Source organism: Streptomyces sp. NPDC087845 (assembly GCF_044742755.1).
Classification (GTDB): domain Bacteria; phylum Actinomycetota; class Actinomycetes; order Streptomycetales; family Streptomycetaceae; genus Streptomyces.
In genome coordinates this window covers 1-115,343 of sequence record NZ_JBIUVC010000008.1, presented here as the reverse complement: position 1 = coordinate 115,343, position 115,343 = coordinate 1, and the positions used below count along the sequence as shown (strand labels likewise).

At 70.9% G+C, this 115,343-nt stretch carries 77 protein-coding genes and 3 pseudogenes; 35 read left to right on the top strand and 45 right to left on the bottom strand.

Annotated elements, in window-relative coordinates; translation table 11 throughout:
• The first annotated feature begins 124 nt into the window (after positions 1-124).
• The gene (gene lysA / locus ACIOMQ_RS21520) at positions 125-1,444 is read left to right on the top strand and encodes a diaminopimelate decarboxylase (protein ID WP_401265035.1); all 1,320 of its coding nucleotides are present in this window, start codon (positions 125-127) and stop codon (positions 1,442-1,444) included.
• Between the two features lie 171 nt (positions 1,445-1,615).
• Positions 1,616-2,539: a LysR family transcriptional regulator gene (locus ACIOMQ_RS21515; protein ID WP_362202269.1), complete on the top strand. Its 924-nt coding sequence runs from the start codon at positions 1,616-1,618 to the stop codon at positions 2,537-2,539.
• Positions 2,540-2,681: 142 nt separating this feature from the next.
• Here ACIOMQ_RS21515 and ACIOMQ_RS21510 read toward each other — a convergent pair whose 3' ends face one another.
• Genes ACIOMQ_RS21510 through ACIOMQ_RS21490 form a run of 5 tightly spaced genes read right to left on the bottom strand, consistent with a single transcriptional unit; the run spans position 2,682 to position 7,786 of the window.
• Complete coding sequence (locus ACIOMQ_RS21510; RefSeq protein WP_402189868.1) at positions 2,682-3,527, bottom strand: serine hydrolase; 846 nt, start codon at positions 3,525-3,527, stop codon at positions 2,682-2,684.
• Positions 3,524-5,149, bottom strand: coding sequence for an amidohydrolase family protein (locus ACIOMQ_RS21505; protein ID WP_402189865.1), 1,626 nt, complete (start codon positions 5,147-5,149; stop codon positions 3,524-3,526). The genes ACIOMQ_RS21510 and ACIOMQ_RS21505 overlap by 4 nt, the downstream gene beginning before the upstream one ends.
• Positions 5,149-5,922 (bottom strand): amino acid ABC transporter ATP-binding protein, encoded by a 774-nt coding sequence (locus ACIOMQ_RS21500; protein WP_362206951.1) that lies wholly within the window; start codon positions 5,920-5,922, stop codon positions 5,149-5,151. The genes ACIOMQ_RS21505 and ACIOMQ_RS21500 overlap by 1 nt, the downstream gene beginning before the upstream one ends.
• Entirely contained in the window at positions 5,919-6,893 is a 975-nt protein-coding gene (locus tag ACIOMQ_RS21495; protein WP_401265023.1) for an amino acid ABC transporter permease, read from the bottom strand. Before ACIOMQ_RS21495 ends, ACIOMQ_RS21500 begins: the two co-directional genes overlap by 4 nt.
• Before the next feature lie 8 nt (positions 6,894-6,901).
• Complete coding sequence (locus tag ACIOMQ_RS21490) at positions 6,902-7,786, bottom strand: ABC transporter substrate-binding protein (protein ID WP_362206953.1); 885 nt, start codon at positions 7,784-7,786, stop codon at positions 6,902-6,904.
• 411 nt (positions 7,787-8,197) lie between these two features.
• Here ACIOMQ_RS21490 and ACIOMQ_RS21485 point away from each other — a divergent pair, with 411 nt between their 5' ends.
• A complete protein-coding gene (locus tag ACIOMQ_RS21485) occupies positions 8,198-11,575 on the top strand; it encodes an AfsR/SARP family transcriptional regulator (RefSeq protein WP_402189861.1) in 3,378 nt (1,125 codons plus the stop codon).
• Here the strand turns inward: ACIOMQ_RS21485 and ACIOMQ_RS21480 are convergent.
• Both ACIOMQ_RS21480 and ACIOMQ_RS21475 read right to left on the bottom strand, forming a co-directional pair.
• A complete protein-coding gene (locus tag ACIOMQ_RS21480) occupies positions 11,563-12,693 on the bottom strand; it encodes a serine hydrolase domain-containing protein (protein WP_401941035.1) in 1,131 nt (376 codons plus the stop codon). The two genes, ACIOMQ_RS21485 and ACIOMQ_RS21480, sit on opposite strands and share 13 nt — an antisense overlap.
• Before the next feature lie 531 nt (positions 12,694-13,224).
• Positions 13,225-14,208 carry a LuxR family transcriptional regulator gene (locus ACIOMQ_RS21475; RefSeq protein WP_401754593.1) on the bottom strand — a complete coding sequence of 328 codons (984 nt, stop codon included), beginning with the start codon at positions 14,206-14,208 and terminating at the stop codon, positions 13,225-13,227.
• Between the two features lie 217 nt (positions 14,209-14,425).
• Here ACIOMQ_RS21475 and ACIOMQ_RS21470 point away from each other — a divergent pair, with 217 nt between their 5' ends.
• Complete coding sequence (locus ACIOMQ_RS21470) at positions 14,426-15,838, top strand: aminopeptidase P family protein (protein WP_402189859.1); 1,413 nt, start codon at positions 14,426-14,428, stop codon at positions 15,836-15,838.
• Positions 15,839-16,066: 228 nt separating this feature from the next.
• Here ACIOMQ_RS21470 and ACIOMQ_RS21465 read toward each other — a convergent pair whose 3' ends face one another.
• Positions 16,067-16,618 (bottom strand): hypothetical protein, encoded by a 552-nt coding sequence (locus tag ACIOMQ_RS21465; protein WP_402189857.1) that lies wholly within the window; start codon positions 16,616-16,618, stop codon positions 16,067-16,069.
• Between the two features lie 106 nt (positions 16,619-16,724).
• Here ACIOMQ_RS21465 and ACIOMQ_RS21460 point away from each other — a divergent pair, with 106 nt between their 5' ends.
• A complete protein-coding gene (locus tag ACIOMQ_RS21460; protein ID WP_401754601.1) occupies positions 16,725-17,099 on the top strand; it encodes a hypothetical protein in 375 nt (124 codons plus the stop codon).
• Positions 17,038-17,376, top strand: a pseudogene (locus tag ACIOMQ_RS21455) (transposase); the annotation flags it as partial. The gene ACIOMQ_RS21460 and the pseudogene ACIOMQ_RS21455, both read left to right, overlap by 62 nt.
• Positions 17,377-17,498: 122 nt before the next feature.
• Here ACIOMQ_RS21455 and ACIOMQ_RS21450 read toward each other — a convergent pair.
• The 20 genes and pseudogenes from ACIOMQ_RS21450 to ACIOMQ_RS21355 form a co-directional block, all read right to left on the bottom strand.
• Positions 17,499-18,761, bottom strand: a complete 1,263-nt coding sequence (locus ACIOMQ_RS21450; protein WP_402189855.1) for a ricin-type beta-trefoil lectin domain protein — start codon at positions 18,759-18,761, stop codon at positions 17,499-17,501.
• Positions 18,762-19,593: 832 nt separating this feature from the next.
• A complete protein-coding gene (locus ACIOMQ_RS21445) occupies positions 19,594-20,571 on the bottom strand; it encodes an MBL fold metallo-hydrolase (protein ID WP_401265008.1) in 978 nt (325 codons plus the stop codon).
• Positions 20,568-21,023, bottom strand: a complete 456-nt coding sequence (locus tag ACIOMQ_RS21440; RefSeq protein WP_401265005.1) for a PaaI family thioesterase — start codon at positions 21,021-21,023, stop codon at positions 20,568-20,570. The genes ACIOMQ_RS21445 and ACIOMQ_RS21440 overlap by 4 nt, the downstream gene beginning before the upstream one ends.
• Positions 20,918-21,562, bottom strand: coding sequence for a methyltransferase domain-containing protein (locus ACIOMQ_RS21435; RefSeq protein WP_362206963.1), 645 nt, complete (start codon positions 21,560-21,562; stop codon positions 20,918-20,920). Before ACIOMQ_RS21435 ends, ACIOMQ_RS21440 begins: the two co-directional genes overlap by 106 nt.
• Before the next feature lie 313 nt (positions 21,563-21,875).
• Positions 21,876-23,789: a DUF4157 domain-containing protein gene (locus ACIOMQ_RS21430; protein ID WP_402189850.1), complete on the bottom strand. Its 1,914-nt coding sequence runs from the start codon at positions 23,787-23,789 to the stop codon at positions 21,876-21,878.
• 200 nt (positions 23,790-23,989) lie between these two features.
• Entirely contained in the window at positions 23,990-24,763 is a 774-nt protein-coding gene (locus tag ACIOMQ_RS21425; protein WP_362207028.1) for an NADase-type glycan-binding domain-containing protein, read from the bottom strand.
• A 327-nt stretch (positions 24,764-25,090) separates the two neighbouring features.
• Positions 25,091-25,150 (bottom strand): annotated as a pseudogene (locus tag ACIOMQ_RS21420) (zinc ribbon domain-containing protein); the annotation flags it as partial.
• Positions 25,151-25,154: 4 nt separating this feature from the next.
• Entirely contained in the window at positions 25,155-25,718 is a 564-nt protein-coding gene (locus ACIOMQ_RS21415) for a phage tail protein (protein WP_401264996.1), read from the bottom strand.
• A complete protein-coding gene (locus ACIOMQ_RS21410) occupies positions 25,715-27,676 on the bottom strand; it encodes a putative baseplate assembly protein (RefSeq protein WP_362206965.1) in 1,962 nt (653 codons plus the stop codon). The genes ACIOMQ_RS21415 and ACIOMQ_RS21410 overlap by 4 nt, the downstream gene beginning before the upstream one ends.
• Entirely contained in the window at positions 27,676-28,101 is a 426-nt protein-coding gene (locus tag ACIOMQ_RS21405) for a GPW/gp25 family protein (RefSeq protein WP_362206966.1), read from the bottom strand. The genes ACIOMQ_RS21410 and ACIOMQ_RS21405 overlap by 1 nt, the downstream gene beginning before the upstream one ends.
• Positions 28,098-28,415: a PAAR domain-containing protein gene (locus ACIOMQ_RS21400; protein ID WP_383068594.1), complete on the bottom strand. Its 318-nt coding sequence runs from the start codon at positions 28,413-28,415 to the stop codon at positions 28,098-28,100. The genes ACIOMQ_RS21405 and ACIOMQ_RS21400 overlap by 4 nt, the downstream gene beginning before the upstream one ends.
• Positions 28,416-28,473: 58 nt before the next feature.
• Positions 28,474-30,240 carry a VgrG-related protein gene (locus tag ACIOMQ_RS21395; RefSeq protein ID WP_362206968.1) on the bottom strand — a complete coding sequence of 589 codons (1,767 nt, stop codon included), beginning with the start codon at positions 30,238-30,240 and terminating at the stop codon, positions 28,474-28,476.
• Positions 30,237-30,959, bottom strand: coding sequence for a LysM peptidoglycan-binding domain-containing protein (locus tag ACIOMQ_RS21390; protein WP_362206969.1), 723 nt, complete (start codon positions 30,957-30,959; stop codon positions 30,237-30,239). Before ACIOMQ_RS21390 ends, ACIOMQ_RS21395 begins: the two co-directional genes overlap by 4 nt.
• Positions 30,960-31,019: 60 nt before the next feature.
• A complete protein-coding gene (locus ACIOMQ_RS21385) occupies positions 31,020-31,445 on the bottom strand; it encodes a phage tail protein (RefSeq protein WP_362206970.1) in 426 nt (141 codons plus the stop codon).
• A gap of 53 nt (positions 31,446-31,498) precedes the next feature.
• On the bottom strand, positions 31,499-31,906 hold the full coding sequence (locus tag ACIOMQ_RS21380) for a hypothetical protein (protein ID WP_402189848.1): 408 nt from the start codon (positions 31,904-31,906) through the stop codon (positions 31,499-31,501).
• Positions 31,907-34,559: 2,653 nt separating this feature from the next.
• Positions 34,560-34,718 (bottom strand): DUF6760 family protein, encoded by a 159-nt coding sequence (locus ACIOMQ_RS21375; RefSeq protein WP_003966147.1) that lies wholly within the window; start codon positions 34,716-34,718, stop codon positions 34,560-34,562.
• Positions 34,715-35,215 carry a hypothetical protein gene (locus ACIOMQ_RS21370; protein ID WP_402189845.1) on the bottom strand — a complete coding sequence of 167 codons (501 nt, stop codon included), beginning with the start codon at positions 35,213-35,215 and terminating at the stop codon, positions 34,715-34,717. Before ACIOMQ_RS21370 ends, ACIOMQ_RS21375 begins: the two co-directional genes overlap by 4 nt.
• Positions 35,212-35,652 (bottom strand): phage tail protein, encoded by a 441-nt coding sequence (locus ACIOMQ_RS21365; RefSeq protein WP_124720830.1) that lies wholly within the window; start codon positions 35,650-35,652, stop codon positions 35,212-35,214. The genes ACIOMQ_RS21370 and ACIOMQ_RS21365 overlap by 4 nt, the downstream gene beginning before the upstream one ends.
• A 39-nt stretch (positions 35,653-35,691) precedes the next feature.
• Complete coding sequence (locus tag ACIOMQ_RS21360) at positions 35,692-37,221, bottom strand: phage tail sheath family protein (protein WP_362206973.1); 1,530 nt, start codon at positions 37,219-37,221, stop codon at positions 35,692-35,694.
• A 702-nt stretch (positions 37,222-37,923) separates the two neighbouring features.
• Positions 37,924-39,210, bottom strand: coding sequence for a hydrolytic protein (locus tag ACIOMQ_RS21355; RefSeq protein WP_362207030.1), 1,287 nt, complete (start codon positions 39,208-39,210; stop codon positions 37,924-37,926).
• A 242-nt stretch (positions 39,211-39,452) separates the two neighbouring features.
• Here ACIOMQ_RS21355 and ACIOMQ_RS21350 point away from each other — a divergent pair, with 242 nt between their 5' ends.
• The 6 genes from ACIOMQ_RS21350 (at position 39,453) to ACIOMQ_RS21325 (ending at position 49,821) form a co-directional block, all read left to right on the top strand.
• Positions 39,453-40,163: a LuxR C-terminal-related transcriptional regulator gene (locus ACIOMQ_RS21350; RefSeq protein WP_362206974.1), complete on the top strand. Its 711-nt coding sequence runs from the start codon at positions 39,453-39,455 to the stop codon at positions 40,161-40,163.
• A gap of 202 nt (positions 40,164-40,365) precedes the next feature.
• Positions 40,366-43,518, top strand: coding sequence for a hypothetical protein (locus ACIOMQ_RS21345; RefSeq protein WP_362206975.1), 3,153 nt, complete (start codon positions 40,366-40,368; stop codon positions 43,516-43,518).
• A complete protein-coding gene (locus tag ACIOMQ_RS21340; protein WP_402189843.1) occupies positions 43,515-44,219 on the top strand; it encodes a DUF4255 domain-containing protein in 705 nt (234 codons plus the stop codon). The genes ACIOMQ_RS21345 and ACIOMQ_RS21340 overlap by 4 nt, the downstream gene beginning before the upstream one ends.
• Positions 44,216-46,351 carry an ATP-binding protein gene (locus tag ACIOMQ_RS21335; RefSeq protein WP_402189840.1) on the top strand — a complete coding sequence of 712 codons (2,136 nt, stop codon included), beginning with the start codon at positions 44,216-44,218 and terminating at the stop codon, positions 46,349-46,351. The genes ACIOMQ_RS21340 and ACIOMQ_RS21335 overlap by 4 nt, the downstream gene beginning before the upstream one ends.
• A 256-nt stretch (positions 46,352-46,607) precedes the next feature.
• Positions 46,608-48,089: a multicopper oxidase family protein gene (locus ACIOMQ_RS21330; protein WP_402189837.1), complete on the top strand. Its 1,482-nt coding sequence runs from the start codon at positions 46,608-46,610 to the stop codon at positions 48,087-48,089.
• Positions 48,090-48,504: 415 nt separating this feature from the next.
• Positions 48,505-49,821, top strand: a complete 1,317-nt coding sequence (locus ACIOMQ_RS21325) for a phosphatase PAP2 family protein (RefSeq protein ID WP_402190074.1) — start codon at positions 48,505-48,507, stop codon at positions 49,819-49,821.
• A gap of 129 nt (positions 49,822-49,950) precedes the next feature.
• On the opposite strand, the gene ACIOMQ_RS21320 is transcribed toward ACIOMQ_RS21325, so the two are convergent.
• From ACIOMQ_RS21320 to ACIOMQ_RS21310, 3 genes are all read right to left on the bottom strand, one after another.
• A complete protein-coding gene (locus ACIOMQ_RS21320) occupies positions 49,951-50,769 on the bottom strand; it encodes an isocitrate lyase/phosphoenolpyruvate mutase family protein (protein WP_402189835.1) in 819 nt (272 codons plus the stop codon).
• Between the two features lie 130 nt (positions 50,770-50,899).
• The gene (locus ACIOMQ_RS21315) at positions 50,900-51,502 is read right to left on the bottom strand and encodes a hypothetical protein (RefSeq protein ID WP_402189833.1); all 603 of its coding nucleotides are present in this window, start codon (positions 51,500-51,502) and stop codon (positions 50,900-50,902) included.
• A complete protein-coding gene (locus ACIOMQ_RS21310; RefSeq protein ID WP_402189830.1) occupies positions 51,406-52,677 on the bottom strand; it encodes a sulfatase-like hydrolase/transferase in 1,272 nt (423 codons plus the stop codon). The genes ACIOMQ_RS21315 and ACIOMQ_RS21310 overlap by 97 nt, the downstream gene beginning before the upstream one ends.
• A gap of 50 nt (positions 52,678-52,727) precedes the next feature.
• Here ACIOMQ_RS21310 and ACIOMQ_RS21305 point away from each other — a divergent pair, with 50 nt between their 5' ends.
• The 5 genes and pseudogenes from ACIOMQ_RS21305 to ACIOMQ_RS21285 all read left to right on the top strand — a co-directional run bounded on the left by ACIOMQ_RS21305 (position 52,728) and on the right by ACIOMQ_RS21285 (position 58,731).
• On the top strand, positions 52,728-53,528 hold the full coding sequence (locus ACIOMQ_RS21305; protein ID WP_401941063.1) for a formylglycine-generating enzyme family protein: 801 nt from the start codon (positions 52,728-52,730) through the stop codon (positions 53,526-53,528).
• Between the two features lie 79 nt (positions 53,529-53,607).
• A complete protein-coding gene (locus tag ACIOMQ_RS21300) occupies positions 53,608-54,174 on the top strand; it encodes a PadR family transcriptional regulator (RefSeq protein WP_402189827.1) in 567 nt (188 codons plus the stop codon).
• Between the two features lie 123 nt (positions 54,175-54,297).
• Complete coding sequence (locus ACIOMQ_RS21295) at positions 54,298-54,876, top strand: sulfatase-like hydrolase/transferase (protein WP_402189825.1); 579 nt, start codon at positions 54,298-54,300, stop codon at positions 54,874-54,876.
• Between the two features lie 9 nt (positions 54,877-54,885).
• The gene (locus ACIOMQ_RS21290; RefSeq protein WP_402189822.1) at positions 54,886-56,235 is read left to right on the top strand and encodes an MFS transporter; all 1,350 of its coding nucleotides are present in this window, start codon (positions 54,886-54,888) and stop codon (positions 56,233-56,235) included.
• 32 nt (positions 56,236-56,267) lie between these two features.
• Positions 56,268-58,731: pseudogene (locus ACIOMQ_RS21285) on the top strand (beta-glucosidase H).
• 149 nt (positions 58,732-58,880) lie between these two features.
• Here the strand turns inward: ACIOMQ_RS21285 and ACIOMQ_RS21280 are convergent.
• Entirely contained in the window at positions 58,881-60,035 is a 1,155-nt protein-coding gene (locus tag ACIOMQ_RS21280; RefSeq protein ID WP_362206984.1) for a PP2C family protein-serine/threonine phosphatase, read from the bottom strand.
• A gap of 489 nt (positions 60,036-60,524) precedes the next feature.
• Here ACIOMQ_RS21280 and ACIOMQ_RS21275 point away from each other — a divergent pair, with 489 nt between their 5' ends.
• The 12 genes from ACIOMQ_RS21275 to ACIOMQ_RS21220 all read left to right on the top strand — a co-directional run bounded on the left by ACIOMQ_RS21275 (position 60,525) and on the right by ACIOMQ_RS21220 (position 72,208).
• A complete protein-coding gene (locus ACIOMQ_RS21275; RefSeq protein ID WP_402189820.1) occupies positions 60,525-61,265 on the top strand; it encodes a DUF1684 domain-containing protein in 741 nt (246 codons plus the stop codon).
• 47 nt (positions 61,266-61,312) lie between these two features.
• Positions 61,313-62,830, top strand: a complete 1,518-nt coding sequence (locus ACIOMQ_RS21270) for an ABC transporter substrate-binding protein (protein ID WP_402189818.1) — start codon at positions 61,313-61,315, stop codon at positions 62,828-62,830.
• A complete protein-coding gene (locus tag ACIOMQ_RS21265) occupies positions 62,830-63,795 on the top strand; it encodes an ABC transporter permease (RefSeq protein ID WP_362206987.1) in 966 nt (321 codons plus the stop codon). The genes ACIOMQ_RS21270 and ACIOMQ_RS21265 overlap by 1 nt, the downstream gene beginning before the upstream one ends.
• Positions 63,792-64,628, top strand: a complete 837-nt coding sequence (locus ACIOMQ_RS21260; RefSeq protein WP_401941082.1) for an ABC transporter permease — start codon at positions 63,792-63,794, stop codon at positions 64,626-64,628. Before ACIOMQ_RS21265 ends, ACIOMQ_RS21260 begins: the two co-directional genes overlap by 4 nt.
• Positions 64,625-65,425, top strand: coding sequence for an ABC transporter ATP-binding protein (locus ACIOMQ_RS21255; protein WP_362206989.1), 801 nt, complete (start codon positions 64,625-64,627; stop codon positions 65,423-65,425). Before ACIOMQ_RS21260 ends, ACIOMQ_RS21255 begins: the two co-directional genes overlap by 4 nt.
• Positions 65,422-66,186 (top strand): ABC transporter ATP-binding protein, encoded by a 765-nt coding sequence (locus ACIOMQ_RS21250; RefSeq protein ID WP_362206990.1) that lies wholly within the window; start codon positions 65,422-65,424, stop codon positions 66,184-66,186. Before ACIOMQ_RS21255 ends, ACIOMQ_RS21250 begins: the two co-directional genes overlap by 4 nt.
• Before the next feature lie 804 nt (positions 66,187-66,990).
• Entirely contained in the window at positions 66,991-67,452 is a 462-nt protein-coding gene (locus ACIOMQ_RS21245; protein ID WP_401264955.1) for an archease, read from the top strand.
• A 22-nt stretch (positions 67,453-67,474) separates the two neighbouring features.
• A complete protein-coding gene (locus ACIOMQ_RS21240; RefSeq protein ID WP_362206992.1) occupies positions 67,475-68,458 on the top strand; it encodes a CapA family protein in 984 nt (327 codons plus the stop codon).
• 5 nt (positions 68,459-68,463) lie between these two features.
• Positions 68,464-69,891, top strand: a complete 1,428-nt coding sequence (locus ACIOMQ_RS21235) for an RtcB family protein (RefSeq protein WP_362206993.1) — start codon at positions 68,464-68,466, stop codon at positions 69,889-69,891.
• Between the two features lie 334 nt (positions 69,892-70,225).
• Positions 70,226-70,648 carry a hypothetical protein gene (locus tag ACIOMQ_RS21230; RefSeq protein ID WP_389793401.1) on the top strand — a complete coding sequence of 141 codons (423 nt, stop codon included), beginning with the start codon at positions 70,226-70,228 and terminating at the stop codon, positions 70,646-70,648.
• A gap of 11 nt (positions 70,649-70,659) precedes the next feature.
• A complete protein-coding gene (locus ACIOMQ_RS21225) occupies positions 70,660-71,274 on the top strand; it encodes a cell wall protein (protein WP_362206995.1) in 615 nt (204 codons plus the stop codon).
• Positions 71,275-71,305: 31 nt separating this feature from the next.
• Positions 71,306-72,208, top strand: coding sequence for a MauE/DoxX family redox-associated membrane protein (locus ACIOMQ_RS21220; protein WP_362206996.1), 903 nt, complete (start codon positions 71,306-71,308; stop codon positions 72,206-72,208).
• 183 nt (positions 72,209-72,391) lie between these two features.
• Here the strand turns inward: ACIOMQ_RS21220 and ACIOMQ_RS21215 are convergent, their stop codons facing one another.
• From ACIOMQ_RS21215 to ACIOMQ_RS21205, 3 genes are all read right to left on the bottom strand, one after another.
• Entirely contained in the window at positions 72,392-73,906 is a 1,515-nt protein-coding gene (locus tag ACIOMQ_RS21215; RefSeq protein WP_402189814.1) for a DUF4157 domain-containing protein, read from the bottom strand.
• A 470-nt stretch (positions 73,907-74,376) separates the two neighbouring features.
• Complete coding sequence (locus ACIOMQ_RS21210; RefSeq protein ID WP_401754657.1) at positions 74,377-75,015, bottom strand: SRPBCC family protein; 639 nt, start codon at positions 75,013-75,015, stop codon at positions 74,377-74,379.
• 72 nt (positions 75,016-75,087) lie between these two features.
• Positions 75,088-75,453, bottom strand: coding sequence for a hypothetical protein (locus ACIOMQ_RS21205; RefSeq protein WP_362206998.1), 366 nt, complete (start codon positions 75,451-75,453; stop codon positions 75,088-75,090).
• A gap of 182 nt (positions 75,454-75,635) precedes the next feature.
• Here ACIOMQ_RS21205 and ACIOMQ_RS21200 point away from each other — a divergent pair, with 182 nt between their 5' ends.
• Both ACIOMQ_RS21200 and ACIOMQ_RS21195 read left to right on the top strand, forming a co-directional pair.
• Positions 75,636-76,289 (top strand): TetR/AcrR family transcriptional regulator, encoded by a 654-nt coding sequence (locus ACIOMQ_RS21200; protein WP_401941098.1) that lies wholly within the window; start codon positions 75,636-75,638, stop codon positions 76,287-76,289.
• A 429-nt stretch (positions 76,290-76,718) separates the two neighbouring features.
• Complete coding sequence (locus ACIOMQ_RS21195; protein ID WP_401754661.1) at positions 76,719-78,533, top strand: ABC transporter ATP-binding protein; 1,815 nt, start codon at positions 76,719-76,721, stop codon at positions 78,531-78,533.
• A gap of 197 nt (positions 78,534-78,730) precedes the next feature.
• Here the strand turns inward: ACIOMQ_RS21195 and ACIOMQ_RS21190 are convergent, their stop codons facing one another.
• The 10 genes from ACIOMQ_RS21190 to ACIOMQ_RS21145 all read right to left on the bottom strand — a co-directional run bounded on the left by ACIOMQ_RS21190 (position 78,731) and on the right by ACIOMQ_RS21145 (position 105,275).
• Positions 78,731-80,302: a tryptophan halogenase family protein gene (locus ACIOMQ_RS21190; RefSeq protein ID WP_401754664.1), complete on the bottom strand. Its 1,572-nt coding sequence runs from the start codon at positions 80,300-80,302 to the stop codon at positions 78,731-78,733.
• 151 nt (positions 80,303-80,453) lie between these two features.
• Positions 80,454-94,637: an amino acid adenylation domain-containing protein gene (locus tag ACIOMQ_RS21185; RefSeq protein ID WP_402189810.1), complete on the bottom strand. Its 14,184-nt coding sequence runs from the start codon at positions 94,635-94,637 to the stop codon at positions 80,454-80,456.
• Positions 94,638-94,831: 194 nt separating this feature from the next.
• Positions 94,832-96,133 carry a glycosyltransferase gene (locus ACIOMQ_RS21180; protein ID WP_401987515.1) on the bottom strand — a complete coding sequence of 434 codons (1,302 nt, stop codon included), beginning with the start codon at positions 96,131-96,133 and terminating at the stop codon, positions 94,832-94,834.
• Positions 96,134-96,159: 26 nt separating this feature from the next.
• On the bottom strand, positions 96,160-97,203 hold the full coding sequence (locus ACIOMQ_RS21175; RefSeq protein ID WP_401264928.1) for an LLM class F420-dependent oxidoreductase: 1,044 nt from the start codon (positions 97,201-97,203) through the stop codon (positions 96,160-96,162).
• Positions 97,204-97,227: 24 nt separating this feature from the next.
• Positions 97,228-98,880, bottom strand: coding sequence for an AMP-binding protein (locus ACIOMQ_RS21170; protein WP_362207008.1), 1,653 nt, complete (start codon positions 98,878-98,880; stop codon positions 97,228-97,230).
• Positions 98,881-98,979: 99 nt separating this feature from the next.
• A complete protein-coding gene (locus ACIOMQ_RS21165; protein ID WP_401264924.1) occupies positions 98,980-101,079 on the bottom strand; it encodes a BTAD domain-containing putative transcriptional regulator in 2,100 nt (699 codons plus the stop codon).
• 220 nt (positions 101,080-101,299) lie between these two features.
• On the bottom strand, positions 101,300-102,331 hold the full coding sequence (locus ACIOMQ_RS21160) for an ornithine cyclodeaminase (RefSeq protein WP_402189808.1): 1,032 nt from the start codon (positions 102,329-102,331) through the stop codon (positions 101,300-101,302).
• Complete coding sequence (locus ACIOMQ_RS21155; protein WP_362207014.1) at positions 102,328-103,350, bottom strand: cysteine synthase family protein; 1,023 nt, start codon at positions 103,348-103,350, stop codon at positions 102,328-102,330. The genes ACIOMQ_RS21160 and ACIOMQ_RS21155 overlap by 4 nt, the downstream gene beginning before the upstream one ends.
• Positions 103,347-104,228, bottom strand: a complete 882-nt coding sequence (locus tag ACIOMQ_RS21150) for an oxygenase MpaB family protein (protein ID WP_362207015.1) — start codon at positions 104,226-104,228, stop codon at positions 103,347-103,349. Before ACIOMQ_RS21150 ends, ACIOMQ_RS21155 begins: the two co-directional genes overlap by 4 nt.
• Before the next feature lie 21 nt (positions 104,229-104,249).
• Positions 104,250-105,275 (bottom strand): hypothetical protein, encoded by a 1,026-nt coding sequence (locus ACIOMQ_RS21145; RefSeq protein WP_362207016.1) that lies wholly within the window; start codon positions 105,273-105,275, stop codon positions 104,250-104,252.
• A gap of 274 nt (positions 105,276-105,549) precedes the next feature.
• Between ACIOMQ_RS21145 and ACIOMQ_RS21140 the strand changes: the two genes are divergently transcribed.
• The 4 genes from ACIOMQ_RS21140 to ACIOMQ_RS21125 form a co-directional block, all read left to right on the top strand.
• Positions 105,550-106,254, top strand: a complete 705-nt coding sequence (locus tag ACIOMQ_RS21140; protein WP_401941107.1) for a thioesterase II family protein — start codon at positions 105,550-105,552, stop codon at positions 106,252-106,254.
• Positions 106,251-107,048: an enoyl-CoA hydratase/isomerase family protein gene (locus ACIOMQ_RS21135; RefSeq protein ID WP_402189806.1), complete on the top strand. Its 798-nt coding sequence runs from the start codon at positions 106,251-106,253 to the stop codon at positions 107,046-107,048. The genes ACIOMQ_RS21140 and ACIOMQ_RS21135 overlap by 4 nt, the downstream gene beginning before the upstream one ends.
• A gap of 139 nt (positions 107,049-107,187) precedes the next feature.
• Positions 107,188-108,135 carry a TauD/TfdA family dioxygenase gene (locus ACIOMQ_RS21130; protein ID WP_401754679.1) on the top strand — a complete coding sequence of 316 codons (948 nt, stop codon included), beginning with the start codon at positions 107,188-107,190 and terminating at the stop codon, positions 108,133-108,135.
• Between the two features lie 183 nt (positions 108,136-108,318).
• Positions 108,319-115,343: amino acid adenylation domain-containing protein (locus ACIOMQ_RS21125; RefSeq protein WP_402189803.1), on the top strand; the 7,025-nt coding region annotated here is incomplete at its 3' end.

The window sequence follows — 115,343 nt, the reverse complement described above, 5'->3', positions numbered from 1 at the left end:
AGGGGCGCAGGGGATTCACACATGAGCATCGAAAATCATGAGGCTCAGCCACGGAAGAATGCGCTTTTCCGATCCCTCGCGCAGGCCGCAGGATGGCCGGGAGCCGGCCTACTGGGGAGGAATCATGTCGTCAGCCATCGAAACGGGTCTGCTGCCCTTCACATCGGAGGTCCGTCCCGAAGGGCTCGCTGTCGGGGGGGTCCTGCTCGCCGACCTCGCTCAGCGCTTCGGAACGCCGCTCTTCGTCTACGACGAGGAACACCTGCGCCGACGCTGCCGCGAGGCGGTCGCCGCCTTCGGCCCGGACAATGTCGCCTACGCCTCCAAGGCGTTCCTGTGCACGGCCATGGCACGACTGGCCCATGAGGAGGGGCTGTTGCTCGATGTCGCCTCCGGCGGCGAGCTGCGGGTGGCGCTGCACGCCGGTGTCCCGGCCGGGCGGATCGTGCTGCACGGCAACAACAAGGACGAGTCGGAGCTGCGCACGGCGATGTCGGCCGGGCTGCGGCACGTGGTGGTCGACAGCTTCGACGAGATGGACCGCATCGAGTACCTGCACGCCAAGGAAGGACTGCCGCCGGCCCGCATTCAGTTGCGAGTGGCGCCGGGTGTTGCCGCAGGTGCGCACGAGGCGATCAGGACCGGGGGTGACGATTCGAAGTTCGGGTTCGGCCTCGCCCGCGGAACCGCCGCGGCCGCCGTGCGGCGGGCCGTCGGCTCCCCGGCGATGATCCTGGAAGGCGTTCACGCGCATGTGGGCTCCCAGGTGCTGGACACGGCGGAGCTCGCGGCGGGCGCCGCTGCCGTGGCGCGGTTCGCCGCGGAGACACGGGTACACCGGCTCACCGTCGGCGGCGGCCTCGGTGTCGCCTACGAGGCGGAACAGACCGTACCCTCGTTCGCCGACTGGGCGGACCGGGTGCGCACCGCGGTGCGCGATGCGGGCTGGGGGGGCGAGGTGACGGTGGAGCCCGGCAGATCCATAGCCGCCCGCGCGGGGCTGACCCTGTACCGGGTGGGCACGATCAAGCGGATCGAGGGCGTGCGGACCTATGTCAGCGTCGACGGCGGAATGAGCGACAACCTGCGCCCTGCCCTGTACGGCAGCCGCTACGAGGTGTTCCTGCCGCGCTGCCCGCGCGCACCGAGGCCGCTGCGGGCACGGCTGGTCGGCAAGCACTGCGAGAGCGGCGACGTGATCGTCGACGAAGCCGCGCTGCCCGCCGGAGTCGAGGTGGGTGATCTCCTGGCCACGCCCGTCACGGGCGCCTACGGGTATGCCATGGCGTCCAACTACAACAAGCTGCCGCGCCCGGCTGTCGTCTTCGTGTCCGACGGTCGTGCCCGCACCGCGGTGCGCCGGGAGACCGAGGAGGACCTGCTGCGCCTGGACGTGGACGAGGCCGCCCGGCCCGTGGCGCCGCAGTGCGCCGCGACGGCCTGAGGGCTGTCCGTAGTCCCTGGTGGTCGTGCGACGGCAGCTGCGGCGCTCGCCGCGTTGTCGGGACGCCCGAATGCATCCAGTATTCGGGCGTCCCTCCGCCTTGCGATGCATCGCATCCGACGCCGCACGCCGATCCACCGGGGATTACGGGACAGCCCTTAGTCTGACCCGATGCTGAACAGTGCCCGATTGCTCGTCCTGCTGCACATAGCCCGCACGGGCACCATCGTGGGCGCGGCCCAGGCTCTGCATCTGAGCCCGTCCGCGATCTCGCACCAACTCGCCCGGCTGGAGCAGGAGCTCGGGGTGGCATTGGTGGAACGTCAGCCGCAGAGCCTGCGGCTGACGGCAGCCGGTGCGCGACTGGCCGAGCACGCGCAGGCCGTCGCCGACCTGATGGCAGTCGCCCAGGACGACCTGCGGGCGCACTCCGGGGGAGAGGCCGGGGTCCTGCGGCTGGGCTTCTTCGCTTCCTCGGGCCTGGAGCTGCTGCCCCGGGCGCTGTCGGCCTTCGCGGCCGAGCGGCCCCAGGTCGAGCTGGAGCTGATCCTGGGGCAGCCGCACGAGCTGGTGCCCGATCTGGAGGCGGGACGGCTGGATGCGGTGGTCGTCTTCGAACATCCGCTGGACCCCTGGTGCCGCCAGGCGACCGTGGATGTGGAGATGTTCTTCGACGAGCCCCAGCTGGTGATCCTTCCGCTGCGGCACCCCCTCGGGCGGCGCACCGAGGTCCGGCTGTCCGCCCTGGAGGGGGAGAGCTGGATCGGTACACACGGCGGTCATACCGGCGAACCGGTTCTGGAACGCGCCTGTGCGGCCGAGGGGTTCCGGCCGCGGGTCCACTGCCGCAGCGATCACTACCAGGTCACGATCAACCTGGCGCGCGCCGGAATGGGCATCGCACTCGTCCCGGCCCTCGGGATCGGCGACACGGCAGGAGTGCACGTCTGCCGACTGGACCACCCCCAACTGCACCGGAGGATCGGGGTCGCCACCCGGCCGACCAACCGCAACCCTCTGCTGCGGATCTTCCTCGCGGAGCTGCGGTCGGCCGCCGAGGAGATCCGGTCGCTGTTGGAGATGCAGTGGTCCTGACCGGCGGGGCGTGCCGCTGCGCGGCTCCGGTGAGGGGCGTGCTGCTACGTGGTTCCGGTGGGCGGCCGGAGGCCGGCCCGTGTCCGGGCCGGCCTCCGGCCGCATTTGCCGTGCGGGCCCCCGCCTCTTGGGGGCCCGCCCTTCATACGGCGGCCCGACGGCGGGCACAGGCCGCGAGAATGCGGCCGACATCCCGGATGGCCTGCACCGCGGCCCGCTCGGTGCTGGGGCCCAGCGCCGGCTCCCAGTGCGCCACCACCGCGTACGCCAGCCGACGTGCCCCGACGATGACCCCGGCATCGGCGCGCACTCCGGTGTCGGTGCCCGTCTTGTTGGCCACCAGAAGCCCGTCGGGCAGCGGGTCCGGGAAACCGGGGGCGTAGGGGTCGTGGTCCACCAGCGCGGGGACCAGACCGTGGTCGGTGTTGGCGCGCATCCAGTGCAGCAGCCGTGCGGAGGCCGCCGGGGAGCTCATCGTGCCGCGTACCGTATGTGTCACCAGCCGTGCCAGGTCCTTCGCGGTGCCGGTGGCGAAGACGGGTGGCACATCCGGGCCCCGGATGTCGCGGACCTTGTCGTGGAGCGTGAGGCGGTCGAGCCCGAGCTGCTCCGCCAGCCGGGCCGTGGACTCGCGCCCCACCAGGCGGAGCAGCGCGTTGGTGGCGCTGTTGTCGCTGACCGAGGCGGTCAGCCAGGCCAGGTCCTCGACGGTCCAGCCGCGTCCGCTCATCCGGTGCAGCAGGCCGGTACCCCGCGCCACGTCCTCGTCGAGGATTTCGACGGTCCGGTCGGCGAGCAGTTCGCCGGTGTCCAGCCGGCGTGAGACCTCGGCGAGCAGCAGCAGCTTCGAGGCGGACGCGACCGGCAGCACCGTGTGTTCGTCGACCCCCACCGTCTCGCCGCCGTCGATGTCGACGGCGGCGACGGCCAGGGTGAGCGGCAGCGCGGCCGAGCGCCGCGCCGCCGCGGCCACCTGGGCCAGACTCATCGGATCCTCACGACTTCCCCCGCCCGCTGCACGGTCGGGCAGCCGCTCCGCACGGCCACCCGTCCCGCCACCACAACGGTATCGATGCCTTCGGGGGCCAGCAGCGGTTGGTCGAACGTGGCCCTGTCGCGTACCGATTCCGGGTCGAGGACGACCAGATCGGCCATGGCACCGTCGCGGACCACTCCGCGGCCGGTGAGCCCGAACCGCCGGGCCGGCAGACCGGTCATCTTGTGCACCGCGTTCTCCAGCGGCACCAGTCGCTGGTCACGGCCGTAGTGGCCGAGCACGCGGGCGAAACTCCCCGCCCAACGGGGGTGCGGTCGGCCGGGTTTGGGGACACCGTCCGAGCCGATCATCGACAGCGGACTGGCGATCACCCGACGGACGTCGTCCTCGCGCATGGAGTGGCTGATGATGGTCACCTCGCCCTGCTCGGCCAGCAGCAGGTCGCACGCGTAGTCGACCGGGTGGACACCGCGCTCGGCGGCGAGGTCGGCGATGCTGCGGCCCTCGGCCTGCGGGTGCGCCTGAGCGGCGGCCACCGTGATGAGGTCCCAGCCGCCGTTGCCCACGGTGTTCTCCCACCCCTTGACGCCCTGAGCGATGTCCGTCCGGATCCGGTCGCGCGTATCGGCCCGGCTCAGCCGTTCCAGCAGGGCTCCGACGCCCCCCTCGCTCGTCCACGGTGGCAGCATGGCGTGCAGGACGGTGCTTCCCGCGGTGTACGGATAGACGTCGCACAGGACGTCCACGCCTTCGGCGCGGGCCTGCTCCAGCCGGGGCAGGGTGCGCAGCGTGGCGCCCCAGGCGTGCCGGCCGGCGGTCTTGTGATGGGAGATCTGCAGAGGGGCGCCGGAGCGCACCGCGATCTCCAGTGCTTCCTCCAGGGCGGTTTCCACCTGTGACATCTCGTCGCGCAGATGAGTGACGTAGGGCTTGCCGTGACGGGCGGCGACCCTGGCCAGCGCGACGATCTCCTCGGTGTCGGCGTAGGTGCCGGGAGGGTAGATCAGCCCGGTGGACAGGCCGGCCGCGCCCTGGCGCAGCGCCCGGTCCAGCAGCGCGCACATGGTGTCCAGTTCGCCGGGCCCCGGCGGGCGGGCCTCGAAGCCCATCACCCCGGCGCGCAGCGTTCCGTGGCCGACGAGCGAGGCGATGTGGGTGCGGCGCAGCGAGAGGTCCTGTCCGGCGGCGAACGCGTCGAAGTCCACCGCGGGCCGTACCGGTCCGAGCCCGAACGTCACCCTGAGATGCTCGGCCAGTACCGGCAGCCGCTCCGGAAGCGAGGGGAACAGGCTCGTCCCGCAGTTGCCGGAGATCTCCGTGGTGACGCCCTGGAGCAGCGGTGCGAGGCGGAGTTCGTCGACCGGCTCCGCTGTGGCGGTGCCGTCGGCGCCATGGGGCGCCGCGAGGGCGTCGGAGTGCGTGTGCACATCGATGAAGCCGGGAGTGACGACCTGGCCGGTCACATCCAGGCTCTCGGCGGCCGAGGCCGGGGTACCGGCGGGGAGTACGGTGATCCGTCCGTCCACCACCGCGATGTCCGCCTCCCTGGCGGGTGCGCCGGTTCCGTCGACGAGCGTGCCGCCGCGCAGCAGCAGATCCAGCGGGCGGCCCATCACAGCACCGTCGCAAGGAAGGCCCGCGTGCGCTCGTGCCGCGGGTCGGTGAACAGGAGGTCCGGGCTCCCGGCTTCGACGACGGCGCCCTGATCCATGAACAGGACGCGGTCGGCGACCTCGCGGGCGAAGCCCATCTCGTGAGTGACGACGACCATCGTCATACCGCTGCCGGCCAGGTCGCGCATGACGCCCAGGACTTCGCCGACGAGTTCGGGATCGAGGGCGGAGGTGGGTTCGTCGAAGAGCATGAGCGCCGGCTCCATGGCCAGTGCGCGGGCGATCGCCACACGCTGCTGCTGCCCGCCGGACAGCTGCCCCGGGTAGTGGTCCGCCCGGTCCGCGAGACCGACGCTGTCCAGCAGCTCCCGGGCCTGCTTCTCGGCCTGCGCACGGGAGTTGCCCTTGACGGCGACGGGCCCCTCCATCACGTTCTGCACCGCTGTGCGGTGCGGGAACAGATGGAACCGCTGGAACACCATGCCGATCCGCTCGCGCTGGCGTCGGACGTCACGGGGGCGCCTCTCGCGCAGGACGCGGCCGGACGGGCCGTGCTGTTCGTAGCCGATCAGTTCACCGTCCATCCACACCCGTCCCGCGTCGATCTGCTCAAGGTGGTTGAAGCAGCGCAGCAGCGTCGACTTGCCGGACCCGGAAGGGCCTATGACACACAGCACCTCACCGCTGCGGACATCGAGATCGATGCCCTTCAGCACCTCGGTGTCACCGAATCGCTTGCGGACCCCACGGGCCCTGAGGATCACGTCGTTCATGCCGCTGCCCCCTTCCTGGTGCCACGACCGGGTACGAGATTCGCCAGGACTCTGCGCCGCAGCGGCGGGGCCGCGCCGGGGCTGTAGCGGCGTTCGACGGCGTGCTGGCCGATGCTGGCGATCGTCGTGAGGACCAGATACCAGAGGGAAGCCACCATCAGCAGCGCCACCACCTCGAAGTTGGCGAGATACAGGTGCTGGGAGACGGTCATCAGATCGGCGCCCGCGATGACCGAGACCAGCGAGGTCGTCTTGAGCATGGAGATGAACTGGTTGCCGAAGGGCGGGATGATCACCCGCATCGCCTGCGGGAGGATGATCCGGGACAGGATCTGACGGTTCGACATGCCGATGGACGCACCGGCCTCACGCTGCCCGGGGTCCACGCTCTGCATGCCCGCCCGCACGATCTCGGCCATGTAGGCACCCTCGTTGATGGAGAGGCCGAGCAGCGCAGCCACGAACCCGGTGATGACCTGGTTGGACTGCCAGCTGACGAGCTTCGGCCCGTCGAACGGGACACCGATGCTGATCACCGGGAACAACAGGGCCAGGTTGAACCAGAAGATGAGCTGGACAAGCAGCGGGGTGCCTCGGAAGAACCAGGTGTACGCACTGGCGGTGAGACGCAGAACCGGGCTGTCCGAGAGCTGCATCACCGCGACGACTACCCCGATGGCGATGCCGACGGCCATCGAGACGAGGGTGAGCTGAATGGTCACCGCGAGACCGTTGAGTATCACGCTGTCGAACTGGTACTTGGCGACGATGTCCCAGTGCAGGTTGGGATTGACGATGATCGTGTAGGCGAGCCAGACCGCGAACAGTGCGGCGGCGAAGACCGCCAGCCAGCGCCCCGGACGGGGGCGCCGGCTCACCTGGAGGGTGAGGTCCTCGTCCAGTGGTACCGCTTCGGTGGTGCCCGCCGGTGCCGGACCGAGGGCGGCGCCGGACGTTTTCTGATGGGTCATGTCGGTACTCACTGCCCGTCGTTGACGGTGGCCTCGGAAACGGCACTGCCGCCGACGCCCCAGGTGTCGAGAATCTTTCTGTAACCGCCGTCGTCGATCAGCTCCTGGAGGGCCTTTTGGACGGCGTCGCGCAGCCCGCCCTGGCTCTTCGCGACAGCGATGCCCCACGGTGCGGTGCCGTACTGCTTCGGCAGGACCTCGTACGCGCTGTTCTTCTTGGTGAACATCTTGGCGACGGGATAGTCGACGATGGTCGCGACCGCCCGCCCGCTGTCCAACTGGAGCAGCCCGGTCGGCGCGTCCTCGCTCTGCGAGATGCGCATCCTCTCCTGGCACTTGGCGTTCTGCTCCTCGCCGATGTGCAGGTTCGAACTGCCCTTGGCGAGGACGACGGACTTTCCGCACAGGTCCGCGAGGGATGTGATCCCCTGCGGATTGCCCTTCTTCGTCATGATGACGCCACCGGTGCGGAAGTAGTCGACGAAGTCGACCGCCCGGCGCCGCTCGGCGCTGTCCGTCATGGACGACATGACCAGGTCGAAGCGTCCCGATTCCAGACCGGGGATCAGCCCGTCGAAGGCGGCATTGCTGAGTTCGAGCTTCAGCTTGAGCCGCTGGGCGATGGCCTTGGCCAGCCCGGGGTCGACACCGGTGAGCCGTGTGGTCCCGGACTCGTACATCTCCATCGGCGGATAGCCGACCGCGGTGGCCACACGCAGCACACCCTTCTGCCGGTGCTGCGCGGGGACCAGCTCGGCCGCGGTCCGGCCGGCGGTGGCCTGCGAGGAACTGCCGGACGGGGCATCGCCCTGGCCGGAGCGCCCACAGGCGGTGGCCGCGAGGACCACCACGGCCAGGGCTGCCAGACAGCGCAGAGAACGGGGACGATTCATAGGATTTCTCCCTTACGGGGTGGCGGTGCGCCGATGCTGGCAGCCGCGCCCGGGTGAACGGAAGATGATGAAGCTATTCATGCCTGACCATCGAAATCTGTACGGGTGCGGGCCCCATGGGCGAGGACCCCGAATGGGAACGGGGGGATCCGATGCGACAGCCGCTCTGTGCGGGCCTCTTCCACCCTGACGACCATGGCGGCGACGGGACCCGGCCGGTGCGGCACGTGCTCGGCACCGTGTCGGCCCGGACGGGAACCGTTCGAGCGATGGTTTGGGTGGCCCCGAGGTGGGACTGCCGGTTGCAGCCGGCCGGGACGTGGTCGGTCTTGCAGAAGAGGATGTCGGCTGCCTGAGGCGCGTGCGCCACTGACTTGACAATCAAGCAGGTGGTGCTGCGATAGTCGGCGCGTGCGTATCGGCCTCCTCGGACCCCTGGTGCTGGACACCGGAACCGGCCCGATGCCGGTCGGTGGCCCGCGGCTGCGGGCGCTGCTGGCCAGGCTGGTGATGGACGCCGGGCGCGCTGTGCGGCCGGAGGTCCTGGCCGAGGCGCTGTGGGCTGAGGCTCCGCCCGCCGACCGGGCGAATGCTCTGCAGTCGCTGGTGTCCCGGTTGAGGCGCGTCTTGGGCGACCCCGTGCTGCTCACCTCCGGACCGGCCGGATACCGGCTGGCCATCGAAGCGGATGCGGTGGACGCCGTCCGGTTCGAGCGGCTGGCCCGCGCGGGTCGGCGCCTGCACGCCCAGGCCCGGCCCGCCGAGGCTGCCGCCACCTTGCGGGAGGCCCTGAGCCTGTGGCGCGGCCCCGCCCTGGCGGACGTGCGCGAGGCACCCTTCGCCGACGCCGAGGCCGAGCGGCTCGAACGGGCACGGTTGGCCGCCCTGGGGGACCGGATCGAGGCCGACCTCGCTCTGGGAACCGACCCCGACCTGGTCGCCGAGCTCGAATCGTTGACAGCAGACCATCCGCTGCACGAACGGCTGCATGCCCAGCTCATCCGGGCCATGGCCGCCGGCGGCCGGGGCGCCGAGGCGCTGGCCGCCTACCAGCGGCTGCGCGGCAGGCTGGCCGACACCTTCGGCAGCGACCCCGGACCGCAGCTGCAGGCAGCTCATCTCGCGGTGCTGCGCGGCGAGATCCCCCAGCCGAAGGCCGAGCCCCAGCCGAAGACCCACCCCCAGCCGAAACCCGACCACCAGCCGCAGCACCACCAGCGAGCCCGCCGGTCGTCGTCGAAGGGCAACCTGGACGCTCCGCTGACCAGCTTCGTGGGCCGCGAGGACGACGTCCGCCGGGTGGTCGAGCTGCTCGGTCGGGCCAGGCTGGTCACCCTGGTCGGCCCCGGAGGAGCCGGCAAGACCCGGCTGGCCAACACCAGCGGTCGGCAGCTCACTCCGTCGGGCGGGGTGTGGTTCGTCGCCCTGGCTCCGGTCGGCGCGGACGACGTGCCCCGCGCGGTGCTCGACGCCCTGCGGGCGCGCGAGGCCGGCGCGCTCAAGCGCACTCCGGCACCGGACCGCCCGCCCACGGCACCGGGCAGCACCCCTGGTTCCCCCGAGGAGATCCTGGACCGGCTGGTCGAGGCGCTGGGGTACGACGATCTGGTGCTGGTGCTGGACAACTGCGAGCACGTGGTCGAGGCCGCCGCGACGCTTGCCGAGACCCTGCTCGGCCGGTGCCCCCGGCTGCGGGTCCTGGCCACCAGCCGGGAGCCGCTGTGGATCGGCGGCGAGACCCTGCACCCGGTGCTCTCCCTGGCACTGCCGGAACCGGGCTCCACGGTCCGGCAGGCCCGCGCCTGCGCGGCGATCCAGCTGTTCTACGACCGGGCCGCCGCGGTCCGTCCCGGCTTCGCCGCGGAGGGCGGCTCGCCGGACGGCGGCACGCCGGCGGCAGTGGTCGAGATCTGCCGCCGCCTGGACGGCCTGCCCCTGGCGATCGAACTGGCCGCGGCACGGTTGCGCACCCTGCCGATCGAGGTGGTCGCGGCCCGACTGGACGACCGGTTCAGGCTGCTCACCGGGGGCAGCCGCACCGCACTGCCCCGGCACCGGACCCTGCGCGCCGTAGTGGCCTGGAGCTGGGACCTGCTGGACACCGACGAGCGAGCGCTCCTGGAACGGCTGTCGGTGGTGCCCGGTGGCTTCACCGAGGACGCGGCGCAGGCGGTCGGCGGGCTCGACGCCCGACTCTGCGACGTCCAGGAGCTGCTGACGGCGCTGGCCGACAAGTCCCTGCTGCACCCGATCGGCGCCGACGACACGGGCGAACCGCGCTACCGGATGCTGGAGACCATCCGGGAGTACGGCCTGGAGCAGCTCGCCCGGCGCGGGGAGATCGATGCCGTCCGCGGACGGCATGCCGGGTTCTTTCTCGAACTGGCCGAGGCCGCGGAACCCCGCCTGCGCACCCGCGAACAGCTGCGCTGGCTGGCCCGGCTGTCGGCCGAACGAGACAACCTGCTGGCCGCCATCCGCTGGGCGGTCGAGTCCGGGGACGCCGGCACGGCGGTCCGGTTCGGCGCCGCGCTGTGCTGGTTCTGGACCATGCGGGACAACCCGCCGGAGTCGCTGGATCTGCTCGGCCGGGTGCTCGGCGTACCCGGGCCGTCCGATCCGGTGGCCCACGCGACGGTGGTCGCGGCCCATGCGCTCGCCACCCAGGCCATCAGCCGGCCGGAGGAGACGGAAGCCGCCTTCGGCCGGATCGGGCAGGCGATGGAGGGCATCGCCCCCGGAGCCCATCCCCTGCTGGAACTGGCCCGGTTGGCCGCCGCGGTCGCCGTACCGACGCCGCAGGATCAGGGCGCCGCGACGGAGTCGGCCCCGGGTGCGACCGACGTGCCGGAAGAACCGGATGAGCCGGACGACGAGTCGGAGGACCCCTGGAGGCGGGCGTTCGGGCTGCTGGTCCGGGGCCTGCTGGCCATGCACACCGGGAACGTCACCCGAGCGAAGGACTGCCTCACCCGCGCGCGGACCGGCTTCGAGGAGCTCGGGGAACGGTGGGGCCTGGCGATCACCCTGAGCACCCTCGGGTCGATCCTGCGGCTGTCCGGCGAACTGGCCGGTGTGCTGGCGATGAACGAGCAGGCCACCCGGTACTTCCTGGAGCTCGGTATGCAGGAGTACACGATCGAGAACGAGGTGCAATCCGCTCTGATCCACGCTCAGGCGGGGGACGCGGACGGCGGGCGTCGGCAGTTGGAGGGCCTGCTCGACCAGGTGGCGCAGACCGAGTCGGCGGAGCCGTGGGCCCAGGTGCGCCTGGGCCTGGCCCAGCTGGAGTGGCGCGCCGGACGGCTGGGGCCGGCCCGCGAACACGCACGGGCCGGACTGGCTGAGACGCCACCCGGCCAGGCGATCCCGTCGCACCTCGCCGCCCTGCTGCTGGGAGTGCTCGCCCAGGTGGACGCGGCGGACGGTTTTCCGGACGACGCGGTACGCCGGCTCGACCATCCGGCGGTGCACCTGATGCTGACCTGGGACACTCCGGTCGCGCCCCGGATCGCGGTGGTGGTCGCCGGAATCGAGCTGTGCCGCGACCGGCCGGGTAGAGCGGGACAGCTGCTCGGGGCCGCCGCCACGCTGCGAGGCTCGGACGATCTCGGTGACGCCGACGTGCGGAGGATCGCCCAGCGGGCCACTGCCGACCTGGGAGTCGCCGGGTTCGCGGCAGCACACGCCGCGGGCGCGACGATGCCGCGGAGCGGGGCCAGAGACCTGGTGTCCGCGGTCATCGCCGCGCCCGAGCTCCGCCCGGGCTGCTCCGCTCAGCCGGTTTGAGACGCGGCCGGGGCGGTCGGAGCCGGTTTGCCGAACATGGCGCAGGTCACGGCCGTCCGGAGTGCCTGGTCGGCCTCGGCGATCTCCGGGTCGGCCTCGAACTCGAACAAGAACTCCGTCGGGACGAGGACGGTGGCGGTGCGACTGCCGGTCCTGTCGGTCATGTTGCTACTGGAATAGCCGGTTATTCCTCCGTCGTGGGCCCAGATGGTGCCGCAGGGTGTCGAGCCCGTCTCGATGCCCAGCCCGGAGCCCGGCCCGTTCTCCGGGTTCTTCGGGTCCATCGGGACGGTGGCGCGCATCTCTTCCAGCTGGGCCGCGGGCAGCAACGTGCCCGACATCAACGCGGTATAGAAGCGCGACCAGTCCTGCGCGGTGGACACCACCGCCCCGGCGGCACCGCCCCAACTCGGGTCGTTGCCGGAGACGTCCACGTGACCGTCGTGGCGCGCCCCGGCAACCTCCTTGAACTCGGCGGGCACGCCCGGTGGCATGTGGTCGGAGTCCGGTTCGTAGCCATGAGCATGCTGGCCACGCCAGCTGGAGCCCGTGGCGAAGTAGGTGTGCTTCAGATTCAGTGGCCGGGCGATCCGGTCACGGATCAGGTCGGCGAGGCTCGCCCCGGTGACCTGTTCGAGGACGGCGCCGACCGCGGCGTAGTCGGTGTTGCTGTACGACCACTTCGTGCCCGGGGCGAACAGCGGCTCGTGCTTCACGCCCAGGGCGAGCAGCTCCGTGGAGGTCCACTGCCGCCTGTCCTTGCCGAGGATCGACTGCAGGAGCGCGGTGTCCTCGGTGTAGTCGAAGAGGCCGCTCGTGTGGTTCAGCAGCATCCGCAGCGTGATCGCCTCGCCGTTCGGGACCTTGCCCGGCAACCATTTCTCCACCGGGTCGCTCAGGGCGAGCTTGTCCTCGGCCGCCAGCAGCAGAACGAGAGTGGCCATCATGGTCTTGGTGTTGGAACCCATCCGGAACTCGTCTCCCACGTCGAGCCGGTGATCCCGCTCGGCCCAGGGAGCCTGCTCGGCGATCTCGATGGGCTTGCCGCGGCCATCGTCCACCCGCACGATCACACCCGGCGCCCCGGCGTCCACCAGCTTCTGCGTCAACAGCGTCAACCGGGCCCGCTGCGCCTCGGCCCCACCCCGGGCCGTGGCGTGCGCGGACTGAACGGCCGGTACAGCCCGAGAGGGAGCCGGGGACGCGGCACATGCCGCCAGGCTCAGGGCCAGAGCCGATGTCGTCACAAGAGTCGGCGCCACCCGCAGTCGACGCGACCACGCAGCACGATCCGAAGAAAAAGTACGTTGGGACATTGATCCGTTCCTCTGGGCAATGGGTGACCTGGACGACCTCAGCCTCGGACCTGCGGCTGGCAGCGCACGCACAGCACGCTGTCAGGCGCACCGATGTGGTCACGGCCGCTTCAAGTGGTGCCGTGGTGCCTGGGTGCCGGCGCACACCTGCATGCGCTCAGGGAGGTACGACCGGCAGGGCGCGGCCACTGATCACCGACAGCGGGCCCCGATGCCGGAGCTACGGTGAAGTGGCACGCGGCCTTCTGCAGCGGATCAGGAAGGTGGCAGCCCTCCCCGCCGGCCGAGCACGTTCGAGCCGCTCGCGTCGGTTTCGCCCGGCCGCGTACCGGCTCACAACCACCCGCAGCGCTGTGCCTGGAGGGCCATCTGGAAGCGGTTCGCGGCGCCCAGCCGGGCCATCAGGATCTGCACGCGGCGGAACAGCGTGCGGCGGCTGATGCCCAACTCGCGGGCGATGACGTCGTCGCTCGCGCCGCCCGCGAGGAGCCACAGCAGGCGACGGTCCGCGGGTGGCAGACCACCCGGGCGGGCGGTGCGGCCGTGGAACGGCAGGGCGCTCAGCCAGGACTGCTCGAACAGTGCCACGAGCGCGGAGAGCAGGCCGCACGGCTGTACGACCAGCATGGTGTTGTGCACGTCGGCCTCTTTGATCGACAACGACACGAGTGCGTACGCCTCGTCGATGATCACGAGTTTGACCGGCACCGACGGCAGCACCCTGGCCTGTTCGCCGGCCTTGATGCACGGTTCGACGGCTTCCTTCAGGTGACCCGGATGCTCCAGCGACTCCCGCGAGTACACGACACGCTGCGTCACACCGCGGGCGAGCGTGGCCAGCGCGTCGTCCGTGGCCCCGGACAAGGGGAAATACGGAGGCGACTCGAACTGCCGGATCTGATCGCGGGCGCTCGCCCAGGCCTGACGAATCCTGGGGCCGATGGCGTCGCCGGTGACGACCTCGACGAGGTTGTCGTTGTACGCGGCGAGCCGCTGTCGCCGGAAGGACTCGAACGCGCCTCCGACCGTGATGCGCGACTCCTCGACCTCGGCCGCCCGGTGCCGGGCGAGGATCTCCAGGCCCGCGGTGGGCGGAACCGGGGCCACCACATCCCCGTCCGCCTCGACGGCACTGGCCAGGCCGGCGTCGACGAGTGCGGTGTACGCCGTGGCGAGTTCCGCACCGCCCAGACCGGTCGCGGTTTTGATCGCACTCAGCGGAGCGGGGGCCAGCTCCAGCAGCGCCCGATAGACCTGGCCCGCCGCGTGACCGATTCCCAGAAGCCGAAGGGCCTCGCCGAGTTTCGCGTTCGTCATACCGAGCATTATCGACGGCTCCTGTCGGGGCTGTGGCCGATCTGTGCCAGTGGCAGTCTTCGGCACCGAACGCGCGCGGGGCCGGATACCGTCCGGGAGTCGCCGACGACCGGCGGCAGCGAGGGCGCCCGGGCCGCACCGGGAGGGAGCCCGGCCTGTCCGCAGGGCCTCCCTGTCTCTCGCCGCCGAGAAACTCACCCAGAAGAAGGTGCATGACGTGGCCAAGGGCCGAAAGAACGGTCTCTACTCAGGGATCTCCGAGGAACTGTCCGCCCTGATGCGGGCGGGGTGGGCGGACACCGAGCGGCACGACCTGCGGCTCGACGAGCAGGCTCCGTACGCGGCCCGCCGCCGCGCCGCGCTCTCCGCGCGCTTCCCCGGCGAACGCCTGGTGATCCCGTCGGGGAATCTCAAGGCCCGTTCGAACGACGACACCTACCCGTTCCGCCCGTACTCGGGCTACGTGCACATGACCGGAGACCGGGCCCGGGACGGCGCGCTCGTCCTCGAACCCCGTGCGGACGGCGGCCACGACGCCTACTGCTACCAGTTGCCGCGGGACAGCAGGGACACCGACGAGTTCTGGACCGGTGCCACGGCGGAGCTGTGGATGGGCCGGCGCCGCGCCCTCGCCGAGTCGGAGACCGTGCTCGGCCTGCCCTGCCGCGACGTCCGCTCGGCGGCCCGTGACCTGGCCGGCGCCTCCGGTGCGCCGACCCGGATCGTCCGAGGTCTCGACCCGTCTCTGGAGGCCGCCGTCACCACCGAAGAGGAGCGCGACGCCGAACTGGAAGAGGCACTCGGCGATCTCCGCCTCGTCAAGGACGACTGGGAGATCACCGAGCTCCGCAAGGCCGTGGACTCCACCGTGCGCGGATTCACCGATGCGATCGGTGAGCTCTCCGGGGCGGTCGCGTCGTCCGAGCGGTGGATCGAGGGCACGTTCTTCCGCCGCGCACGCCTTGAGGGCAACTCCGTGGGCTACGGCTCGATCTGCGCCGCGGGCGAGCACGCCACGATCATGCACTGGACGGACAACGACGGTCCGGTGCGCCCGGGGGAGCTGCTCCTGCTCGACGCCGGCGTGGAGACGCACACCCTCTACACCGCCGACGTCACCCGCACGCTTCCGATCAGCGGGACCTTTACGCCCCTGCAGCGCAAGGTCTACGACGCGGTGTACGAGGCCCAGGAGGCAGGCATGGCCGCCGTCAAGCCGGGCGCCGCGTACCGCGACTTCCACGAGGCGTCCCAGCGCCATCTGGCGGCCCGGCTGGTCGAGTGGGGCTTCATCGAAGCCCCGGCCGACCGCGCGTACGAACTCGGCCTCCAGCGCCGCTTCACCATGGCGGGCACCGGTCACATGCTCGGTCTGGACGTCCATGACTGCGCGCAGGCCCGGCAGGAGGAGTACGTCGACGGTGTGCTGGAGCCGGGCATGGTGCTCACGGTCGAGCCCGGCCTGTACTTCCAGCCGGACGATCTCACCGTGCCCGAGGAGTGGCGCGGAATCGGCGTCCGGATCGAGGACGACCTGGTCGTCACCGACGACGGCCACGAGAACCTGTCCGCGGGCCTGCCGCGATCGGCGGACGACGTCGAGGCGTGGATGGCCCGGTTCGCAGGTTGAACGCGTCGAGGGCCGGACAACCGGTACTCGGAGTGGAGGGACCACTTCGAGCGCGGGGTGAGGTAGCGGACCGTCACCGCGCGGCCCGCGCCCGGTCCTGTGCGGTGCCGTTCTCCCCGAGCTCGGCCATGTTCAGTGGCGGCCGGTGGACGGGGAGCTGCTCACCAGGTCGGCCATCCAGTCGTGGTCGGGACAGAAGTGCCGCCGGCCGGTGAGGGTGTGCCAGGGCTAGTTGTGCTCGGTGTCGATGCTGAACGGTGAGTACCGTCGGTCGGGGGCCTCCTTGTCCGACCACTCGAAACTGGCGCCGACCTGCACGGGCCGTTCCTGGGTGTCGGAGAACACCACCGGGCGCTCCGCGACCGACGCGGCCAGTTCCGGGAGCCCGGATCCGGGTCCGACGCGGTCGGCGCGATGGCCGAACCCCTCCGCCGCGAGGCGCCCGGTGGTGGTGCCGGACGGGGCCAGGATCGCCTCGCACATGTTGTCCGCATCGAGCAGCGGCCGCCCGAGGGCCGCTCCCCGGGTGGCCGCGCCGCATCGCGTCGCCACCCGACCTGCCTCCGGGCCCGGCGTGACGGTCACCCCTTTGACCGTCACGCCGCACTCCTCGGCCAGGGGCCCGAACGCGGCCATCCGGTCCGCGACTGCGGTGTAGTCCCGCTCGACCAGTGTCACCGCCGGTGCGTTGCGTCCTGGTTCCGGCGGGGCCCGTCCGTCGCGCCAGTCGGTGACGCGACCACCCGGCTGGGCCGTCTCCCCCTCCGTGTCGTGCTGCACGCCGACCCGGCATGGTTCGACCGGTATCGACCCGCCCGGAGGACTACTGGCTGCCATCGGGCCAGGGCAAGCGGACCGAGCTGGCTGAACAACCGGCCAGGACGGAATGCGCCTGCTCACCGACGTCTACACGCCCGACGCACCCGTATGGCTGCACGAGCTGCCCGCCGTCCAGGTCCTGCGCCGGGCATGGGTGCAGCAGTACGTCGTCGACGCGGAAGACGGGGTGCCGCGGCGGGACCCAAAAGCCTGCCCGCCAGGCGCATTACGCCTGGTCAGTCCCTATGACGCCGAAGCCCGCGCGAGCGTGAAACGCGACTTCAAATGGGACGGCTTCAAAGCCCATCACCCTGACCGGCCCCATCCAGAGCGGCAGATCGGCCCAGACCGCCGGCCCCTACAACCAGTTCGCTTTCACCGTGGACTGGGACGCCAAGACGGTGATCTGCCCAAACGGCAAGACCTCTCGCCAGTGGCGTGATGCGTTCTCCATCCGAGACGCTCCGATCATCCGGATCGCCTTCTCGCCCACCGACTGCCGTCCCTGCCCCGCCCGTCCCCAGTGCATCAGCTCCAACCGAGCCATCAAGCGGGAGATCACCCTGCGGCCCCGCGCAGAACGCGAAGCGATCCAACAGGCCTGTGCCGCCCGGGGAACACCCGAGTGGCGGGCACGCTACGCGGCCCGCAACGGCATCGAGGGCACCATCTCCCACGCCGTCCACACAGCAGGTCTGCGGCAAAGCCGCTACCGAGGACTCGCCAAGACCCGGCTCCAACACCAGCTCACCTCAGCCGCGGTCAACCTTGCCCGTCTCGATGTCTGGACCGCGGACAGGCCCCGGGCCAGGTCTCCGGGGCCGGGTCGACGCACGGGGCTTCATTCGCCCCACTGCCAGTACTGTTCGGGTTGGGCCGGCGCGGCGCAGTCGGAGAGGGTCAGCCGGGGGCTGGGGTGGTCCCGATCGTTCCAATGGGCGGGGAACTCGCGGTCGTCCTGGTGCAGGCAGTGGTTGCCGCTGCCCTCGATCCGCACTGCCGTGCGCTTCCACGTCGGGCTCTTCCACGGCACACGGGTCCATTTCTGGTTCGGACTTCCGCCGCGGCAGGGTTCGAGCCGGACCCGCGGGCCGTCGGCCGTGAGACAGGAGTCCGGCTCGTTCCGGAGCCCGATCGTGCCGTCCCGCCTCATCCTCCACCGCTGCCCGGCGGATCCGTCACACGCGTGGATGCGGACTGTCCGGTTCCCCGGCGAACCGTCTGCCGCGTCGAGGCACTGGGCCGGATCCGGGCCGGTGAAGTACGTGGTCCGGCCGATGTCTCCGAGGATCTCACCGGGCCGTGGAGAGCGATGGACCTGTTCGTACTGACGATGGAGCCACAGTTTCCAGTCTTCTTGCAGCGAACCGCGGTAGGGAGGTACGTTCGCGCACCATCCGGTGGCGCGGCACCGGCGTTTGGCAATGTACCAACGTGCCACCCGCTCCTTCTCCGCCGCCTGCCCGGGCGTGAGGTTCGCCTTCATCGCCGACATCGTGTACGCGAGGTACGACATCACGGGAACTCCGAGGGCGTAGCCCACCTTCCTGAAGTACCGGGCCGCGATGCCGTGGTCGCTGTGGTCGACACCGCCGCCGAGGCCGAACGCGAACGATGCGTTGTCGTGGTCCATGGTCAGGACACGTTCCGCACGGCTGCTCCTGACCAGGGTGGAGAGGGTCGCGAGCAGCCGTTGCTCGCTGTAGCGCGGGGCGCCCAGGAATCCGTAGACGCTCTTCTTGGTTCCGTCGAAGAGCTTGAGCACGCTGTTCGCTTCCTGGCCGTGCGGAAGCCCGTCGTGGAGATCGAGGAAGGTCAGTCGGACGTCAGCGCTCCGGGCTCTGCCGTCGAGCAGGAACGACCGGACCCGGATGTCGCCGACCTGCACATCGGACTGGTCCCAGTCGTCGGCGGCTCCCGCCATGGCCGCATAGGCCGACCGTACCCCGTACTCCCTGCGGTCCACGTACTCCAGTGCCTTGATGCGGTTCGCGATGGCATCGTCTCCCGCGGTCAGATAGACGGTGTGGAGCGGGCATCTCTCCCGGATGGTCCGCATGATCTCCGGGTTCATGAAGAACAGGTCGTCGTCGGGGTGTGCCACGCCCACCAGGGTGCGACGGCAATGGGACGGGTCCTTCTGCGAGTTGGCCGCCGTGCCGGGGCGGGAAGGCGGGGTCGGTTCGGAGGAGCAGCCGGAGCCCGACAGGGCGCAGAGGACCACGGCCGCAGCCAGTGCGCGGAATGTGTGCCGCGGGCGACGGTGACTCCCGTGGTCCCTCGACATCTTCCCGCCCATCCGTGGCCTCGTCCCTTGCCGGGTGCTCCTCCAGCGGATGATCAACGCATGGGGCGAACGGAACCAACCGACGCGCCGGGGGCACACCCGGTCGGCGGTCGGACACGGTAGGCCGTATGCCTCTGAGGAGCTTCCGTCTTCAGGCCGGGCCGGCCGGCCCGGCCCTGCCGCCGTCCGGCCGTCGCTCCGTCCTGTCGGCGCCGCGGCACCGGTCCCGTACCACCAGGGGCACGCACCACAGGGATGCGGCTCCGGGTGTCGGGTGTCCGACGGCGTCTGCGCTGCCGGCGGCTGCCCGAGGCGGTCGTGCAGTGCCCGGTGGCCGGTGGCGGACACGTCGAGCGCGCGTGTCGTGCCGATCCGCGTGACTCAGCCGACCGTGAGGGCGTGGCTGCACACGGCGGCACCCACCGCGCCGGCCAGGTGGGGCCGACCGGAGACCGCTCGCCGTCCTGGTCCGGACCCGAGACGCACCAGGTGATCGGCGGGGCGTTCTGCGCGACGCCGCCCGGACTTCGCGGCCGAGGTGACGGCAGGAACGTTCCCGGGGCCGGAGCACACCTTCCGACGACTGGAGTCGGGGCGCAGCGGACGGCGAGCAGCTGCGCGACTGCTTGCCGCCCATGCTCGCCGCGAGTCACCGGGGCTCCGTCGCCGGCCACACACGCGGGTACGGCACGCGCAGTGACTCCGGTGCGACCGGGGTGTGTTCGGCGGCTGCGTGGAGGCGTCCGTCGCGCAGGACGACGGCGCCGCTGCGGAGCGTCGTGGTGGTCAGCTCGGCGGCGAGCGTCTCGGCTGTGCGGCCCAGGAGCCGTGCGGCGTCGGTCAGCCAGGCCCGCGCGTGCAGGTAGGACTCGACCTCGTCGGCCGGGATGCCGCCGCGGATCATCAGGGCGAACGAGAAGATCCGCCGGGCCCCGTACCAGACCGCTCCGTCCGGGTCGTCCACGAGACGCCGGGACCGGCGCAGGGCGCCGGCGAACGCCGCATCGGGATCCGTCAGTACGGGCCCGTGCGAGGGGAGCAGTACGCGCGGGGCGAGGTCGGCCATCCGCTTCAAGGAGGCGAGCGCCGTCGTGGCCGCGTCGAGACCGTCGAGGGCGAGGTTCACCCAACCGACGTCGTAGTCCGACAGCGCGTCCCCGACCACCAGCAGTCGCTCCTCCGGCTGCCACAGCGCCAGATGCCCGGGGGTATGCCCGGGCGTGCGGATGACCTCCCAGTCGGCTTCCCCGAGCCGGAGGATCTGTCCGTCGTCGAGCGATACGTCGACCGTGTAGGGGGCGACCGGCTGGTCGAGGTACTCGGCCGCGCAGCAGCCCGGGTCCCTGCGGGAGATCGCCTCCGCCTCCGGTGCTCCGGCCGCGATGCTGGCGCCCCTCGCCTGGAGGAGGGCGTTGCCGCCGACGTGATCGGAGTGCCAGTGGGTGTTCACGACCAGGCCGATGTCCCCGGCGTGGGCGCGGGCCCAGTCGGCCGTCTCCTCGGCATGGGCGACGAACCCGCTGTCGACCAGGACCGGTTGGCGTCCTGGCAGCAGCAGCGCATTGGCATCGGGGAACGGCCTCTGCCGCCAGGTCATCCAGGACGGCAACGACGGCTGCGGGCTCACGGAGCGGGCCTGTCCACGCGGATCAGCGTCTGCTGTCCGTTGGCGACGAGCTTCCGCCGTCCGTCCTGGACGCCGAACACCTCCAGTTTGCACACGGTCAGGGTGCGTCCGGACTTCAGGACGGTCCCGACCGCCTCGATGCGGTCACCCACGGCGGGCGCCAGCAGGTTGATCTTGTACTCGACGGTGAGTACCTCGGTGTTCTCGGGAAACAGCGTGAAGGCGGCATAGCCGCCGGCGGTGTCCGCGATGGCGCTGGTGGCGTCGGCGTGGAAGTAGCCGTGCTGCTGGGTGACTTCGGGGCGGCTCGGGAGCGCGATGTGCACGCATCCGGGTCCGATGTGGGTCATCCGTGCACCGAGATGGCCCATGAGCCCTTGACTGTCGAAGCCGGCCCGGATGCGTGCCTGCACCTCGGGGCTCGCCTGTTCCTGCTGCGTCGGGTCTTCCACGTGTTCTCCTTCGACGGACACCGCGGTCTGTGAACGGGGAAGGCGGGCCGGCAGCCGGACAGGCGTTCCGCCGACGGGAACCCACCGATGACGATCATCATGGCACCGCAGGCGTCGGAGCCATCGGCGGCGGGAAGGGCGCCGGTGTCGGCGCGACAGCGGACCGGTGAGCGTCCGGCGGCTCGGCGGAGCATCTGCTCGGACAGGTCGATGCTGATCACGGTGGGGAAGGTGCCGGCGAGCAGGGGGCTGAACAGGCCCGTTCCGGAGCCGAGTTCCCAGCAGGGGTCGTGCGGGATGGGGCCGCCGCGGGCCAGGGCATCGTGCAGCGGGTCGTCGCGGCCGGTGGCCTGCCCGGTGTCCCGGGAGGCGGCGTACCGGTCGAACAGGTCGGAGAAGAAGCGGGCTGCCTCAGGTGTCCGGAGGCGCCGGCCCGCGGTCAGGTCGCGGGCGAAGGCCCGGAAGGATTCCGCCGTGTCGTGCGACGGGATGGGCTTGCCGTCCGGACTGGGCGGGATGCGCGGCAACGTGTCGGTCACATCGGCCAGTTGAACACGGGTGGAGGGTGCGGGGGATCGGCCCCGGGGTGGAACAGAGCGTGCATCCCCGGGTGGAGATCTGCCGGGATCGGTGCTGCCCTTCAAACGGGCCGGGCCCCTGTCGTCAGCGTCTCCGACGGCACCTCCCCGGCCCGGCGACCCAGGCCGTGCCCTTCGGCAGGGGGCAACAGCCGTGCCGCGCCCGGAGGCCGGCGCCCCTCTTGCGGGACCGCGAAGAACCACGGGGCGGGCGCCCGGCGGAGCCACACCCGGCGCCCGTCCCGCTGCACAGGAAGAGGAAACAGGCCCGTGGTCAATTTGCGTACTCGACGTTCTGCGCGTCGACGTGTACGGAGGCCGGGACCATGGCCTGCGGGCGGACCACGTCCTTGAACAGGAAGAGCGCCAGGTCTTTCGCACTCTTGCTGCGCAGTGTCTTTCCCGCCTGCGGATCCACTTCACTGATCCGGGCCACGTCTGCCAGGAGCCGTTCGACAAGGCCGGGGATGATGTCCGGGCCGACCAGCAAGTTCTGGTGCAGCAACTCGGGGCGCTCCAGAACGGACTTCTGAGGCCCGGTGTAGCGCTGCCTGGATTTGGTTTCCTCGGCTATCTGCGTCCGAATCCTGTTCAACTCCCCGCGGCGTTCGACGGTCATGGGCCGCGGCGGTTCGGAAGCCGGCAGCTTCGGGTCACGCTTGAACTCACGCAATTTCGTGATGTTCTTGTTTTCCCTGAGGAACCGGTTCACGTTCTTGGTGCGGGACTGGACCTCGGGAGGGTCGGAGCGTTCCACCAGCAAGGTCGGGAACTCCCGTGCGGCGAAGTCGCTGAGCATCACCCAGCCATTGCTGAGCAGCCCCGACTCCTTCAGGCCGAGGGATATCCGGGCCTCGTTTCCGAAGCGAGAACCCCGGAAGCCGCTCTCGGGTGCTTCGATGTAGAAGAACACGAAGCCCGTGTTGGCCAGTGCGTGGACGTCGTACGTGTCCGTATTGTTCGCGCCACCACCGTGGTCCGTCTCCAGCTTCGCCCTCGACTGCAGTCCGCTGCTGAGCACGCCCTCAATCCGTTCCTTCGGGGCGTAGTGGCGGACCATGAAGCCATTCAGCGTCCGTTCCAACTCGTCCCGCATTCCCTTGTACCATTCGAGATCATTGGGGATGTTCGCGTTCTCTTCCCGCAGCCCCTGCAGGTTCCCGGCCGAGAGCTTCTCGAAGTAGGGTCTGCCGGTCTCGCCCACAGCGGCCGTGTTCATCGGGAAGTCCTCGTCCGTCCAGAGCAGTCCCTGCTGGGTCATCAGGTCGTAGGGGCCGTCCGGCGTGCTCATGGTTGCCTGAAGGGACGTCAGCTCGTCGGTGACGTGCTTCAGTTCGCTCTCCACGACGTCGCGGATGCTGCTCGGGCCGTTCGGGAGCAGGCTCTGAATCCTCCCCAGTTCCCTTGCCTGCTCATTGAGGTCCAAGTCCGTCAGCTTGTCGTACCGCTTCACGATCTCGGCCACGTCGGCCGGCAGGTCGTCCTCCGCGAGCTGGTCGTGCAGCGAGGTGGCGGTGCGGCGTTGCAGGACGGGACCGGTGCCGGAAGCCGTGCTCCGCTCCGCACAGCCGTGCGGAGCCGGTGAGTCCGGCACCGGTCCGGCCATCACGCGCGCCGCGTTCGCCTCCGCCGCCCGCTCGAAGCGGTCGCCCGGGTGCGAGAGGTACAGCCCCGCGCCGTTGTCCGTCCCCGCCACGGTTCCTCGACGCTGCTGGATCACGTGCGTGAGTTCGTGGGCGAGGGTGTGCTTGTCGGTGCCGCCGGCGCCGACCACGACGTGGCTGCCCGATGTGTACGCGCGGGCGCCGACTTCGGCGGCGGACGCCCTGGCGGCGCTGTCGTTGTGGATGCGGACGTCGGAGAAGTCGGCTTGGAGACGTGCCTCCATCTCGGTTCGGGTCGCCTCGTCCAGGGGCTTGCCGCCGGTGCGCAGGACGTCGTGGACGGCGGAGCGCTGCACCGCGGGCTGCTCAGCCTGCTGGTGCCCACCGCCCGCCCTGTTCTGATGCTGTTCTTGGGCCCAAGGATGCCCGGCCTGGCGGAGCATCTGGACAACGGCCGCATTCCCGGCCGTGCTCTGCAGCGAGAGGACGCCCTGGGGCGGCATCCGCTCGTCCGCCGTCGGTTTGCGGGCCGATGCGTGCCAGGTCGCCGCAGCGGTTGTCTTCGCGTGGTCGTGATCGTGCAAGGGGATCCTCTTCCCGCGTAGAAATGTTTCTCCTTCTGCATACGTGGCGCCTCGCCGCCTGATCCAGGTACCAAGAGGCAGAGAAGAGAGAGCAAACGGGCACAGTGCGGGGGCCGGCGCCCCGGCGTGGGGCGCCCTGACCCGGCCCGCGTGCAACGGCGTCGGCGAGACCCTGGCCCGCTCCCCGGCGGTGCTCGGCCTCAGGTGCGCTTGAAGAACTCGACCTCCCCGACCGCGATGGGCCGCCCCTCGCCCTGGTGCGACGCGGCCCGCAGCACGAGCCGGACGGAGACGACATCGCTGATGCCGGTCCGTACCGTCTGCGGGCCCGGCTTGTCGTTGAGCGTCAGTGCCTTCTCGTGGACCTTGCCGTCCGCCGTGGTGACGATCAGATCGGCCCGAGTGGGCCTCGCCCCCTGCCGGAACTCCTGGGGCTCCTTCGACACACCGGTGTGCACCATGACGCCGACCAGCCGGAACGGCCTGTCGAAGACACAGGTCAAGGACGAGCCGAGCGTGGGTGCCCCCCAGTACGTGTTGGTCACTCCGTCGATGGCCGCGGTCGCCGGATGGCCGGGAGCCTGGGAGCTCGCGGTGACCTTTGCCGGGCTGATCTCCGCCGTTCCGCCGAGCTTGTCCCGCACGTCCTCGAAGAGGTAGCGCCCGGCCGGCAGGAGCAGGAAGCCCGCGAACAGCAGCCCGACGACCGCCAGTACCAGCAGGGTCCGCCGCAGCGCCCGGCCCGATCCGCCCCGCACGCGGCGGCGGAACGGCCACACCGTGCGCCACCACGGCAGCGGCTTCGGCTGCTCCCGGGCGTGCAGCGGTGCGGCGCAGAGCCGGCAGAACCGGCGTTCCGGCAGGTTCGGGGTGCCGCACGCCGGGCACGGCGGCCCGTCGGGTTTCTCGTCCGCTGCCACGGGTCTGACGACGGGCCGCCGGGCGATCGGCTTGGCCGGCTGCACCGCCACCACGGGCACGTCCTCCTCCGCCGGTGGTTCCGGCAGGACCGGGGCGGGCTGCGCCGGCCGCGGGGGCGGTTCCGGGGCCGCCGCGGGCTCCGCGGGGGGCGGTCCGGCAGGCTCCGGTGTGCGGAACCGCGTGGGTTCCACCGGCGGTTCGGGGCGCGGGGAGGGCGGGGGCCCGGCCGCGGGATCTGCGGTCTCAGGGGCGCTACCGGTCTCGGGAGCGGCTGGAGCTCGGGTCGTGGGCCCGGCTGCCGGTTCTGCCGGGCCGACAGGTTCCGCGGCGGCCGGAGGGTTCCGCGGTGGCCGGGAGGACCAGCCCAGGTAGGAACCGCAGTTCCCGCAGAATTCGTCGTCCTCGCGGTTGGCGCTACCGCACGCCGGACACGAGCGCATCTGGTCAGCCTCCTGACTCGTCGGGCGGGCCCGGCAGGATCTCCACCCGGCACGTGAGGTGTACGGGGCACGAGGCCGCGACGACGTCGTGGACGCGGCTCGCGTCCACCGGCCCTCCGCGCACCGCCCAGACCCGGACCAGCAGTTCTCCGGTCGGAGCCGGAGGCAGCTCGGCGCCCGGCTCCGACGACCACGCGACGCCGCCGCCGTCCTGGACGTCGGCATGCACGCCGAAGCAGAGCCGGAGATGTTCGATCAGGCCGCGGCGGGTGCCGCGCCACCGGTGCAGGTCGACGGCGCGGGCGACGACGGCCCGCCGCAGCTCCTCGGGCCACGCCGGATCGATGTCGGCGCCCACCCAGGACGACAGCCAGGGCAGGAAGTCGGCCGGGGCCAGCGCCGGGTCGAAGTAGGCGGGGAGGTTGTCCAGGGTGGACAGGACGGGCGCCAGGACGGTGTCGAGGCCCGCCGTGAATCGCTGGGCCAGGTCGTCGTCCGCGTACAGCGCGGGCAGCAGCCCGCCGATCGGATAGCGGCTGGCGAGCCCGGGTACCGCAGCCCTCGTCATGAGCCGTCACCGGCCCCGCTCGCGGTGACCACGACCTGGTGCTGGTGCGAGAAGACCAAGGCGCTCGGGGCGACGTCCATCCGCTCCACGGCCGCCCCGCGCCGGCCGGTGATCGGGTCCGCGGGAAACAGCCGTACCTCGTCCACCAGGCCCACCCCCCGCACGCCCTGGAGTACGGCGAAGACCTCGCCGTACTGCACCGGCCTGCCGAACGGCCACCCCGTCCCCTCCGCTCCGCCCCGCAGGGGGTCGATGTGGCGGAACAGCGCCGCGAGCGCCTCCGTGCGGACCCGGTCCGCGTCAACACCGGCCGCCACCAGCCTGGCGACCACGGTGACGCCCTGGTACACGGGCGGTTCCACCACCAGCCGGGTACCGACCAGCCGCCGTTCGTCGAGCCGCGCCGCGACCGCCGAGAGCACGGAGTCCGGCGGGATCAGCTGCTCGAACCGCAGCTGACCGCCCTCGTCGGCGACCGCGTCGGGTACCACCAGGACCCGCACCGCACCGCCCTCGCCCGCAACGGCGGGCAGGCACCGGACCCTGCGCAGGGAAGGCGCGGCCTCGCGGGCGATGACCTCGTAGTCGTCGGCCGTGACCGCCCGCTCCTGCACCCGAAGGATGTTGGGCGCCCGGATCTTCGCGTTCTCCACCGTCTCGCCGTCGACCCCGCCGCGGGCCGCTTCGCGGTTGTCCACGCCCGCCACGTACGGCACCGAGCTGCGCAGCACGCAGATGGCGCCCCGGGCGACATTCCCGGCTGCCCCGCCGCCCGTCCGGTAGCGGGGGATCCGCAGCTGTGCGCCCTTCTCGGGCACCGCACCGTAGGCGCGCATCGTCCCGTCCGGCTCGCGTACCTCCGGCGGGAACGCGAACTCGCCGGAGACGGCGTCGATCCGCACGTGCCGGTCGTCCGGGGAGGAGGCGCCGAAGTGCTCCACGGCGGTCCACACCTGCCAGCCGTCCACGGAGGACACCTGGACGACCGGCGGCTCACCGTCCAGCAGCAGCGGCGCCCTGCTCACGGAGAACCGCTGCCCGGCGACGCCCTCGGAGACGCCGAGCGGAACGTCGAGGACGGTCTCCGCGTGTTCGACGCCCATCGTGCCGCCGACGGTGAACACCTCGGCCTCCCGGATCGTCGGCGACTCCGAGTAGAACGGCTGGCCCGGTTCCGGCGCGGTGACCCGGCAGCGCAGCCATCCCGCCCGGGTTCCCGCGGTCACCGACGTGGTGTGTCCGGCGGGGACGAACACGATCACCTCGCCGGGCCTGTTCAGCCCGCCGGTGCTGTCGGTGCCGGTCTGGCACGTGACCCAGCGGGCACCGTCCCACGCCTCCCACACCAGTGGCGGCTGCCGCGGGTCGACGCCCACGCCCTCCACCCGGCTGTCCAGGCGTACGGCGACGATGCACCGGGGCACGGCGGTGGGCAGCCCGAACAGCAGGGCGTCGCCGGGCTCCGGCCGGGGCTGGAAGCACGGGATGTCCTTGCCGGCGCCGAGCGGCGCGGTGCGGTCGGTCTGGTCGCCCGACACCGGCGCGGTGACCAGCCGGACCAGCGAACTCGGCACGATCGCCAGGTCGTCGGAGGTGGAGAACACCACTGCCTCCTCGGCCTCACCGCGCGAGGTGGCGACCTCCGTGCCTGCCGGGAGCCGCACGGTCTCCGGCTGCGGCGCGGACAGCCAGAAGTCGACCTCCGCCCGCGCCACCGACGGCGGGAACAACGTGACGCCGAGCAGGTCGAGGAAGGCCGAGTAGTTCTTGTCCGGCACCCGGTTCAGCCGGTAGAGCAGCTGGTCGACCATGTACGCGAACGTTTCGATGAGTGTGACGCCGGGGTCCGACACGTTGTGGTCGGTCCACTCGGGAGCGCGCTGCTGGACGTACCGCTTGGCCTCGTCGACGAGCTGCTGGAAGCGCCGGTCGTCCAGGTTGGGGGAGGGCAGGGCCATCAGCGCACCCCCGCTTCTTCGGATCCTTCGGAGGAAGGGATGGTGTAGAAGGGGAAGACGAGGTTGCGCAGGTCGTTCGTGGCCCGCACGGTGTAGTGGACGTCGATGTACAAGGTGCCCTCCTCGACGGCGTCGAAAGCGATCACCACGTCGGTCACCTCGATGCGCGGCTCCCACCGCTCCAGCGACGTGCGGACCTCGTGCGCGATGCGCCCGGCGGTGGCGCCGTCACCGGGTGCGAAGACGTAGTCGTGAATGCCGCAGCCGAACTCCGGGCGCATCGGCCGCTCGCCCGGTGCCGTGCCGAGCACCAGCCCGATCGCCTCCTCGATCTCCCGGTCCCGCTCGACCATGCCGATGCCGCCCGTGGCGCCGACCCGCAGCGGGAAGCCCCAGCCGCGTCCGATGAACCCGCCGCCGCTCACATCGGGCCCCCGATCAGTACGTTCGGCGCACCGCTGATGATGGGCGCGCCGCAGGTGGTGGTGTCCCGCATCCGGGCGGCGGGCAGCCCGCCGATCAGGACCTGACCGGTGACCGCGGCGGCCGGGTTGGGCATGATCACATTCCCGGGCCCGAGCGCGGCGTGCGGCGGGACGACGCACACGTGCAGGCTCCCGGCGACGGCCGCGGGCCGACCGCCGATCAGCACGGTGGCGACGGCCACCGCACCCGGGGGCGGGGTGCCGATGAGGCCGCCGTGGGCGGTGCTGTCGCCCGTGCGGGCTGCGGGGGGCATGCTGGCTGTTCTCCTTGCTGTCAGAGGGACTTCCGCCGCGGTCGGACCGCATGGGGCGTCAGTTGATGCGGATGAGCTTGGCCTTGAGAACGGCGAGCAGTCCGCCGTCCACGGTGACTCCCGTCCTGCCGTTGACGGTCACCGAGCGTCCCTTCACGTTCACCTCACCCGTACCGGCGTCGAGCGTGATACCGGACGCGGAGAGGGTCACGGAGCTCAGCGTCCGGGTGCCGCCGGGGGCGGACACCGTCAGCGCGATCTCGCCCCGCCGCTCGTCCAGTGTGACTTCGAGCCGCTTGTCGCCGGTGGCCAGCCGGACGCCGGACGGTCCGCGCGGGGCGTCCAGCAGTTCGAGCCGGTTCCCGGAACGGGAGACCAGTGAGCGGCGGTTGACCTTGCCGCTGGTCGGATCGACCAGCGGCACGTCGTGCGGCGAGGGCTTGTCGACCCCGTTGTAGAGGCCGCCCAGCACATAGGGGCTGTCCAGCAGCCCCTGCTCGAACCCGACCAGCACCTCGTCGTTGACCTCGGGACTGAACACCCCGCCACCGCCCTGGCCGCCCCACTGCACCGTACGGACCCAGTCGGTCACATAGGTGTCGTCGAGCCAGGGGAACTTCAGCCGGACCCAGCCGCGTTCGGCCCTGCCCTCGCGGATGTCGGTGACCACGCCGATCGCGAGACCCGGCATCCGCGGGCCGCGCGAGGGGGCGTTCGAGCCGCTGGTCAGTCCCGCCAGCGAGCGGTCGGGCGCCGCGCTCACCAGCACGGTGGTGCGGTAGCCGCCGTTCGGTTCGAGCACGTGGTGAGCGGCGGTCGCCGTGTAGCGCCCGGCGAACGCCGGTCCCACGTTGCCGAGGGCCACCGGCTCGCCCGCCCGCAGCTGGGGATTGCCCTCGGCGACCGCCTCGATCTCACCGAATCCGGAGCTCACCGAAGCGGCCACCGAACCGGCCACGGCCGTGGCCTCGGCCTGGGTGCGGTACGGGGTGTCGGTGACCGTCATCCGGGCGTTCGGGCCGAACGCCCCGGCTGCCAGCGACGGGCTCATCCCGGGGGACACCGTGTCGCTGCGAATGGACTGCTCGCGGGCCACCAGCCGTGTCTTGGTGTCGACGTTCCAGCCGCGCACCTCCACACTGTCCGCCCCGTCCGCACCGGTCAGCACGGCCCGCAGGGCCAGCAGATTGCGTCCGTACTCCAGGACCATCGGGTGCCGGGCGGCGGAGGTGGCGGGCGAGGGCGCCGACGCGGCGGGCTTCGGCTTCACGAACTGCAACAGGCCCTTGTCGTCCACCCGCACGTGCGCCCCGCTCTCGCCCGCGAGGTACTGGAGGAACTCCCAGTCCGAGACATTGGGCTGGGTCAGCTGCTTGTACATGATGGGCGCGGCCTCGATCCTTCCGCAGGCCAGCCCGGCGCCCGCGGCGACCTTGCGGACGATGTCGGCGGTCTTCATGTTGCGGAACGCCACCACCTTCCGTCCGCGCTGGAGCCGGTGGGCCTTGGAGAAGGCGCGGACCACCGTGAACGAACCGGTGGTGTCGCTGTCCAGCTCGACCGCCGTGACCTCACCGGTGAACAGCCGCTCGCGCACCCGCTCCTGCACGGTGACCACGGATATCTTCAGCGGGGTGCCGATGGTCAGCCCGGTGGCGGTGAGCAGCTTGTGATCGGGGTCCCGGTACGTCAGCACGGCGGTGTCCGGCAGGCCGACGTTCTCGTCCACCACGCAGCTCACCAGCTGGGCCGCCCAGGCCGGTGGCAGCTCACCAGGGGCCTCGACGATCGGATCCGCGGCGAAGGAGCGGCCGGGGGCGGTCATCGGCCGCCCTCCGGAGCGTGATCTTCCAGTCCGGGAACGACCAGCTCCCTGCCGGGGATCAACTGCATCGGGTCGTCCACGTCGTTGGCCTCCGCGATCGTGCGCCACGCGGTGGCGTCGCCGTACTCGCGCCAGGCGAGCAGCGGCAGGCTGTCTCCGGCGACGACCCGGTGCGTGCGACGTGCCTCGCGCGAGCCGGACGTGGGGTTCTGGCCGGCCGGATCCACGCTCGCCTCCTCGATCGACAGGGCGCAGGTGGCGCGCAGCGGCTTCCCGTCGACGTCGAAGAGGGTGTACGAGACGGAGAGGTTGGACAGCACGCCGTCGAACGAGGTCGTCTTCGACGTGCCCCAGTCGAAGCGGACCCAGGGGCTCGCCGGCGTCTTGCGGGCCAGGCTGCTCGGGGTGGGGACACACGCCAGCATCAGCTGCTCCACCGCCTTCTCCACCGAGTTGTCGTGGGTGGCGGTGGAGTCCAGGAAGACCTCCAGGGACAGCGCCCGGGGCCCGCTGCCCACGAATTCGGGCAGCGCGGACTGCCCGGCCATCCGGGACGGCGTCCGCCGCCACTCGGTGCTCTTGCTCAGCGACAGCTTCGCGGGGTTGAACTGCAAGGTGAGCCGGGCGAGGTTCCCGCCCGGTTTGGCGCCGACGGTCGCCGGCGGCTCCATGATGGTCAGCTGGGCGCGGGCACGGCTCGTACGGACAGCGGGTGACATGGCGCTCCTCCCTCCCGATCTTCTCTGTTACCTGTACCTGCTAAGGGATATGACGAATCATCAGGAGGGTTCCAGGCCCTCGTGCGCGATCTCCAGCGTCTCGATCGCCGCCTGGGAACTGGCGGGGTCGAAGGACGGTCCCTGCCAGCGGACCGGCACGATGCCGTGCACCTGCCAGCTGATGATGCGGCTGAGGTCCGGACGGAGCGCGACGATCTCGCCGTCCTTGGGCTCGACCCGCTGGATCGTCTCGTTCAGCCACCGTGCGATCTTGAGCGTGTCGGCGGTGACGGGGCGGGTCAGCGTGATGTTGGTCCAGGTGATTCGCCCCGGCAACTGCCACGTGAAGCCGTTGTTGCCGCCTTCTGCGTACTGCTCCAACTCCACCTCGGCGCCCAGGCCCGAGCAGGTGTGGAAGGCCCCCAGGTCGCTGCCGCCGATGGCGAGCTTGAAGAACACGCTCGTCGCGAAGATGTTGTCCGTCATGTGCTTCTCTTCTTCTCTGCCGTTTCCCAGGTGCTGTGCCGGGCGGGGCGTCGTCAGCGGCGACCGTCGTACAACCGTCCCGTACGCTCCCGCCCTCTGCGCATGTCCGCGCGGATCAGCCGGCTCACCGGATCGAGCAGACGGCGGGCCAGTTCCTCGATGTCCGCCCCGGTGACGCGGTTCGCGGCCGGAGCTTCCGAGTCGGCCGATCCGGTCCTTCCCGGCGGCTGGGCGGGCTTCACCGGGGCCGCCCGCACCGGAACACCGGCGATTCCGGCGTCGGCCGCCGCGCGCTGAAGCGCCTGAGCCGTGGTCCCGGAGCTGCCTGCTCCGGCGGCCGGAGCGGGCGCGCGTTGCGGAACCCGTACCGAAAGGCGCGGCGGTCCGGCGGGTGGTGGAGCTCCGTCTCCGGCCGCCGGTCCGGTGGTGGCGGGACCGGCGGATTCGGGCACCACCGGCATCGCCGTCCGCTGAACGGGTACGGGGGATGGTCCGGGCCGGTCCGGGGCGGGCGGATGCGGGCGTACGACCGGAACCGGCTGAGCGGCGGACGGCACGGAGGGGGACGCGTACGGGGCGGACGGCACGGGACGTGGTGCCGGGGACGGCGGTCCGGGCAGACGGTCGGAGGGTGACTCTGCGGGCCCCTGCTCCGACGGGCGGGTGCCGAGCCGGGACGACGGCCTTGTTGCGCTGCCGCGTGCCGAACGCTGCACGAGTCGCAGGAGGGAGCCGCCGGCCGCCGGTCCGCGCCCCCTCCGGTCGGCCCCGGCCCCCGGCACGCGACCGGGACCACCATCGGCCGCCCGGCCCGAGGGCGCCCCGCTCCGGACGGGTCCGGGCATCGGGTTTCCGGGCACGGAGCGTTGGACGGTGCCGCCGGGCCCCGGCCCGTCGGGCGCCGGTCCCGAGCCGGTCGCACGGGTCCGGTGCGGCGCCGCGGGTTCGGCGGGCCGGGGGTGCGTGTGAGGAAGTGTCTGCCGGGGTGCCGCGCCCGACGGGCTCCGCTGCTCCCCGGTCCGCGAACGTCCGTATTCCGGCGACGGCACATCGGACCCCGGCGACCGCACATCTGACCACGGCTGCTGTCCCTCACGACGCCAGGTGGCCGCCACGACCGGCCGGGCCGCGCCGACTGCCGGCGGCGCCGAAAATCCCTCACCGGAGCCCGTGCTCACCTTCAGGGCCCTGCCCGCGAGCAGGCTCCGCGACCGCTGGACGCCGGGCGACCGCTCCTCGGTACCGGCGGCAGGTCCGACTGCCTGTCCCGCCTCCCGCGCCGGGGCGATCCTCCGGACACGTACCGGCGCGGCGGGAGCAGAGAGGGAAGGGGCGGTGACGGGCGCGCTCGTACGCGTACCCATGGTGTCCACGGCGCGCTGGACAGATGCGGCTTCCGGTGCGGACGCGGCGGGTTGAGCGGGCACGGAAGACGAGCGCACCGGCATCTCGGAGGACGGATTCAACGGATTCAGGGGTGTCGACATCGGCGTGGGCCTGGCCGGTGCGGAGGGCGGCGGTGCGGCAGGCACCCCCGTCGGTGTCGTGCCCTGCCGCGGGCTCATGGTTCCCGGCTGTGCCCGATGGCGGTCACCGAGCAGGGGAGTGTCGTTCTGGAGCCTGGCTGTCGACGGAAGCGAGGGAAGGGGGGTGCCGATCCCGCTGCGGGTACGAGCCTGCGAGCCCGACCCCTCGGACTGCGGCGGCCGCGGGGGAACTGAGGGGCTCGAAGGCTTCGACGGCTCGTGCCCGCCGGGGTGTTGCGCCCGATCCGGCCCGGACGGCGACGACTGTCCCGGAGCCGGAGCCGGAGCCGGAGCCGGTGCCGGTGCCGACTGGACCGGCAGGGCGAGCCGGGGCGTCCGGGCCGGTTGCGGGGACCGAGCCTCCGCAGGCGGCTGCTGACGCACCGACGGCTTCGTCGCCTCCGGTGAATGCGCGGTCTCCGCAGGGGTCGCCGGGTCCGATGCCTGCCGTTGGAGAACGGGCATGTCCGGTTCCTGTTGCTCCGCCGGGCCGGACGGTACGACCTCGCCTCGCGCTGCCGGGCCGGAGGGTACGGCCCCGGCGGGCAGCTCCCGCAGGGGCTTGCCCAGGGCGGGGCGCACCGCCGCGGTGGTGGGACGGCCGGTGGTGCGGTCCGGTGGAGGTACGGCGCCGGCTGGGGCATCGGGAATCGCCCGGCCGGAGCTGCCCGGCCGGTCGGACGCGGTCTGCGGTACAGCGGTGGTGGTGGCAGGAGAGGCCGGTGCGGAGGCCGTGGACGGCGGGATCCCGGCGATGTGCCGCAGGGCCATCGCCGGACGCCGGGCAACGATCAGGGGCGGGGCGGTCCGCCGCAGGGGCACGGCGGCCGGCCGGGTCCTCCGTGGCCCGGCCGGTGGCGGTCCGGTGTTCGCGGGATGCTGCGGGGCCGGCGCGGCAGCCGGTGCCGCAACCGGTCCCGGAACCGCGGCCGACGCCGCGGCCTTCGCCGGTGCCGCCTGTGCCGTGGCTTCCGGAGCGGTGGCTTCCGGAGTGGTGGCTTCCGGAGTGGTGGCACCGCCCCCGCGGGCCTGCGGGCCCGCAGCCCGGCGCCCGGAAGAGCCGTGCGGCGTCGTACGGCTCGACCGGCGGCCGGTCGCGGAGACCGGTTGCCCGCCCGTGGCACCGTTGCCGGCCGCGTTGCCCGCCGCGGCAGGTGCCGGGCCCGTCGCGGGCTCCGCTTCCCCGTCCGCACCGGTCCGGGCGGCACGCAGGAGCAGTGGCCCACCGGGAGACGCGGAACGCGCGCCGCCCGGACGGGCGACGCCATGGATGAGCCCCACCGGTGCGGACGGCAGTACGGCATGGCCGAGTTCGCCGCCGTATGCGATGTTCTGCCACGAGGCGAGGCCGGACCTGAACCGCAGTCCGTCGCTCACGCCGATCGAGGACCGGGCGACGGTCACCGTCGGCGGCGCGACCTGTCGCCAGCCGCCGTCCCAGCCGCCGTCCCCCTGGCCGGCCGGGCTGTCGCTGCGGTCGGTCTCCGGTGCCGGACCGCTTCCGGTACCGGCTCCGGCCCCACCAGGGGAGGGCGTGCCGGGCTGCTGCCGGCCCCCTCGGCGGAACCAGTCCCCGAACCCCATACGATCACCCGCCTTCGTTGACGCGGGTGTTGATCCGCGCTATCTCCCGCACCCACTGCTGACGCTCGCCGTGGGTGAGATCGAGAATGTCCTCACGCTGCCAATGGAAGTGGTAGGCGACGTACGCGATCTCCTCCCGCAACCGGGGAAGCGCGTACGTCACGATTCCCCCAGGCGCCCACCCGAGAGGTCCACCTCGAACGATCCGTGGCACAGCGGGCACGTCACCGCGGCGTGTGTGTGGCCCTCGCTGTTGATCCGACGGTAGAAGTCCTGGAGGAACGCCACATCCGTGGCGTACATCCGCTCGACGACCCCGGCGTGCACATCGGTGATGGTGCCGAGCTGGGTGATCACCTGGCTCAGCAGCACCACGCTCAGGTACGCCGGGTTCTCCTTCACCCGCAGGTCGATCTGCGGGCGCAGCTCGTCCCGTGCCGTCGCGAGCCGCATCGAGCCGCGCCGGTGCACCTGGCCCCCGTCGTCGACGTAGCCGCGCGGGAGCTCGAAATCGAACTCCGTACGCAGCCGCTCCCGGTCCTGCTCCCGCTCCCGGGCCGGAGACGGCGCGGAAGCCTTCTCGGGTGCGGCGGGCGGGGCGGACGCGAGGCTGTCGAGGACTTCGTCGAGTCCGCCCGACGTAACGGTCCTGCGCCTCATTCGACCACGATCTCCTCGAAGGTGATGGTCACCGTCTCGGTGGCGGCGCTGGACTCGCCGGCCTTCAGCGAGGGGCCCTCCCACTTGCTGGCCCACCCCTGCATCAGCTGGATGCGCCGGACCGTCTCACCCTTCGAGTCCTTGATCTCGATGGTCAGGTTCTGGCGCGCGGTGTCGACAGCCCCGTTGTTGAGCGTCTCCTTGATCCATTTGGTGAACTCGCTGCTCTTGTCGAGTCCGCGGGTGATCGTCACCTCGCCCGCCTGACGTGCGCCGGGCTGCTTGCGGATGATCTGCTTTCCCTCGGCCGTCACTTGACGGACCTCGACGACTTCCTCCTCGACGGTCAGGCCGCTGATCTCTTGGATCGACTCGACGAGATAGCCGCCGAGCTGCACGCCGAAGACGTGGGTGGAAAGAGCGTCGCCCTCTGCCATGACTCTGTGTCACCTGTTCCGTTTGCGGACCCTGCTGGGTCACTCGTTGACGAGGCTGGTGCTGTCGGAGAACTGCGCGAGGCGGAAGATCACGAACTCCGCGGGCTTCACCGGAGCCACGCCGATCTCGCACACGACCTGACCGAGATCGATCGACTCCTGCGGATTGTTGTCGCGGTCGCACTTGACGTAGAACGCCTCCTCGGCCGTGCGGCCGAAGAGAGCGCCCCGGCGCCACTCCTCGGTGAGGAAGGCGGTGACGTTGCGCCGGATGCTCGACCACAGGCGGTCGTCGTTCGGCTCGAACACCACCCACTGGGTGCCCAGGAGGATCGACTCCTCCAGGTAGTTGAAGAGGCGGCGCACGTTGAGGTAGCGCCAGGCCGGGTCGGACGAGAGCGTGCGCGCGCCCCAGATCCGGATGCCGCGGCCGGGGAAGGCGCGCACGCAGTTGACGCCGATCGGGTTGAGCAGGTCCTGCTCGCCCTTGCTGAGACGGAGCTCCAGGTCCAGCGCACCGCGGATGACCTCGTTGGCGGGGGCCTTGTGCACACCGCGCTCCCCGTCGCTGCGCGCCCAGACGCCGGCGACGTGACCGCTCGGCGGCACCATGGAGTTGCGGCCGGTCGCCGGGTCGAAGACCTTGAGCCACGGGTAGTACACGGTCGCGTAGCGCGAGTCGAACGCGGCGTCGTCGTTGCGCCAGGTACGGACTCGTTGGGCGTTCATGCCCGGCGGTGTGTCCAGGACGGCGACCCGGTCGCCCATCTGCTCGCAGTGCGAAATCACCGCCAGCTGTACGGCTTTGACGCCCTCGGCATCGATGTCCCCGCGCTGGTGGGCACTCATCAGGTCCGGAACGGCGACCATGGTGATCTCGTCGATGGCTTCGAGGCCCGCGAACCCCGTGCGGGCCGCGGCGTCGCCGACATATTCGGCCGGGTCGATCCGCGCAACGCCGGTCCCCGGGGCCGCAGCAGCGGGCGAGAGGGGGAAGCTCTGATTCTCGGGGCGGCTCTGGGCCGCGCCAGGCTGCTCGGTGACATCGATGAGCTTGGACTGGCGGGCCTGGGTGACCAGATAGCCCTTGACGTTCTTGCGGGTGGAGACGTCGTGGGTCTCCACCACTTTGCCGGCCTGCCGCACCAGCAGCCGGAACCGGTCCTCCGGAGGGTTCTCGCCCTCGGCGTCGGCGATCTCCACGGAGAGGTCTCCGTTCGCGCCGGTCCGCGCGGAGACCAGGAACCCCCCGATGGCGACGGGCGGGGCCGCTTCGGGCGCAGATCCCTGCGCCGAGTCCTGCGCGGGGCCGCCGATGCGCACGATGTAGGCCGCGCCGCCGCCGTTGGTGAAGTAGCCGTAGACCGCGAGCGCCAGATAGGTGTCGGCGGTGAAGGTGCCGAAGGTCTGGACGTACTGGTCCCAGTTCGTCACCAGCGTCGGCTGGTGGAAGGGACCGGCCTCCGCGAAACCGACGAAGGCTGCGACCGCGGTGCCGACTCCCTCGATGGGCCGCGCTCCGGACTGCACCTCCTCCACGTATACACCGGGGGTGAGGTACGACGGCATGCTCGCTCCTTCGGGTGGTCATTCGCTCGCGGCTCAGTCTTGCCCGGCCGGCGTGGCGGGCAGTAGGCCTCAAAGTCCTGGACACGGGGCAAGCCCACTGCCTTCCCAGGCACCTTGACAGCAGGAAATGCTTCCCCGCGCGGACCGGTCGCGGTTGTTTGTTGCATTCTTCGGCTCGACGTATTCCCCGGCCCGGTCGTGTGAGGGCGCGGTGGACTCCGGGTTTACGGAAGGTGTCCGCCGGTCCGCGGACGGAGGATTCGCCGCAGACATGGATGCCCGGATTCCGTGAATGCGGGCGTGCGTGATCTCCTCGCCCCGGGGATGTCGGAAAAGCCCGTGAATGTCCGCGGCAGTCGGAGAACCGGTGCGGGAGCGATGAATATCGGCCAGAATTCGCCGCGTGTGGTTGACCGTCCGGCCGGGTTCCTGCGGCCGGAACAAGCCCTTGACCTCCTTGGCCGACCTCCTGGTGGTCCGCCTCGAAGGCGACGGGAGTGGCTCTGGACGGTTCGGTTCGTATCCGAGTGTCCGGATTTTCTTCACTTGCTGCCGGCCCCACGAGGATTCCGGAGGTCTGGTCCTTTGCTGTGCGCAAGGGAAGGGATCCGCCAACGACCGGCGAGCCGGGTTCCCCCCGGTCGGTATTTCTGCTGTTCTCATCCCTCGCGACGGGAAGCGGGAGGCCCGGCACTGTTGTTCCTACGGTGCGAGATCGCTCAGTATGCCGCTGACGTTGAGTACCTGATGGCACCCGGAAGCTTGAGTTCCGGTAGCCGGAGTGCCGGGTTTGGCGCAGGTCACGGAAGCGGTGACGGTGGCGTTCTCCGGAATCTGGATGGGGGTGACCCAGTGGTAGTCCTGGTTGCGAAAGGTCTCCAGAGCGATGGTGGTGATCTTCCGGTCTCCGAAGGAGATGGTCAGCACTCCTTCGTCGCCCTGGAAGTTCGCCACCACGGCGTCGGTGATGCCGAACACCTTCCCTTCCGGAACCCGGTACTTGCCCACCTTCTCGGCCCCGGACCCGGTCTGCACGTCGATCGTCGCCGAGCTCTGCTGGGTGCTTCCGGTGCCCCCGCCCGTTGTCGAGCCGGAGTCGCCGGGTGCGGCCGACTTGCCCGGACGGGCCCCCTGGCCCTTGTCCTGCCCCTGACCACCGTCCGGGTTGCCGGATCCGCCCCCGGCTGCCGCTTCCTGCTGCTCCTTGCGGGCCGTCTCCTTCTGTGCGGCCTCCGCCGCTTGCTTCGCGGTGCTGCGCACCGCGGGCCGGACCAGCGCGAACCATGCGAGCAGCAGCGCGATCAGCGCGGCCAGGACGATCAGCAACCACTTGGGCAGTACCGGCAGTTGCGTGAACTCGCCCTGCAGAACCTCGGGCCGGCCGGGCTGCTCGCCGCCCGCGTCCCGTTCGGCACTTTCGGCGGCCTCGACCTCGAACGGCCAGGTGACCGGCTTGCCGAACCAGATCGGCTTCCGGATCCGTACCCGCAGGCGTGCCTCGGCGGACTCGCCCGGTTCCAGGTGCCGTTGGTCCGGAGCGAAGGACAGGCGGAGTTCCTCCCCGGCCTGCTTCCCGGTGAGGCCGATGCCGACCGGGGTGTTCCCCCTGTTCTGCACCGAAGCCCCGAACCGGGCGCCCAGCCAACCGCGACGCCGGCGCGGGTGCAGCTCCGCCCGGAGCTCGTGAAACGGCTCCACGACCACCGTGGCCTCGGGGACCGCCACCGACTCGGGCCGCTCCGCGGGCAGAACGCGGACGCCCAGGGGTATCTCGCCGGCCCGGACCTCGTGCGACCGGGGCGGCGCGAGCCGCACGGTCACCACCTCGGAGGTGCCCGGGTAGAGGGAGACGCGTGCCGGCTCCACGGTGCTCCACGCGGCACAGTCGCCGACCACTTCGAGCGTGTAGGCCTCGACGATGTCGCCGTCGTTGCGCACGGTCAGGGACGTCGTCGCTTCAGCGCCGGGCGACACCGTCACCGTGGACATTTCGAGTTCGGCAGATGTGGTCACGATGCGACGTTAAGCCGCCCCTGCGGTTCCGCAGCAGAGACGCGAGGGCAACGAGCGGGCAGGGCTGGTGCCCCGACGGCACAACCGCACGGTCTCCCCGAGCCCCCTCCCCGGTCCCGGTCCCCATGCCGGAGGCCGGTGTGATCAAGAGTGGACAAGAGGCATACCGGACGGACGCACCTGAGGAAGACGAGCGCGGAACGATGACGACGACAGACATGAAGAACAAAGCAGTGGAACGCGGCCAGTACCGCCGGCCCGCTCCGTCGGAGCGGGCCACCGAGGGCAGTGCCAAGGAGGCTCCCGGGGGCAGGATCTCCGTAGCGGTCTACGCGGAGGACCTGATCCTGCAGACCGGCGTGGTCCACCAGTTGCGCCAGCGGCCCGAGATGGACCTGATAGCGGACTCCGAGGCCGACCTGGCCCAAGTCTCCTTAGTAGTCGTGGACATGGTGGACGAGCCCACCGTCCAGCTCCTGCACCGTCTGCAGCGCAACACCGCGACCCGCACCGGACTCGTCGTCGGCTTCTTCGAGTCGGGCGCGCTCCAGACCATGATCGAGTGCGGCGTGGCCGCCGTGCTGAGGCGCGGGGAGGCCGATCAGGACAGTCTCGTCCACATGGTGAAGGCAATGGCGAACGGTGAAGGCGTACTGCCGGGCGACCTGCTCGGAAAGCTCCTCGACCATGTCAGCAGTCTCCAACGCACGGTCCTCGATCCCCGGGGACTCTCGCTCTCCACCCTCACGACACGGGAGGCGGAGATGATCAGGCTGGTGTCGGAGGGCTTCGGCACCGCGGAGATCGCGCAGAAGACCTCGTACTCCGAACGCACCGTCAAGAACGTTCTGCACGAGGTGGCGACACGGCTCGAACTGCGCAACCGGGCCCACGCCGTCGGCTACGCCATGAGACACGGACTCATCTGAGTCCTGCGACGGGCTCCCGCGCGGACGGCCTGAGGACGTCGCCGCGCGGGAGTGCGGCTGCCTCCGGGAAGAGACCGGGGGAGGGGCCGCCGCAAAGGGCAGCGGCCCCTTCCCCCGCTCCGGGTACTCCGGGCCTGTCCTTGGCCCCGCGCAAGCGCGATGCTTGTGGTGGAGAGTCGTCAACCAGACTGTGAGGTGGGCCGTGACCGGCACTGCTGGCCCGGCGAGGCATACCCGGCTGGGCCGACTGGCGGGCACCGCGGTGCTGTTGACGCCGTTGCTGGTGGCGGGTTCCGTGTCCGCCCCGCAGGGCGCGCCGAGGGCCGCCGCGGCGGCGGACGAAGTCCCGGCGGATGCCGGGCGCATCGCTTACGCCGGTACCGAACACCGAAGCCTCGGCCGGGTCACCGACCCGGCCACCAGCGCCCCGCTGTTCGGAACCGGACCGGCCCACTACGACCAGGACCCCTCCGCGCGCGGTGAGGTGCTGGTCTTCACCAGCTTGCGCGACAGCCTGCGACCGCAGGTGTACGTGCGCGACGCCGACGGAGCGGTGCGCAGGCTCACCACCGACCGGGACGCCGCACACCCCGAACTCTCCCCGGACGGACGGACCGTGGTGTTCGACTCCGCGGAGCGGGGGCCGGGTGATGTGGTCCAGCGTGACCTGTGGACCGTCGGGATCGACGGCTCCGGCCTGCGGCGGCTGACAGACACCCCCAACAACGAGACCTCCCCGACGTTCTCCCCGGACGGCTCGCGGATCGCGTACTCCTGCGACTCCGGTCCCGGGGGGAGCGGGCTGATATACGAACGGGCCGTGGCCGGCGGCGGGGCCAGGGTGATCAGTGACGGCCCGCCCGGCGACGCCACCGAGCCGGAGTGGAACCCGGTGGACGACGACTCCCACCGCACTCTTGTCGCGTACACCCTTACCACGGACGAGACGACGGGCCCCCGGCTGCGGGTGACCGAGGGGGCCGGAACCGACCGTCCCCTGCTGGCCGGTGTCCAGGCAGGCTGGCGCACCCGCTCGGCCGCCTGGCTGCCGGACGGGAAGGACCTGGTCTTCCTCAGCCCCGACACCACCTGCGGGTGCAAGGACTACGACCACGTCTACCGGACGACCGCCTTCGACGGGACCGAGCCGAGCCTGGCGCTCGGCGAGGACCGTGCGGTCGAATCGCCCACCTGGCTCGGGTCCGCGGACTCCGGGACCGTCGTCGTGGCACGGCGGACCCCCCGCGAGGCCAACGACGTCACGCTCCAGGACGTCAGGCAGGACGGTTCGGACCCGCGGGACCTCGGGCTCTCCATCCTGAAGGAGGACCCGGCGGCCAATACGAACACCGACCCCGCCAAGGATCCCCTGTTCAACCCCCAGGACATCTACGACCCGTGGACGGAGCGGCAGAACTACACACCGGACGGCCGGCGCATCGTCGTGACCCGCTTCGAGGGTCAGGAGAAGGAGCGCGTCGAACGGATCTGGCTGGCCGACGCCGACGGTTCCCACGAGGCGCGGATGCCGCTCGCCGGACGCGGTCCCCGCGACTGGGACACCGACCCCACGTTCTCGCCGGACGGCACCAGGCTTGCGTTCACCCGGACCTCGCCCGGCGGGGTCGGCGAGGCCGCGGGGCCGAGCAGCATTCTCATCGCGGACGTCGCCACGGGAGCGATCGTGGGCCGAATAGTTCCGCCGGAAGGGCAGTTGGCGGGCGGTGACGCGCAGCCGACCTGGTCGTCCGACGGCACCACCCTCGCGTTCACCCGCAACCACGTGATCCGGGGCCTGGGCGGCATCAAGCACGTCTGGACCGTGCCGGTGGCGGCGCTCGACCAGCAGCGGGACCTCAGCGCCACCATCTGCCCCGGTGAATGCAAGAAGATCGACGACAGCCCCGCCTTCTCCCCCGACGGCAAGTCGATCGCCTTCAACCGGAAGGACGGCGGCGGCCAGGTCAACGAGCGCGCCGGAATCATCGTGACCTCGCCGACCGGCGGCGAGTGCCGGGTCGTGCTTCCGTCCGTCCAGCGGAACAACCCCGACGCATGCCATCAGGACATCCCCGACACCTCGCAAACCGGGCCCTTCCAGCCCCGTGACGTGGCCTGGTCGCCGGACGCGGGGCGCTTGGTGCTGAGTTCACGCAGAGCGCTCGCGCCGAACTCCCCCGAGCAGCTGTCCGTCCTCGACCTCTCCTCCGGCACGCTGACGCCGTTCGGCGACAGACTCACCGGGCGGCAGAAGGAGCCCGCCTTCCAGCAGTCGGTCGACCTGTCCCTGACCGCACCGCCCACCGGCCCCGCGGTGGAGACCGGCTCCTCCGTATCGGTGACGGTCACCGTCACCAACAAGGGTCCCGCACCCTCGCCCGGCACCACGCTCACGGTCGACGCCCCGCCCGGCGTGCGCCTGGAGGAGCTCACCACCCCGGCCGGGCCCTGTGCCGCCGGATCGCCCCAGTGCGACCTGGGCGTGCTCCGGCCGGGCGCCAGTGTGGAGGTCACCGCTCGGCTGACCGGGGTGACGCCGGGGGACCAGCAGATCGGCTGGTCGGTCACCGGAGCCGTGGTCGACCCGAACCCCACGGACAACGCCACCGGGACGACCGTCCCGGTCCAGGACGGACCGGGGACACCGACACCCACCCCGCCTCCTTCGCCCTCGCCGCCCCGGCCTCCGGCCCCCCTGCCGCCCGAACCCGAGGCGGGACCCGCGGTCACGGTGCGGGCCCAGCCCAGCCCCGGCTTCGTCGGCGGCCGGGTGGTGGTGACGTACACCGTGCGCAACGGCAGGAACGCGCTCGCCACCGGTCTGCGGCTCAGGCTCGGACTGCCCGCGCGGATCCCGGCGGGTCCGCTTCCGGCGGGCTGCGCAGCCGGCGTGTGCGCCCTGCCCGACCTGGTACCGGGAGCCTCCACGGTCGTCCGTGTCGTGCTCAAGCCGGACCGGGCGCTGAGGACGGCCATTACCGGAACGCTGACCACGACCGGTACCGACGCCGACACCGGCGACAACGTCTCCAGGATCCCGTTGCGCATCCTCCAGCCCCGTATCGTCGCGGTGCCGGCCGTCGGCAAACCGGGGTTCGTCACCTCCGTACGCGGCAAGGACTTCCCGCCCGGAGCACCGGTGACGCTCACCTGGAAGCCGGGGATCACGGCAACCGCGCTCCCCACCGTCCCGCGCAGGGACCGTACGTTCATCGCGCAGCTGCTGATCCTGGCGAAGGATCAGACGGGGCCGCGCACGATCACCGCCCGAGGACCGGGGTTCGGCCCCGTCACCACGCCCTTCCTGGTGGTCAGCGGCACCATCGTCCCGCCGGACGAGGTGGGGCGCAGGTGATCCACGAAGTCGACGAGGGGCTGCGGCTGCTGCTGATCGACGCCGGCCTCCAGGAGAGCGGCGTCGACCTGGTCTTCGACGCACCGACGAAGGACTGGTCCGCCCGGCGCAACGCCCCCACGGTCAGCGTCTTCCTCCACGGCATCCGTGAGGATGCGGCCCGCCGCCGTACCGGCACGGCGGAGGAGCACGACGATCACGGCGTGGTCGTCGGCCGGCGGACCCCGCCGCGCTGGTTCGAGCTGACCTATCTGGTGACCGCCTGGACCAATCGTCCGCAGGACGAACACCGCCTGCTCTCCGAGGTGTTGCGCTGCCTCGTACGGTCGGACGTCCTGCCCGCCCGCATGCTCACCGGCAGCCTCGCCGAGCTCGGGCTGACCGTGGAGATCGAGGCGGCGGGTCCGGGCACCGACCGGCCGTCCTCCCTGGACGTGTGGTCCGCGCTCGGTGGTGAGCTCAAGGCCGCGATCGACCTGCGTGTGTGGGCACCGCTGGCCGGTGAACGGACTTCCGCCGGACCGCCGGTCACCGAAGGGCTGGTGGTGAAGGCCGCGCCCGCGCAGGGCGGCGACGGGGCAGAGCCGGGACGCCGGCTGCGCTACGACGGGGCGTCCGACCCCGGCGAGCAGGGCTTCGCCGCCGAACGTGAACGGCAGTTGCCGCCCGGTCGGCGAAGGCGCGGGGGCGCGGCTCGATGACCACCACACAAGGCACCCGTGCCGTCCGCGAACTGCCCGGCACCCCGACGGCGGCGGTCGAGGATCTCTGGGAGCGGCTGATCCACGTCGAGCAGCGGGTCAGGCACGCCGTGGCGGCCCGGCGGGCCACCGACCCGGAACCGGACGATCCGTACCGGGGCCAGTACCTCACCCCCGAGGCGGCCGAGCGGATCGTGGCCTCCCGCGACGCGTTCGCGCCCGTACCGGCGTACGGCTCCGAGCCCTCGCCCAACTCCCCGCCCGGAAGCCGTATCGGGCAGCTCGCCGAGAACTTCGGCCTGGTACCCCTCGATGTCGACCTGCTGCTGGTCGCGATGGCACCGGACATCGACATCCGGTTCGAGCGGCTCTACGGCTATCTCAACGACGACCTCAACCGGCGAAGGCCGGCCATCGGTCTGGCACTCGAACTCTGCGGGCTGCCCGCGGCGAGCTCGGGCCGCTTCCGGTTCTCGCCGTCCGCTCCGCTGATCGCGGGCGGGCTGCTGGAGGTTCTGGAGGCCGACCGCCCCCTGCTCTCGCGGGTGTTGCGCGTGCCGGACCGGATCACCGCGTACCTGCTCGGTGACGACGAGACCGATGGGAGGCTCCGCGGCCTCGTCCGGGTGGCCGGTCCCGAGGAGGAGCCGGACCCGGGACCGGAGACCCTGCGGGTCGCGGCGGCATTGGGCACGGGCAGCGGCCTGGTGCATCTGCTCGACCGGGGAGGCGATCCGGGCAGACTGGCGGTCGAGGCGCTCCTTGCCGCAGGGCGCCGTCCGCTGGTGGTCGACATCGCGGCGTTCGCCGCCGCTCCCGAACCGGCGGAGCTCGTACGGACCCTGGCGGCCGAGGCCCGGCTGAGTCGCGGCGGTGTCGTCCTCGGACCGCTCGAAGCGCTCGCCCCCGAGCGGCCCGAAGGAGCCCGGCTGCTCGGTGGCCTGTGCGCGGCCGTCAGCGGCGCTCCCCTGATCGCGTACGGGAAGAAGAACTGGGACCCCCTGTGGACCAGGGACAGCCCGGTTCCGGTCCGGGTCCTGCCCCCCGGCCCCACGGGCGTGGCGCGGCAGTGGCGTCGCGCGCTCGCCGAGGCCGGCACGTCTGTCGGACTGCCCGCCGGGAGCGCGCCGGCCGACGAGGGCGTCATAGCGACCACCACCTCCTACCGGCTCGACTCCGAGCAGGTGCGCAAGGCCGCCGCCGTCGCCTCCCGGCTGGCTGTCCTGGAGGAGCGTCCGGTGGACGTGCAGGACCTGCGCACGGCGGTCCGGGCACAGAACGGCGCGGGGCTCGAACGGCTGGCCCGTCGCATCGAGCCCGCGGTCGGCTGGGACGACCTCGTGCTGCCTTCCGCGACCCGCCGCCAGCTGTCCGAACTCGCCCTGCGCGCCCGCCACCGCGGGCAGGTGCTCGGCGAGTGGCGGATGCGGCCGGGCGGTGGCCGGGGGCGAGGGGTCATCGCGTTGTTCGCCGGCGAGTCCGGCACCGGAAAGACCATGTCCGCCGAGGTGGTGGCGGCTGAGCTCGGCATGGAACTCTACGTCGTGGATCTGTCCATCGTGGTGGACAAGTACATCGGTGAGACCGAGAAGAATCTCGAAAGGATCTTCGTCGAGGCGTCCGACGTCAACGGCATCCTGCTGTTCGACGAGGCGGACGCCATTTTCGGGAAGCGCTCACAGGTCAAGGACGCGCACGACCGCCATGCCAACGTGGAGTCGGCCTATCTGCTGCAACGGATCGAGTCCTTCGACGGCATCGCGGTGCTCACCACCAATCTGCGGGCCAATCTGGACGAGGCATTCACCCGCCGCCTCGACGTGATCGCGGAGTTCCCCATGCCGGACGCCCAGCAGCGACTGGCCCTGTGGGACCGCTGCCTCGGGACAGCGATCCCGCGCGACGCGGAACTCGACCTGGACTTCTGCGCGCGACGCTTCGAGCTGGCGGGAGGCTCGATCCGCGCCTGCGCGGTGACCGCTGCCTACCAGGCGGCGGAATCGGGGAGACCGCTCGGTATGGAGCAGATCGTCTCGGCGGTACTCCAGGAGTACCGCAAACTCGGCCGGCTGGTCATGGAAAGCGAGTTCGGCCCTTGGCTGGACCGCGTGCAGGGACGCGGCGAAGGATAGGCCCTGAGGGAAACCGGACCGCACCTCTTCCGGCAGGCCGTGGGCCGGAGCCCATGGCTCGACCGCAGCGGCTCTCGGCGCCGCCGCCCGGATGGTCGGCGTACGGCCGTTCGAGCGGATACCGAAGCCTTCTCCGCGTGGCCGTGCGGCTCCTGGCACCGGCATCTCTACGATCCGGCTGACGAGCCGTTGGAGTTCGTCGTGATTTTGCGGCGGGCGTGACCTTGCCCGGCCGCAGGCTTCCCCGGGGAGAAAAGTGGTCCGGTCGAGCAACCGTGTTTCGCCGCCCTTGCTGCTGGTCGGCCTGGTCCTCGGCGCCGTCTGGCTGGCCGGCTGCGCGGGCCGGGCGCCGGTGGAGCGTTCCGACGCCACGCACCAGTCCGCCGCGGAGGCCGGTGCCACCTCCGCAGGCCGGGGCCTACGACTGCAGGACCCCCCGGAGCTGGTCAGCCGCAACGGGGTTCTCAAGGCATCCATCGTCGTGGAACGGCGCAAGGTCCCGGTCGGCGACCGCCAGTTGTACGCGACGACCTACAACGGTGCGTACATGCCGCCCACCTTGCGCGTACGGCCTGGCGACCGCATCGATCTCACCCTGACCAATCGCATCGACGAGGACACCAACGTGCATACGCACGGCCTCCACGTATCGCCGCGCGCCCCGGCCGACGACATTTTCATCGCCATCAAGTACGGCCACGCGTACCACTACTCGTACCGGCTGCCGCGCAGCCAGCCCACCGGCACCTACTGGTACCACTCACACGCCGACATGATGTCCGCTGCCCAGGTCGCGGGCGGCGAGTCCGGCGTCATCGTCGTCGAGGGGCTGCGGAACCACCTGCCGCCGTCGTTGCGCGGCATCACCGAGCACACGGTCGCGCTCAAGGACTTCCAGGTGCAGGGCGATTCGATCAAGACCCACCCCCTGAGCATCGGCGCGCCCACCAACCGCACGGTCAATGGCCAGACGAACCCGGTCATCCACATCCGGCCGGGCGAGACCCAGCTGTGGCGGTTGGCCAACATCGGCGCCAACATCTTCTACAAGCTCCACCTCCCGGGCACCCGCTTCCACGTGATTGCCCAGGACGGCATTCCCGTCCGGAGGGTCTATGCCCAGGACACGCTGATCATTGCCGCCGGCGCCCGCTTCGACGTCCTCGTCCAGGGCGGCAGCCCCGGCACCGCCCGGCTGGAGACCCTCCCGTACAACAGCGGCTCCGCAGGGAACCAGTTCCCCCAAGCGGCCCTGGCGACGGTCGTCACGGGTGGCCCGCGCACGACCCGGGCCATGGTCCCGACCGAATTCGCCCCGCACGAGGATCTGAGCCGGGCAACGATCGCGGCCCGCAAGTCCGTGGTCTACACGGAGAACAAGGCGGGCACGGAGTTCTTCATCAACGGCCGGGCGTACGACTCCCACCGGGTCGACTTCACCTCCACGCTCGGGACCGTGGAGGAGTGGCGCATCCGCAACGACACGGACGAGGACCACAGCTTCCACGTCCACACCAACGACTTCCAGCTGATGAGCACCAATGGGAAGGCCCACGACCCCACCCACGGCTGGTACGACACAGTGAACGTGCCTGCCCGCGGCGAAATCGTCATCCGGATCCACTTCACCGACTTCACCGGCAGAACCGTCCTGCACTGCCATCTCCTCAACCACGAGGACATGGGCATGATGGCCGTGCTCGACATCGTCCGCGCAGGCCGGGAGCCGGGCAAGTGACCACCGATCACAGGTAGAGGTGCCGCCCCTTTCACCGGATCCGCCGTGTGCCTGCCGGGGCTTGACGCATTCGTCCGGGGCGCGGCGTGCCACGAACTGGCCGGTTCGAGAGCCACGGGGCAACCCGTGACGCCCTCGATGCCCGCCCGGCGTCGAGAGTTTCATGGCCATTCCCGGGACGCCGGGCCATCGAGCGCGGGATCGACCGGCTTTCGCGCCACCCGGGACCATCGGGACCCGCCCGCGCCGCTCCGATAACATGATCGAACTCACGACGAGTGCCCTGATCGCCCGTTCTTCACCAGAAAACCATGCCATCCGGCATGAAAACTGACCTACCCGACTCGCATCTAACAAATCGGCTAAATAATTGATATCCATAATATCGCGGGTGTTCTCGCGAATAAACTGCAGAATTTCCTTCGCCTCGTGGCGTCAACCGCGGGCGATACTGTGGGCCGTAGTGGGTGCGGTGGCCCTCGGATTCCTCATCGCGCTGGAGATCGCCGCGCGTCACTACGGCTTGCCGGGGCCGATCACCAACCAGGCGCGAGAGGTGATATTCGCCCCCAAATCAGGGCCGCTGCTGTACGCCAGTATGGCGTTGATGATGGTGGTGCTCACCTGGCGGCAACGGCTCATCGCGGCCGGGGCCGCGATCGGTATCGATGTCGCCTTCTTCCTGGTGCGGTGGGCGCTCGACGCCAAGGTGACCGAAGGCCACTCCTTCGGCAACGGCGCGTTGTGGGTGATTCTGGCCTATGCGGTCATCGCGGTCACGCGCCGCACCGGCAGTGAACGTGTCCTGCTGCTGAAGGGCGTCGGGCTGGGCCTGCTGCTGGTGGCCGGCCGTAAGACCGGCGATGCCTGGCTGCTCATCACGTCGAAGACCCGTCCGGCGGTGCTCGACCAGTACGTGGCAACTGCCGATCACGCGCTGGGCAACCCGTCATGGCTGGTGGGCCGTGTTGTCCAGGCCACCGGCCCGATCGGCGACCGTGTACTCGACTACGTCTACGTCCAGCTCGCGGTGGCCGCGGTCGTCGTCGCGCTGTACCAGCTGCGCAACGTGGCGGTCGAGCGTCGCTTCCCGGGCCATCACCTGGTGCGCACCTTTCTGGTCATCGGCCTCCTCGGGCCGGGCATCTACATGATCTTCCCGGTGGTCGGACCGATCTTCGCCTACGGCGCCGACGGCGGGCACTGGGCGGTGGCCAACCTGTGGCCGGACACGCCGCCGCCGATCAACGCCCCGCACCACATGCCATTCGACGAGATCACCCCACGCAACTGCATGCCCAGTCTGCACACAGCGTGGGCCACCACGATCTTCCTTCATTCCCGCAGGGGCCCACGGATTCTGCGATTCGCAGGCGCGTTCTGGCTGATTGCCACGCTCGGCGCGACGCTGGGATTCGGCTACCACTACGGCGCGGATCTCGTGGCCGGCGTGGTGTTCGCGGTCACGATCGAGGCAGCGCTGCGCTCGCTCGACCGAGGCTGGGACCGGTCAGGAATCCAACTGGTCGCCTACGGTGCAACGATCTTCACTGCGCTCCTGGTGTCCTATCGCTATCTGTCGATGGAGATGGCCGGACATCCCTGGGTGTTCGGACCACTTCTCATTCTGGCGATGGCCTCAGTGGTATACGGCTACGTGCGGACCATCAAGCTGTGGGATCCGAAGGCCGCACCGGTGCGGCAACCGGAACCGCAACCCGAACTCGTCTGAGTCATGTTGTACGAGGGCCATGTCCCGGAGCGCCGCATCGGCAGGACGGTTGTGTCCGAGCGCTCCGGGTGGTCGTGCGCCGAGAGGTCTGTTGCTTCTCCTGGTGTGCGAGGCCGGCCGGTGGGCGCGTCAGTGGGGCTCGGAAAGCAGTCCGTCGAGTTCGGGGAAGGCGATGCCTTCGGCGAGGGAGGCATAGCCGCCGGTGCCGAAGAGTTCCTGCGCGGCGCGACGGGCGGCAGCGTAGGCGGCTTGCGCCACGCCCGAGCCGAGGCTGACGCGAGCCACCCCGAGGGCGCCGAGCTCGGCAACGGCCGGGGCGCCGGGGCCGGCCATGACGTTCAGCGGTACGGAGATGTCCCCGGCCAGCGCCGCGATGGTGGTGGTGTCGGTGACGCCGGGGACGAAGATGCCGTCCGCGCCCGCATCGACGTACCTGTGCGCCCGGTCCAGGGTTTCCTTCAGCCGGGTGTCCGGGTCGCCCAGCCCGAACAGGAAGGTGTCGATACGGGCGTTGAGGAACAGGTCCGCGCCTGCCCGGTCGGCCGCCCGCCGGGCCGCGGCCAGCCGCGTCGCGAGCTCTGCCGGAGGCCGGGTGCCGTCCTCGATGTTGACGCCGACGGCGCCCGCCGCGAGCACCCCGGCGACGGTCTCGGCAACACCGGCGGCGTCCGTTCCGTACCCGCCCTCGATGTCAGCGGTCACCGGGACGGCGACGGCGGCGACGATACGGGCGATCAGCTTCAGCGCCCGGTCGCGGGTGAGGACGTCGCCGTCCGGACACCCCAGGGACCAGGCGACGCCGGCACTGGTGGTGGCGATCGCGGGGGCGCCCGCGGCCTCGATGACACGGGCGCTCGCAACATCCCAGGCGTTGGCGAGCGCGAGGGGCGCCGGCGGGGTGTGCAGGGAGCGGAAGAGGCGGGCGTTGTCCGGCTGTGCAAGAGTCATGGACGCAGTCAAACATCGACTGCCACCCACCGTCTGGCAGGAATCCGACAGGGGCGTCGGCATCGGATCGGGCGGGCAGAACCACCCCAGGTGGCCCTCCGCAGACTCCTTCCTCGCAGGTCCGGCAGGGTTACGCGTCCACGGCGGCGAGTTCGGCGGCGATGGCCTGGAGCAGGTCGCGGGGGATGAGGCCCACTGCGAACGCGGCGATCTGGAGCAGCGACAACTCCGCGGCCATGTGCGCGAACGGGCCGTCCAGGAGCGCCGCGAAGTGCGTACGCAGGATGCGCTCGCCCTCGGTGTGTGCGAGCAGGTCGCGCAGCGGGACGTGGACGCTGAGAGGGCCGGTGGGGAAGTCCTCCGGACGGGGCGGGGGAGCGGTGGACGCCTCGGCCCGGGGGCTCTGCGTCCGGGCGAGCAGATGCGCCTCGGTGACCGGGTCGGACTCGGGCAGGCCCAGACGGACGTACTGCTCCCGCGGGGCGTCCGACGCCCTCAGCAGGTCGGTGAGCAGCGTCGCCATGCGCAGCTCCAACTCGTCGTCGATGAGGGGGTGTTGCTGCTCCGGGTCGGTTTCCAGGTCGTAGAGCAGGGTTCCGAAGGCGTACGGGTTGGACATGGCGTGGCCCGGCACTCTCACCAGCGGCACCTCCTTGGTGAAGGGGAACGGCGGCACCAGCTCGGCGTTCTTGAGCTCGGCGGGAGTGAAGCGGCCGCGCATGTGGGTGGGCATGAGGGTGTGCTCGTACAAGGGACGGTTGGTCTGCTCCGCGCCGGCGCGCATGTATACGTAGCGGCCGTCGGTGACGCTGACGTGGCCGCCGAAGGCACCGAACAGGCCCGCCTCGCGTACCGGGGTGTCATCGGCGACGGTCTGGCGCAGGGAGCGGCCCTGCATGTCGGGGGCGGGGGCGAGGCCGAAGTGGTCCAGGAGCGTCGGCGCCAGGTCGATGGTCTGCACGAGGGACGCGCGGCGCTCACCCCGGACCCGGCTGCGCGGATCCCAGAGGAACAGGGGGGGGTGTGGATGGTCTCGTCGTACCAGGGCTGGACGTTCTTCCCCCACCAGCCGTGCTCGCCGAGCAGCAGCCCGTGGTCGGTACAGACGATCAGCAGCGTGTCGTCCCACAGGGCCAGTGTGTCCATGGTGTCCAGCACCCGGCCGAGCGAGGCGTCGCACATGGACAGCAGGGCCGCGTACCCGCGTCGGGCATGGTCGATCTGTTCGCCGCTCAAGCTGACCTTTTTGTAGTCGGGCCAGTCGAAGTGCGGGCCGTCGTAGGCGTGTGCGTAGTGCTGCTTGTGGCGGGCGTAGCTGAAGAAGGGCTCGTGCGGATCGAATGTCTCGATCTGCAGGAACCAGTCGTCCTCGGCGTGGTTGGTGTGCAGGAACTCCAGGCCCGCGTCGAAGGTACGGGTCTGCGGGTGGTCGGCCTCGTCCGTGAGGTACTGGCGGTTGATCCAGTCCTGCCGCCATGGCTCGCCGCGGCGCACGCGGATGGCCTCGGGGACATCGGGGTCGGCGACGTGGCCCTTCCAGGTGTCGCCCTCTTGGCCGCGGAAGAACTCGAAGGTGCGGTAGCGGTTGTGGTAGGTGGCGCCGCCGTCCTCCCAGTAGTGCTGGTGGTCCGTCACCAGGTGTGTGTGGACGCCGTTTTCGCGGAGGATCTGGGGCATCGAGTCGTCGAAGGGTTCGAGCGGGCCCCAGCTGCGGTGCAGGAAGTTGTGGCGGCCGGTGTGCAGCTCACGACGGGCCGGCATGCACGGCATGGAGCCCGCATAGCAGGTGTCGAACATGGCCGTGCGCTCGGCGAGGCGCGTGAAGTTCGGCGCGTGGATGCCTTCCGCCCCGTACGGCGGAAGGAAGCGCCGGTTGAGCGTGTCGAACATGACCATGATCGCCTTCATACGGCTCTTCCCTGTCACATCTCTGGGGGCCTATGTTCATACGAACATAGGTGGGGACCGTCGAGGGCTTCGCCGGGGACGGCGAGGGGCCGGTGCGGGCGGTGCGGCTCGACCCGTTCCGCATCGACGCGTGCGCGGTGACCAACGAGCAGTACGCGGCTTTCGTCGTCGCCACGGGGTACTGCACCGACGCCGAGCGCATCGGCTGGTCGTACGTGTTCGCCGCCTTCCTGCCGGCGGCCCTGCGGCGCGGGGCGCCCCGGCCGGAGCGCACCCCCTGGTGGTGCGGAGTGCGGGGCGCCGCCTGGGACCGGCCCGAAGGGCCCGGCAGTGCGCTGGAGGGGCGCGGTGACCACCCTGTCGTCCATGTGTCCTGGAACGACGCCGCCGCGTACGCCGCGTGGGCGGGCAAGCGGCTGCCGACCGAGGCCGAGTGGGAGTACGCGGCCCGCGGGGGACTTGAGCAGCGGCGCTGCCCCTGGGGCGACGAGCTCGACCCCGACGGCAGCCACCGCTGCAATATCTGGCGCGGCACCTTCCCCGCGAAGAACACCGCCGCCGACGGGTATCGCGGCACGGCCCCCGTCGACGCCTTCGAGCCCAACGGCTTCGGCCTGTACAACACCTCCGGCAACGTCTGGGAGTGGTGCGCCGACTGGTGGACCACCGATCACGGATCCGCCCGGCCGCTGGTCGGCCCCCGGGGTCCGCGGCGGGGTGCGGACAAGGTGATCCGCGGTGGATCGCACATGTGCCACGTCTCGTACTGCAATCGCTACCGCGTCGCGGCCCGGACCGCCAACAGTCCGGACAGCTCCAGCGGCCACGCCGGATTTCGCTGCGCGATCTGACCGCTGCGCGGCCCTGACAGCGTCTGAACCCCGGGTGAAGCTGAGCCGAGCTAGATACCCAAGAACATATGAGGACCGGATGCAGCTCGACTACGTAATCCTCGGTGCGCTGGCCCTGCGGCGCCTGTCCGGCTACGACCTGCGCCGCTGGATGGACGGGCCGGGCCGGTACATCGGCTACGGCGTCAAGCTGCCGCAGATCTACCGCAGGCTCGGCACCCTGGTGGAGCGCGGCTGGGTGGACTTCGACATCGACCCGCGTGAAGGGCGGCCCGACGCCAAGGTCTACCGGCTCACCGAAGAGGGCCGGGAGGCGCTCCTCGCGTGGGCGCGTTCCCCGTACGAGCCGTCGCCGCGCCCGATGGACCCCGAGTTCAAACTGCGCTTCCTCTTCGCCGGGCAGCTCGACCCCGAGATCGCCCTGGACGTCGTACGCACGGAGCTGGCCTACCGGCTCAAGCACGACGCGCTCAGTGCCGTTCTGCCCGCGCCCACCCCGTACGAGCCGCAGATCGACGGTCTCGACGCGAACTGGGCCCGCGAGGTGCACACCATGGCCCACGAGCACGGCTACGCGTTCGCCGCCTCCTACATCGCCTGGCTCCAGCTGACCGAGGCCCGCCTGGAAGCCCGGCTCGGCCGCTGATCCCCGCCGCCCTCCTGGAAAGCCTCCCCTCCTCCACTCCTCCATACCGCTTCCGCAGCGCGTGGCGAGCCGCACCGCCATGTTGCGGTCGCCCCTTGCCCGATCCCCTTCCGGGAGCCGCACATGCGCATCATCTACGTCGACGTGGACACCCTCCGCGCCGACCACACCACCCCGTACGGATACCACCGTCCCACCACCCCCAACCTGCAGAAGCTCGCCGACAAGTCCGTCGTCTTCGACCGCTACTACTGCTCCGACTCGCCGTGCCTGCCGTCCCGTACCGCTCTGACGAGCGGTCGGTTCGGCATCACCAACGGTGTGATCGGGCACTTCGGTCCGGCCGCCCGGATGCGGTCTCGTCTCGCCGAATGGTGGCACGAGTACGCGGGCCGGCCCGGCGCCCTGCCCGACCCCATGCAGGCCACCCTGCAGACCGGGCCGACGTATTACAACGACCCCGTCCGCTACGCCGCACATCTGCGCGCCACCGGCCGCGCGCATCTCGCGGACGACCTGGAGCAGCGCCTCGCGACCCTGAACATCCCCGTGTCCTGGCGCGCCCCCGACCGGCCGCGCACCGCTGAGCTCCTCGAACGCTGGATCCATCTGCTGCAGACCCGTGACCAGCGCACCCTCTCCGGGCAGGACGGCCCACCCGCATCGCCCCCGCATGTCCCAGCACCGGCAAGGGAGCCGTGATGCCGACCGATGCCGTACCGTCCGCATCGGCGCAGTCCGCCGCGCCGCCGACGAAGGCACCACCGCCCAAAGCCCCGGGCCATGGCGGCAACTATCCCTGCTCGGCGGGTTGTTGAGCGTCGACAACAGCGAGTCCAGTGTGCTGTCAGTTCTCTTTCCGGCGCTGCGTGCCGCTCTCGGTCTTCCCTCGCCGCGCTCGGCCGGCTGGTCGCCGTGAGCAAGCTGGTCACCGTGGTCGCCGGGCCCGTATGGGTCGCCCTGGCCCGCAGATGGCCGCGCAAGAACGTCCTCGCCGTCTGTTGCGGTTTCTGGGGCGTGTGGACCGCGGCCATGGGTCTCGCCCAGAACTTCGTTCAACTCCTCGTCCTGGCCACCGTCGCCGCGGCCGGGATCGCGGGCGGCGGCCCGCTCGCCAACGGCCTGGTGGCCGACCTCTTCGACGATGCCGGCCGCGGCCGAGCGGTCGGCGTGCTCTACGGCATCGCCGCGCTCGGCCTGGGCATGGCGGGACCGGTGCTCGGCCTTCTCGCGGACGTGCAGAACGGCTGGCGGTACGGTTTCTTCGCCTCCGGCGCCGTCCAGGTGGTCTTCGGCGTGCTGATCCTCGCCTTCCTGCACGACCCCGGCGTCGGCGCCACGTACTACGGAATGGTCTCCCGCCTGGACGACCAACTCGGCAGGGTCTCCCGGGCAGTCGAGCAGGCCGGTGCCGCGGCCCGCACCGTCACCCTCTTCTTCGCCGACCACGGTGAATACCTCGGCGACCACGGGGTGATCGAGAAGTGGCCGTCCGCGATGCACGACTGCATCACCCGCGACCCGCTGATCATCAGCGCTCCCGGGCTCGGCGAGGGCGGCCGGGAATGCGACGCGATGGTGGAGATGGTCGACGTCCTGCCCACCGTGCTCGATCTCGCGGGCGTGCCCGCGCCCCATCGCCACTTCGGCCGCAGCCTTCTGCCGTTGCTGCGCGATCCGGCGGCGCCCCACCGCGAACTCGCTTTCACCGAGGGCGGGTTCACTGTGGAGGAGGAGCCGCAGATGGAGCACGCCGCATTCCCGTACGACCTGAAGTCGGCGCTCCAGCACGAAGATCCGACCTTGGCGGGCAGGGCCGTCGCCGTCCGGGACCGGGAGTGGACGTACGTGTGGCGGCTGTATGAGCAGCCCGAGCCGTACCACCGCGCCGAGGGCCCGCACGAGTGCACCAACCTCGCGGGCCGTCCCGAATACGCCGAGGTGGAGCGGCGCCTGCACGACGCCGTGCTGCGCCGGCTGGTGGAGACCTCCGGCGTCGTCCCGGCCGACCCCGATCCGCGCCGGCCCGACGTGGACCTGCCCGCCCCGGCGCATTCCTGAGTGAGCCCCGCACCCGAGCAAGGGAACCAACGATGCATCACCCCGACCGCGCCGTCGTCGTCGAGGCCGCCCTGGCCCGCCTCGACCTGGACACCAAGACGCGCCTGCTCGCAGGCCAGGACCTGTGGTCCCTGCCCGCCGTCCCGGAGATCGGCCTGGAGTCCGTGACGCTGTCGGACGGGCCCGTCGGTGTCCGGGGGCCTGAGTTCAATCCGGACGATCCGGCCCTCGCCCTGCCCAGCCCCACCGCCCTCGCCGCCACCTGGAGCCCGGACCTGGCCCGCACGGCGGGCCGTGCCCTCGCCCAGGAGGCCCACCGCAAGGGCGTCCACGTCCTGCTCGCCCCCACCGTCAACCTGCACCGGAGCCCACTGGGCGGTCGCCACTTCGAGTGCTACTCGGAGGACCCGCTGCTGACGGCCCGCATCGGTGCGGGTTACGTCACGGGGCTCCAGGAGAGCGGGGTTGCCGCCACGGTCAAGCACTTCGTCGCCAACGACGCCGAGACCGAGCGCTTCACCGTGGACAACCAGGCCGGCGCGCGCGCCCTGCGCGAGCTGTATCTCGCCCCGTTCGAGGAAATCATCGCCACCGCCCGGCCCTGGGCGCTGATGTCCGCGTACCACTCCGTCAACGGGTCCACCATGACGGAGCATCGGGCACTCCAGGCCGGTGTGTTGTGCGAGGAGTGGGGCTTCGACGGCGTCGTCGTCTCGGACTGGCTGGCCGCCCGCGACACCGTACGGGCCATCGGGGGCGGCCTCGACATCGCCATGCCGGGTCCGTCCACCGTGTTCGGACCGGCGCTCGCCGCCGCCGTGCGCGACGGACACGTACCGGAGTCCGCGGTGGACACCGCCGTACGGCGCGTCCTGCTGCTCGCCGCGCGCCTCGGCCTGCTGGAGGGCGCCCTGCCGGTGGTGGCGGAAGACGACCGCCCCGTGCCCGTGGACGGGGAGGCCGTGGCCCGCGAGATCGCCACCCGGTCCATCGTGATGCTGGAGAACCGCGACCGGACCCTGCCCCTGAGCGCGTCCGGCACGCGCCGGATCGCGCTCATCGGCCGCGCCGCCCGCGACGCCCGCATCCTCGGCGGCGGCTCCGCCACGGTCTTCCCCGCACACGTCGTCTCCCCGCTGGACGGGCTGCGTGCCGCGCTCCCCGCCGGCATACGGCTCGACCACGCCCTGGGAGCCGACCCGGACAACGAACTGTCCGTCGCGGCACAAGGGTTCACGCTCCGAGCTGTACTGCGGGACGAGCGCGGCACCGTTCTCGCCGATGCCCCTCTCCCCATCGGCCACCTGCGCTGGACGGCCGACGCGCTGCCCGGCGGTGTCGACTTCGAGGCCCTGCACTCGGTCGAGATCACCGGTACCTTCACACCGCACGACAGCGGCACGCACCACTTCGGCACCCGCGGCATCGGCGACTTCCGGCTCACCGTGGACGGCAGCGTCGTGTACGAAGGCGTGGACGACCCGGACACCGCGGACCCGATGGACGCGGTGCTCGTCGGCCGCTGCCTGCCGCGTGGTTCCGCGGACCTGGAAGCGGGCCGCCCGGTCACGGTCAGCCTCCTCGACCACACCCCCAAGGGCGCCATCGGCCCGCTGCGCGGCGTCGCTTTCGGCCTCGCCCACCGGGCGCCGGAACGCGACGGCGATCGACTGATCGAGGAGGCAGCCGCCGCGGCGGCCCGCCGCCGACGTCGCGGTCGTCGTGGTCGCCACCACCGAGCGCGTCGAGAGCGAGGGCTTCGACCGCGCCGGCCTGCGGTTGCCGGGGCGCCAGGACGAACTCGTCGCCCGCGTCGCCACCGCCAACCCGCGTACCGTCGTGGTCGTCAACTCCGGTGCCCCGGTGGAAATGCCGTGGCGTGAGGACGTTGCCGCGGTGCTGCTGAGCTGGTTCCCGGGGCAGGAGGGCGGCGCGGCCCTGGCCGATGTGGTCCTCGGCCATGCGGAGCCGGGTGGCCGCCTGCCCACCACCTGGCCCGCCCGCCTCGCCGACGCCCCCGTCACCCGGGTCACCCCTGCCGGCGGGGTCCTGCGCTACGACGAGGGCGTGTCCATCGGCTACCGCGCCTGGCAGCGTCACGACGTCGCCCCCGCCTACCCCTTCGGCCACGGACTCGGCTACACCGACTGGTCGTACGAACACATCGAGGTCACGGACACGGACACGGTCCGCATCCGGCTGCGCAACACCGGCGACCGTCCGGGCCGGGAAGTGGTCCAGCTCTACGCGGCCGCCGCCGGGCCCGACGCCGTGGAGCGGCCGGAGCGGTGGCTCGCGGGATTCGCCACCGTCACCGCGGGGCCGGGCGAGACCGTGACGACCGAGATCCGGCTTCCCGAGCCGGTCTTCAGGATCTGGGACGAGGGCGCGGACGGCTGGACTGCGGTCCCGGGCACGTACCGGGTCCTGGCCGGCCGCAGTGCCACCGACATCCGGCTCTCGGCCGCCGTCGACGTACGCGCCGAAGACGCATGAGACTCCGGCGACTTCCATGAACGGCAGGCCACCGTCACGCAGTCCGCCCCTGGGAGCGGCCGGTGGCGGCGCGGGCGCCGGCCGGGCCTGGAGCCGGCCTGCCCCGCCCGTATGCCGGCCGCTCCCAGGGGCCGACTACGGGACAACCCTCAGTCGGGCAGGTGGTAGACGGCGAGAGCCGCGGTGTCGTCGTGGAGGCGGTTGTTGCTGTAGGCGAGGAGGTCGCGGTGGAGGCGGTCGAGGAGTTCCCGGGGCGGGAGGAGACCCCAGGAGAGGACACGCTGGGGGAGGGGGTAGAAGGCCCCCGCGGGGTCGCGTGCTTCGGTGACGCCGTCGGTGTAGAGCAGCAACTGGTCGCCCGGGCGGAAGGGGTACTCGTCGATCCGGTAGTTCTCGGTGAGGAGCATGCCGAGGTTGAGCGGCGGTGCGGGGTCGGCCGTCTCCAGCTCGGTGACGCCGTCGGAGCGGATGAGCAGGGGCGGGGGGTGGCCGCAGTTGACGATGCGGACCACGTGGCGGCGGGGGATCTCCGCGAAGACGGCCGTGACGAAGCGTTCGCCCGTGTCGCTTCCGGCAAGGCGGGCGGACCTGCGGTTCATGCTGGTCTCCACCCGGCGGACAACGTCGGCGAGGTCGGGTTCGTCGTGGGCGGCCTCACGAAAGGCACCGAGCAGGGTGGCGGCCGTCTCCACGGCGAGGAGGCCCTTTCCGCGGACGTCGCCGATGACGAGCCGGAGTCCGTACGTGGTGGGGACGGCCTCGTACAGGTCGCCACCGATGCGTGCTTCCGCGGCGGCGGACAGGTACAGGGTTTCCACCTGGATGGGGCCGATGCGGCGAGGGACCGGGCTGAGCAGGACATGCTGCGCGATCTCGGCCACGAAACGCACGGTGGCGAGGGTGCGCTCCCGGCGCACGCGGTGGGCAGCCAGGATCGTTCCGAGAACGCCGACCAGGGCGGTGCACAGGTAGGCGGCCACGTAGTGGCGCTCCCACACGTAGCTCACCGTGCGGCCCGCGCAGCACGGGGTGCCGGCCAGGACCCCTTCGAAGACGATCGCGAACACGGTGATGGCAGCGACGGCAGCGGGGCCGTGGGCGAAGGCCGCGATCACCGGGAGGGCGATGAGCAGGAAGCTTACGGGCCACTGCACGGGCGTGACGGGTTCGAGCACCAGGATGCCCGCGATGTAGAAGGCGGGCAGCCAGCGCATCCACGCGGGCGCGGCGGGCACCTGCGGGCCCCCGTTGCCAGGCTGCGCCGTCCAGTCGCCCGCCGCCCCGGCCCGGCCCGGCCACCTCACTGCTCCCTCCGGCGCGGAGCGGGCGCGGACGCCGCCCCGCCGGAGCACGGAGCCACCGCGTGGCCCGTACGCGGACGGCGCCCCCGGCAGGTCCACTCACACAACCTGTACACGCGGAACTCCTGACGCAAGACGTGGTCAAAACGACCATCTTGCTGCGCCGCACGGCTTCGGGCCGGTCATTGCTCCAGCCCATGGCATGTCAGGACCGGTACGGCAGGCGGGCAACGGCGGCGTCCCGTCGGAGCGGATCCGGTCCGGGGATTCGCCCTCATGCCCAGCCTGTGCGCCGACCACCACGTGCGCCGGTGTGAGCACCGGGCGGTCCGTTGCTCACGCCGGGACCCCGGTGGCTGCGGCTCCGGCTCGGTCGCACTATTCAGCCCAATTTGACATTAGCTCGCCTTATGGAAGATAAAGAAGGTCCTTTGGGCTAAAGATCACGCAACGTAACGTTCGAGGCGTGGCGGCCCACGCATGTCTACGTGAATGAGTAATGCCGTGTCCCACGCCGCCGTAGTACCCGACCAGCCGACCGATCCCGCCGGGGACTGGGAGGCATGGCGCGCCGAGCGGCGGCGCTCCGTCACCTCTGCCACCGGGAATCTCGCCCTCGTCGAGACCCGCTGGGCTCCCGCGGGTGAGCGCCCCGACCTCGATGCGGCCCGAGCCGGACAGCCGGATTCTGTGATCGTCACCACAGTCGAGCGCACCGATTCCGTCACCGGCGAGCCCGAGTACGGTCTTCGATTCTGGGACGCCCGGTCCCCCGCGATCCAGAACTTCGATCGCACCGACGTCTTCCCGTACGACTCGGCCTGGGTGCTGGAGGCCTCGTACACCACGGTGCCGGGCGCCAGGCGGGTCGGATTCGAGCACATCCGGGACAACGGCGGCACCCGGGACCTCGTCGTGCCGGGAGACATCCAGCTCACCCTGGACGGCCGGGACTACACGCTGAGCGCCTTCGACGACGACGGCACCCTGCTGCTCGTCTTCGGCGACCCCACCAACGGCGACATCACCTACGGCGCGGGGCGCTTCCTCTTCGTCACCCGCACCGGCGAGGGCCGCGTCCTGCTCGACTTCAACCGTGCCTTCGTGCCCCCCTGCGGCTTCTCCGACCAGTACAACTGTCCGATGCCGCCGCGGCAGAACCGTTTCCACCTGCCCGTAGAGGCCGGAGAGAAGCGGCCCGTCTTCCGCGACGGCTACGCCGCACAGCACTGATCGCCCCCGCACCCCTTCGCCTCGCAGCACGAAAGCGCGTACTCCTCATGAGCATCAAGAAGACTTCCCTGTACGGCGGAGCCACCGCCGCCGCCCTCGCCCTGACCCTGACGGCTTGCGGCGGGGGCTCCCACGCGGGCGGTGCTGTCGGAGGGGCGCACGACAAGAACGCCACGGTCAACATCGGATCGCTCTACGAGCCGCAGAATCTCGACAACACCGCGGGCGGTGGTCAGGGCGTCACCGAGGCGCTCAACGGCAATGTGTACGAAGGGCTGTTCAAGCTCACCGACGACGGCAAGGTCGAGAAGCTGCTCGCCCAGGACTACAAGGTCAGCGGCGACGGACTCACGTACACCTTCACCCTGCGCGACGGCGTGAAGTTCCACAGCGGCAAGAAGCTCACCAGCCAGGACGTCAAGTACAGCCTGGAGAAGGTGATCGCGAAGGACTCGCAGTCCGCGCGCAAGAGCAATCTCGAGGTCGTCAAGTCCGTCGAGACCCCTGACGCGCGCACGGTGCAGGTCCAGCTGTCGAAGAAGTCGATCTCCTTCGTCTACAACCTCTCCTACGTCTGGATCATCAACTCCCAGGCGCAGGGCCTCAAGACGACCGAGGACGGCACCGGCCCGTACAAGCTGAACAAGTGGACCCGCGGCTCCGCTCTCAGCCTCGACCGGTTCGCCGGCTACTGGGGCGACGCGGCCGCCAACAAGCAGGTCGTCTTCCATTACTACAAGGACGCCACCGCGCTGAACAACGCGCTGCTGACCAACGCGGTCGACGTCGTCACGAGCGAGCAGTCGCCCGATGCTCTCGACCAGTTCAAGAGCAACCAGAACTACAAGGTCAACGACGGCAACTCGACGACCAAGCTGCTGCTCGCCTTCAACGACAAGGCCAAGCCCTTCACGGACGTCAAGGTCCGCCAGGCCGTGTCCGCCGCCATCGACGACAAGAAGCTGCTGGAGTCCGTCTGGGGCGGCTACGGCAAGCCGATCGGCTCCATGGTGCCGCCCACCGACCCGTGGTACGAGGACCTGACCAAGGTCAACGGTTACGACACCGCGCGCGCCAAGAAGCTCCTTGCCGAGGCCGGATACGAGAACGGTTTCAGCTTCACCCTCGACACCCCGAACTACGACCCGCACCCGACCGCCGCGACGTTCATCAAGTCGCAGCTCGCCAAGGTCGGCATCACCGTCAAGATCAACACGATCACGCCGGACGAGTGGTACACGAAGGTCTACAAGAACCACGACTTCACGGCCACCCTCCAGGAACACGTCAACGACCGCGACCTGGTCTGGTACGGCAACCCCGACTTCTACTGGGGCTACGACAACAAGCAGGTCACCCAGTGGGTCGAGGAGGCCGAGCAGGCGTCCAGCACCGCTGAGCAGACCGAACTCCTGAAGAAGGTCAACCGCAAGACCGCCGAGGACGCGGCCAGCGACTGGCTGTACCTGTACCCGCAGATCGTCGTGGCCAACAGCAAGCTGTCCGGCTACCCGGTCAACGGCCTCAACTCCCAGTTCTTCGCCTACGACATCAAGAAGGGCTGATGGCCCGGTATCTTCTGCGCCGTCTGGCCTTCCTGCTGGTTTCGCTGGCGCTCGCGAGCGTGGTCCTGTTCGTGCTGCTGCGCATGCTGCCGGGCGACCCCGCCAACGCGCTCACCTCCGTGGGCGCCAGCCCCGAGCAGATCGCGGCCGCGCGGCACTCCATAGGCTCCGACAAGCCGCTGCCCGAGCAGTTCTTCCACTGGATCGGGCAGTTGGCCAGCGGTGACCTCGGTACGTCGTTCGTCAGCTCGCTGCCGGTCGGCCCGGAGATCGGCTCCCGGCTGAACGTCACCGTTCCGCTCACGCTGGCCGCCTTCGTCCTCGCGGTGCTCATCGCCGTTCCGGTCGGCTTCGTGGCCGCACACCGACGCCGGACCTGGTACGGCGCACTGCTCAACGGAGTGTCCCAACTGGGCATCGCCGTCCCCGTGTTCTGGCTCGGAATGATCCTCATCGCCGTCTTCGCCCTGAACGCCGGCTGGCTTCCCGCGGGCGGCTTCCCGCAGGACGGCTGGTCACAGCCGGCCGAGGCGGTCCGCTCACTCGCCCTGCCCGTGATCACCATCGCGCTCGTGATGAGCGCCTCGCTGATCCGCTACGTCAGGTCGGCCGCACTCGACGTGCTGGGCAGCGACTATCTGCGCACCGCCCGGGCCATGGGCTCGTCGTTCGGACAGGCCATGTGGCGGCACGGGCTGCGCAACGCCTCGGTCCCGGTGATCTCGATCCTCGGCATCGAGCTGGCGTCCACGCTGCTGGGCGCGGTGGTCGTGGAGTCCGTGTATGCGCTCCCGGGCCTCGGCTCCCTGCTCGCGACCGGCATCGCGCAGCACGACTATCCAGTGATCCAGGGTGTGCTGTTCGTCTCCACGCTCGCGGTGCTCGTCATCGGCTTCGCGGCCGACTTCGCACAGCGGATCATCGATCCGCGGCTGCGCGGCAGGCTCTCGGGAGGCGTCCGATGAAGCAGATGAAGCAGTCGACGAAGCGCTCGTACACATTGACCGTCGGATGCGTCCTGGCCGGCCTGATCGCCGTGCTTGCGGTGGTCTCGCTTTTCTGGCTCCCGTACGCCGCCGACGACACGTCCGGCGGACGGCTCACGGGCCCCGGTGCGGGCCATCTGCTCGGCACCGACAAGCTCGGCCGCGATCTGTTCACCCAGCTGATGACCGGCTCCCGTATCGCCTTCGAAGCGGGCCTGGGATCGGTCCTCATCGCCGCCGCCCTCGGCGGCACGCTGGGAGTGCTGGCCGCGTTCGCGCAGGGCTGGCTCGACGACACGCTCTCGGCGTTCCTCGACATCCTGATCGCCTTCCCGACGCTGCTGCTGGCGATGCTCATCGTCGCCGCCCGCTCGGCCACACTGGGCTCCGCCGTGCTGGCGATCGGCCTCGCGCAGAGCGCGGTCGTGGCACGGCTGGTACGGGTCCTGGTCAAGCGGGTCCTGGCGCAGGACTACATCACGGCCGCGCGCACATCGGGCACGTCGTGGCCGCGGATCGTGGCCGGGCACGTGCTGCCCAACATCTGGCCCACGCTCCTGGTCAACCTGGCCCTCCAGTTCGGGCTCGCGGTACTGGCCGAGGCCGGCCTGTCCTACCTGGGTCTGGGAGCGCCGCCGCCCAACGCCTCGTGGGGCCGCATGCTCCAGGAGGCGCAGGCCACCTTCACCACGGCCCCGGCGGGCGCGCTGGCCCCGGGCATCCTTCTCGTCCTGCTCGTCATCGGCGTGAACCTCATCGCCGACGGACTGCGCGACACCCTCGACCCCGCGGCCCGGCGGAGGCGCGCATGAACATCCTCGACGTACGTGACCTCACGATCCGTACGGCTGACGGGCACATCCTCGTCGACGGCCTCTCGCTGACCATGGCCCCCGGCGAACGCCTCGGCCTCATCGGAGAGTCGGGCTCCGGGAAATCGCTGACCACCCTCGCCGTGCTCGGCCTGCTCCCCGACGGCATGACGGCCACCGGCAGCGCCGAGCTCGCCGGCACCCAGATCGTGGGCGCCAGTGAGAAACAGCTCGCGGGTCTACGCGGCCGGGACGCCGCCATCGTCTTCCAGGAGCCACTCACCGCACTCGACCCCCTGATGCGCGTCGGCCGGCAGATCGCCGAACCGCTGAGCAGAAGGCGAGGGCTGAAGGGCGCCGAACTGAGGCGGTCGGTCGGAGAAGCGCTGGAGCAGGTGCGGCTGCCCGAACCCGAGCGCATCGCCCGCGCCTTCCCGCACGAGATCTCCGGCGGACAGCGCCAACGCATCGCACTCGCCATGGCACTGGCCTGCGACCCGAAGCTGCTCATCGCGGACGAGCCGACCACCGCCCTCGACGTCACCGTGCAGTCCGACATGCTCGACCTGCTCGACACCCTCGTACGGGAACGGGACATGGCCGTCCTCTTCGTCAGCCACGACCTCGCGGTCGTCTCGAAGGTCGCCGATCGCGTCCTGGTCATGAAGGACGGCCGCGCCGTCGAGGAGGGCGACGTTCGCGAGATCGTGCGGACCCCGCGTGAGGAGTACACCAAGGCGCTGGTGGCAAGCGCGCGGCAGCTGGAATCAGCTCTGGACCTGAGGAGCGCGCGATGACGCCCGTACTGGAGCTGAACGGGGCCTCCTTCAGCTACCGAGGACACGCCGCGCCCGTCGTCGAGGACATCTCCCTCGCCGTCGAGACGGGGCAGAGCCTCGCCCTTGTCGGCGAATCGGGTGCGGGCAAGACCACCCTGCTGCGACTGCTGCTGGGACTCGCCCGGCCGACCTCCGGCACCGTCCGGTTCGACGGCGAGGAGCTGAAACCGCGCGACAGCAAGCAGACGCGGCGTTTCCGGCGCAGCGTGCAGTGCGTCTTCCAGGACCCGTACTCGTCGCTGGACCCGCGTCAGCGCGTCGGCAGCATCGTGTCCGAACCCCTGCGTTCCCTGGGTATCGACAGCCGGGTCACCGCCGTACCCAAGGTGGCCGACGCCCTGCAGCGGGTCGGACTCCCGGCCGACGCGGCGGAGCGCTATCCACACGAATTCTCCGGCGGCCAGCGCCAGCGCATCGCGATTGCCCGCGCGACCGTGTGCGACCCGCGAGTGCTGCTCGCCGACGAGCCCGTCAGCGCTCTCGACGTCACGACTCGCGTCAAAGTCGTGGAACTGCTCAACGAGTTGAAGCAGGAGCAGGGCCTGACCCTCGTCATGGTCTCCCACGACCTGTCGGTGGTCGCCTCGCTGTGCGAACGCACTGCCGTCCTCGAGAACGGCCGCATTGTCGAACAGGGCGAAACCGCACAGGTGCTGGGCTCTCCCGCGCACCCGTACACGCGTCGCCTGGTCGAAAGCGTGCCCCGGCTGCCTGCTTGACCGGTGGGTGCGTGCCTGCCGGTGCCGGTGCCGGTGCCGGTGCCGGTGCCGGTGCCGGTGACGGGGGCGAGGCCGAAGCGGAGGCCGTCGTCGGCGCTGCGGGGAGTCTTGGTGCCTCCCGAGGCGAGAGCGGGTCCAGACCCGCCGCGGCGGCGGCGTGGGCCGGCTTCGCGCTCCGCAGGCTTCCCTCGGTCCCGTTCCGGCGTGGAGCACGGACGAGCCGAGAGGTCGAGCAGAGGGCGCGCCTGCGCAGGGACGTCCTCGTGGCCGGCGGCCAACCGGAGAAGCTCGCCCGGCCGGGCGGGAGCCGTGCTTCCCGAGACCGTACGCCGAGGCGCATCACACCGTGATCACGAGCCGGGCCGGCCAGGGCGCCGGCGTGCGGTGGCCCCACCGTGCGCGCCTGCGCCCGGATGGCATCGTTGTCGAGCCGGCAGACGGCACCTGGGACGACCCCCGAGACCGCGTCGCCGTCACGGAGCAGAGCGACGGCCAGGGATACGCCGACGATCGCATCGCCGACCGTCCTCGCTGCCCCGACCCCGGCGGCGTGCTCCGCCTCCCCACGGGTCCTTCCTTCCGTCCGGTTTCCGAGCCGTGCATCGCGGCCGGTCTCTCCGAGCCGCGTCGCCATTGCGGCGCGGAGTGCGCCTGCGCGTGGCAGGGGCAGCGCCGGCGGGTGGCCGCGCCTCGTGGAGGTTGCCCCGGGGCGGCGTACGGGACGACCCTGGAAGAGGCATGGCCTGCTGCCCGGGAAAGCGGGCCTCGGGCTGTGCGAACGGAGACGACGGAGAGGCACCGGCCGTGGACGGTCGGAAACCTGCGGGGAAGCAGCCTGGCGCGAGTGGTCACCGGGCTGTGCCGCACACCGCGGACATGCAGGTGGAGGCATGGTCGCCGACGGCCGCGGGCTGCATCGGCGAGGCTGTGCGCGGGGTGGTGGAGGGTTTCGCCGACACGTCCGGGGCCGCAGTCGTCGGGGACCGCGCATACACGACCACGGCGGAATCCGATGAGGATCTGCTGGTGTCCGTCCTGGAGGAGGTCGTCTACCGGATGGATGCCGACGACGAGATCCCGCTCGATGTGGAGGTGGAGGCGATCCGGCCGACGGGGGACGGCCGGGGCCTGTCGGTCCGCTTCCGCATGGCCGACGCCGGCACCGCCGTCGCGGTCGGTGCGGTACCGAAGGCCGTTTCACTGCACGGCCTGCACCTGCGGTACGGCCCCGGCGGCTGGACCTGCCGGGTGACCCTCGACGTCTGAGGGGGCAGGGAAGGGGCAGATCATGGCGCTCACAGTGGCACTGGCGGGCGACACCATGCTCGGGCGCAACGTCGCCGAGGAACTGCGCCGCTCGCCAGTGCCGGGGACACTGGTCTCCACGGGGGTCAGGAAGGCGCTCACGGAGGCGGACCTGTTCCTGCTCAATCTGGAGTGCTGTGTCTCCGACCGCGGGCACCGCCGGCCCGACCCGCGAAAGGCCTTCTTCTTCCGCGCGCCCTCCGCCGCCGCGAAGGTGCTGGCCGAGCTGGGGGTGGACTGTGCGACGCTCGCCAACAACCACGCCCTGGACTACGGATTCGACGCCATGGCCGACACCCGCACCCTGCTGGCCGGGGCGGGCGTCCACACGGTCGGCGCCGGGGCGAACGTGCACGCGGCCCGGGAGTTCGCGGTGCTGGAGGCCGGCGGTGTCCGGCTTGCGGTGGTGGGGGTCACGGACCATCCGGAGGAATATGCGGCCGGGGCGGACCGTCCCGGTGTGGCCTGGGCGGATCTCCACGCAGGGGTGCCCGGCTGGCTGACGGAGTCGGTGGGCCGGGCTGCCGCGGCCGCGGATGTCGTGCTGGTCACCCCGCACTGGGGCCCCAACATGACCTCCCGGCCGCCGCACCACGTCTCGGCCGCGGCCCCGGAGCTGCTGGCGGCGGGAGCGACGCTGGTCGCCGGGCACTCCGCCCACGTCTTCCACGGGATCGCCGACCGGATCCTCTACGACCTGGGTGACTTCGTCGACGACTACGCCGTCGACCCGGTCCTGCGCAACGACCTCGGGCTCCTCTTCCTGGTGACCCTGGACGGCCCGGATGCCGCGCACCTGGTTCCCGCCCGGGTGAGGGCGGTGCCACTGGCCCTGGACTACTGCCACACCCGTCTGGCGAGCGGCGAGGACCGGGAGTGGATCCGCGACCGGCTCACCACCGCCTGCGCCGAGTTCGGCACCGTCGTCGCCGACCGGGCGGGATGGCTGACGGTCGACTGGAGGTGAAGGACGTGGAGATCGCACTGCTGGAGAGCAGCCCGTACCGCTTCCGGATCGAGCAGCGGGAGCCGATGCGTGTCCCCGGGGTCGTGTTCGCCTCGCGGGCGCTGCTGCCGCAGGCGTCGGGGGACAAGGCGCTGGACCAGGTGGCGAACGTGGCGACGCTGCCCGGCATCGTCCGCGCCTCCTTCGCCATGCCCGACATCCACTGGGGTTACGGCTTCCCGATCGGCGGGGTGGCCGCCACCGACATCGGCCACGGCGGGGTCGTCTCGCCCGGCGGTGTCGGTTTCGACATCTCCTGCGGCGTACGGTTGCTGGCCGCCGGCATCGACCGCGAGGCGCTCGGCCACGACCGGACGCGGCGGCTCATGGACATCCTCGACAGCACCATCCCGCGCGGTATGGGCCGTGGCGGCCTGTGGAAGCTGTCGGGGGCCCGGGAGATGGACGAGCTGCTGGTCGGCGGCGCTCGGTACGCGGTCGAACACGGCCACGGTGTGCCGCGCGATCTCACCCGCTGCGAGGACTACGGCGTCCTGGACGGCGCGGCCCCGGGGCAGGTGAGTGCACGCGCCGTCGAGCGCGGCCTCCACCAGGTGGGAAGCCTCGGCTCGGGCAACCATTTCCTGGAGCTCCAGGCGGTGGACCAGGTCTACGACCCGGCCACCGCGGCGGCCTTCGGGCTGCGGGCGGGCCAGGTGTGCGTCATGATCCACTGCGGCTCGCGCGGTCTGGGGCACCAGGTGTGCACCGACCATGTCCGCGTGATGGACCAGGAGCTGCACCGGCACGGCATCCAGGTCCCGGACCGGCAGCTGGCCTGTACGCCGGTCGACTCGCCGCGGGGCCGCGCCTACCTCGGGGCGATGGCCGCGGCCGCCAATTACGGCCGGGCCAACCGCCAGCTGCTGTCCGAAGCCGCCCGCCACGCCTTCGCGACCGCTGCGGGAGCCGGTCTGGAGCTGGTCTACGACATCTCCCACAACACCGCCAAGATCGAGACCCACGAAGTGGACGGTGTGGCACGTCCCCTGTGCGTCCACCGCAAGGGCGCGACGCGTGCGCTGCCGCCCGGGGACCCGAGCCTGCCGGAGGACCTCGTCCGGGCGGGCCAGCCGGTACTGGTCCCCGGGACCATGGGCACCGCCTCGTACGTGATGGTCGGCCTGCCCGGCAACGACGCCTTCCACTCCGCCTGCCACGGCGCCGGCCGGGTCTGGAGCCGGCACCAGGCGCTGCGGATGGTCCGTGGGGAGCGGCTTCGCGGCGAGCTGGAGGCCCGGGGCATCGCCGTACGGCCCTCCTCGTGGCGCGGCCTCGCGGAGGAGGCACCGCAGGCGTACAAGGACGTCGACGCGGTCGTCGCCGTCACCGAGGGCGCCGGACTCGCCCGGCCGGTCGCCCGCCTGGTGCCGCTGGGCGTAGTCAAGGGATGAGCCCGGTACGAAGCGGGATGGGCCACGGATCAGCGCAGTTTCTCCGGAGGGCCTCGTCCGTGCGTCCGGTGTTCGCGACGAGCGGCCGGGGCCAGGAAGTCGAGCGCGGGCGTGCCGCGCGGGCAGCTTCGCCCCCATCGGTCGACGCGGAGCGAGGCGCTCGACCGTGCGGAACGCGGCCGTCTGTACAACCGGCTTGTCTACGCGCATCATTGAGCTGCTTCGCTCGGACAAGCTTCCTCGGCCGGATCGCGAACATCCTCCTTCATGTATCGGGCCGACGATTGAGTCCTTATTTGTCATGCACTCGTCAAATCCCGAGGAGGGCAACACGATGGCTTGCGGATCAACCAGCCTGTGGGCCGGCGAAACCAGCTGGTTCTGCTGTGGCAACGCCTGGGGGCCGTGCTCCAGTGCCGGCGGCGGCGCCTGCGGCACCTGCCAGTCCAGCGCACACCACGGCGCGTGGCCCAACGCCTCACAGGCGTGCTGGGACATCACCCGGCCCGACCTCTGCGGCGAGAACATACCCAGGCGCGGCTGCGGCGCGGTGATGAACGTCAAGCACCAGTGCTCGGGCGCGACGGTGTGCATCACGATCACCGACTGCGGCCCGCGCACCAAGGACTGGTGCGGCGAGGCGACTTGCTGCAACGGCACCTGCCGCACCAACCGCGTCCTCGACCTGACCCCGGCCGCCTTCTCGGCGATCGGCAATTTGAGCTCGGGCAAGCTGCCGGTCTACATCTACGAGTGAGGAGCGCCGACATGACCGTACGACACGACCGGGCCGACGGGATGCGCCGCCGGCGCTTCCTCACCAACGCCGCCCTCGGCGGCGCGACCATCATCGGCGCGACCGCGCTCGGCGGCCTCGACGCCGAGGCCGCATTCGCCGCGGAACCCTCGCTCGACCCCGCGATAGCCAAGTCCGCCTTTGTGGAGGGCCGCATCACGGGCATCACCGGCAGCATCCTGGAGGTGGCCGGATCCAACGGCGGCCACTCCCGGGTGCAGATGACCAACGTCACCAGCGTGTGGAAGGTGCGCGCCACCACGGCCGAAGTGATCGACGTCGGCGACGGGCTCTACGCACGCGGCGTCAAGATGCCCGACGGCACCGTGGCCGCCGACGCGGTCTGGGTGAACATCGTGAATCTGCAGACGCAGATCCGCGGCATCGCGAAGAACCGACTGCATCTCGCCCATGGGCAGCACGAACTGGTCGGCCACATCGCCCCGGACGCCAGCGCCTCCTACGCCGGCCGCGCACTGACGTCCGACCTGTCCCGGCTGCGCATCGGGCAGAGCGCCCAGGTGCTCGGTGCCTGGCGGCCGTCCGACAACTCCGTGGACGTCGTCCGCATCTCCGTCGGGCACTGATGCAGACCCAAGGACACAGAGAGAGGAAGAGATGCTGTCACTGACAACGAGCCTCGCCCCGCTGGTCCTCGCAGGCCTGCTCGGGTGGACCGGAGCGGTCAAGGCGTTCGGCCGGGGCACCGCACAGCAGGCGCCGAAGACGGCGCTGGCCCGCATGCTGCGCAGCAGTGAGCGGGCCACGACGGTGCTGCGCGCGACCGGTGCAGGTGAACTCCTGATCGCCGCAGGGCTGCTGGCGGTCCCGGCGAACCCGGTGCCGGGGGCCGCCGCCGCGGCCCTGGGGACGGGCTTCCTCGGCTACCTCGGCTACGGCCGGACCGTGGCACCGGAGTCCTCCTGCGGCTGCTCGGCCAGTGACGACACCCCCATCACCTGGCGGGCGTTCGCACGGGCGGCGCTCGTGGTCGTCGGCGGGGCCACGGCGGCGGTGGCACAGGGCACCTGGTGGTCGGCGCTCTCCGAGCGGTCTGCCGGTGCCCTTGTCTTCCTGGCCGGGGCGGCGGCGGTTCTGGTCGCCCTCTCGGCCGACCTCGACCGGTGGTGGCTGCTGCCGCTGCGCCGGACGAGGCTGCGCGTCTTCGGTCACCCGCTTCTCGGTACCGCCGGGCGGAACCAGGTGCCGGTCGCAGCGAGCGTCGAACTCCTGGAGAACTCCCTCGCCTGGCAGGCCGCCGCACCCGTGGTCCGGTCCGCCCTGCTGGATCACTGGGAGGACGGCGGCTGGCGCATTCTCCAGTACTCGGGTGTGTACGGGGACCGGGAGAACGCACGCCCGGTCGCGGTGGTGTTCGCACTCGACGCCACAGCCGGGCGCGACACCGGTGACGACCCGATCGTCCGTGTCAGTTACGTCGACGCGGAGAGCGGGGAGACGGTGGCCACGGACGAACTCAACGCGGTGCCGTCGCGAAGGGGCCTGCCGATGGCGGGCTGACGCCACGGACGGACACCTCGGCCCGGTCCGGACGCCCGGCCACCTCGCGGTGGCACGGGCGTCCTGCCCCCGCGGATCCCGATCGCCGAGCGCGCAGCGGCGTTCAGCTGCGAGGACATCGGGGCGACGGGCAGTGCGTTGCCCGGCACAGGTGGATGTGCAGGGCCCGGATCGGGACAGCCCTTAGTGGCGGGAGACCGTGACTTCCAGCCTGATCGTCTCCTCCGCATACCCGTTGCAGCCGTTCTGCAGAGCGGCCTGCACCTCGCGCCACGAGGCACAGGGGACGATGCCGGTCACCTCCGTCTCGCAGACCCTCACCTGCCGGGAGTTCTTGTCGCGCGCCAGCCGCACACCCATGTGGTGGGTCGGCGTCTCGATCCGCGCGTAGTACTGCTTGCTGCCCTTGTCCTGGTTGAATTGCGCAGCGGCAATGATGTGGGAGGTCAGCCTCTCCCCGGCCTCTTCCACCTTGCAGGTGATCGTCTCCAGCTCGCCGGACTCCCACCCGTCGTAGCTCTTCGGCGCGACCGTCGAATCGCCGAGGAGGTCCGTCACGTCCGCGTATCCAGCCTCGGGTTCGAGCTCGCGCATCACGTTCCAGGCCGTGCTGATGGCGATGACGACCTGCTTGACCTCCTCGCCCACATCCCCGACGCGGCCCCGGCGCAGCAGGGTCCCGAGCTGTTCGAGGTCCTTCGCAACAGGCTCGTCCCGCCTTCCCTCGGGCTCCCAGGCGACCAGCGCCTCCCACAACGCCTCCAGCCAGACCGGCTCGTGCTGATGGATCGTCACCCAGCCGCCGCAGAGCCCATCCACCTTGAGCCGCCCGAGCCACTTCTCCATGGTGGCGGCCGCAGCACCGCTCACCCGGCCCGCGTAGAGCAGCTGGCATATGTAGCCCATCCGCTCCTGGACCTTCTCCTGGTCGAGACTGACCGGGCCGCTCCGGGCCGGGGTGTCCGCTGCTCCGCCGCCGGGCTTCCAACGGTCCTTCTCCTGCTGCCTGGATTTCTTGTCGTCGACCCGCTGGACCGGGGCGGCGGTGGTACCGCTGCCGGCCGGCGCCGCCGTGAGCGGGGAGGCACCGGCATCCCGCGCCGGTGCCCTCATCGCCTCGGTGGCTACCGCCTCGGCCTCGCGCTCGAACCGGTCGGACGGATCGCTGATGGCCAGGCCCTCGCCGTTCTCGGTCCCGGCCACCGGACCCCGGCGCTGCTGGATCACGTGGGTGAGTTCATGGGCCAGGGTGTGCTTGTCGGCGCCGCCATCGCCGATGACGACATCGTTCCCCGAGGTGTAGGCACGGGCGCCGATCGCGGCCGCGGAGCGCTGAGCGGCGGCCCCGGTGTGCAGACGTACGTCGGAGAAATCCTCGCCGAGCCTGCTCTCCATCTCCGCCCGCAGCCGGCCGTCGATGGGCCGGCCCGAACGCGACAGTACGTCGTGGACGGCGGAGCGCGGTACCGGCGCCGGAGTTTCGGCACGCCCGGCGGCCGGGGCCGCCTGGTCGCCGCAGCCGGCGTCGTGCTGATGCTGCGTGAAGGGGTGGCCGGACCGTTGGAGCATACGCAGCACGACCTCGTTGCCGACGGCGCTCTGGAGCGGGAGGAGTCCCCGCTGGGGCTGAGCAGTGGGTGCGACGGCGCGGGGGACCGCCTTCTCGTCCGAGGTTCTGCCGAAGTCGGTTGCGCGCATGAGCGGGCCTTTCCTTGGGTGGAGCCGACTTCCCCTGCCTACCGCGCCGTCGGGGCCTCCTGGTAGGGAGGCGAAGGCACTGTTGATTGTCCCTTCAGGGCACCGGATGTTCCTTCGCATCGAAGGCTGAGCGCTGATGGTGCGAGGTCGGCACGCAGAGGCCGGCCACGTACGCGTTCTGCGCGGGCCGGGCGCGGTGTCCGCCCGGCGGACCTCTCACGCGCCCGCCTCCGGGCCGGCAGCCCCGCCCTGGTCGCGGCGGCGGCCACGTTCCCGGTCGCTTTGACCATCGCATTGCCCGCCGCCTCCGCGCCGGTGCGGGTGGAGCGCCGCGGCCGCCATGTCACGCCCTGGGCACTGCCGCCGATGGCTGGGCCGGCCGGGCTGCGGGGTACCTGCTCCGTGCCGCCGTCCTCATCGTGCGCGGGGCCGAGGAGGACGGCGGCACGGGTCCGGGCCCGGTTCGCGGTTCAGTGCGGTCGGCCGTGGGTGCGGGCCTCGGCAGTGGTCTTCAGATCGTGCAGCCAGGCTTCGAGGCCCTTGGCGAGGATCTCGGTCGCGGCGGGAACGTCCGCTTCGACCTGGTCGCCGGTGTGGGTCTCTTCGGTGCGCACGCGGACACCGTCCCTGGTCCTGGTGAAGGTCCACACGTGGACGCCGTCGATGCGCAGTCCTTCACCGACAGCGGGGCCGGTCCAGCGGATGCAGGAGTTGTGCTCAAGCTGCTGGACGGTCGACGTGATGTCCAGGCTGGTGGCGGGGGTCGCCGGATTGGGGGGCACCGGAGTCGTCCACCGGAATGCCGAGCCCTGCCGCAGGGGCCCCTGGTCGAGGCGTTCGGCGGTTTCGACGGGGGCCTGCCAGGACGGCCAACGCTCCACGTCGGTCTGCAGTTTCCAAATGGACGTCAGGGGCGCGTGGATCACGGTCTCGGTCCTGTGGCGGACACGCGCGCCGGGGTCGACGCCTTCGCCGCGGCATGTGAGGGACTTGGCCGGGTGGGGGACGGTGGCCTCGGCGGGTGTCGCGGTGGTGCCGAGAAGGCAGACGGCGACGAGAGGGACGGTGAACAGGGCGGCGGGGACGCTGGTGCTGTGGATGCCGGGCATGGCGTTCTCCTTGTCAGTTGCTGGGCGGCCTTTGCCTGCTGAGCTCGGGTTGGTTGCCGGGTGGGCGTCGGGTCACCGCGCGGGAAGGCTCCGGCGGCGGGCTCGGAGGATCGTGGCGATGAGTGCGGCGGACGCGGCGGTGATCAGCCCGGTGAACGCGGGGTGCATGTCCTTGGACAGGCTCTGCGCCCCGTCGGTCCGTGTCACCCATACGACCAGGGGGACCGCGTACGTGACGGCGAGCAGGACGGCCGCCCCGCGCACCGCCCGGTCGCCGACCTGACGCAGAGCGCCGACCAGCGCGATCACGACCGGGACGACCGCGATCAGGGCGAACTGGCCGACCACCATGACGGGGACCGCCCAGGAGGAGACGGCTACCGGCCGCGGAACACGTCGGTCTGTGCGGGTGTGGTGTGACACGACTGTGGTGGTCATTCAAGTCCCCCTGATCCGGTGGAGTACACGGTTCCGGTAGCTGCACCGCCGCAACTCATTAGAAGTTCTTGTGTTCGTTAGAAGTTATAACGCAATGCGAATCGGGAGGTCAACGCTTTGCGTGATAACCTCTAACGAAACTTTGAGGCTTTACCCGCATGGATGGGGAAGGTGGCCAGGGCGTGACGAAGCCGGACCCGAAGACCCCGCGGGAGCGCTACCGCGCCGAGGTGCGCGCGGAGATCAAGGAACGCGCCTGGGAGCAGATCGCCGGGGCGGGAGCGTCCGCGCTCTCCCTCAACGCCATCGCCAAGCAGATCGGCATGAGCGGGCCCGCGCTCTACCGCTACTACGCCGGCCGCGACGAGCTGATCACCGAACTCGTCAAGGATGCCTACCGAAGTCTCGCCGACACCCTTCGCGCGGCCTCCGCCGCCGGCGCCGACCTGGCCGGACTGGCACACGCCCTGCGCGAGTGGGCCCTTCAGGACCCCCAGCGGTACTTCCTCATCTACGGCACCCCCGTCCCCGGCTACCACGCACCCGAGGAAACCACTGGCATCACTGGCGAGATGATGGCGACCCTGCTCGATGCCTTCATGGCGCTCCCCGGGGACAGCCCCGCGACGCCGTTCGACGCACACCTGGAAGACCACCGGGACTGGGCCGACGACCACCCCGCCCACCCTGCGGTCCTGCACCGGGCCCTGATCTTCTGGACCCGCCTGCACGGAATCCTCTCCCTCGAACTCGCGGGCCACTTCACCGGGATGGGCTTCGACCCCGCCCAGCTCTTCGCGGCCGAACTGGACGCCCTGCTGGCACACCGGGCCTGACGCCTTCCGGCCGCGTACTCGTCGGCGCCGGCCCGCAAGGAGATCGGCTTCCTTCCCGGCGCTGGAGCGTGCGCCGAACTCGACCGGTGAAGGCCCGGTCGTCCTGCTGCCCGGTCACCAGGCGCCGACAGCGAGCCGCATCGTGCCCCGTTGCCGGGGGGTGTGCGGGGTTGCCACCGGCCGAGAAAAACGCTTGGACTCCGCGGGTGCTGCCGCGGGACACTGAGGTTCCTCGCCTCGTCTCCTCGTACTCGTACCGTATGCGTCGTCATGAGCTGCGAGGGGGCTCCGGCGCCGTGCACCGCCTGTCGCAAGACGACCCGAACGAGGGCACTCACTCGAAACTGAAGCTCCGAGCGGCCAACGAGGCGAGAGCCTCTCCCCGCGGTAGCAGGTGGCGGGGTCGCCGCACGACCACACAGGGTTGGTATGGGATCGCCTGAATCGCACGAAGCGCCGGGCAGGGGCTCGGTGCGCCTCGCACTCCGTTACTACGGACGGGAGTTGGCCCGGCACCGACGGCTGACGGTGCCTGCGATGCTGTTACCGGCATTGGGCAACATCGGCATCAACTACATCGCGCCGCTGGTCGTCGCGAAGCTGGTCGGCCGCATCGCCGGCGACACCGGCACCACCTTTGCCTCGACGCTGCCCTACGTCCTCGGCTTCGCCGGCGTTCTGCTCCTCGCGGAGACACTGTGGCGTATCGGCCTGCACTTCCTGAACCGCCTCGACGCCCTCGGCATCGAGCACTTGTACGTGATCGGCATGGATGAGCTGTTCGCCAAGGATGCCGTCTTCTTCCACGACAACTTCGCCGGGTCGCTGACCAAACGGGTCCTGAGCTTCGCTTCCCGCTTCGAGGATTTCGTCGACACGCTGACGTTCTCGGTCGTGGGCAGCTTCGTACCGCTGGCCTTCGGCTCTGTGGTGCTGTGGCGCTACGAACCGCTCCTCGTCGTGGGGCTCTTGACGATGATCGCGCTGACGGCGCTGTGTGTGACGCCGCTCATCCGTCGCCGCCAGGCACTCGTCGACCAGCGTGAGGAGGCGATCGCCCGGGTGTCGGGTCACGTCGCCGACAGCCTGATGAACATGGACACGGTTCGGGCGTTCGCCGCCGAGGAACGCGAGGCCGCCGAACACCGCTCCCGCGTCGCGGAATCGAGGCGGCTGTCGTTGCGGTCCTGGGACTACGGCAACCTGCGTATCGACACGCTGGTCGCGCCGATGTCCGTGCTGACCAACGCGACGGGCCTGCTGCTCGCGGTGGCTCTTGGCGGGGGTGGGCACGGCGTGGAAGCGGTCGTTGTCGCCTTCACGTACTACACCAACGCGACACGGATCATGTTCGAGTTCAACCAGATCTACCGCCGCCTGGAAAGTTCGATGACGGAGGCCGCGCAGTTCACCGAGCTGCTGCTGGCACCGCCGACCGTACTCGACCCGGCCTCGCCGGAGCCGCTGCTGTCCCGGGCCGCCGATGTCCGCTTCGAGCAGGTGACTTTCGCCCACACGGGTGCGAAGCCCCTCTTCGAATGCCTCGACCTGACCGTGCACAGCGGTGCGAAGATCGGCCTCGTCGGCCGGTCCGGCGGTGGCAAGACCACGCTCAGCCGGCTGCTGCTGCGGATGACGGACATCGACGCCGGCCGGATCCTGATCGGCGGTCAGGACATCAGCAGGCTGCGCCAGGCCGACGTGCGCAGCCTGATCGCCTACGTGCCACAGGACCCGGCGATGTTCCACCGCACCCTGCGGGACAACATCGCGTTCGCCCGGCCGGGCGCCACCGACGCCGAGATCCGCCGCGCGGCCGAGGCCGCGCACGTCACGGAGTTCGCGGACGCGTTGCCGGACGGTTTCGGCACCATGGTGGGCGAGCGCGGGGTGAAACTGTCCGGCGGACAGCGCCAGCGGGTCGCCCTCGCCAGGGCGATCCTGCGCGACGCGCCGATCCTGCTGCTGGACGAGGCGACCAGTGCCCTGGACTCCGAGAGCGAGATCCTCGTCCAGGAGGCGCTGTGGCGGCTCATGGACGGGCGGACGGCGCTTGTGGTGGCGCACCGGCTGAGCACGGTGGCCACCATGGACCGGCTCGTGGTCCTGGACCGCGGTCGGATCGTCGAGCAGGGCACGCATAAGGAGCTGCTCGCGTCGGACGGTGCCTACGCGAAGCTGTGGCAGCACCAGTCGGGCGGCTTCCTCGACGACGCCCACGCGCGGCAACCGGACCCGCGCTGAACCCGAGCCCGCTGGATGCGGGCCAGTGGCCGCCGAGGCGGTAGTGCCGGTGGGGGCTGCCCACCGCCGAGCCGGGTGTGTTCGGGCCGGTGGCCTCCGACCGGATCACCGACCCGGTGCGGGCCGTCCTCGTCCTTCACCGCGCGTCGGCGTGAGGTGGGAGAAGGCTCGGGGACAACTCGCCCGCAGAACCCCGGTCATGAACGCTCCCGCAACGCGGCGAAGTAGTCGTACTGGCTGGGCAGCGTGTCGACCAGGAAGCGCGCCTTGTCGCGGATGGCGGCAAACTCCTTCCGCGCCGTGGTGGGGTCGGCCAGGCCCAGTGCGGGCGAGGGGCGCAGCTCGATGGCGCCGGTGCCGAGCAGGATGGCCATGTACGAGTACGGCGGCAGTCCGTGGTAGTGCGGGAAGATGTTCTCCGAGTCGGGCAGCTGCACCTGCCAGCGTTCGATGCGCTCGGCGAGCGCGTCCGGGACGGCCCGGGTCTTGGTGTCCTTCCAGTACTGCGTGTCGTTGCGTGCCGCGCCCTTGTAGTGCAGTACGAGGAACTCCCGTACGCCGTCCATCACGTTGGCGACGGCCGAGTTGTAGGCGGCACGCAGCTGCGGGTGCCAGTCCGCGGCCGGGAAGTGCTTGACCAACTGCTCGATCGCGTGGTGGATGAAGAAGATGCCGGTCGACTCGAGGGGTTCGACGAAGCCGCTGGACAGTCCGATGGCGACACAGTTGCCCTTCCAGGACTGCTCGCTGCGGCCGATCCGCATGCGGATGTGGTTGGCCTCGACGTCGGCGGCCTCCGGACCGACGAACTCACGCAGCGTGCGCTCGGCCTCCTCGGGCGAGCAGTAGTCCTTGGCGTAGACGTACCCGGTGCCGATCCGGCCGAACAGCGGGATCGTCCAGGTCCATCCCGCCTTCTGCGCGGTCGCCTGCGTGTACGGCGGGATGCCGCGCGCCTTCATGTCCAGCGGGACCTGAAGGGCGACCGCGCTGTCGTTGGGCAGCGTGTCCTGGTAGGACACGAACGGCACTCCGAGCGCCTGGTTCAGCAGCACTCCCCGGAACCCGGTGCAGTCGATGTACAGGTCGCCGCCGATGTCACCGTGCTCCTTGGTGACGATGTGGCTGATCCACCCGCGCTCGTCGAGCTTCACCTCCTGGACCTCGTCGATGATGTGTTGCACACCGCGGTCCGTCGCATACCCGGTGAGGTACTTGGCGAGCAGAGCCGCCTCGAAGTGGTAGGCGTACGGGAACTGCGTCTTGCCCTGGTGCTCGGACATCGTGAGGCCGGCGGGCTCGTCGGTCCCCTCGCCGAACTCCTGCTGGAGAAGAGAGCCGTTCAGGTGGCGCGGACTGCGCCCCGCGTCGCAGAGGGACGCCATGACGAAGCAGTCCTTGTCGAACCTGCTGGTCGGCCCCCCTTGCAGCCACCAGTCGGTCAGAGGGAACCCGTCGACCGAACGCATCTGTTCGAACGGGTGGTAGAAGTGATGTCCGGGCCGTCGCCAGTCCTGGAACCGGACCGCCAGCTTGTAGGTGGCGTTGCAGGCCGGCATCCAGTCCTCCTCCTTGAGGTCGAGGAACTCGAAGAAGTGCCGGATGTCGCTGAACGTCGCTTCGCCGACGCCGATGGTGCCGATCCTGCCGGACTCGACGAGGGTCACCGACAGGCGGTCACCGAACGCCTTCTTCAGGTACGAGGCGGTCATCCATCCTGCCGTACCGCCCCCAACGATCACGACCTTGTCAGGGTTCGTCGTATTCATGCCAGTACCTCGGGTCCATGGGTGGTTGTGGGTGGGAGTTGGATGTGCGGCCGCCGGGCGGTCGGCCGTGGCCGGAGCCCGCCGGGCTCCTGGCGGCCATCGGCGTCGCCCGGTGGAACTGGCCGCACGGTCTGTTCGCCGAGCCGGGGCATCAGATCCCCCAGTCGGCTTCGAGTTCGTCGATCTCCTCCTGGAGCAGATCCACGAGGGAGAGGTCGGACGGCATGAGGCCGCGCGTGTCCGGGGCAGTGAGGGCGTACTTCGTCAGCGCGTCCAGGGCCTCGAACCACAGGCCGGTCAGCGACCGGATGTCCTGCTCGTCGAAGAGCCCGGCAGGCCAGGACCAGGTCACGCTCAACTCCGGTCCCCCGAGGCGATCGTGGGTGACCGCGTTCAGCTCCAGGGAGTGGGCGAACGGCATGTCCGGGTCCGTGGGTGCGATGCGTACGCCCTCCGGCGCCGCACCCCAGTCGGTGGGCCCCGCGTTGTCCGTTCGCACCCGTCCCAGATAGTTGAACCCGATCTGCGGGCCGGGAGCGTCACGGAGCAGCGCGGCGGTCCGCGGGTTCAGATAACGGAGCAGGCCGTACCCTGCGCCCTTGCCGGGCAAGGCGCGGATCTGCTCCCGGACCCGGTTCAGCGCGGTGCCCGCGGCGGGGCCGCCGTTCTGGATCTCGTGCCACTTGACGCCCGGGTCCACCAGGAGGGGGTGCGCGGCGGTGAACCATCCCACCGTGCGCGACAGTTCGGCCGCACCGGTCTCGTCCCGCCCGTGTCCCTCCAGGCTCAGCAGGACCGGGCTGCCGCCGCCGGCCCCGCGCCGCCGCCGCCATTCCGCGAGGGCCAGCGCGAAGCCGGTGAGCAGTACCTCGTCCACCCGGGTGTCCAACGCCGCGGGCACCGTGGTGAGCAGCGGTTCCGTGCGGTCGGCCGGCAGCACCGACGTGTGGTGCAGGCCGGTGGCCTTGGTGTCCTCGGCGGGATCCAGGGGCCGGCCGGCGAGCAGCGGGCCGGGCGCCGCCGACATCCGCTCCCACACCGGCAGCTCGGCCTCGGCGGCAGCACTGCCGGCCCGCTCCACGAGCTGGTGCGCCCAGGTGCGGAACGAAGTGCGGACGGGCTCCAGGGCGATCTCGTGTCCGGCCGCGGCATCGAGCCAGCCGGACATCAGGTCCGGGACGAGGATCCGCCACGACACCCCGTCGACCACCAGGTGGTGCAGCATCAGCAGCAGCCGGCCGGAGCGCTCCTCGCCCGCGTCGAACCAGACCGCACGCACCATGGCGCCCTCGTCCGGGGCCAGTTCCCGGCGTGCGGCCTCGGCGTGCTCGGCCAGGACCGGTGCCAGCGCGGATTCGGCGTGCGTGGACACGTCGACCCGGCGTATGCAGTGCGCCGCGTCAGTTGTCCCGGCGGGCGGGATCTCCAGGGTCCATCGGTTTGCGCAGGAGCGGTCGAGGTGTGCGCGCAGCACATCGTGCCGGTCGAGCAGGGCCTGCAGGGCCTCGACCAGCGCGTCCTGCGTCAGCCCTGCGGGCACCCGCAGCAGCACGGACTGGTTGAACCCGTCGATCGCGCTGCCCAGTTCCCGCAGCCACCCCATGATCGGGGTGAGCGGCACGGACCCGGTGCCGAGGTCGGGCTCGGCATGCTCGCCGTCCGGGGCGGCCGCGCCCGCGGCCAGGGCGAGGCCCGCCACGGTCTGGTACTGGAAGACGTCCCTCGGGGTGAGTACCAGCCCGGCCTGCCGGGCCCGGCTCACCAGCTGGATGGAGACGATGCTGTCGCCGCCCATGGCGAAGAAATTGTCGTCGACCGTCACATCGGGGACCCCGAGCAGCTCCGCGACCAGCGCGCACAGCAGCTTCTCCCGGTCGTTGCGCGGGCCCTGCCCGCCGCCGCTCGAGTAGTCGGGCGCGGGCAGGGCGGAGCGGTTCAGCTTTCCGGTGAGGGTCAGCGGCAGCGCCTCCAGCGACACGAAGGCCGAAGGCACCATGTAGTCCGGCAGGATCGCGGCGACGTGGCTCCTGATCGCGGCGGTGTCGAAGCCCGCGCCGGCCACCGGCACGACGTAGGCGACCATGCGCTTGTCGCCCGGACGGTCCTCGCGCACCACGACGACGGTCTGGGCCGCACCGTCGAAGGACGCCAGCGCGGACTCGACCTCGCCCAGTTCGATGCGGAAGCCGCGGACCTTGACCTGCGCGTCCGCACGGCCGGCGAACTCCAACGTGCCGTCCGCGCGCCACCGCACCATGTCACCGGTCCGGTACATGCGTGCCGCGCCGGGACCGAAGGGGTCCGCCACGAACCGCTCCGCCGTCAGGGCCGGCCGGTCGACGTAGCCGCGGGCCAGTCCGTCGCCCGCGACGTACAGTTCGCCGGTGACACCGTCGGGCACGGGCCGCATGCCCTCGTCGAGGACGTACACCCGGGTGTTGTCCATCGGCCGGCCGATGGGGAAGGAGTTCCGCTCGACGTCTTCGTCGGTGATCGCGTGGTGGACGACGGCCAGTGTCGCCTCGGTGGGCCCGTAGCTGTTGGTGAGCCGGGCTCCCGTGTTGTGTTCACGGACCTTGCGGACCGCGGCCGCCGACACGGTGTCGCCACCGATGGTGACCTCGCGCAGGTCGCGGAGGCTCTCCGCATGGTTCTCGGCGAGCAGCCGGAACACGCCCTCGCTGAACGGGCCGACGGTCACCCGGTGTTCGGTGACGGTGGCGGAGAGGGCGTCGATGTCAGTGGCATCGCCGTCCAGGGCGACGATCTGCACACCGTTGAGCAGCGGCACCCACAGTTCGTAGGTGGACGCGTCGAACGAGGGCGGCTGGTGCATCAGCTGCCGGTCGCGCCCCGCCTCGATGCCCCACCAGCGGTCCCGGACCAGGCCGACGACGTTGCGGTGGGTCACCGCGACGCCCTTCGGTTCACCCGTGGAACCCGACGTGTACATGATGTACGCGAGCCGGTCGGGCTGAACGGCCACCACGGGACGGTCACCAGGACCGCCCGGCAGTTCCAGTTCGTCGACGAGGACGACGGCGGCCGACGTGTCCGGGAGCAGCGCCGAACCCGTACGGTCGGACAGCACGACCACGCTGCCGGTGCTGTTCAGGATGTGGCGCATCCTGGCCTGCGGGCTGCGGCCGTCCAGCGGCACATAGACCGCACCGGCCTTGGTGACGGCGAGCGTCGCCACGATGTTGTCGACCCGTCCGCCGAGCAGCAGAGCCACCCGGTCCTCCGCGCGGACACCCCGGTCGAGCAGGGCCCGCGCCAGACGGTCGCTGCGGGCGTCGAGCTGCTCGTACGTCAGCTCCAGCGGTCCGCACACCAGCGCCGTGGCGTGTGGCGAGCGTGCCACCTGCTGCCGGAACAGCTCGGGCAGGGACGCGTAGGGCACCTCGTGCGCGGTGTCGTTGCGGACGACCAGCAGCTCATGCCACTCCTGGTCGTCGAGCACCTCAAGGCTGCCGATGGGCAGGTCGGGTTCGGCGACGGCTGCCGCGAGCAGCCGCTGGAACCGGGCCGCGAGCGCTTCCACGGTGGGCCGGTCGAACAGGTCCTCGGCGTACTCGATCTGGCCGAGGACGCCGTCCGCCGCACCGTCCGGGCCGTACCGCTCCCAGAGGCTGACGGACAGGTCGAACTTGGCGACGGGGGCTTCGGCACCCTCGACGCGTACGTCCAGCCCGGCGAGGCTCATCTCGGGCCGTTCGGTGTTGTGCAGGATGAGCATGATCTGGAACAACGGGTGCCGGGCCAGCGACCGCACCGGGTTCAGCTCTTCCACCAGTCGCTCGAACGGCAGGTCCTGGTGGGTGTAGGCGGCCAGATCGGTCTCCCGGACCCGTGCGAGCAGTTCGCGGAAGGACGGGTTGCCCGCGGTGTCGGTGCGCAGCACCAGGGTGTTGACGAAGAAGCCGACCAGCTCGTCGAGGGCGTCGTCGGTACGGCCCGCGACCGGGGTGCCGAGCGGGATGTCGGTGCCCGCGCCCAGCCGGGTCAGCAGGGCGGCGAGGCCGGCCTGGAGCACCATGAAGACACTGACACCGTTCGCCCTGGCCAGTGCCATCAGCCTGGTGTGGGTCTCGGCGCCGAGAGCGACGGGCACGTTGGCCCCGCGGTAGCTGGCGGCCTCCGGCCGCGGACGGTCGGTGGGGAGGTCCAGCTCCTCGGGCAGGCCGTCGAGCGCGGCCGTCCAGTAGCCGAGCTGCCGGGACAGCTGACTGTCCGGGTCGGCTTCGTCGCCCAGCACCTCACGCTGCCACAGGGCGTAGTCGGCGTACTGCACCGGCAGCGCCGTCCAGCCGGGAGCCTCGCCGCGGCAGCGGGAGGCGTACGCCTGCGACAGGTCGCGAAGCAGGGGAGTGAGGGACCAGCCGTCGCTGACGATGTGGTGTGTCACCACGACGAGCACCGCGCTGTCGCCCGCGGTGAGCAGCCGGGCCCGCAGCGGCGGCCGGTCGACGAGGTCGAAGCCTCGCACGACGGTCTCGCTGATCGCCTCCGGCAGCTGCTCGGGGCTGATGTCGGACGTCTCCAGGACGGGAGCGCCTTCCACCGGGCCGAGTACGTGCTGGCCGGGCCTGCCGTCGGTCTCGGGGAAGACCGTGCGCAGGCTTTCGTGCCGGCCGACGACGTCCCTCAGGGCCGCCCGCAGCTCGGTGCGGTCGACCCGGCCCGTGATGTGCAGGACGAGCGGAACGTTGTAGGTGGCGCTGGGACCTTCCAGCCGGTTGAGGAACCACAGGCGGCGCTGGGCGAAGGACAGCGGGACACGGTCGCCCCGGTCCGCCGGGACCAGTGGGGGCCGGGCCTCGTCCGGGGTGGTGAGGCGGGCGGCGATCCCGGCGACGGTCGGGGCGTCGAAGATCGCCTTGACGCCCACCCGCACACCGAGTGTGGAGGCGATCCGGCTGAGCAGCCGCATGGCGAGCAGCGAGTGGCCGCCCAGGGCGAAGAAGTCGTCGTCGATGCCGACCCGGTCCGTGCCGAGCACATCGGCGAAGAGCTCGCAGAGGATCTCCTCCTCCGGGGTGCGGGGCGCACGCGCCATCGCCGAGGCGCCGAACTCGGGGGCGGGCAGCGCGGCCCGGTCGACCTTGCCGTTGGCCGTCAGGGGGAGCCGGTCCAGGACGACGACCGCGGACGGCACCATGTACTCGGGCAGGGTCCCCGCGGTGTGCGCGCGCAGCGGGCCGGGTGCCGCCCGGGCCCCGGTTTCGGGGACGGCGTACACCACCAGCCGCTTGTCACCCGGCCGGTCCTCGCGCACCAGCGCGAGCGCCTGCCGCACCCCGCGGGCCGACAGCAGCGCCGACTCGACCTCCTCGAGCTCGATGCGGAAGCCGCGGAGCTTCACCTGCTGGTCGGCGCGGCCGACGTACTCCAGGGTTCTGGCGGAGGTCCAGCGGACCCGGTCTCCGGTGCGGTACATCCGCGCCCCGGGCGGCCCGTACGGGTCGGGCACGAACCGTTCGGCCGTGGCGGAGGGCCGGCCCAGGTAGCCGCGCGCCAGGCCCGTGCCCGCGACGTACAGCTCGCCCACCACACCGTCCGGCACCGGCCGCAGCGTCGAGTCCAGCACATAGGCCCGGGTGTTCCACATCGGACGGCCCAGCGGGACCGGGCCCGCGGGCAGCACAGCGGCGGCCGGGACGCGGTGGTCGAGCACACCGATGGTGGTCTCGGTCGGGCCGTAGTGGTTGATCACCACGGCCTCGGGGTGCCGCGCCCGCCACGCGGCGAGCTGCTCGCTGTGCAGCGCCTCGCCGCCGGTCATCAGCTCGACAGCCGCGGCGCAGACCTCGGGCAGGGAATCGAGGATCGGCAGATGGCTGGGGGTGACTTTGAGGAAGGTCAGACCGCCCGGCACCGCCAGCCGCTCGTCCAGGTCGGCCACGTACAGGCAGCCGCCGGCCAGCAGGGTGCCGTACAGGGTGGTGAGCCCGAGGTCGAAGGAGAGCGGCGAGTGCAGCAGCGTACGGCCCCGCAGGCCCGGGTACTCCGCGGCGCTGCGCATCGCGTACTCCGCGAGGGAGCGCTGCTCGACCACGACCCCCTTCGGCGTGCCCGTGGAGCCCGAGGTGTAGACGACGTACGCGGCGTCCGACGGGGTGGCGGGTGTGGGCCTGTCGCTGTCGCGAGGATCGGTGCCGGCGCGGTGGGCGAGCGCGCCCACCACCTCGGCGCAGTCCAGCGCCAGCACCCGCGCCGAACCCTCTGCCAGACGCGGGGCCTCGGCCAGGACTCCCTCGGTCGTCAGCAGCAGGGTGGGCCGGGCGTCCTTGATCAGGAGGTCGACACGGTCGCCGGGGAGCTCGGGGTCAAGCGGCAGATAGGCGGCGCCCGCCTTGCCCACGGCCAGCATCGCCGTGACGGCCTCCGCCGAGCGGGGCAGGGCGAGCGCCACCAGGGTGCCGGCGACGGCACCGCGGTCGATCAGCAGCCGGGCGAGCCGGTTGGCGCGGGCGTTGAGCTGCCCGTACGTCAGCTCCAGGTCCCCGCACACGAGCGCGGGGGCCCGGGGGGTGTGAGCGGCCCGTGTCTCGAACAGCTGCGGCAGTGTGACGTCCGGCGTCTCGTGAGCGGTGTCGTTGCGCACGGCCAGCAGCTCGTGCCGCTCCCGGTCGTCCAGCACCCGCAGACCGCTGATCGGCAGGTCCGGGTCCGCCAGCGCGGCCTCCAGCAGCCGGACGAACCGGCCGGTCAGCGCCTGCACGGTGGACCGGTCGAACAGGTCCGCCGAGTAGCCCGCGGCCGCCTCGATGCCGAGGGGGGCGCCGTGCCCGTCGTAGCGTTCGGCCATGCTGAGGAGCAGGTCGAACTTGGCCATGTCGGGGTCGATCTGCTCGATCTCGGCGTGCAGGCCGGGGAACTCCACCTCCGGCCGGGCCAGATTCTGCAGTACCAGCTTGACCTGGAACAAGGGGTGGCGGGTCAGCGAGCGGCGCGGGTTGAGCGCCTCCACCAGCCGTTCGAACGGCAGATCCTGATGGCTGAAGGACGCGATGTCCGCCCGGCGGGTGCGCTCCAGCAACTCACCGAAGGACGGGTCGCCCGCGGTGTCGACCCGCAGTACCAGCGAGTTGACGAAGAAGCCCACCAGGTCGTCCAGGGCTTCGTCGGTGCGGCCGGTCACCGATCCGCCGACGGGGATGTCGGTGCCCGCGCCGAGCCGGGTCAGCAGCGCCGTCAGCGCGGCGTGCAGCACCATGAACACGGTGGCACCGCGGGTACGGGCCAGCCGCAGCACTCCACGGTGCGCTTCGGCCGTCAGCTCGAACGGAACGAGCCCTCCGCGCCCGCTGGGCACCGCGGGGCGCGGCCGGTCGGCGGGCAGCGCGACTTCCTCCGGGAGGTCCGCCAACGCAGCCGTCCAATGGGCGAGTTGCCGGGATATCGCGCTGTCCGGATCGGCCTCGTCGCCCAACAGGTCGTTCTGCCACAGGGTGTGGTCGGGGTACTGCACCGGCAGCGGTGCCCAGGCGGGTTCACGCCCTTCGAGGGCGGCCGCATAGGCGACGGACAGGTCACGGGCGAGCGGCGCCGTGGACCATCCGTCGCTCGCGATGTGGTGCGTCACCACGACCAGCACGTGGTCCTGCGGGCCGAGCACCAGGAGCAGGGCCCGCAGCGGAGGCTCGCTCGTCACGTCGAAGCCCCGGCCGGCCTCCCGGGCGATCAGCGCGTCCAGCTCCTGCTCCACCGTATCCACCAGGGGCAGTGCGGGACGGGCCTCGGCGGGATCGAGGACGATCTGCCGAGGGACGCCGTCCACCTCGGGGAAGACGGTCCGCAGGCTCTCGTGGCGGGCCGCCACGGAGGCGAACGCCGCGGTCAGCGCAGCAGTGTCGAGGGCCCCGGAAAGGCGTACCACCAGGGGAATGTTGTAGGTGCCGTCAGCCGGGTCCAGCCGGTTGATGAACCACAGCCCGCGCTGGGCGTACGACAGCGGAATCACCTGCGGCCTGTCCGTCCGGGCCGGTCCGCGGCGGGCCGGCCCGGCGGCCGGGAGCTGTCCGGCCAGGCCGGCGACGGTCGGCGCCGCGAAGAGCGCGGCGACTCCGGGATCGGCGCCGAGCGTGGCGCGGATCCGGGCCATCAGCCGGGTCGCCAGCAGAGAGTGGCCGCCCAGGGCGAAGAAGTTGTCGTCGATTCCGACGCTGTCGAGCCCCAGCAGGTCGGCGAACATCCCGCAGAGGATCTCCTCCTCCGGGGTCCGCGGCTCACGGACGGTTCCGGTCGCGAAGTCCGGTACCGGCAGAGCCTTGCGGTCCACCTTCCCGTTGGATGTGAGCGGCAGCTCCGGCAGCGGGACGAGAACCGACGGAATCATGTGCTCCGGCAGCACGGCGGTCAGCGCGTCCCGGACGGACCGGACGTCCTCGCTCCCCACCACGTACCCGGCGAGCCGGCGGTGCCCGCCCGGCGCGGTGATCACGCAGGCCACCGCGTCGGTCACCCCTTCCTGGGCCCGCAGCTGCGCCTCGACCTCGCCCAGCTCGACGCGCTGGCCCCGGATCTTCACCTGCGCGTCCTGGCGGCCGAGGAATTCCAGCTGGCCGTCCGGACGGTGCCGGACGCGGTCCCCTGTGCGGTACATGACGCTGCCGTCGGCGGCGAAGGGATCGGGCACGAAGGCGGCGGCGGTCCTGCCCGGGTCGCCCAGGTACCCCCGTCCGACACCCGTGCCCGCGACGTACAGATCGCCGGTGATGCCCGCGGGCACCGGCTGGAGCTCGTCACTCAGCACATACAGCCGGGTGTTGCGGATCGGCCGGCCGATCGGTGCCGTGGTCCTCGCGTCCTGTGCCCGATCCGCCGTGATCAGGGCGTGGGTGACGTCGTCGGAGCACTCGGTCGGGCCGTAGGCGTTGACGAGGGGGACACCCTCGAAGCGGGCGAACCAGCGCCGGCACAGCTCACTCGGCAGCTCCTCACCGGTGACGACCAGCAGGCGCAGCGACGGCAGGGACGGAACCTCCGCGCCGTCGTCCCAGGTGTCCAGCGCGGCCCGCAGCACGGACGGGACGACTTCGAGCACGGTGACGTCCTCGTGGGCGACCCGGCGGAACAGGCCCGGCGCATCGGCCGCGAGGGCGTGCCCGACGGCGAGTACCCGGCCGCCGACCACCAGCGGCGCCATCATCTGCCAGACCGACACGTCGAAGGTCAGCGGGGCGTTCTGGACCACCGTGTCCTGGGCGGTCAGGCCGAGGTCGTCGACCTTCGCCAGCAGATGGTTGTTCATTCCCCGCTGGTGCACCATGGCGCCCTTGGGACGTCCGGTGGAGCCCGAGGTGAAGATGACATAGGCGAGCTGTCCCGCGGCGGGCGCCACTGCTTCGCCGCCGGGCGCCTCGGCGGCGGCCGCGTCGAGCCGCAGCACCTCCGGCCCCGGCTCCGCCGCTCGGGCCGCCTCGGCGGCCGCCTCGTGGCACCCGGGCCCGGCCAGGAGCCAGCGCGCGTGCGCGTCGGACAGCAGGGCAGCGGTGCGGCCGACCGGCGCGCGGGTGTCCAGCGGGAGGTACGCCGCTCCGGCGGCCAGGATGCCGAGGAACGCGGTGACCGCGTGGCCACCGCGCTCGGCGAGCACGGCGACCACGGCATCGGGGCCCGCCCCGCGCGAGCGCAGACGCGCGGCCAGTGATTCGACGCGGGCCATCAGTTCCCGGTACGTGATGTCCCCGTCGTCGTCCGTGACCGCGACGGCGTCCGGACGTTCGGCGGCGACGTCGCGGACCCGGCTCACGAGATCGGTCAGGGACTCCGGAGCCGCGGTCCCGTTCCACTCCTCCAGCAGCCGATGGGTCTCCTCCGGGGTGAGGATCCGGGCACTGCCGATGCGGGTGTCCGGTGCCTCGGCGGCGACGGAGACCAACCGGCCCAGCCGGGCCAGGAGGGTCTGGGCGGTGGTCCGTTCGAAGACGTCGGAGCGGAACTCCAGGGCGATGAGGATGCCGCCCGCCTCTCCTGCCGTCGAGAGGTCTTCCCGGACGTTGAACGAAAGATCGACCTTGGCGCTCCCGGTCGCGACGTCGAGCAGCCCCAGACTCAGACCGGTGGCCTCTGGCAGCCGGCGCTCCGCGCTGTCCATCGCGAGCATGACCTGGAACAGCGGGGTGCGGGCCGTCGAACGCGTCGGGTTGAGCACCTCCACCAGCCGCTCGAACGGCAGGTCCTGGTGCGCGTAGTCGCCCAGATTGCCCTGCCGGACCCGGGCCAGCAACTCCCGGAAGGTGGGGTTGCCGCCGGTGTCCGTCCGCAGCACCAGGGTGTTGGTGAAGAAGCCGACCAGCTCCTCCAGCGCGTCGTCGCCACGCGCTGCCACGGGGGCGCCGACGGCGATGTCGGTGCCCGCGCCCAGCCGGGTCAGCAGCGCCGAGAGCGCGGCCTGAACGACCATGAACACGCTGGTGCCGCTCGACCGGGCCAGTTCACCCACGCGATGGTGGAGCTCCGGTCCGAGATCGAGGGTGACCAGACCGGCGGGGGCCGCCGCGGTCGGCGGAAGCGGACGGTCGAAGGGGAGGCCGAGGCTCTCCGGCAGGCCGTCCAGCCGCTGCTTCCAGTAGGCGAGCTGGCGCGCGGCGCGGCTCTGCGGGTCCTCCTCGGCGCCCAGCAAGCGGTGTTGCCAGGCGGCGTAGTCGGCGTACTGCACGGGCAGCGGGGTGAGTTGGGGGGCTCGTCCGGCGCACCGCGCGTCATAGGCGGCGACGAGGTCGCGCAGCAGCGGCGCGAGCGAATCGGCGTCGGCGGCGATGTGATGCAGCAGCAGCAACAGCACGTGCCGGCCCGGTTCGAGGCTGAACAGCGTCGTCCGCAGCGGGGGTTCACCGGCCAGATCGAAGGGGCGGGCCACGGCCGAGGCCAGGCGGCCGGACAGATCCGCTTCGGTGACGGCTTCGGCGCCGAGCGCGCAGCCCGTGCCGGGGGCGAGGATCTCCTGTGCCGGGACGCCCGCGTTCTCCCGGTAGACGGTGCGCAGGATCTCGTGCCGGTCGGTGAGATCGCCGAGCGCCGACTCCAGTGCGGGCCGGTCGAGTTCACCGGTGAGCGTGAGGACGAGCGGAATGTTGTACGCGGCCTTGAAGGTCTCCAGCTGGTGCAGGAACCACAGCCGTCGCTGGGCGGGGGAGAGCTGGAGAACGCCGCCCCGCTCCACCGCGGACAGGGCCGGGACGCCGGCCGCCGGGGCCACGAGGTGCTCGGCCAGCCGCGCCACCGTGGGAGCCGCGAAGACGGCCTCCACTCCGCATTCCACGCCGAGCGCGGCGCGGATGCGCCGGGCCGTCCGCGCCGCCAGCAGGGAGTGGCCGCCCAGGGCGAAGAAGTCGTCGTCGATCCCGACGGATTCGAGGCCGAGGGCCTGGGCGAAGATCTGGCACAGCGTCCGTTCCCGGGCAGTGCGCGGCGCACGCCCGGCGCGGGGGCCGTCCGAGGCGCTGGGGTGGGGCAGTGCTGTGCGGTCGGTCTTCCCGTTCGCGGTGACCGGTATGGCGTCCAGCACGGTGAAGACGGTGGGCACGAGGTGGCCGGGGAGCGTCGCGGCCAGCCGCTCACGGAGCGCGGCAGGGTCGAGCGCGCCGTCGGCGGGCACGACATAGGCGGCCAGGGAGGGTTCGTCCGTCGCGTCCCGGTACACGGCGGCGGCGGCCTGGCCGACGCCGGGCAGCCGCAGCAGGGCGGCTTCGACCTCCCCGAGCTCCACCCGGTGCCCGCGGACCTTGACCTGCTCGTCGGCGCGGCCGACGAATTCCAGCGTGCCGTCGGAGCGCTGCCGTACGAGGTCCCCGGTACGGTACATGCGCTCGCCGGGCAGCCCGAAGGGGTTGGCGACGAAGCACTCCGCGGTCAGCCGGGAGCGCCCCAGATACCCGCGAGCGAGGCCGGGCCCCGCCACGTACAGCTCACCGGTGACCCCGGGCGGCACCAGGTGCAGCGCGGTATCGAGCACATATACCCGGGTGCCGGCGAGGGGACTGCCGATCGGCGGTTCCTCGTTGCCGTCCAGGGCGTCGCTCATCGTGGCGGCCACGGTGATCTCGGTGGGACCGTAGGCGTTGACGAGGAGCCTGCCGGGCGCCCAGCGGGACGCGAGCCCGGCCGAGGTCGCCTCGCCTCCCACGAAGAGGTTCATGTCCGCGGGCAGATCGCCCCCGGCATCCATGACGGCCAGTGAGGAGGGCGGCAGGAGCGCGTGGGTGATGTGCGCCTCCCGGGTGAAGGAGGCGAGCGCGTCCCCGGGCATCAGCCGGTCCGCGGACGCCAGCACGAGCGTGGCTCCGGACAGCAGGCCCATGCACAGTTCAGCGACCGTCGCGTCGAATCCCATGGCGGCGAACTGCAGCACCCGGCTGCCGGGCCGCACGTCGAGCCGCCGGATCAGGGAGTCGGCCAGCCCGGGGATGCCCCGGTGCGTGACCACCACACCCTTGGGGCGGCCGGTGGACCCCGAGGTGTAGATGACATAGGCCGGGTGAGCAGCCGTCAGCGCCGCTGTCCGGTCGCCGTCCACCGGATCGTTGTCCGGCCGGCCGGACAGGTCGTGCACGACTTCGGGGTCGTCGAGCCGCAGCGGGCGGAACTCCGCGGCCTCGGCGGCGGCCGCCGTACCGGACTCCACGAGCACGGCCACGGGAGCCGCATCCCGCAGTACGTATCCGATACGGGCCGGCGGATAAGCCGGGTCGACGGGCACGTAGGCGGCGCCCGCCTTGGCGACGGCGAGGACGGCGACCACGAACTCGGTCGAACGGGACAGCAGGAGGGCGACCCGGTCCTCCGGCCCCACGCCCCGGGAGATCAGCGCATGGGCGAGGCGGTTGGCCCGCCGGTTCAGCTCCGCATAGTCGAGGACGGTCCCCCCGTACTCCACGGCCGGCGCCGCGGGCGACGTCCGGACCTGGTGCTCGAAGAGCGCGGGCAGCGTGGGCCCGGCCCCGTCGGGGCCCGTCGGGACGGGCTGTGCGACCAGGGTCTCGATCTCGTCGTCGCCGAGCAGACCGAGTCGGCCGACCGGCACGTCGGGTTCGCCCAGCGCCCGCGCCACACGGCCGATGAACTCCAGATAGCGGCCCTGGACGGCGGCGGCCTCCTCGGTGCGGTACAGCTCGGGGTGGACATCGAAGTCCACCCGGATCCGGCTGCCGTCGGCCCGGTCGTACACGGAGATGGTGAGGTCCTCGATGAGCCGCAGCGACATGTTGTGCGCGTCGCTCCGGCTCCCGGCGAAGCGCAGGTCGTAGTCGAACGGGACCACGTTGATCAGCGGGCCGAAGTACCGGCGGTAGTCGTTGGGCAGTCCCAGATCGCGCCGCAGGTCCTCGCCCCGGTAGCGCTGGTGGGACACGAGGCCGCGCAGCGCGGCACGGGTCCCCGCCAGCAGCTCGGCCACGGTCGTGCCGGGGGTGACCGCCACCCGCAGCGGCAGGACGTTGGCCACCATGCCCGGCGCCAGGCGTGACCGCGCGTCGTGGCGCGCGGTGACCGGCAGGCCCAGCACCACGTCGGTGAGCCCGGTCATACGGTGGAGGAAGGCCGCGGTCGCGGCGATCAGGATGCGCGACCTGGCGACCCCGATGCGCTCCGCCGCGGCCGTGAGGTCCTGCTGGACGCCCGGCGGCAGGCAGGCGGTGTGCCGGACGAACTCGGCCGATGCACGCAGGGGCCGGGCCGCGAGGGCGATCGGCTCCGGCCGGTCGGCGAACGTCTCCCGCCAGAACGCGCGGTCCCGCTCGAAGTCCCCCGACCCGCGGTAGGCGAAGTCGTCGGCGAGCAGCGTGCGCACCGACTCGAACGGACTCGGCTCCGGCGCCGTGCCGGCCGCCAGAGCGCTGTAGACGTCCGCCACCCTGCGCACCAGAAGGGCGGCGCCCACGCCGTCGAGCAGGATGTGGTGGTACGCGTGGTACCAGAACCACCGGTCGTCGCCGGCACGGAACAGCGCGTAGGTGAACAGCGGAGAGCGGGTGAGGTCGATCCGCCTGCGCAGGTCTCGCCCCATCCACTCCTCGGCGGCGCGCCCGGGGTCCGGTTCACCGGACACGTCGACGGTCTCCAGCTGCCAGCGGGGCGGCGGGCCCACCACCTGGCGGGGCCCGTCCTCGGTGTCCAGGAACCTGATGTGCAGGGCGTCCGCCTCGGCGAACACCTGCCGCAGAGCCTGTTCGAAGAGCGTGGGGACGAGGGGACCGTGGATTTCCAGGTACTCGGCAGCCCTGAAGATCGGACTGTCCGGATCGACCTGCGAGGCGAACCAGACCCCGGACTGCGCGCCGGTCAGAGGAAAGGTCTGCTCGCCGTCAGCGAAATACTGAGATCGGTCCATGACTCCTCGACACTCATTTCACTTGCGGAGGTGCGGGAAATGGTGTGCGGGGAGCCTCCCGCACAGCGCATTCCGCACAAGAAACGGATGTGGATTACCCGGAAACGGGCCACCCCGGATTCGCCAGGACACTATCCAGCCCGGCCGTCGGCGGGCTGGATGTGTTCTGTACGGTGAACTGCCCCGCTCTCCGGTCAGGAGACCGGCCGGCCGTGGTTCGCGTGAACCTTTTCGAGAATGCGCACCGCGGTACCGCAGCCGTCGTCGCCGCTGACCTTCTCAGCGAGTTCCGCCACCCGGCGCGCCACCGAGGGGTCCGTCGTCGCGCTGCGGATCGCAGCGCTCAGCGCCTCGGTGGTGAGATCACGCAGCTGGATGGGCGCAGGGGCGACACCGAGTTCGTGGAGGTACTCGGCCCACATCAGCTGCTCCCTGTGGAAGGGGCAGGTCACCTGCGGAATCCCGGCCAGCAGAGCAGCGTTGTGGGTGCCCGTGCCACCTGCGTGGACGGCCGCCTTGACGCGCGGGAACAGCCAGTCGTAGGGCACGTCGTGTGCCACGTACACGTCGTCCGCGGACTCGGTGATCTTGATTCCGCCCCAGCCCTCGACGACCAGTGCGCGGTTGCCGGTGTTCCGAACCGCCTCCAGTACGGTGCGGCCGACGTCTTCCGGTTCGAGCCCCCTCATGCTGCCGAAACCGACGAAGACCGGCGGTTCCCCGTTCTCCAGGAACCGCTGCAGATCCTCCGGCGGCTGCCAGGAGGCCGACGCGGGCAGCGACCAGAACCCGGTGGTGTGGACCCACTCGGGCCAGTCCTCGGAGTGCTTCAGCACATGCGGGCTGAAGCCGTGGATGACCGGGGTCGGAGTGCCGTCCACGTGGTGGCGGAAATCCAACCAGCCCGCACGGGGCGGCAGCCCCAGCGTCTCGGCGCGCCAGGCCGTGATGAGGGAGTGGGACAGGGGGTCGAGGGGCTGGCGCTCGGCCCGCTCGTGGTCCGCGAGATTGTCGGGGCTCGGGGAGAGCCCCACTCCGGCCGGATAGTCGCGTGACGGAACGAAGTGGGGGTAGAGCGGGGCCAGTACGTGGGGGACGCCCAGCCGCTCGGCGATCTGATGGGTCGCCTGCCGAGAGGAATGCGTGTAGACGACGATGTCGGCCCCGTCGGCGGCCGCCTCCCACATCTCACGCAGGATGATCGGGTAGAGACGGGGCATGAGCTCCTTGGCGATGGTTTCCCGGAGCTTCGTCTGTTCCGGCGTGGGACGGTCGTTGTTCATGAGGATTTCCTGCACGTCACGCCGGGCGTGGAGGTCCATCATCTCGTCGTTGAGCGGCGCGAATTCGACACCGTATTCGGCCGCGAAGGGGCCGAAGCGGCGCGGTCCGGCCAGGACCGAGGTGTGGCCCGCCTGATTGAGGGCGTAGGCCAGTGCCAGATACGGCTGAATGTCGCCGCGACTGCCGTGATTCGAATAGATGATTGCTTTCACAGTGTTTTCCCCTCGGGAATGGTGGTTCAGTTGCAGAGTTCCTTGAGCCGCGACACCAGCCCGGCTTCCGTCTGGCCCTCGCCCGGTACCGGCGCGACCTGGACATGGGTCACGCCGGCTTCCCGGTAGGCCGCCAGCCGTTCCTTGACGTAGTCCTCGGTGCCGCACAGCGTGGTCGCTTCCAGCAGTCGGTCCGGTACCGCCGCCTCGGCGGCGGCCCGGTCGCCCGCGGTGTACAGGTGCTGGATCCTGTCGGCCGCCCGGCCGAAGCCGTACCGGCGGACCAGGGCGCCGTAGAAGTTGTGGCCGGCGGTCCCCATCGCGCCGATGAACAGCGCGAGCTGACGGCGCGCCCGCTCACGCACCCGGTGCGCCGACGGCCCGATGGCCAGAAGCCCTCCGGCCGAGATGCGGAGCGGGCCGAGCGAGGGGTCCCGCTTCGCCAGCCCCGCCCGGAGGTCCTCGCCCCACACGCGGTCGGACCATTCGGGTACGAAGAACATGGGCAGCCAGCCCTCGGCGATCTCCGCGGTCATCCGGACGTTCCGCGGGCCGAGTGCCGCGATCCACACGGGCACCGAGGCCCGTACGGGCGGCGTCAGAAGCTTCATCGCCGTCCCCAGCCCGCTGCCCTCCGGGGCGGGCAGCGGCAACCGGTGCGAGCGTCCCTCGTAGCGGACCGGCTCCTCGCGGCTCCACACCTTCCGCATGATCTCCACGGCTTCCCGGGTGCGGCCCAGCGGATCGGTGAAGGGAACTCCGTGCCAGCCCTCGATCACCCCCGGTCCGGACGTGCCGAGCCCCAGATGGCAGCGGCCGTGGGACAGGGCGTCCACCCCGGCCGCCGTCATGGCGAGGAGTGTGGGCGTCCGGGTGAAGAGGGGCATGATGCCGGACCCGATGTGTACGTTCCCTGTGCGCGCCGCGATGTATCCCATGAAGCTCGGGGCGTCGTAGCCGTAGGCCTCCGGGACCCATACGTGGTCCAGTCCGGCCTTCTCCAGTGTGCTCACCCGCCGCGCCGACTCCACCGCGTTGCCGTCGTACTGGATCTGCATGGACACCTGCATGCCTGACTCCGTGGATGGTTGCGGTTACGGCTGCAGGACCGGCTGGTCCTGGGCGATGAGCTCCTTGACCCGGTATTTCTGCACCTTGCCGGAGGCCGTGGTGGGCAGGGTGTCGAGCAGGTACCACAGTTGGGGAACCTTGTAGGGGGAGAGCCACTCCCGGCATGCGGCCCGCACCTTCTCCACGTCGACGGATCTGCCCGGTGCCGGCAGGAGGGCGGCGGCGACGACTTCCCCCCAGGACTCGTCGGGAAGGCCCACCACGACGGCCTCCTGCACGCCGTCCTCACGGAGCAGGCACTCCTCGATCTCCGCGGCCAGGATGTTCTCGCCCCCGCGGATGATCACGTCGCTCAGCCGGCCGGTGATCCGCACCGCCCCCGTGGCGTCCATCGAACCGAGGTCGCCCGTGTAGAGCCAGCCGTCCTCGTCCGTCTTGGCCGCGGTGGCCTCGGCGTCGCCGAAGTAGCCCAGCATCTGCTGATAGCCGCGGGCGCAGATCTCGCCCGGTACGTCGAGCGGCTGCGTATGACCGTGGTCCGGGTGGGCGATGCGGCACTCGACGTGCGGAAGGGGACGCCCGACCGTGACGGCCTTGTCCTCGTCACTGTCCTGAGGCCGAGTCAAGGTCAGCACGGACGCCAGCTCGGTCTGCCCGTACAGATTGAAGACCGTGGTGGCGAAGAGCCGCTCCACCTCGCTGATGAGCCGGGAGCGGACAGGGGCCCCTCCGGTGAGGACGGCACCGATGCGGGCCGCATCGGCGTCGTCCTGCCGGGCGGCGTGGACCAGTGCCGTCAGCACGGTGGGCACACTGGTCAAGACGGCGTCGGGGGTCCGCCGCAGCACCTTCAGGAGTGTCTGCGGGTCGAATCGCTCCAGCAGGACTAAGGGGCCGCCGCACCACAGGGGACCCAGGCAGGAGATGACACAGCCGGCCGTGTGGAACATGGGAAGCGGGGAGACGACCGGAGTCCCGTCGGGGATGCCGAGCACCTCGAAGGTGAATCGCGAGACGTTGACCACGGCCTGGTGGGACAGCAGCACCGCTTTGGGCAGTCCGGTCGTCCCCGAAGTGAACTGGATCTGGGCCGGCACGGCCGCGGCCGCGCGCTCGCGTTCGGCGGGGACCGGCGAACTCCCGTACAGGTTCTCCCAATTGCTCAGCGATTCGACGTGTTCCAGCAGCGGGAGTTCCCCCCGGACACTGTCGACGACGGCCGCCATGTCGTAGGAACGGCTGCGCTCGGCGTACAGCAGCATCGTCGAGGCCGAAAGACGCAGGGCGTGGAGCAACTCCCGTGCCCGCAGGGCCGGGTTGAGTGCGACGAGGGTCACGCCCGCCAGGGCGGCGGCGTATTCCACGATGGGCCACTCGGCAACGTTCGGAGCCCAGATGGCGATCCGGCTCCCCGCGGGTACGCGCTCGCTGATGCCGGCGGCGACCCGTTCGGCCTCGGCGAGCAGCTCCGCGTAGGTCCAGCTGCGCGGCTCCCCTTCCTCCGGTACGGCTACGAGGGCCACCTGGTCCGGACGGGCCGCGGCGACCTCCCGCAGCAGCGAGCCCACCGTGTGGGAGGCGACCGGGTCGCTGGTGTCTGCGGTCCAGTGCGATTCGGTCAGCACTCTGGTGTCGCCGGGGAAGCCACGTCGTTGCGACGGCTTCTGCGATGTCATGAGTCACTCCGTGAACTGAGCTGGGAGGGGCGCTCGGCGGACGGCGCCTGTGAGGGTGAGGCCGGACGGAAGAGGGGAGACGCGGGTGGGGCGGGCCCCTCAGGGCTGCGGTTCCCTGGCGTAGAGCCGGATCAGGGGGGAGAAGCGATACGTGTCGTCGGCGGCGTCGGCCGGCTCGATCAACTGCTGGTCGGTGAGGCGCTCCAGAAGGCTGTCGGCCTGCTGGACCGAACACTTCAGCTCAGCCGCGGCCAAGTCGGTGGAGAAGCCGTTCTCCACCGCGCCCGCGAGATCGTGCAGGGCCCGCCGGTCGGCAGGGGCGAGGGCCCCGAGGCCCGCCTCCAGACGCGGACGGACGGCCAGGGCCCCCTGGGCGAGTGCGTCGAGACGGTGGTCCTCGTCGCGCAGTCGCTGCGCCATGTGCGCCAGCGTCCAGTGCGGGCGCATGGCCAGGCGCAGGCCGACGATCCGGATGGCGAGCGGCAGGGCCTCGCACAGTTCGACTATCTCGTCCGCGGCGGCCGGCTCCTCGCTGGTTCGGTGCCGGCCGGTGATTCTGGCCAGCAGCTCCCGTGCCTGTTCCGTGGTGAAACTGGGGATACGGAAGTGACGGGCGTCCTCCAGCGCCACCAGGGGTTCCCGACTGGTGAGCAGGACCGAGCTGTTGAAGCCGCCCGGCATGAGCGGACGCGCGTGTTCCTCGTCCGCGACGTTGTCGAGGACCACCAGCGCGCGCCGGTCGCTGAGCAGGCTGCGGTAGAGCGCGACCCTCCCGGAGAGCGAGCTGGGCAGGTCCTTCTCGGCGACACCGAGCGCCTGGAGGAACTCGGACAGCGCAGCCTGTGCCGGGACGGGTTCCGGTGTGTGACCGCGCAGGTCCACATACAGCTGACCGCCGGGAAAGTGCGGACGGCTCGCGTACGCGGTGCGGATCGCCAGTACCGACTTGCCCGCGGCGGCCGGCCCGTACAGCGAGACGACGGAGGCGAGCCCGAGCGCCGCCGGTGAACGGCTCTTGGTGAGCTGGCGGAGCACGGGATGGTGCTCGCTCCGGCCGACGAAGTCCTCCGGCTCGTACGGAAGGAGGGAGGGGGACGCCGTGCCCTGCCGGTGCGCCGGACGTGTGGCGGTGCCGACCGCAATGGGCAGGGCGCCCTGCCCCAGGACCGTCAGGTGCGCGGCGCGGAGTTCGGCGCTGGGCTCGATGCCGAACTCCTTGCGGAGCATGGTCTCCAGCTCGGTGTAGAGGGCCAGGGCGGCCACCTGCTGCCCCGACCCCGCGAGCGCGACCATCAGGCGCGAGTGCAGCCCCTCGTGCAGCGGGTGCGCCCGTTGGACCTGCTGCAGCCGCGGGATCGCCTCGTCGTACTGACCGGCGTCGATGGCGAGATCGGCCAGGCGGAGAGTGGCGGCAAGGTGCAGACGGTAGTAGTCGGCGACCGCCGGGTGCGCTCTCAGCCGTTCGCCGAAGCCCTCCAGGAGTTCTCCCGTGTGCATCTGTACGAGCTGGGAGAGGACCCGCTGCTCGCTCGGCACGTCACCGTTCCGCCGGGCCAGTTCGGCCTTGCCGGCCAGTTCCTGGAACCGGAGCAGGTCGAGCTGGTCCCGGTCGATGCAGAGCTGGTAGCCCTCGGGCCGACGGATGATCGAGGGGGTTCCCAGTTCAGCGGAGCGGTGCCGGTCGAGAAAGCCGCGCAAGCGGGAGACATGCGTGTGCACGAGCTGCTGGAAGGAGTACGGGGGCTCCTCACCCCAGAGCACGTCGACGATCTCGGTGCGGTGGACGGCGTGGTTGGCCCGTAGGGTCAGGAGCGCCAGCAGGTGCCGCTGCTGCGGCGTACCGATGTCCAGTTCGACGGAGCCGCGCAGTGCGGCGAAGGGGCCGAGGAGCCTGATGCTGAACTCCGAGGTCTCGTCGGGCGAGCACGCGAGGCGTGATCCGCGGGCGCGGGCGCGGGCGCACAGCTGCGGTTCGTTCAGGACTTCGGCCAGTCGCTGGAGGGACACGGCGCGGGGCCTGAGAACCCGGTCCTGCTCGATTTCGCGTAAGGTCCGCATGCTCAGGCCGGATTGCTCCGCCAGCAGACGCTGACTCATACCCACTTGCTGTCTCAGATTCCGCACGAGTCCACCCAGCGAACTGCTGGTGAGGACACCTACGGCCGGTATTGTCTCCACGAATCCCCCTCCTGGCGACATCGGTCGATCACATGTTGATCATGGTCATCCCGCACTGCGGTCTCAATGGCCCCCCTTCGTGAGAATGAGAGATTCCGGCGTGATGTCCGTCACGAGAAATGAATTCCGTTGGAGGTTTGAATGCCTCTGGAATTCTCCGGGGACAGGACTTCTGCGAAATTCGTTTGCCCGGTGCCGTGTTCCTCGTGTATTGGGTCTCGTTTTCGGATCGCGCCATGTTTCACCGGGGGAGCAGCCTGCCGACCCCGGCGGCGACAGCCCTGGCGCGGATGACGTCCGCCAGTGCGATGTCGTGCACGCCCATGCCGAACGGATTGATCACGACTCGGTCGCGGGCCCCGATGATCCGGGTGTAGTCGCCCGCGACGAGACCGGGCAGCTCGGCGTCCACGGCCCGCCCGCCATTCGGCGCCGCACTGCCCGGTGCGGTCACCCGCCCGGACCGGGACAGCCGGCCGAGCAGTCGGTGGTCGTCGCCGCTCACCAGATCCCAGGAGTCGACGAACAGGTGGTCGCAGCCCATCAGCAGACTCTCGCACGCGTCGTCGAGCGAGACGTTGACGAAGGTTGCGCCCTCAGGAAGCCAGTCCAGCTCGACATAGGGCTCGGTCGTCGTCGTCGCCGCGATGGTGAGCTCGGCCCCGGCCACGGCCTGCGATGCCCGCGCCACCACCTGGACCTCGATGCCGGGTGCGGCCCGCCGCCACTCCTCGGCCAGCAACTCACGGGAAGCGGGGTCGCGGTCGTACAGCAGCACCCGCTGGATGCCCGGGCACTCCGCCCTCAGGAGTTCCTGGTGGGCCCGCGCCTGGCGGCCGCAGCCGAGGAAAGCCACGCTCGTCACGGACGCGAGCCCGCGGACCGCCTGGACGGCGGCGAGGGAGACTCCCGCGGTCCGCAGGGCGCTGACGCGGGCTCCTTCCATCACGCAGCTCGGGTGCGCGGTCTCCGGATCGGCCAGCACGATCAGCCCGGCCGCCCGGGCGACTCCCCGCTCGTGATTGCCGAGCGAGCTGTTGATGATCTTGCAGCCGTATCCGGTTCCCGACCAGCCGGGCAGAATCAGGCTGCGGGCCGCGGCGCCCTCGGGCGTGGTCCACCGGAGTGCGGCCTCCGGCGTCAGGCCCGCCGTACCCTGCCGGAAGGCCAGCAGTGTGTCGCGGACCAGGTCGACGATCCGCAGGCCGCGGCTCAATTCCTCGACCTCCGCTCCCGTCAGGTACCGGATCGTGTCGCCGGGGTCGGTGCTCACTGCGGCTCTCCGTTCTCCAGCCGGGCCGCTGCCAGGTTGTCCAGGGCGGCCAGGACTCGTTGCCCCGCCTCCGGAGGTGCCGGAAGGGGATGGGCGTATATCTGCTCGTACTTCTCGCCGGCGTCGGGACAGATGCACGCGACCTGCGAGACGGCCGGTGTGTCCTGGGCGTGGAGGAGCGCGGCGAGAACGGCGGCTCCGCCCGAGCCGCCGAGCCGGACGCCCGTGCTCGTGGCGATCCGGCGGCAGGCCACTGCCGCGTGTACGTCGTGCAGCGTGAAGGCCCTGTCCCACTGGCCGCCGGTGAGGAACCTCGACCGCTGGCCCGAGCCGAAGCCCGGCAGTTTGAAGGGCCGGTCGTCGGGTGCTCCGCCCAGTGCCGCGGATCCCACGGCGTCCACGGCCAGCAGCCGCGCCTCCGGGCGGTGCTCGCGGAAGTAGCCGGCTATGCCGGCCAGGGTGCCGCCGGTGGACACCGCGACGGATACGGCGTCGAGGCGACCGCGCGGTACGGCCTGCGCGAGTTCGGCGGCCGTGCTCCACCGGTGCACCCACGGGTTCGCCGGATTCTCGTACTGGTCGGTCCACACCGCAGTCCCGTCGCTCGCCAGGATGTCCCGGACAGCGTCCAGCCGCGCGGTCAGGGTTCTGCCGCCGGCGACCTCGCGGACCACCACGACATCGGCGCCGTGGGCGACCATCCGGTCAACGCTGTGCTGCGGTGTACTGGGCTCGACGACGAGGGTGCACCGGTACCCGCGCTCCGCGCAGAGTCCGGCCAGAGCGACCCCGAGATTCCCCGAGGTCGACTCCACGACCCGGTTTCCCGGGCCGAGCCTGCCGGCCGCCTCCAGCGATCCGAGGAGGGCCTCCGCGGTGCGGGCCTTGATGGAACCGAAGCAGTTCTCGGCCTCCATCTTCAGCCGGACGCGGACCGTACGGCCGCGGACCGGGACCTGGAGGGAAAGCAGTGAGGTGCCGCCGATGACGCGTTGGCGCGCCGGCAGTCCGCCGCTCATGCGGACGGCATTTCTCGGGTCCGCGCGCAATCGCCGCCGGGACCGATCTGCGACAGGTCGTATCCGTCCGGGTAGCCGGGATAGGTCCTGGCCGTCGGACGGGTCAGCAGCCGGGCGACGGACTTCGGCGCGAGCCGCTCGGCCCGCGCGTGGCCCCGAAGGCCCAGCCGGTTCAGGGTTCGCGCCCAGGCCGGGGGCTGCGCGATACCGAGCACGCGCAGCGCCTCGGCGTCGAGCCGGCACGGCAGCGTGGCCGCCACCACGGCGTCGAGGGGGCGGGGGTACCAGGACGAGTAGAGCTTGAGGAGCGACGTACCGACGCGGTGATTGCTGGCGGCCGGCTGGAACCTCTCCCGCTCGTACTCCCGGTTGAACCGCTCGAACTCGTCGTAGTCGGTCGGCAGCCCCTTGATGTTCATACGCTTGCCCACGCCCACGAAGAAGTAGAAGGCGGCGAGCTTCTCCACCGTGCTGACCCGGCGCCAGGCCCAGCGGTCGATCCAGCGGACCGGCTCGAAGATGAAGGTGGAGAGCACGTAGAGCATGTCCTGGTTCGCGATGTCGAAGTGGCTGTGGGCCCGGTTGATCTGACGCAGTGCCTGACGGCCGCGCTCGGAGTCGTAGCCGCCCCTGACCATTTCGCCGAGCAGGATGCGGGTTTCGTCGTAGCGCTTCTGCCCCCGGTGCGCGAACTCCCCGGTCCCGTCGAGCATCTCGGAGATCACCGGCACGCAGCAGGTGCGCCAGATCGCGACTTCCAGGCCGCGGCCGTAGTCCCAGGGGAACTCGCGGTCGGAGGAGATCCGGTGGATCCGCTCGTGGTCGGCCTTGGGATCCAGCGTCTGCAGATAGCGCAATGTGGCATAGCGGTTTCGCATGTCCGACAGCCCTCCAGCGCGTCAGAGTGGTGTGATGCCAGAGGTGTTGACGATCTCCGGGCGGGCCGGATCGAACCTGCCCGTCTCGAACCGCCACTGCAACTGCCCGCTCAGCCAGTTGCGCAGTCCCTCGACATGACGTTCCAGTGCCTCTTGAATCCGATCGTCGCCACCCGCCCGCCGGGCGTTCTCGAAGCAGCCCGCGGCGAGTTCGGTGAAGCGGTCCACGCGTACCTGGATCATGCGGGCGACGGCGTCGGCGGCGGTCTGCAGATCCGTGCCGTGTGCCCGCTGGTGAACCAGGACCAGGTTGTGCGGGTCTCCCAGGAGCGCTTCCTTCTCGCAGGAGAAGAGATCGTTCGTCCACAGGTCGGCGTCGGACAGCGCCTGATTCATCTCCGCGAACTCCGGCAGGCCGTAGACGGCCTCGGGTACCTCCCAGTGCCGCGCGATTTCGACCAGGTCGAGGTACGGCATCAGGGCGCAGCCGCGCATCCGCAGGTATTCGTCGACCGCGGGCAGCCGGCCTGCCGAGCGATTCCCGGCCTCCCAGATGCAGGTCTCGAAGAAGGCGGCGATGTGCGCGGTGTACCTCTCCCGCCAGACGGGAGAGGTACAGGCGCAGGTGCGCTCCCACAGATCGTGGAATGCCGGCCGGAATGCCGCGGTGAAGGAGTCCTCCCCGAGCGGGTCCGCAACCGGCGGCACCCCTTCGGGCGGAAGCCAGCCGAGCACCGTGGCGCATACGCGGCGCAGCCGGTCCGGCTCGGTGCCCAGCCGCGTCTCGTCGAACTGGTCGTCCAGCACCAGCATGCAGCTGATCCAGTCGGTGACCAGAGAGAGTTCAGAGAACTCGGCATAGGGATAGGCGCGGGCCATCAATGTGCCGAGAAGTGAATCCTCGTGATGGCGCCGCGAAATTTCGTCCGGTACCAGGCCGAACCTGCGGACAAATTCACGGGTATGCCCCTCCACACGATGGGCGAGCGGGCTTATGCGCGGAGGGAATTCGACATTTATATGCGGTATTCGCAGAGGTGAGGTCATCGCGCCAACCGTTGATTGGGAAATCGACGGGCCCGATCGTACGTGCCGCCGGACCTGGCCGACTGGACATGACCTATATGTGAAACTGCCTCTTGAATGAGCATGGAGCCGGGGTAGGTTTTCGAGCGGTCCGCTAAGACGGACAGCTGTACCGCACTTGCTCGTCCGGTATCCGATTCAGAGGCGTCAAATGTCTTCCTCGATTCCTGTAGTCACCTCGTGCGGCGGATGGATTCGCCGGTACCGGCACGTTCCCTCGCCCCGGCTGCGCCTCGTGTGCTTCGCCCACGCCGGGGGATCGGCCGCCGCCTTCCGCGCCTGGCCCGGACTGTTGCCGGACGACGTGGAACTGCTCGCGGTGCAGTACCCCGGCCGACAGGACCGGTTCCGCGAACCGTGCGTGGACTCGATGGGGCCCATGGCCGCCGGCATCGCCGCGGCGCTGGCGCCGTCCCTGGAGCGGCCGCTGGCGTTCTTCGGCCACAGCATGGGCGCCGCCGTCGCGTACGAGGTCGCACTGCGGCTGGAGCGGGTGCATGGGACCGCGCCCGTCCACCTGTTCGTCTCGGGCCGCTCCGCTCCCTCGCGGCCCCGTCACACCAGAGAGCTGCATCGGCTCGACGACGACCTCCTGCTGGAGGAACTGACCGCCCTGGGTGGCATGGACGAGGGAGTGCTGGCCGACCCCGGCCTCAAGGCCGTGGTCCTGCCGGCATTGAGAGCCGACGTCCGGCTCGTCGAGACCTACCGGGCGGAGCCAGGGCGCCGGACCGGCTCACCGCTGACCGCGTACTGCGGCGACGCCGACGCCAGAGTCACGGCAGCGGACCTGCTTGCCTGGTCCGAGCACACCACCGCGGACTTCGCCTCGCGTCTCTTCGCGGGAGGCCACTTCTACCTGAGCGACCGGGCAACGGAGCTCGTGGCCGACGTGGCTGCCCGGCTGGAGTACGCCGGACACCCGGGGCAGGCGGCATGAACGGCCCCTCCGTCCTGGCGGAGCGCCACGAACCCGGCGTCGTGCTGGTGACGCTCAACCGCCCGCACCGGAAGAACGCCCTCACCGACGAGATGCTGGAAGCCCTGGAGGCACTGTGCCGCCGGGTGGCAGAGGACGACTCCGTCAGGGTGCTCGTGCTGACGGGCGCCGACGGCGCATTCTCCTCCGGCTTCGACCTGGACGGCATGGAGCACATGACCTCCCTGCCGCCGCTGGAACTGCAACGCCGCGTCGAGCGGCAGGCCGCGGCGGTCAGCGCCCTGCACGAGCTGCCGAAGGCGGTGATCGCGGCCGTCGACGGCCCGTGCGTCGGCGCGGGACTGTCCCTGGCGCTCGCCGCGGACATCCGGGTCGCCGCCGCGCGCGCCCGGTGGCGTGCGGCATTCGTACGGGTCGGGCTGTCCGCGGGTGACCTGGGCGCCTCCTGGCTGCTGCCCCGGATCGTCGGCCTCGGCCCCGCTCTCGACCTCATGCTCAGCGGACGGACCGTCAGCGCGGAGGAGGCGTTGTCCCTGAAGCTGGCGAACCAGGTCGTACCCGACGACGCGCTGCTGACCGAGGCGCTCGCACTGGCGGCGGACATCGCGGCCAACAGCCCGGTCGCCGTCGCCGTCACCAAATCCGTCGTGCACACCAACGCCGGCGCGACGTCCCTGGCGGACGCCCTCAAGCACGAGTCGGCGTCCCAGGTCATCACGGCGAAGTCGGCCGACGCGGAAGAAGCTGTTGCCGCCTTCCGCGAGCGGCGCCCACCCCTCTTCACCGGACGGTGAGGCGGGCCGACGAGGCGCCCAACCGCTTGTGGGCCAGGGGCAGTTTCGGTCGTGCAGGTCGCGTCCAGCCCGACCGGGCCAGGCCTGCCTAGCATCGGCCACTGCTCCACGATCAAGATCCAGGACTTGGAAGGACAGCATGCTGAACACTGCTGCGAGCTGGCGGCCGCTGGAGCTCACCCCCGCCAGTACCGGTGCCGATGCGACCCCGGCAGGGCTCGTGGAGTACGCGCTGCGGCCCGGTCTCGCCGAACTGCTGGTACAGGAGAAGGCGTTGGCCCTCCGTGGTTTCGGAGTCTCCTCCGGGACCTATGACCTGGTCGCCGACGCCCTGCTGCCGCAGCGGCTGGCGTACATCCACGGGAACTCCCCGCGGACCAAGGTCGGCCACGTCGGGGAGAACGTCTACACGTCCACCGAGCACCCGCCCGAATACCAGATCTCCCTGCACAACGAGATGTCCTATGCCCACCAGTGGCCGGGACGCCTGCTGTTCTATTGCGACCGGGCTCCGTCCTCCGGCGGTGCCACCCCGGTGGTCGACGCGCAGCTCTGGCTGGAGTCCATCGACCCAGCGGTCAGGGAGGCCTTCGCCGGCGGAGTCCGCTACACGCAGAACCTGCACGGCGGCCACGGACTGGGCAAGAGCTGGCAGGACACGTTCGAGACCGAGGAACGTGCCGAGGTGGAGGCATTCCTCGCCGGCACCGGCGCCGACTGGAAGTGGAAGTCCGACGGGATCCTGTGGATCAGCCAGGTCCGGCCCGCGACCCTGCGCCACCCGGTCACCGGCACCGAGGTGTGGTTCAACCAGGCCGACCAGTTCCACGTCGCCGGCCTGGGCGAGGACGCGGCCCTGCTGATGGAGCTGGTGTCCGAGGACGAGATGCCGCAGGCGGCCTCGTACGCGGACGGCACCTCGATCCCCGCCGAGCACATCACCCACGTCCAGGAAGCGGGGCTGCGGCACGCCGTGGACGTGGACTGGAACGCCGGAGACCTGCTCCTCATCGACAACGTCCTGGTCGGCCACGGCCGCCGCCCCTACACCGGGAACCGCCGCGTACTGGTCGCGATGTCCGACTAGGGCATTTCTGCAACGCCGCGAGCGTGCGTGCCAGACGCCGCGGGACAGGCGGGACTTTCAGAACACGCCCTGGAGCACCCCCCGTTGTGGACGGGGTCGGACAAGACCCCTTCTGCGGTGCGTGGACCCGCGCCGCCCCGTGGTCGAGATCCACGAGCCCGAAGCCGACTGGAGGAAATGAACATGACCACGAGTGAAAGCCCCCGAGACCTCCGCGTCGGGCTCGAAGACATCCTGCCGCTCTCACCGCTGCAGGAGGGCCTGCTCTTCCACGCGCACTACGACGGCCAGGAGCGGGACGTGTACACCGTCCAGCTCGGAGTCGACCTGACCGGCCCGCTCGACGCCGGCCGGCTCCGCGAGGCGGTCCACGGCCTGCTGCGACGCCACCCCCAGCTGCGCGCCGGATTCCGGACCACCGCCTCGGGCAAGCCCGTGCAGTTCATCCCCCGGCAGGCGGATCCCGCCTGGCAGGAGGCCGACCTCACGGCACTGCCCCCGGCCGACCGCGATGCGGAACTGGACCGGATCGCCGACCGCGAGCGCCAGGCCGGCTTCGACATCGCCAAACCCCCGCTGATCCGCTCGACCCTCGTCCGGCTGGAACAGGGGCTGCACCGGCTCATCCTGACCAACCACCACATCCTGATGGACGGCTGGTCGGGCCCGCTGGTCCTGAGGGAGCTCCTGGCCCTGTACGAGCACGGAGCCGACAGCGCGGTGCTGCCCCCGGCCACCCCCTACCGGGCCTACCTCGCCTGGCTGGCGGCGCGGGACCGGCGCACCTCGCTGGAGGCATGGCGCCTGGCCCTCGACGGACTCGACGAGCCCACGCGACTGGCGCCGGCCGGCGGCCCCACGGACGTACCGGCGCCCGCCGAGCAGATCGCCCTGGAACTCCCGGACGCCCTGGGCGCGGCCCTCCACCAGCAGGCCCGTGCCCACGGCACCACCGTCAGCACCGTCCTCCAAGCCGCCTGGGCGATGCTGCTGAGCAAGCTGACCGGGCGCGAGGACGTCGTCTTCGGCTCCACCATCTCCGTCCGCCCGCCCGAGATCGCCGGCGTCGAGACCATGATCGGGCTGTTCATCAACACCATTCCGGTGCGGGTACGGCTGCGGGCACAGGAAACACTCAGCTCGCTGCTGACCCGGGTGAGCGCCGAGCAGACCGCCCTGATGGAACACCAGTACCTCGGCCTGGCCGACATCCAGGGCCTCGTCGGCGTCGGGGAACTCTTCGACACCTCGGTCGTCTACGAGAACTACCCCGTCGACCGCGCCACCCTCGGCTCGGCGGTCCGCGGACTGCGCGTCACCGGCGCCAAGGGCCACGACGCCACGCACTACGCGCTCGGCCTGATCGCCGCCGCCTCCGGAGACCGGCTGGAACTGCGGCTCGAACACCGCCCGGACCTCTTCGACCGGGCCGCCGCCGGCACCGTACTGGCCCGCTACCGGCGGATTCTCGAAGCCTTCGCCACCGAACCCGGCCGTCCTTCGGGACGGGTCGACGTACTCGACGACGCCGAGCGCCGACTGCTTCTGGAAACCTTCAACGACACTGGCCAGGAGACGCCGGAAACCACCGTGGTCGGCATCCTCCAGGAGCAGGCCGCCCGCACCCCCGATCACCCCGCCGTCGTCTTCGCGGGCGCCGCCGCCGGCTTCGCCGAGTTCAACGCCGAGGCCAACAGGCTGGCCCACCACCTCCTCGCCCGGCGCATCGGCACCGAGAACGTGGTGGCCCTCGCCCTGCCGCGGTCGCCGCAGAACCTCTCCGCCCTGTTCGCCGTACTGAAGACCGGCGCCGCCTACCTGCCGCTCGACCCGGACGATCCCGCGGACCGCGTCGCCTCCCTCCTCGACGGCGCCCGGCCCGCCCTGGTGCTCACGACACGGGACCGGGCCTCCACCCTGCCCCGGACCGACGTCCCCGCCATCGTCCTGGACGACCCGGCCGTCGTACGGGAGGTGGCGCACCGCCCGGCCACGGACCCCGTGGACGCCGACCGCCCGCGTCCGCTGCTTCCCGAGAACATCGCCTATGTGCACTACACCTCGGGCTCCACCGGCACGCCCAAGGGCGTCGCCGTCCCGCACCGGGGGCTCACCAGCCTGTTCCTCAGCCACCGGGCACAGGTGTACCTCCCGGCCGCCGACGCCCTGGGCAAGGAGCGCGTCCGTGTCGCACACACCGCGGCGCTCTCCTCCGACGCGCTCTGGCCGCCTCTACTGTGGATGCTCGCCGGCCACGAACTGCATCTCATCGAGGATGCGGTACGCCGGGACGCCGAGGCCCTCGTCGGCTACGTCACCACCCACGGCATCGATCTCGTGGACGTCACTCCGTCCTACGGCCGGCTGCTCGTCGCACAGGACCTGCTGAACGACGGACGGCAGGCCGGTGGCACCACCCCGGCCGCGGTCATGGTCGGCGGCGAAGCCGTTCCCCAGTCCCTCTGGGACCAGCTCCGTGCCTCCGCCCCCCTGAGCCACAACTTCTACGGGCCGACCGAGACCACCGTCGACTCCGTCGTGGCATCCGTGACGGACAGCGAGCAGCCGAGCATCGGCCGGCCCGTCGGCGACACGCGGGTGTATGTGCTGGACGGTGGGTTGCGGCCGGTTCCGGTGGGGACGCCGGGGGAGTTGTTCATCGCGGGTTCCGGGGTGGCCCGGGGGTATGTGGGTCGGCAGGGTCCGACGGCGGAGCGGTTCGTGGCGGATCCGTTCGGTGGTCGTGGTGGCCGGATGTACCGGACGGGTGATGTGGTGCGGTGGCGTGCGGACGGGAATCTGGAGTTCCTGGGCCGTGCCGACGACCAGGTGAAGGTGCGCGGCTATCGGATCGAGCCGGGCGAGATCGAGTCGGCGCTCTGCCGGATCGGCGATCTCGCACAGGCCGCCGTCGTCGTCCACGAGGACGACGCCACCGGCGACCCGCGCCTGGTGGCCTACGTCGTGCCGCGCCCCGGACACCAGGCCGACGTACACGCCCTGCGGCGTGCGGCCGCCGCGGAACTCCCGAACCACATGGTCCCGACCGCGATGGTGGCTCTGGATGCCCTTCCGCTGCTGCCCACCGGCAAGCTCGATCGTGCTGCTCTGCCGGTGCCGGAGTTCGGTGTGGGTGGGGTGGGGCGTGGTCCGCGTGGTCCGCGGGAGGAGATTCTGTGTGGTTTGTTCGCGGAGGTGTTGGGTGTTTCGCGGGTTGGTATTGATGACGGGTTCTTCGAGTTGGGTGGGCATTCGTTGTCGGCTACTCGGTTGGTGAGCCGGGTGCGTTCGGTTCTGGGTGTGGAGTTGCCGGTTCGGGCGTTGTTCGAGGCGCCGTCGGTTGCGGGTTTGTCGGGTTGGGTGCGGGATTCGGGTGCGGTGGTGCGGGTGCCTCTGGTGCCGGTGGTGCGTCCGGATGTGGTGCCGTTGTCGTTTGCGCAGCGTCGGTTGTGGTTTTTGAATCGGTTGGAGCGTGGTGATGCGCGGTACAACATGACGCTTTCTCTTCGGCTTTCGGGTGTGTTGGACCGGGAGGCGTTGGGGTGTGCTCTGGGTGATGTGGTGGGGCGTCATGAGAGTTTGCGGACGGTGTTTCCTGAGGTGGACGGGGTGCCGCGGCAGGTGGTGTTGGATGCGGGGTCGGTGTCGTTGGGGTTTGATGTGGTGGAGGTGGATGAGGCTGGGTTGGCGGGTGCGTTGGCGGGTGTGACGTCTGCGGGGTTTGATCTGTTGTCGGATGTGCCGTTGCGTGCTCGGTTGTTCGTGTTGGGTGCGGATGAGCATGTGTTGGTGGTGGTGTTGCATCATATTGCTGGTGATGGTTGGTCGGTGGGTCCGTTGGCTCGGGATCTGGCGGCTGCTTATGCGGCGCGTTGTGCGGGTGGGTTGCCGGTGTGGTCGCCGTTGCCGGTGCAGTACGCGGATTATGCGTTGTGGCAGCGTGAGGTCCTCGGAGCCGAGGACGATCGGGAGAGTGCCGTTTCGCGACAACTGGCTTACTGGACCGAGGCGTTGGCGGATCTTCCGGAGGAGATCTCCCTTCCTGCCGACCGGCCCAGGACAGCTGTGGGCAGTGCGCAGCCCGGCCGCGTCATACGGTTCTCCCTCGACCCCGAGCTGCACCGGGCCATGACCGCACTCGCCCGAGTCCGAGGTGCCACCGTCTTCATGGTGCTCCAGGCCGGACTCGCCGCTCTGCTGAGCCGGCTGGGTGCGGGGAACGACATTCCGATCGGTGCTCCGATCGCGGGCCGTACCGACGACGCGCTGGACGACCTGATCGGGTTCTTCGTGAACACGCTGGTGCTGCGCACGGACACCAGTGGTGACCCCTCGTTCCAGGAGCTGCTGGGGCGGGTGCGTGCCACTGATCTGGCGGCGTACGAGCATCAGGATCTGCCGTTCGAGCGGCTGGTGGAGGTGCTCAATCCGGCGCGGTCGATGACCCGCCACCCGCTGTTCCAGGTCTGGCTGGCCCTGGACAACACCCCCGACGAGAAGCTGGACCTGCCCGGGTTGAGCATCGCGATCGAGCCGACCGCCGATGCCTTCTCGAAGTTCGACCTGCTCCTGAGCATGGGCGAGAGGCACGACGACGACGGCGCACCCGCCGGCGTCGAGGGCATAGCGCGGTACAACGCCGGGCTGTTCGACCACGCCACCGTGGAGTCGGCCCTGGAACGTCTGAAGCGTCTGCTGCGGGCCTCGGTCGCCGACCCCGGCAAGCCGATCAGCCAGGTGGACCTGCTCTCCGCCGAGGAGCGCAGCCGGCTCCTCGGGGAATGGAACGAAACGGACCGCCCGGCCCCGGCAGACCTGCTGCCCCGGATGTTCGAGGTACAGGCTGCCCGCACGCCCCGGGCACCCGCCGTTTCGGACGGTGGCACCGTCCTGACATACGCCGAACTGGAAACCCGCGCCAACCGGCTCGCGCACCACCTGATCGGCCTCGGAGCGGGACCGGAGCAGGTCGTCTCGGTCGCCCTGCCCCGCTCCCCGGAACTCATGGTGTCCCTGCTCGCGGTCGCGAAGACGGGGGCGGCCTACCTGCCTCTCGACACGGAGTACCCGGCCGAGCGGATCGCCCTCATGCAGGCCGACACCGCACCGCTGGTGCTGGTCACGACCAAGGACACACCGGTCGGGTCGACCCATGCCCCGGCCGTCACCCTGGTGATCGACGACCCCGACGTCGCCGCCGACGTGGCGCGGCGGCCGGCGACCCCCCCGTCGGACGCCGAGCGGCTGCGGCCCCTGCACCCGCGCAACGCCGCCTATGTGATCTACACCTCCGGGTCCACGGGCACGCCGAAGGGCGTCATGGTCGAGCACGGAGCGCTCGCCGACTACCTGGCGGGCGCACGCTCCGGATACCCGAGCACCCGCGGCGCCGCCTTGCTGCACTCCTCCGTCTCGTTCGACATGACGGTCACGGCGCTCTACGTCCCGCTGATCTCCGGCGGGTGCGTGGTCATCGGATCCCTCCGGGACGCCGAAGCCGGGCGTTCGGCGCAGACCGCGCCGTGCACCTTCCTGAAGGCGACCCCCAGCCACCTGCCGCTGCTCATGGAGCTGCCGAAGGAGTACGCCCCGACGAGCGAACTCCTCCTGGCCGGCGAGCCCGTCAACGCTGCCGCCCTGGAGGACTGGCGCCGCCGTCATCCGGATGTCGCGGTGCGCAACGTCTACGGCCCCACCGAAACCACGGTCAGCGCCACCGAGTACCGCCTCGCCCCCGGGCAGGCAGTCGAGGGGCACACCCTGCCCATCGGACGCCCCCTGGACAACACGCGGGTGTATGTGCTGGACGGTGGGTTGCGGCCGGTTCCGGTGGGGACGCCGGGGGAGTTGTTCATCGCGGGTTCCGGGGTGGCTCGGGGGTATGTGGGTCGGCCGGGTCCGACGGCGGAGCGGTTCGTGGCGGATCCGTTCGGTGGTCGTGGTGGCCGGATGTACCGGACGGGTGATGTGGTGCGGTGGCGTGCGGACGGGAATCTGGAGTTCCTGGGCCGTGCCGACGGCCAGGTGAAGGTGCGCGGTTACCGGATCGAGCCGGGTGAGATCGAGTCGGCGCTGCTGTCCTGCCCCGGTGTCGCGCAGGCGGTGGTCGTGGTCCGGGAGGACCGGCCCGGTGACCGGCGCATCATCGGATACGTCACCGGTGACGTGGGTGCCAAGGCACTGCACGGTCAGCGCGTAAGGACATCCGTGGCGGCTCTCCTGCCGGAGTTCATGGTGCCGGCGGTGGTGGTGGTGTTGGATGTGTTGCCGTTGTCGGTGAACGGGAAGGTGGATCGTGCTGCTTTGCCGGTGCCGGAGTTCGGTGTGGGTGGGGTGGGGCGTGGTCCGCGTGGTCCGCGGGAGGAGATTCTGTGTGGGTTGTTTGCGGAGGTGTTGGGTGTTTCGCGGGTTGGTATTGATGACGGGTTCTTCGAGTTGGGTGGGCATTCGTTGTCGGCTACTCGGTTGGTGAGCCGGGTGCGTTCGGTTCTGGGTGTGGAGTTGCCGGTTCGGGCGTTGTTCGAGGCGCCGTCGGTTGCGGGTCTGTCGGGTTGGGTGCGGGATTCGGGTGCGGTGGTGCGGGTGCCTTTGGTGCCGGTGGTGCGTCCGGATGTGGTGCCGTTGTCTTTTGCGCAGCGTCGGTTGTGGTTTTTGAATCGGTTGGAGCGTGGTGATGCGCGGTACAACATGACGCTTTCTCTTCGGCTTTCGGGTGTGTTGGACCGGGGGGCGTTGGGGTGTGCTCTGGGTGATGTGGTGGGGCGTCATGAGAGTTTGCGGACGGTGTTTCCCGAGGTGGACGGGGTGCCGCGGCAGGTGGTGTTGGATGCGGGGTCGGTGTCGTTGGGGTTTGATGTGGTGGAGGTGGATGAGGCTGGGTTGGCGGGTGCGTTGGCGGGTGTGACGTCTGCGGGGTTTGATCTGTTGTCGGATGTGCCGTTGCGTGCGCGGTTGTTCGTGTTGGGTGCGGATGAGCATGTGTTGGTGGTGGTGTTGCATCATATTGCTGGTGATGGTTGGTCGGTGGGTCCGTTGGCTCGGGATCTGGCGGCTGCTTATGCGGCGCGTTGTGCGGGTGGGTTGCCGGTGTGGTCGCCGTTGCCGGTGCAGTACGCGGATTATGCGTTGTGGCAGCGTGAGGTCCTCGGTGGTGAGGATGATCGGGGGAGTGCTGTTTCGCGTCAGCTGGCGTACTGGACCGAGGCGTT

Bases quoted from the DNA above. Each gene is read 5' to 3' on its own strand.
- lysA (WP_401265035.1), top strand. From the start codon at position 125: ATGTCGTCAGCCATCGAAACGGGTCTGCTGCCCTTCACATCGGAGGTC.
- ACIOMQ_RS21515 (WP_362202269.1), top strand. From the start codon at position 1,616: ATGCTGAACAGTGCCCGATTGCTCGTCCTGCTGCACATAGCCCGCACG.
- ACIOMQ_RS21510 (WP_402189868.1), bottom strand. From the start codon at position 3,527: ATGAGTCTGGCCCAGGTGGCCGCGGCGGCGCGGCGCTCGGCCGCGCTG.
- ACIOMQ_RS21505 (WP_402189865.1), bottom strand. From the start codon at position 5,149: ATGGGCCGCCCGCTGGATCTGCTGCTGCGCGGCGGCACGCTCGTCGAC.
- ACIOMQ_RS21500 (WP_362206951.1), bottom strand. From the start codon at position 5,922: ATGAACGACGTGATCCTCAGGGCCCGTGGGGTCCGCAAGCGATTCGGT.
- ACIOMQ_RS21495 (WP_401265023.1), bottom strand. From the start codon at position 6,893: ATGACCCATCAGAAAACGTCCGGCGCCGCCCTCGGTCCGGCACCGGCG.
- ACIOMQ_RS21490 (WP_362206953.1), bottom strand. From the start codon at position 7,786: ATGAATCGTCCCCGTTCTCTGCGCTGTCTGGCAGCCCTGGCCGTGGTG.
- ACIOMQ_RS21475 (WP_401754593.1), bottom strand. From the start codon at position 14,208: ATGACGAACGCGAAACTCGGCGAGGCCCTTCGGCTTCTGGGAATCGGT.
- ACIOMQ_RS21460 (WP_401754601.1), top strand. From the start codon at position 16,725: ATGCGCCTGCTCACCGACGTCTACACGCCCGACGCACCCGTATGGCTG.
- ACIOMQ_RS21415 (WP_401264996.1), bottom strand. From the start codon at position 25,718: ATGACGAGGGCTGCGGTACCCGGGCTCGCCAGCCGCTATCCGATCGGC.
- ACIOMQ_RS21410 (WP_362206965.1), bottom strand. From the start codon at position 27,676: ATGGCCCTGCCCTCCCCCAACCTGGACGACCGGCGCTTCCAGCAGCTC.
- ACIOMQ_RS21400 (WP_383068594.1), bottom strand. From the start codon at position 28,415: ATGCCCCCCGCAGCCCGCACGGGCGACAGCACCGCCCACGGCGGCCTC.
- ACIOMQ_RS21395 (WP_362206968.1), bottom strand. From the start codon at position 30,240: ATGACCGCCCCCGGCCGCTCCTTCGCCGCGGATCCGATCGTCGAGGCC.
- ACIOMQ_RS21390 (WP_362206969.1), bottom strand. From the start codon at position 30,959: ATGTCACCCGCTGTCCGTACGAGCCGTGCCCGCGCCCAGCTGACCATC.
- ACIOMQ_RS21385 (WP_362206970.1), bottom strand. From the start codon at position 31,445: ATGACGGACAACATCTTCGCGACGAGCGTGTTCTTCAAGCTCGCCATC.
- ACIOMQ_RS21380 (WP_402189848.1), bottom strand. From the start codon at position 31,906: ATGCCGGTGGTGCCCGAATCCGCCGGTCCCGCCACCACCGGACCGGCG.
- ACIOMQ_RS21370 (WP_402189845.1), bottom strand. From the start codon at position 35,215: ATGAGGCGCAGGACCGTTACGTCGGGCGGACTCGACGAAGTCCTCGAC.
- ACIOMQ_RS21365 (WP_124720830.1), bottom strand. From the start codon at position 35,652: ATGGCAGAGGGCGACGCTCTTTCCACCCACGTCTTCGGCGTGCAGCTC.
- ACIOMQ_RS21360 (WP_362206973.1), bottom strand. From the start codon at position 37,221: ATGCCGTCGTACCTCACCCCCGGTGTATACGTGGAGGAGGTGCAGTCC.
- ACIOMQ_RS21355 (WP_362207030.1), bottom strand. From the start codon at position 39,210: ATGTCCACGGTGACGGTGTCGCCCGGCGCTGAAGCGACGACGTCCCTG.
- ACIOMQ_RS21350 (WP_362206974.1), top strand. From the start codon at position 39,453: ATGAAGAACAAAGCAGTGGAACGCGGCCAGTACCGCCGGCCCGCTCCG.
- ACIOMQ_RS21335 (WP_402189840.1), top strand. From the start codon at position 44,216: ATGACCACCACACAAGGCACCCGTGCCGTCCGCGAACTGCCCGGCACC.
- ACIOMQ_RS21320 (WP_402189835.1), bottom strand. From the start codon at position 50,769: ATGACTCTTGCACAGCCGGACAACGCCCGCCTCTTCCGCTCCCTGCAC.
- ACIOMQ_RS21315 (WP_402189833.1), bottom strand. From the start codon at position 51,502: ATGCCCACCCACATGCGCGGCCGCTTCACTCCCGCCGAGCTCAAGAAC.
- ACIOMQ_RS21310 (WP_402189830.1), bottom strand. From the start codon at position 52,677: ATGAAGGCGATCATGGTCATGTTCGACACGCTCAACCGGCGCTTCCTT.
- ACIOMQ_RS21300 (WP_402189827.1), top strand. From the start codon at position 53,608: ATGCAGCTCGACTACGTAATCCTCGGTGCGCTGGCCCTGCGGCGCCTG.
- ACIOMQ_RS21295 (WP_402189825.1), top strand. From the start codon at position 54,298: ATGCGCATCATCTACGTCGACGTGGACACCCTCCGCGCCGACCACACC.
- ACIOMQ_RS21290 (WP_402189822.1), top strand. From the start codon at position 54,886: ATGCCGTACCGTCCGCATCGGCGCAGTCCGCCGCGCCGCCGACGAAGG.
- ACIOMQ_RS21275 (WP_402189820.1), top strand. From the start codon at position 60,525: ATGAGTAATGCCGTGTCCCACGCCGCCGTAGTACCCGACCAGCCGACC.
- ACIOMQ_RS21270 (WP_402189818.1), top strand. From the start codon at position 61,313: ATGAGCATCAAGAAGACTTCCCTGTACGGCGGAGCCACCGCCGCCGCC.
- ACIOMQ_RS21265 (WP_362206987.1), top strand. From the start codon at position 62,830: ATGGCCCGGTATCTTCTGCGCCGTCTGGCCTTCCTGCTGGTTTCGCTG.
- ACIOMQ_RS21260 (WP_401941082.1), top strand. From the start codon at position 63,792: ATGAAGCAGATGAAGCAGTCGACGAAGCGCTCGTACACATTGACCGTC.
- ACIOMQ_RS21255 (WP_362206989.1), top strand. From the start codon at position 64,625: ATGAACATCCTCGACGTACGTGACCTCACGATCCGTACGGCTGACGGG.
- ACIOMQ_RS21250 (WP_362206990.1), top strand. From the start codon at position 65,422: ATGACGCCCGTACTGGAGCTGAACGGGGCCTCCTTCAGCTACCGAGGA.
- ACIOMQ_RS21240 (WP_362206992.1), top strand. From the start codon at position 67,475: ATGGCGCTCACAGTGGCACTGGCGGGCGACACCATGCTCGGGCGCAAC.
- ACIOMQ_RS21230 (WP_389793401.1), top strand. From the start codon at position 70,226: ATGGCTTGCGGATCAACCAGCCTGTGGGCCGGCGAAACCAGCTGGTTC.
- ACIOMQ_RS21225 (WP_362206995.1), top strand. From the start codon at position 70,660: ATGACCGTACGACACGACCGGGCCGACGGGATGCGCCGCCGGCGCTTC.
- ACIOMQ_RS21220 (WP_362206996.1), top strand. From the start codon at position 71,306: ATGCTGTCACTGACAACGAGCCTCGCCCCGCTGGTCCTCGCAGGCCTG.
- ACIOMQ_RS21215 (WP_402189814.1), bottom strand. From the start codon at position 73,906: ATGCGCGCAACCGACTTCGGCAGAACCTCGGACGAGAAGGCGGTCCCC.
- ACIOMQ_RS21210 (WP_401754657.1), bottom strand. From the start codon at position 75,015: ATGCCCGGCATCCACAGCACCAGCGTCCCCGCCGCCCTGTTCACCGTC.
- ACIOMQ_RS21205 (WP_362206998.1), bottom strand. From the start codon at position 75,453: ATGACCACCACAGTCGTGTCACACCACACCCGCACAGACCGACGTGTT.
- ACIOMQ_RS21195 (WP_401754661.1), top strand. From the start codon at position 76,719: ATGGGATCGCCTGAATCGCACGAAGCGCCGGGCAGGGGCTCGGTGCGC.
- ACIOMQ_RS21190 (WP_401754664.1), bottom strand. From the start codon at position 80,302: ATGAATACGACGAACCCTGACAAGGTCGTGATCGTTGGGGGCGGTACG.
- ACIOMQ_RS21185 (WP_402189810.1), bottom strand. From the start codon at position 94,637: ATGGACCGATCTCAGTATTTCGCTGACGGCGAGCAGACCTTTCCTCTG.
- ACIOMQ_RS21175 (WP_401264928.1), bottom strand. From the start codon at position 97,203: ATGCAGGTGTCCATGCAGATCCAGTACGACGGCAACGCGGTGGAGTCG.
- ACIOMQ_RS21170 (WP_362207008.1), bottom strand. From the start codon at position 98,880: ATGACATCGCAGAAGCCGTCGCAACGACGTGGCTTCCCCGGCGACACC.
- ACIOMQ_RS21165 (WP_401264924.1), bottom strand. From the start codon at position 101,079: ATGTCGCCAGGAGGGGGATTCGTGGAGACAATACCGGCCGTAGGTGTC.
- ACIOMQ_RS21155 (WP_362207014.1), bottom strand. From the start codon at position 103,350: ATGAGCGGCGGACTGCCGGCGCGCCAACGCGTCATCGGCGGCACCTCA.
- ACIOMQ_RS21150 (WP_362207015.1), bottom strand. From the start codon at position 104,228: ATGCGAAACCGCTATGCCACATTGCGCTATCTGCAGACGCTGGATCCC.
- ACIOMQ_RS21145 (WP_362207016.1), bottom strand. From the start codon at position 105,275: ATGACCTCACCTCTGCGAATACCGCATATAAATGTCGAATTCCCTCCG.
- ACIOMQ_RS21135 (WP_402189806.1), top strand. From the start codon at position 106,251: ATGAACGGCCCCTCCGTCCTGGCGGAGCGCCACGAACCCGGCGTCGTG.
- ACIOMQ_RS21130 (WP_401754679.1), top strand. From the start codon at position 107,188: ATGCTGAACACTGCTGCGAGCTGGCGGCCGCTGGAGCTCACCCCCGCC.